Consider the following 115,343-nt stretch of genomic DNA (forward strand, 5'->3'; position numbering starts at 1 on the left):
TCGCGTGGGACCGTTCGATTTCGGGCGCTGTTTCAGGGTGGCGGGAAGCGCTCGTGTGCTGGGGGATTGTCGTGTCGTCGACCATTGTGGGAATGGTCGTGGTATGTCGATTCTTCGGCTCGAAGAGGTCGTTCGTGGTGCTCCGTGACGGCGAACGGAGCTGGTTCGATGACTATCACTGCCCCTACGGTGTTCATCGGTGGACTTCAGTGGTTGGACTACGTTCATGCTGGTCCGCGCAAGGCGGCCTCGATGGTGGCCGAGCAGAAGCGCCGCTATCTCGACCCCGGGCGACCCGCTTGGTCGGCGTACGGGCCGTTGCTCGCGGCGTTTCGGCGCGCGTTGAATTCCGCTGATCGGCGTGGTGAACTCGACCGTGTCATCGCTCAGGTGTCCGACGCCGGGGATTGGCGAGCTGCTGCCTATCGGGACGCGGCCGACGGATTTCTGTCCGTGATTCCTCGACGGGCCACGGGAATCCGAGTCAGTGATGCCACGTGGGCGGAAGAGAATCTGCGTATCGTGTTCCGGGATCTGCTCGGAGTGCGCGTGCACGACAAGGCGGACACCCGGTGGCTGGTGCTGCCCTACTGCAAGGCCGACCCGCTCACCCAGGGCAGCGCCGACATCGTGCTGCAGATGATGGAGACGTTCGCCGATCTTGTCCTGCCGGGGGCGCGGCCCATCGTGCTCGACACCCGCCGCGCCACGTTGTTCAAGCTCCGCGCGAACGCCAACCGCGACACCCTCGACGTCTACGTTCGCGGGCTCGCGCTCGCCTATGCGAGGCAGTGGGCGCTCGCGGCGTGAATGGTTGCCGGGCGAGCGTCGTGGTGCGCTCGCCCGGCTCGTCCCTGTGAGCCGAGGTTCAGTAGGTGGCTGGTGGTCCGCGCTCTGCCGCGCAACGGAAGACGCCCTACTGCCGGGCGTGTCGAATGGACTGTGCTCGATGAGTATTTCGGTCGATTCGGACGCATTCCTCTAGCTGTTTACATAGGACGCGCTCATGTGAGCACTTCGTGGCCGAGTATGGGGAAAGGGTTGTCCGAACCCATCGGTGACGGAGAGGATACGTTGTGCATCCCAGCACGGCTGCTTTCTCGCGGGGCTTCACTCGATGTTGACGTGTCGTTGTCGCCATCTCGGTGGCAGCACCCTCTTCGGCCGCTCGCCTGAGCGGAGAGAGTTGTCGTTTCGTCCCACCCGCGAACGCACCGTGTCGTGATGAGCAGGCGTATCGCAAGGAGCAGGGTGTGGACTCGAATCTGAGGCCCGGCGAGGACCTCCAGCATTATCTCGAACGACAAGCCAGCCAGATGCAGGAACGCGCGGCCGCCCTCCAGGAGGCCTTCGCTGCCGCGGCAGCGACCGTGACTTCCCGAGACGGCACCGTCACCGTCTCTCTCGCGCCGAACGGTGCGCTGCGGAACATCCAGCTCGGCAAGCGAGCCTGCGAACTGGGTGAGGCCCGGTTGGCGGCCACGATCATGGAGACCGTGCGCCTGGCGCAGAGCCAGACCGCGCGGGCCGTGACGAGCTCGGTGCAGTCGATCGTCGGCAACAACCAGGCCGTCGAGATGATGAAGAGCTTCCTGCCGCCGGATCCCGCGGCCGCCGACGAGGTGGACCAGAACAAGTTCGTCGAAGACCCCGAGCCCGACGACGCCCCGCCGCCCCCGAAGCCGCCGGTGACTCCGCCGTCGTCGCCCACGAATCGGCCGCGACGCCGCCCCGAACGCCGCGATGACGACGAGGAGGCGAACCCCTGGTGAGCAGTGGACACGTCATCCGGGACTACTCGGAGTTCGACGAGTTCAGCCGCACGCTCGACACGTTGGCGTCCGATCTGCGCAGCACCGGTGATCTCGTCGGCAGCATGGTCGCCGATCCGGGCCTGTGGGGAGTCCTCCTCGGTCAGGTCATCGGTGCCGCCGCGAGCAAGTTCTGCGCCGACGCGCGCGACGCGCTCAACGACTACGGCGAGGCGATCGAGTTGCACAAGGAGAAGCTCGACAAGGCTCGGCGTCTCTACGAGGAAACCGACCGGCAGGCGGACGAGTCGATTTCGAGGTATCAGTTGTGAGCGGGATTTCGGACAAGGAGACCTACACGCCCGGGGATTTCTGGCACGACCCGGGTGATCTGATCACCTCTGACGACTTCCGCACCAACGGCGCGGGCATCGTCAACACCATCGACGTCCTGCAGGACGCGGTCAAGGCCAACGACGACGTCACCATCGGCATCGCGGCCGCAGGTCTGGCGCTGGACGTGCTCGGGCTCGTGCTCGACCCGCTGGGCACCATCTTCGCGGCGGGTATCGGCTGGCTCATCGAGCACGTCACCCCGTTCCGGGTTCCGCTGGACATGCTCTTCGGCGACCCCGAGGGCATCACGGTCGCCACCTCGGCCCTCGACGCCGAGGCCGAGAAGGTCGCCGAGCGGAAGAGCGACCTCGAACGCAAGCTCGCCGAGTTCATGCAGAGCTGGAGCGGCGAGGGAGCGGACGCGTTCCGCGCGAGCACACAGGAACTCGCCGATGGCATGGACGCGCTTCAGGAGGCGCTGAAGTCGGCGAGCAAGAACATGAGCATCTGCGGCGCCGTGGTCGGCGCCGTTCGCGGCATCATCCGCGACCTCATCGCCGGGGTGCTGGGCGGCATCCTCGCGGGCGCGCTGGCCGCGATCGCGGCCATGCCGTTCACCTTCGGCACCTCGATCGGCATCTTCCTGGGCACGGTCTTCACCACCGTGGCCGTCGCCCTCGGCAAGATCGCCATGCACATCAAGAACCTGGTTTCGAAGATCACGAACGCCGCGAAGGCGTTGAAGAACGTCGGAAACGCGGCGAGGAATCTGGGCAACCGCGCGGGTGACGCCGTCAATGGTGCGCCCATCCCGACGCCGAACGTCGTCGGATCCGGTGGACCGCAGGTGAACCCGAACACGGGCACGCCGCCCACGTTCGGCAACGGCGGTGGTGGTGCCGGCGGCAGCGGTGGTGGGGCCCCGAGCGGATCGGCCGGAGGACACGGGACGCAGACCCCGAGCGGGGCCGGCAACACGACGGACGTGCAGGGCACCGGTGGTAATTCGCGACCGGGTGCCAGCGACTCCACGTCCAGTCCGCGCCCTGACACCGGTGGTGGATCTGGCACGAACAGCACGCCGGAGACCAACGGCCCCAGCGGTTCGGCTGGTGGCAGCCCGGTGGGGAGTCCGTCCACCTCGCGGCCGCCGAGTTCGTTGGGTGACTTCGATGCCGGGTCCGGTGTGAGTGGTTCGGCTGGTGGCAGCCCGGTGGAGACCCCGTCCACCTCGCGGCCAGGCACCTCGTCCGGCGACACCGGTGGCGGTACCGGCGGTGGTGGAACGCCGCAGACACAGGAACCGAGCGGTGGTCCGTCGACCGACAACCCCTCGGCGGGCAAGGGCGGCGGAGGCCGTGATCCGTTCGAGGACTATCCCGAGCTGACCGAGAATCCGTGGGCCGACAGTCCGGCGGGCGGAACCGGTGGTGGGTCCACGGGCGGTGGTGCTCCGGAGACTCAGGGGCCGAACGGCGGCGGTGGCGCGGGCCCGGCCGGGGGCGGCGGGGGCCGTGATCCGTTCGAGGACTATCCCGAGCTGACCGAGAACCCGTGGGCCGACAGCCATGGCAATCTGCCCGACTACGGTTCGTCCGGTGGTACCTCCGGCGGTTCGATCTCGGACCGGCTCGGCGGTGGTGACCGGCCCGGCGACGCTCCCAGCGGCAACAACGGTCCTGACGGCGCTGACGGTTCCTCCGGCCGGGGGCGTGACGGTGAGAGTCCGGACGGTGGCTCCGATCGTGGTCGTGGTCAGGACACTGACGGCGGCTCGGGTCGTGATGGCGATGGTCGGGACGCCGAGGGTGGCTCGGGTCGTGATGGCGACGGTCGGGACGCCGAGGGCAACTCCGGTCGTGACGGCGACGGTGAGGATGCCGACGGTGGCTCGGGTCGTGACCGGGACGGTGAGGACGCCGAGGGCGGCGGCGACCCCGACCGCGACCCCGATGGTGAGGGCGCCCAGACCGACGGTCGCTCCGACCGTGATCGGGACGGCGAGGACGCCGACGGCGCAAGCCAGAACGGCGACAAGGACAAGTCGTGGTTCTGGGACAGCAAGGAGAAGACGCGCGACCTGTTCATGGAGGGGTTGCGCAAGTACTCGGACGAACATCCGGGCTCGATCACGCCCGAGCAGATCAGGGAGTACGAGTTCAAGGTCGACAAGGTCATCAGTGCGTTCGAGTCGAAGTACGTCTTCGACGCGTTCGCGAAGAGTCACCCGGACGTCGCGCACAGGGTGGAGGACATCCTGCGCACGATGACCGATCCGACACACAGCAAGCTCGGCCTCATCACCAAGAGCTCGCTGGACTTCTTCCGGTTCGGTGCGTGGCAGGCGATGGTCAACGCGGGCGTCTTCCCGGACGAGTGGCGAGGTGACAACGCCTGACCGGCTGCCGGGTGCCGGACGACCGGCACCCGGCTCGACACCTCTCACCGAGCAGTGCGGATGGGGTGCACAGGCGCACAACGGCCGTCGGAAGATGGTGGAGTATCACGTCGCGTGTGGACGGTGGCGGCCGACGTCGCGCCCGACTCAGTGGCGCAGTTCCGCGCGGAACGGGGCACTCGGATTCTCGACGAGCACCGCATCACCCTCCGGCGCAGTGCTAGCACCGATCACCCGGGACATGCTTCCTCGGGAGAACGGGAACGCGGCCAGAACGGCCACGACGAATCCGGCCAGTGCCACCCCGGCCAGCCACCGCACCGTTCCCGCCTCGGTGAGAATCCCGGCGACGAGCGAACCCGCGAACACCAGCAGCCCGCCGAAGAACAGAACGGCGGCGACGGTCAACCACCGGGTCCGGGTGCGGGCGCAGACGTCACACAGCGGCCAGCCCTTGACCTGCGTCACGCGAACCTTGCGCGCGTGCTGGTCCAGACGTTCGGCCATGCCCACCGCGCCGAAGACGCCGACCCGGCGCGTTCGGCTGCCCTTCAGCCGGACCTTGCTCTGCAACGTGAAATCCGCGCGCCGCACCGCAGGCCGACCGTGACGCGAGCAATGGGACGGCAAAATTCCCTGTTCGGCCAGGTTTGCCGGAATTCGAACGGTGTCGAAATCGGACGCCACGTGAACTCCTTCCCGTCGATTCCGCCCCAGGCCGCTCCGCGGGAGCCTACCGGATACAGTGGGCCGCTCGATCGCATTGCGGTGTCCGTGACGGCGAGGAGGTGCACACGGTGGGCTTCAAGGTTGAACCCGCGAGTATCACGAAGTTCGGCGAGCAGATCGACGAGCTGAAAACCGATGCCAAGGCGGCGCAGGTCTATGCCGAAGATCATTTGCAGATCGACGGTGGTGACGCGCGCATGTATGCCACCGCGGCGAGCGCGGCCGCGGACGCCAGCGCCCTGCTCACCGAGAACTACGAGCGTCTCGCCAAGATCGTCGAGACCGCGGCGATCGAGCTGGACAAGGCCGCCACCATGTACGCGGAGACCGATCGCGAGAAGGCCGAACAGCTCGACAGCACCTACCCGACAGGAGAGTGACCATGGCCGACTCGCCCCGGTCCGAACTCGTCGACCCGACCGCGTCCGATCCCATTCCGGATCTGCTCGAGAACGTCATCGGCATCACCCAGTACATCAGCGTCTCGTACTGGGTGGGTCAGGCCATCGACCTGATCTTCGACGTGAACCCGTTCTCGTGGGTGGCGGAGCAATTCGCGGGTGACTGGGAGAAGGTGCAGAAAGCCGGCGTCGCGATGGAGAAGTTGGGGGAATTCAACGACTCCTTCGCCAACGTCATCACCACCGAATTGAAGAACGTGTCGGCCGATTGGCAGGGGAACGCGTTCGACAGCGCGAACACCTACTTCAGCGAGCTCGCGAAGACCATCGAGGACCAGAAGGCGACGCTGAGCGCGATGGGCCGCGAGTTCAAGCAGACCGCCATCGGCATGTACGAGACGGCGAACTCGATCAAGTCGTTCCTCGAACTGCTGCTGGATCTGCTCATCGCGATCGGCCTGGAGCTGGCAGCGGCAGCCGCGAGCAGCTGGACCGTCATCGGGCCCATCCTCTCCGGCGCCGCGGCGGCCGCGACCATCAGCAAGGCGCTCGGTGTGTGGGACGACCTGCTCCAGGCACACACCATCGCCTGGAACGCGGTGCAGGGTCTTGTCGGCGTCACCGCCGGCTACCTCAGCACCCTCGGCGACATCGAGAAGCACGCGTTGCCCGAGAGCAACTACGACCACCCGGGGGTGTGAGATGAGCAGGCCGGACCAGGAACCGATGCTCGACGTCGCCCGAGGCGATGCCGCTCTGTCACGGCACCTCAAGAACTCGCTGACGGTGCTGCGCGACAAGGTGGCCGACCCCGAGTTCAAAAGCCTCGTCGACGACGTCGTGGCGGGCCGCCGGAGTCTGCGCGACACGGTCACCTCGCCCGCGTTCTCGCGCGCGCTGGACCCGCTGATGGAGCAGGCCGCCGAGCACTACCGCACCCTCTCCGACGAGGAGCGCGAGGAACTTCGTCGCACCGGCGAGCAGCAGTTCGAGCAACTCCGCCGCGACGAGGAGGAGCAGGCCGCCGCCGCGCGTGATCGTCGCCGCGACGAGGACGACGAGGACTTCAGCGACCGGAACTGGCTGCGCTGATCGCCCTCACATCGCCCCCACCGGGATGGTGCCGGGTGGTGGGCGCCAGTCCAGCATGAGCAGCGTGGCGTCGTCGTCCATCACACCTCGCTGGTGGTGCAGGACGCCGCGCATCACACGCCGGAGGGTCTCGGGCGCGGCGAGGTTCGGCGCCGAGTGCCGTTCGACCAGCGCGACCAACCGGTCGACACCGAACTCGTGTCGGTGCCGGTCCCGTGCTTCGGGAATGCCGTCGGTGAAGAACAACACGCGGTCACCCGGTTCGAGCTGCTCCCGGCCCACCACGCCGTCGGGCGGCGTTCGGGAGACGCCGAGCGGGATGCGTGGCGGCGTCCGCAGGCGCTTCACCGCGGTGTTCGCCCGCAGCAGCAGCGGAGCCGGGTGACCGGCGAGCAGGTAGGTGAGCTCGCCGGTCGCGACGTCGAGCCAGCTCAGGATCGCGGTCACATAGCGCGAGCCGATGGGTCGGTTCTCGGCGACCATCCGATCCGCGCGATGGGCCAACTCGTTCAAGTCGTGCACCCCACCGCGCCGCGCGTTGCGGATCGCCGCCAACGCGACCGCGCTGGTGAGCCCCGATTGCATGTCGTGTCCGACGCTGTCGAACAACGCGCAGAACGCCATGTCCTCGTTGATCGCGTAGTCGAACGCGTCACCCCCGACCCGCTCGTGCGGCTCCAACACCACGCTGATCATGACCTGCGAGGACGCGAAGCTCAGCGGCGGCAGCAGTTGCCAGAGCAGTTCGGCGTCAGCGGTGAAGGGCGCAGCGCGGCGCGCGACGTGCAGGGCGTCGCCGTAGGCGAACTTCGTGGCGACCACCTGCCCGAGCAACCCCGCGAGCGACACACACCGGTCGCGCACGGTCGCGTCGTGCGGGTCGAGCGCCGGAGGCAACCCGAGACAGACCACGCCGATCCGTTCGGTGCCGTCGACCATCGGCACCCAGAGCTCGGTGCGCCCGTCGGGTGCCGACCGCGACAGCGGTTCCTGGAGTTGATAGACGCGGCCCGCGAGCGAACCGTCCACCGTCGCGGGCAGGCGGTCGTTCGCGCCGAGCGGGGTGAGCGTGCGCTGCCCGTGGTCGACGAGGTAGAGCGCGGCGGTCATGCCCAGCCGACGGACGACGTCGTCACAGATGCGCCCGACCTCGGGTCCCGACGCACTGTGCGTGGCCTCGACGATTCCGGCGACGACCTCCCACCACTCGCCCGGCTCCACCACCTTCGCCGCGTACCCGCGCGGACCGTGCCGAAACGCCGTGGTCGACCGACCCCAGCACGATGACTCGACCCGCACCCGGCATCCTGAGCACGACCGGACGGAAGGGGATCACGGACGTGGAGATCTGGATCAACCCGGCGTGCTCGAAATGTGCCTCGGCGTTGTCGTTGCTGGATGCCGAGGGCGCCGACTACACGATCCGCCACTACCTGCAGGACCCGCCCACCGCGGCCGAACTCGACGACGTGCTGCGCAAACTGGGGCTGGAGCCGTGGGACATCGCGCGCCTCGGCGAACCCGCCGCCGACCGGCTGGGGCTGGCGACGTGGCCCCGCGACGACGACCATCGCGCGCGTTGGCTCGATGCGCTCGCCACCGAGCCGACGCTGATCCAACGCCCCATCATCACCGCCGACGACACCGCCGTGGTGGGCCGCTCGCCCGACGCGGTGCGCTCGATGCTGCGCACCGGACAGGAGAACGCATGACGCCGCACCACGAGGTCACCGGCCCGGACACCGGCGAGGTCGTCGCGCTGGCCGGGTCCATCGGCAGCACCCTGAGCATGTGGGACCCGCAGGTGCCGCGACTGATGGAGGCGGGTCTGCGCGTGGTCCGCTTCGACCACCGCGGACACGGCCGTTCCCCGGTGCCGGACGGCCCCAGCTCGCTCGCCGACCTCGCGGGCGACGTCGTCGACCTGCTCGACCACCTGGACGTCGACCGCGCGCACCTGGTGGGACTGTCGCTGGGCGGCATGATCGGCATGTGGCTGGCCGCCCACGAGCCGTCGCGCCTCGACCGACTCGTCCTGTGCTGCACGTCGGCCAAACTCGGCACCCCGCGCATGTGGCAGGAGCGCGCCCGACAGGCCGTCACCGAGGGCATGACCACCATCGCCGACGGCAGCCTGCGACGCTGGTTCACCCCGGCCTGGCTCGCCGCCAACCCGACCCGCGCCGAGGAGTTCCACCGCATGACGGCCACGGTGCCCGCCCAGGGCTACGCGTCGTGCTGCGCCGCTATCGGCGACATGGACCTCCGCGACGCCCTGCCGTCGATCACCGCGCCGACGCTGGTGATCGCAGGCGCCGACGACCCCGCCACCCCACCCGACCACGCCCACCAGATCGCCGACCGCATCCCGGGCGCGAGGCTGGAAGTCGTGGCCGGAGCGGCGCACCTGGGCAACGTGGAGCAACCGGAGGCCTTCGGGAGGCTGATCGTGGAGCACCTCACGGCGGGGTGAGGGAGCGTGTCACCCGTTTTGGTGAAGGGTGGTCGTTGTCTCCGGGAGTGTCGGGGCGCCTGACTACGGTCGCCGCTGCGACAGCTCGACGCATCTGGGGGCGAGATGGGTGGGTACAACCCGAACCAACCGCGAGACAGCAGAGGCCGCTGGACGAAGGGACTGGCAGGGCCGGTCGTGGGCGCCACGATGGTGGCCACTGTCATGGCGACTCCGCTTGGCACTGGTGTGACAGCGGGCGGTGGTGCGCTGACCGCGGAGTCGTCCTTCGTCCAGGTCTCGCGAAGTGTCCTGACCAAGGCGAAACAGGCTGCGAAGAAAGGAAAACGAAGCGCCACGTGGAAGCGGCTCGATCTGCGAGAGGCCAAACGAAAGTTGGGGCGTGCCGGCCAGTGTGCTGCGTACTCGTACGGTCAGGTACAACGCTTCCTCGCAACCACGCCCTGTCGGTCGTTGCGTCGAGTCCTGTACGTCCTCGACGGCAGCAACGGTGACAGGGTCGTGGTGTCGGTGTCGTGGGTACGGATGCGCAGTGTCGAGGCGGCGCGGAGGCTGCAAGACCTCGTCGACGTGCACGGCACCGGGAACATCCGACCACTTCCCGGAGCTCTTGTGGGGGAGGGCCGCATCAACTGGACCGGGTGGAACTACGACTCCACCCGGTCGGGCAAGCAGGTCACCATCGCTGAGGTCGAGCCGTTGAGAGGCCGACCGAGCGCCGCGTACATGGACGACGTCGCCGAGGTAGCCGCGCAGTTTCCCCGACCTCGGTGAGGTGATCTCGTTCCCGGGGATACCGTCGTGTTCGTGCGCGCGGGGTCTCTAGCGACGCCTTGGTCAGATGCTGGCCTTCCCGCTGAGTTCGTCGACGGGTCGGATGCGGTCCTCGCCTCGTCTTGTGGAGCGTGTGTCACCCCGGCCCCTAGTCAGGCGTGCCCGCCGTAGCGATAGGTCGAATGTCACGGCAATGGCCGTAGTCGTCGTTGCTGGTGTACAGGACGGGTCAACGATGAGCTGTTCATTCGCCTCACGACGAGGCTTCGTGCCGCTGCGGGGAAAACGGCGTTTGGGCCGGAGAACGTCTGATGTAGTGCGCCCACAAAGCGCCGCCTCGCGTCGTCGTGTGACGAGGTACAGGTGGGCTCCTGATCGTGATCGGGAAGGGTGACCGCGACTTGCGCGGGGGAACTTGGTCTGTGGCGCCCGTATAGTCCATGATGTGTCACGATGGGTTAACCGTTGTAACTACGCGCCACGGTGCGGTGTGACGAGGTTGCCCTTTTGGTCTACGCGCGTGGGCATCGTCTTATGGGGGCGAATGATGTCGGAGAAGTACTCGGCGGGCATGCGTGGTCGTTCCGGCCATAAGCGGGCCAAGTGAACCCTCATCCGTTCCGGGTTTCGCTCCGTCGGCTAGGCGTGGTCGCGAGCACCGAACCAAGCGCCCTCCCCAGCTGTCCGGACTCGTCGATTGCGCTTCCTGACGGAGACGACGATCAGTCGCTCTCTGCGGAGCTGTTGCGAATGGGCGGCGACAACCGATGAAGCCACAGAGTGCGCTCCCGCATCAAGTTCTAGGAGGCGTTGTTGTCAGAGCGACCGCGGATCGTAGCTGGTCGGTTTCGTCTGCTCGAGGCGATCGGCAAGGGCAACATGGGCGAGGTGTATCGCGCTGAGGACCACGGGGCGGGAGATGGCGGCGCACACGTCGTCGCTGTGAAGCTGATATCGCGCACGCGGTCCGGCGCGCACATCGACTCGCTTGCCGGGACGAAACTCGCGGAGCGTTTTGGGCGGGAGGTGCGGATCATGCGCCTCCTCGACCACCCGAACCTGCCTCGCCTCCTCGACGGCGGCGTCGACGGTGAGGGACTTCCCTACTTGGCGATGGAGTTCCTGGACGGCAGGACCCTACGTGATCTGGTTGCTGATGCCCCGCGATTGCCCGTCGCCTGGGTTGTGGCGTTGGGGGCGCAGATCGCAAATGGATTGGCGGGGGCGCATGCCGAAAATGTCGTTCACCGTGATCTCAAGCCAGCCAATGTGATGTTGGCGCGTGGGGGTCTGGTTAAGGTCATGGATTTCGGCATCGGGCGTATCGCCGATGACGACGAAGCCACGCGCCTCACCAGCACCGGTGTCACGGTAGGAACAGCACGTTACATGGCACCCGAGCAGTTCCGTGGCTCGGCGGTCGGCCCGGCAGCCGACCTTTACGCACTGGGGTGCGTGCTGTTCGAGTTGCTCACGGGCGTCCCGCCGTTCCACAGTGAGTCGGCGCATGGACTCGGTCACAAACACCTAAATGAAGATCCGCCGCCGCTGCGTCCCCTCCGGGCCGACGTGCCGGTGCAGTTGGCCAGACTGATCAATCGCTTGCTTGCGAAGGATCCGGCAGACCGTCCCGTGGACGCAGGGGCCGTCCGTGACGCCCTTCTGGCAGAAAGCGAGGTCGCGGGGGAACGAACCGTACTGGGTTGGGAAGAGTTCAACCCGGTGTCTCGGCTCACCGAGCTTCGAGCACCCGACGTTTCGGTGACACACTCGACGATGGATGCGAAACCTGAGGCGAGGACGGGCATGGACATCTTCGGCGTGCACCGTAGGTTGATCGATGACTACCGAGCTTTCACCGAGGGCGGAACCGTCATTCGTGACCAGCGGATCGCCGCGTTCGTTCGTGAGGACCTCGACGCCAAATCGCAGTGGCCGGACCCGTGGCTTTCGCTGAACCCGTTCTTCGACTCGGGTGGCACTGTATCGGAACTCGTCAGGGACGGTGTGCTCCACGCAGAGTGCGCGCGCATTTTCCAGACCTGCAAGACCGAGGGTGGCACGGTGTGCGACGGTCGGCCTCTCGCGTTTCACCGGCACCAACGTGAGGCGATCGACGTGGCGCGTACCGGCGAGTCCTACGTCCTCACCACGGGAACCGGCTCTGGTAAGTCTCTGTCCTACCTCGTGCCTATTGTGGACACCGTGCTCCGGGCCCGCGAGCAGGAGGGGCCGCATGCGGAGAAGCGGGTTCGCGCAATCATCGTCTACCCGATGAATGCGCTGGCCAACAGCCAGCTCAAGGAGCTGGACAAGTTCCTGCTCGACGGTTACGGGCCCGACAGGCAGCCGGTCACTTACGCCCGTTACACCGGGCAGGAGAGCGAGGAACGGCGCAGGGAGATCCAGAACAATCCTCCGGACATCCTGCTCACCAACTACGTGATGTTGGAGCTGATGCTCACGAGGCCTGACGACCGGCGTTCGCTGATCAGGATGGCCACCGGCTTGGAGTTCCTCGTTTTCGACGAGTTGCACACCTACCGTGGCCGCCAGGGCGCAGACGTGGCGTTGCTGATCCGCCGAGTCCGTGAGGCCTGTCGAGCCGAAAATCTGCAGTGTGTGGGCACCTCGGCCACTATGTCTAGCGAGGGCACGGAGGAAGACCGCCGTGCAGTGGTCGCGCGAGTCGCTTCCACTCTGTTCGGCACGGCCGTACCTCCTGCGAACGTCATTGGCGAGACGTTGGTTCGCGCGACCGCTGAGCCGCTCGACACGGTGCCCGCCGGGCGGCTTCGAACACTCGACGCGCCACGGGCATACGCAGATTTGGTGGCCGATCCGCTGGCGCGCTGGATCGAAACTCGCTTCGGTCTGGCCACAGAAAAGAACACGGGCAAGCTGGTCCGGCAGCGTCCCGCGAGGATCGAGGATGCGGCGGCTGAGTTGGCGGCCGACAGCGGCGTGCCCGAGGACACCTGTGCTGAAGCCATCCGCCGCACTCTGGAAGCCGGTTCGCAGGCAAGGCACCCGGAGACTGGCCGCCCACTGTTCGCCTTCCGACTGCACCAATTCCTCTCCAAGGGAGACACAGTATATGTGACCTTGGAGGATAAGGAGACTCGTCACCTGACCCGCGATTACCAGCGGGTCCAGCCTGGGTCGAACGGTAAGATCTTGATGCCTCTGGCGTTCTGCCGCGAATGCGGGCAGGAGTACCTGACGGTGTGGCGAAAGACCGGCCCGAACGGCATTGTCTACGAACCACGACGGGATACCGCCGCGACTGGTGGCCGGGAAGGCGACGGCTACCTCTACATCGACCCCGACCGCCCTTGGCCGAGCACGACGGAAGAAGCGATCGAAGACCGGCGTCTGCCCGAGTCGTGGTTGGACGTCGACGACCGCGGTGTCGAGATGGTGCGCGACTCATACCGCAAGAGGCTGCCGCAATCCGTCACCGTGGACGTCTATGGGAACGAAGGCAAGGGAGACCTGGTCGCTGCGTTCTTCCCGGCACCGTTTCGATTCTGTCTGCATTGTGCGGTGAGCTACGAGCAGGTCCGAGGGAAAGACTTCGCGAAGTTGGCGACGCTGGGGCAAGAAGGACGCTCGTCGGCGACATCGTTGGTGTCGGCTTCCATAGTCAGTTCGCTCAAGCAGGCCCCGGCCGACGCATTGGACGACAAGGCCCGCAAGTTGCTCACATTCGTGGACAACCGGCAGGACGCGTCGTTGCAGGCCGGTCACTTCAACGACTTCGTACAGATCACCCAGATGCGGGCGGCGCTGTACCGGGCGGTGGTCGACGCAGGCGAGGAAGGTATTCGGCACGAGGAGCTCGCGTCTGAGGTCACTGATGCTCTCGGGCTGGAGCCGGCTGATTATGTCGGCACTTCCGACCTACCGCCATCGCTGGCTCGTAACGCGGCCAAGACTCTGCGAGACGTCGTGGCGTTCCGGCTGTATCTCGACCTGCAGCGGGGCTGGCGCGTCACCATGCCCAATCTCGAGCAGACTGGCCTGCTGAAGATCGATTACGAAGATCTGGATTGGCTGGCTGGGAACGAGGATCGCTGGGCGCAGACACAGCCGGAGCTACGTGACGCCGAGCCAGGTCAGCGGATCGACATGCTGCGGGTCCTGCTGGACGAGATGCGGCGGGCGCTCGCCGTGGACGTGCAGTACTTCCGTGACGACTTCGACAGTCTTCAGCGTGCCAGCGAGGAAAGGCTCGTTGAGCCCTGGGTGTTGTCCACCAATGACAAGCCGGTTGTTGGCACGGCTTACCCCCGCGGCTCCAAGCCGGGGATGGACCGGTCGGGGCTGTTCCTGTCCGGTCGAGGGAAGTTCGGCAAGTACCTGCGTCGCGTGCACTTCCCGCGGTTGTCGACCGACGACGCCCAGCATGTCATTACTGATCTCTTGGAGGTACTGGCCGATGCGCAGCTGGTGTGCCGGGTCGAGTCGACACCGCAGCGTGGCGGCCGATACAGCCGGTCGGCCGGACAGCCCATCACCGGCTACCGCATCGCGGCGAGGGCGTTGATCTGGCGGGCCGGCACGGGTGAGCAGGGAGCTCACGACCCGTTGACCCGCACCTACGCCAGTGGCGAAGGGCCTCGGGTGAACCGATTCTTCCGTGACCTCTACCGCAATGCGGCCGGAGTGCTGGGTGGACTGGGTGCGAAGGAACACACCGCCCAGGTCGATCCGGAGGAGCGGGAACGGCGTGAGGAAGCATTCCGGGACGGTGAACTGAGCCTGCTCTACTGCTCGCCGACGATGGAGCTTGGGGTCGACATCTCCGAGCTCAACGCCGTGATGATGCGCAATGTGCCCCCAACACCGGCGAACTACGCCCAGCGCAGTGGGCGAGCGGGCCGGTCGGGACAACCCGCGCTCGTCACCACGTACTGCGCGACGGGTAACAGCCATGACCAGTACTACTTCCGGCGATCCGACCGCATGGTCGCGGGTGCCGTCGCACCGCCCCGCCTGGACCTTGCTAATGAAGACTTGGTGCGTTCGCACGTCCATGCGGTCTGGCTGGCCGAATCGGGGCTCAAACTCGGCCGCTCCATTCCCGACATCATCGACATCGGCTACGCCGAGGACAACCGACGTCCGGACCCGGAATTGCCACTTCACGATCATGTCGTTGCATCGTTGCGGGATGCCGCTGCTCGCCGCCGTGCCGTTGCAGCTGCACGCAAGGTCCTCGCCGGAATGATCGACGATCTGGCCGAAAGTCAGTGGTGGTACGAAACGTGGATCGACGACACCGTGCGGGCTGCTGCGGAGCGATTCGACCGTGCGCTGGATCGTTGGCGTGGTTTGTTCCGCGCCGCGCTGGTGGACCAAGCCGAACAGAATCGCAGGGTGCTCGACCACACGCTGTCCGAGCACGACCGGAAAGCGGCCGTGCGTCGACGTAGGGAGGCGGAGACTCAGCTCAATCTGTTGAAGAACGAGACAGTGGACGCGAAGTCGGTGCTGTCGGACTTCTACCCGTACCGGTATCTGGCCAGCGAGGGTTTCCTGCCGGGCTACTCGTTCCCAAGGCTGCCGCTCGCTGCGTATATCCCCGCGAGCGGTCGGCGGTTCGGCGACGGCGATTACCTGCAGCGACCTCGTTTCCTCGCAATCCGTGAATTCGGTCCGGGGGCGCTCATCTATCACGAGGGCTCGCGCTATCAGGTGACGCGAATTCAGTTGCCGCCGGATGCCAGCGGTGACGTGGTTACCACCACCGCGAAACGGTGTTCTTCCTGCGGCTACCACCACGAGGAGAAGGACAACGCCGATAAGTGCGACATGTGTAACGAGCCGCTGCGGGAGCAGACTTCGGGACTGTTGCACCTCCACACCGTGTACACCCGGCGGCGGGAGCGGATTTCCTCCGACGAAGAAGAACGTAGGCGGGCCGGGTTCCGGCTGGTTACGTCCTATCGCTTCCGAGACCACGGAGAACGCCCTGGCCGTAGGGACGCCATCGTGTCCGATGATCGCGGCACCTTGGCAACCCTCACTTACGGTGACTCCGCCACCGTGCGCATCACTAACATCGGCCGCCTGCGGGCCGCCGAGAACGAGCCGCTGGGGTTTTGGCTCGATCCGGCCGACGGCCGCTGGATGAACGAGCGCGACGCCGCCGAGGCATCCGGAGACTCTAGTGAAATGCCTGTCGTGGATGCCGACGGTAACGAGAAGCGTCGTAAGAAGCGGGTGATCCCGTACGTGGAGGATCGCCGGAACATCCTCGTGGTGAAGCTCGCCGAGGCGCTTCCGGAGGCGACGGCCCTGTCGTTGATGTACGCGCTGGAACGCGGCATCGAGGCCGCGTTCGAGCTCGAGGACGCCGAGTTGACCAGCGAGTTGTTGCCTCCGGACAAGGGCGACCGTGACCGGATGTTGTTCACGGAAGCCGCTGAAGGCGGTGCTGGGGTGCTGCGGTTACTGCAGGCCGATCCGACGGCATTGCGGCAGGCGGTCAAAGCTGCGCTCGATATCTGTCACTTCACCCAGGACGGCACCGACCGGGGGGGACCGCACCCAGACCGCCCGTGCGCCCGTGGCTGCTACGATTGCCTGCTCACCTACGGCAACCAGTCCGATCACGGGGCGATCGACCGGCACTCGGTGCGAGACCTGCTCGTCCGGCTCGCCGGAGTCACGGTCCTCACCACCGGGCGAGGCGAGTCACGCACGGAGCAGTTGGAGCGGCTGATCGCGCAGTCCGAAACAGGACTGGAGGCCAGGCTCATCAAGTTCCTGAAGGAGCGCGGTCTGCGTCTGCCGGACGAGGCTCAGACGTTCGTCTCGGAAGCGCTAGCTCGCCCTGATTACGTCTACCGGCTCCGTGGGGCGAACGTGGCGGTGTTCGTCGACGGTCCCGTGCACGAGTACCCCGTCATCTCCGAACGCGACCGCGAGGCGGAGGACCGGCTGCTAGACAAGGGCTGGGAGGTGGTCCGGTTCCCGCACGACGGGGACTGGGAGGCCATCGCCGGCCAGTTCCAGCGCTACTTCGGCCCCGGCGTGGGCGTCTGACGAGGAGAGAAACGACAGCACATGAGCACCCCCTTCACCGCAGGTTCTCTGGTGTCCGCGCGTGGGCGCGAATGGGTCGTTCTGCCGGACAGCGCCGAGGACATGCTGGTTCTGCGCCCACTGGGCGGTGGCGACGACGACGTTGCGGCCGTGTTCCCGGCGTTCGAAAAGGTCCGCCACGCCGAGTTCACCCCCCCATCCGCGGACGATCTCGGTGATTCACTCGCAGCGGGCCTGCTGCGATCGGCGTTGCGAATTGGGTTTCGTTCTGGAGCGGGGCCGTTCCGCTCACTGGCGGGAATCGCCGTGGAACCTCGTGCTTACCAGCTCGTGCCGCTGCTGATGGCGTTGCGGCAGCGGGTGGTGCGCATGCTGATTTCTGACGACGTCGGTATCGGCAAGACTGTCGAGGCGGGTCTGATAGCCACCGAGTTGTTGGCACAAGGCAGCGCCAGCGGGTTGGCGGTGTTGTGTTCGCCCGCGCTCGCCGAGCAGTGGCAGGAAGAGTTGCGCACGAAGTTCGGCATCGATGCCGAGTTGGTACTTGCCTCGACAGTCTCCAAGTTGGAGCGCAACCTCGATCTGGGGCAGTCGCTGTTCGACCGGTACCCGCACGTGGTGGTGTCCACGGATTTCGTTAAGTCGACGCGGCACCGTGATGACTTCGTCAAGCACTGCCCGGACCTGGTGATCGTCGATGAGGCCCACACCTGCGTGGCCGCAGATGACCGCGCTTCCACTGCCAGTCAGCTACGACACGAACTGCTGGAGAAGATTTCGGCGGACTCCGAGCGGCATCTGCTGCTGGTCACCGCCACGCCTCACAGCGGCAAGGAGAGTGCCTTCCGGGCACTGTTGGGTCTTGTGCGGCCGGAACTGGCCACGGTCGACCTCGACACGGATGCCGGCCGCCGCATGCTCGCCGCGCACTTCGTGCACCGCAGGCGTGCCGACGTGAGGCAGTTCCTCACGCAGGAGAGGGACGGTGTGGCTGACGACAGTCTTCGTGAGGACACTGCGTTTCCCTCCGATCGCTGCTTCAAGGACGAGACCTACAAGCTCGCCCCTGCCTATCGCGAACTGTTAGACGATGCCATCGCCTACGCGAGCGAGCGTGTGACCGCAGCGGGAGAGGAGAATAAGCGGGAGGCACGCATCGCCTGGTGGTCGGCCATCGCGTTGCTGCGGTCGCTGGTGTCCTCACCGAGGGCCGCCGCGCAGACCTTGCGCACCCGCTCGGCAGCGGCGCTGGCCGCCACAGCCGAGGAAGCCGACCGGCTCGCCGCTCCGCTGACCAGGGATTCGGTGGAGAGCGACGCTTTGGAGGGGGTGGACGTCGTCCCCGGCGCGGAGACGGAGCATGCGGGTGCACGAATGGCTGAGCTGGCCGACCGGGCGGCGGCGTTAGAGGGCCCCGATCAGGACCGCAAGCTCGCCGCCCTGATCAAGCACCTCAAGGCGCTGCTCGCCGATGGCTACCACCCGATCGTCTTCTGTCGCTACATCCCCACGGCCGAATATGTTGCCGAGCACCTGGAGAGCAAGCTCGGAAAGCGCACGTTGGTGCGTGCGGTCACAGGCACGCTGTCTCCGCAGCAACGCCTGCAGCGCATCGAGGAACTGGCAGCCGAGGCGGGGGATGATGCCGCCGTCCGGAGGGTGCTTGTTGCCACGGACTGCCTTTCCGAGGGGGTGAACCTTCAGCATCACTTCGACGCCGTGGTGCACTACGACCTGGCCTGGAACCCCACGCGGCATGATCAGCGAGAGGGTCGTGTCGACCGCTACGGCCAGAAGCGGGAGATCGTCAGGGTGATCACGCTCTATGGGAGCGACAACGGTATCGACGGCAAGGTGCTCGAGGTGCTTATCAAGAAGCATCGGCAGATTCGGAAGGATCTGGGCATCTCCGTGTCGGTTCCGGATGCCGCCTCTGCGGGGGTCACCGACGCGATCGTGGAATGGCTGTTGCTACGCAACAAGCAGGCGGAGCAAGCCTCGCTGTTCGAAGAGGACGTGTTGAAGAGCAAGTCGGCGGAGCTGGAGACGGAGTGGAAGTCGGCCGCCGAGCGTGAGAAGGCGTCGCGTTCGCGGTTCGCTCAGCGAGCCATCCACCCGGAGGAGGTGGCCCGCGAGGTCGCTGCAGTGCGCGATGTGTTGGGCCGTGCGGCCGAGGTACGTAGTTTCGTTCGGCACGCGCTGTCCGCGTTGGAAGCGGTGCTACGTGACGACGATGAGGGCGGGTTCACCGCGGATCTCAGCGGCACGCCGGCCGGGTTGCGGGACGCGCTCGCCCCGCTGGTGGGCGGTGACGTGGTGGAGGCGGGCAAACCGGTGCCGTTCCGAGACACGGCGGCGGTGGCGCGGGGCGAGGCCGCTCTGGTGCGTACCGATCCCGTGGTCGGGGCTGTCGCGGGATACGTGCTCAATGCGGCACTCGACGAGAAGGCGAGCGGCCCCCGTCCCGCTCGCCGCTGCGGCGTGATCCGCACGCGGGCCGTGGACACCCGCACGACGCTGCTACTGGTGCGCTACCGCTTCCACCTCACGCTGCCGTCGCGAACAGGGGAGCGGCAGCTGGTGGCGGAGGACGCCCGCCTGCTCGCCTTCCAGGGATCGCCTTTGAACGCGACGTGGCTGTCGGGCGACGACGCCTTGGCGCTGCTGGAGGCCTCCGCCGACGAGAACACCGACCCTTTGTTCGCCGAACGCACCATGCAGCGTGTGCTCGGAGACCTGAACGCCATGACCGCGCACCTGGAGTCGTACGGCGACGAGTTGGCCGCGGAGCTGCTGGCCTCACATCGCCGTGTGCGCAGCGCTTCCGGTGAGATCGTGCGTGGCGTGAGCGTCACCGCCCAGAAACCCGCCGATGTCCTCGGCGCCTACGTCTACCTGCCCGCTTCGGGAGTGAACGCCTGATGTCCGCTGTCACCCGTAACCAGGTCTTCTCCGCCGTCCACACCGTGGGCGGCCTGCTGCCCGCCGACATGCTGGCGCGCATCTCCGAGGGCAAGGACGTCAGCGGCAGCCTGCCGTCGGACTACCGCGTGGTGGGTGCGCGTTCGGTCAGCGACGAGGCGGAACGCCACTGGGACTACCTGCGCTCGGTGTGGGCGGAGCTGCGGCGGAAGCTGCCGCGCGCCCCGGAGTCGGAGACCCCGCAGGACGTCACCGGCCTGGCCGGCTCGCAGTGGCTCGTTCCGCTGTTCTCCGAACTCGGCTTCGGGGAACTCACCTCGCTCGGATCGTCGGGTATCCCGGCCGACGACCACGCCACCACGGGCAAGACCTTCCCCGTCAGCCACCGCTGGAACCACGTGCCCGTGCACCTGGCGGCGTGGCACCACTCGCTGGACCGCCGTCCCGGCGGCGCGGGCACGGTGCCGCCGCAGTCGCTGGTGCAGGAATGCCTCAACCGCACCGAGAACCACCTGTGGGGTGTGGTCACCAACGGCCGCCAGTTGCGGCTGCTGCGCGACTCCAGCGCCCTGGCCACCGCCTCGTATGTCGAGTTCGACCTGGAAGCCATCTTCGACGGCGAGCTGTTCAGCGAGTTCGTGCTGCTGTATCGGCTGCTGCACGTCTCCCGCTTCGCCGTCGCCGACGGCGCGTCCCCGGCGACGTGCTGGCTGGAACGCTGGCGACTCGACGCGATCACGTCGGGCACGCGGGCACTGGACCAGCTCCGGGAGAGCGTGCGGCAGGCCATCACCACGCTCGGCACGGGTTTCCTGCGACACCCGGACAACACCCGGCTGCGCGAGAACGTCGACGTGCAGGCGCTGCACGCCGCCCTGCTGCGGCTGGTGTACCGGCTGCTGTTCGTGTTCGTCGCCGAGGATCGCAAAGCCCTGCACCCGCAGGACGCGGACGAGTTGGCCAAGCAGCGCTACGCGAAGTACTTCTCGACGGCGCGGCTGCGCGCGCACGCGCGGCGCCGCCGGGGCACCGCGCACGACGACCTGTATCGGGCGCTGCGGATCGTGCTGGACGCGCTCGGCGACGAGCACGGGCGTCCCGAGCTGGCCCTGCCGGGTCTCGGTGGCATCTTCGACGACACCGACGCCGACGCCCCGCTGCGGGGCTTGTCGTTGTCGAACGAGTATCTGCTGGCGGCCGTGCGGCACCTGGCGCAGATCCGCGATGTCGGTTCCCGCCGGGTGCGCCCGGTGGACTACCAGCACCTCGGCGCCGAGGAGCTCGGTTCCATCTACGAGTCGCTGCTGGAACTCGTGCCGAAGCACAGCGCCGTCGACCGCGAGTTCGAGTTGAAGGAGCTGGCGGGCAACGACCGCAAGACCACCGGCTCCTACTACACTCCGGCCTCGCTCATCGAGTGCCTGCTGGACTCCACCTTGGACCCGGTGATCGATGACGCGGTGAAGCGCGGCGAGCAGGCGGCCTCGGCCGCGGGCCAGGCGGACGCCACGGGGGCGATCACCCGTGAGCTGCTGTCGCTGACGGTGTGCGACCCGGCCTGCGGCTCCGGGCACTTCCTCGTGGCGGCGGCGCGCCGCATCGCCAAGCGGGTGGCGGCGGTGCGGGAACGCAACCCGGAGCCGACGGTGGACGCCGTACGTCACGCGCTGCATGAGGTGATCGCCCACTGCATTTACGGCGTGGACCTCAACCCGATGGCCGTGGAGCTGACGAAGGTGTCGCTGTGGCTGGAGGCGTTGGAGCCGGGCAAGCCACTGAGCTTCCTCGACGCGCACGTCAAGTGCGGCAACGCCCTGCTCGGCGCGACCCCGAAGCTGCTGCGGAAAGGCATCCCGGACGAGGCGTTCAAGCCGATCGAGGGCGACGACAAGAAGTTCGCCAAAGCGCTGGAGAAGCAGAACAAGGCCGAACGCGTGGGCCAGCACAGCCTGTTCGATCTGGCGAGCGAGGCGAAAGTGGCGAACACGGCGTTCGCCACGGGCGTGCGCCGCATCACCGAGGCGCGCGCGGACGTGCTGGCCGACGTGCGTCGCCAGGAGTCGGCCTACCGCGAGTTCGCCGAGTCACCGGAGTACCGGCAGGCGCTGCACGTGGCCGATGCGTGGTGCGCGGCGTTCCTGTGGCGCAAGACGCCCGACGCGCCGCTCGCGGTCACCGAGGAGGTCTTCCGCAATCTCCAAGACCCGGACGCCGACGCGGCCCCGCAGAGCACCCACGACGAGATCACCCGCCTGCGCGAGGCGTACAAGTTCTTCCACTGGCACCTGGAGTTCCCGGACGTGTTCACCGTGCCGGACAACGGCGCGGACGTGGCCGAGGACAGCGGCTGGTCCGGTGGCTTCTCGTGTGTGCTGGGGAACCCGCCGTGGGAGCAAGTCCAGCTTGATGCTCGCGAGTTCTTCGCGTCCAAGCGAGCGGACATAGCCGAAGCGCCGAATATGACCGCGCGCAACCGCATGATCAAGAAGCTGGAGGCGGAAGACCCCGGCCTGTTCGCTGAATTTGTTGCTGAACAGCGCAAGAACGATGGTTTCAAGCATTTCGTGCATGCTGCCGGTCGATACCCGCTCACCTCGTACGGTCGCCTGAACACTTACTCGCTCTTCGCGGAACACGTCCGCAACATCATGGATGATCATGGCCGAAGCGGCCAAATCGTGCCATCAGGTATCGCTACGGACTCGTTCAATCAGTACTTTTTCAAAGATCTTGTTAAACGTGAATCGTTGGCTGCGCTCTACGACTTCGAGAACGCCGTGCCCCTGTTTCCCGGTGTGCACCGTTCGTTCAAATTCTGCATCTTGTCGCTCGTGGGCCGTGCGGTGCGTGAACCCGCCGCACGTTTCGCGTTCTTCCTGCACGACCCGGCAGAGCTGGATGAGGCCGACAAGGCGTTCGCGCTGACACCGGAGGAGATCACCCTCCTCAACCCCAACACCGGCACCTGTCCGGTATTCCGCTCCCGCCGCGATGCCGAGATCACCCTCGGCATCTATCGCCGCGTTCCGGTCCTGGTCAAGGAACCGGACGAGTGCGGCCAGGGCGGCAGCAATCCTTGGGGCGTGCGGTTTCAACTCATGTTCATGATGAATACCGATTCTGATAAGTTCCGCACTCGCGAAGACCTGGAAGCCGACGGCTGGACACTGTCCGGCAACGTCTTCACCAAGGGCGCCCAACGCATGCTGCCGCTGTACGAGGCGAAGATGCTGCACCACTACGACCACCGCTGGGCCACCTACGACGAAAAAGGCGACGTCCACGACCTCACTCTGGAGGAGAAGCAAGACCCGAGCGCGGTCGCCTTCCCCCGCTACTGGGTTTCCGAAGCCGACGTACCCACCGACCGTTTCGACAAGAATGGCAACCGCATCTACGAAGCTGGTGTAGCCACCCGGCTCGCGAACAAGGACTGGGAACACGATTGGCTCCTGGGCTGGCGCGACATCTGCCGGGCCAGCGACGAACGAACGATGATCAACAGTTTGATGCCGAGAACTGCTGTGGGGCATCCGTTTCCCAACATGTACATCGCGCAGCCACATCTGGTCCCATTCCTCGCCGCGCAGCTCTCGTCACTGGCATTCGATTACGTGACACGCCAGAAGATCGGCGGAACTCATCTCACCTACGGGTACGTGATGCAGTTGCCGGTTCTTCCTCCATCTCAAGCGAAGGTGCATCTGCCGTTATGTGCGCCGCGCGTTCTCGAACTCACCTACACCGCCTATGACATGGAGCCGTTCGCGCGAGACCTCGGTGACACGGGATCCCCGTTCCGGTGGGACGAGGAGCGCAGGGCTGTCATCCGTGCCGAGTTGGATGCGTTGTTCTTCCACCTCTACGGCATCTCGCGCGAGGGCGCTGACTACATCCTCGACACGTTCCCGATCGTCAAGCGCAAGGACGAGGCCAAGTACGGCACCTACCGCACCAAGGACCTGATCCTCGCTGAGTACGACCGCATGGCCGAAGCCGGAGTGAGCCTCGACAACCCGCTTGTCGACGGGGAGAACTACACCTCCACTCTCACCCCACCTCCCGGCCACGGCCCCCGCCACGCCCCCGCACCGAATGCTGAAAATGCCTGATGCCCGATAGGCTCTTCCTATTTCGGCGGCCCTCGCCGGCGACAGGCCTTGTGCTTACGACAGGGCTTCAGGTCGGGTGGGCTGTGGCTCACCGTCGCTGTGGGGGCACGTTATGACGTTACAAGCCCGGTTCTGGAGCCACTAGCAGGGAGCCGCCGCGACGTGAACAGGCCGCGGAACTCGCTGATGCCGATGAGGCGCGCGCGTTCACAAGACGTTAGCTAGTGAACAGACGGCGACGCCATCTCGGCTGGTTCCGGCCTCCGCCTCGACATCACCTGCGACACGGGTGAGCTTGTCCTCACCCGTGTCGAGCTTACCTGGAGTCTTGCGACAGCTACTTCAATATCTTTGTCAGTCTCGGGATGGCTCGATGGCTCCTTTGCGCGACTGAAAAGCGATCGAACATTTCGTGTATCCCGAACCCAAGAATACCGGGGGCTACCTGTGGACCGACGCTGCCCTACGTCCAGGATGAGTTGAATTCGTTCGGAGTATTGACGATGCGCTATTGCTTGGCGCCCAAGCTCTCAAGATCACTGCAGTGATCTACTTGACTACGTATTAGAGAGCCGTCCGAATCAGCGGAAAGAGTTCGGGGGATACCTTATGTTCCTTCTGGCCTCCACGAGAAGCACGACGACGAGAAGGGGGAGGTCCGACAGTCGATTGGCGACCGCATTCTCGTCGTCCGGGGGGGGGGGCAGAGGTATCGGCACGTCTTCGCGCGCCTCAAGTGCCAGCGAAAAGCTGTTGCGTTAGCCGATGCGATCAGAGAGTTTCGAGGAAGTTCACGCGCGCAGCTTGTAGCTGGAGCTACCCAGTACTGGCGTCGCTGTGTAAGAATACTGCAGTCTGCCCCTCCCCTTTACCAGGAGATGACGTGAGTAATGCGAGGATCGCCGAACTGGTCGATGGGATCGCCGATCTAATCGATGCGCCAGACCGACATCAAGCGCCGTTGAAGACTCTGGCTCACGTTGAGTTCCAATTGCGTGTGCTGGGGTTGCTTTGTGCTGCAGCGGCTGATGCGCCAACCACGTTGACCACGCCGGGATCCCTCGATATCTGGTCCCGATACATCATCCTGCATTGTCGTTCGCTCGATTGCGAAACCTGTGAAATCGATGCGCGTCTCGTCGCCGAGAGTGTCAATAACGAGGTAGCTAAAGGCACGTCAATCCGGAGGATGCGTAATCAAGTTTTCCACGGCGGCCCGGATCCAGAGAACGTCGACCTCGATGCGCTCCATCGGGTGGTGTCGGACAACGCAGACCGGATTCTGAAGATTTGTAAGCACGGGCATGTATCCCGACCAGACCCATTCTTTATCAGGGTTGACGATGAGCTTGCCGCTCTGAACGACTACTCCGAAGCGTTTGCTACCTATTGGCCTCGCCGTGGACCGGCAACCGAAGTCATGCGACAAGACATTCTTGAAGCGCTTCGGGAGCTGGTGCCTCACAGTGGAGATCGCCTGCTGGAAAGCTTTGCGATAGATATTCAAAAAGACCTCCGAGGCTTCGCCGAGAGGGAATCTGTCCAGGTTCGCGTTGTTCCTTCGGAACCGATTGCGGTGCGGTGGGACCTACGTACTTCAAGTGGTACTATCCGACGCTTTGACCAATTCGGAATGACTGTCGATCACACTCGGGTCTGGTACTCCGAATCAGGATCGAAGTCGTATAAGGAGTTCCTGGCTGACATCTGCAACTGGGAACTCCTTAAAGAACGGCTCTTGGAGCAGCTTGAGGAGCAGGTTGAGCACGAAAGTCAGATCAGTGAGGAACTGTTCCCTAACCTCAAACGCTATATCACCGATGTTCCGGCCCGCGTTCGTGTTACTGAGGGTGGGCTTGGCGATCGCAGGGATTGCACGATTGCTGAGGCATGTGAACTGATTACATCCCAGACTGACAATTACAGCTCACAGACGCACCTCATCATACTCACTGGTGAGGCTGGCTCGGGCAAAACGCACAGTTTGCTTCAGTTCGCCAGGGAGTCGCTCGCGTATGGTAAGGAGCTCAGTCCGCTCGCAGTTTATATTTCATCGAGTGGAACCAGTGCGAATAGTCTTAACACGCTCCTGGACGCGAGCATGGCTCGTACCCGGATTCTTGACAAGAGCTCTGTTCTGGCGCTGTGCCGCTCAGGCCTCGCCATCTTGGTGATTGATGGATTCGACGAACTGCTCGGTTTTCGAACTTACGACGATCCATTATCTGGTCTCAAACCGATCCTGGACGAATTGCGCGGCAAGGGGACAATCATTTTGTCGGCGCGTTCGAGTTATTCGGAAGCTCGGCTTCGTCGGAACCTTCAGCAACATCCCGCACTCGATTGGCCGCCACGTGTAACATCTCTCGAGCTTCAACCCTGGCGGCGGGAGCAACTGCGGGAACTCACTAGTCGGCTGGCTGTCGAAGCGACGGAGCAGAACATGCCCACAGAGATTCGTCAGCTGTTGACCACGCCATTTTTCTGTCTCGCTTTTGCCGCCTGGGCTCGGTCTGGAAGAATACAGGATTTTCTACAGTTTGTAGTCGATTCCTGCTTGCAACGGGAACGGCGTAAGTTGAGAGGGCAAAGAGGCACTGAACTCTTTGATTCCGAGGCGTTGGCCAATATATTTTCCGAGGTTGCCGAGCTGATTGCCCGTAACGCCGTACCGGAAATATCCGAAGAGGACCTTGAACTGGCGGCTTCTATGGCGCTAGCGCGCGACCTCACCAACGAAGAAAAGCGTCGGCTGAGTTCCCTGTGCGGAATGAGTGCCGAGTGGTCTGAAGACAAGCTTTCCTTCAAGTTCACTCATCTTGCTATCGCCGAGCAATTTTTTGCTCGGCAAGTCGCGCGATTGCCGCACGAGCAGGCAGCCGCCCTGTTATTTAACGTTCCTATCTCGACACTCTGTGCGCAGCTGATCGTGTCCATTTGGCGGTGGGAGTATGGTGAGACACCCACTGGGTTGGTCAATGCGCTCCAGGAGAAGGTAGAAGCAGTGGAAGTCTATGATCCACGTCTGCCCGGCGCGCTCAGCCTCGGCGAATTATGGGCGCAGGTCTACGGGACTGGTGACGGCCCTCGCATTGCCCGTCGGATCACGGTCGAAGATTTGGATCTGGACGGTTCCGGCCGAGTTACTCTAGAGGGAGCGCACGTCCAGAACCTGACTGTGGGAAAGCGTGTCGAACTGTTGCTCAAGTCTAGTTACGTCGTCCGCCTAGATGTATCGAACTCCTCCACCTCAGTTTTAATCGGTGACTCCTACAAGCAGGTGCGCGAGTTGTTGACGTATAACGAACTGGCTGTCGGTCCAGTGAAAATAAAGCAGGCGCTTGGTTTGGCGCAGGACGAAACAACCGACGCCAGTGAAATTGATGCCTATTTTAAGGCGAATCTCCTCGGGGGGGCGCCGATCCTTGTGAGCTCGCGTGACTACGCGCCGGATGGAGACCTCCGGCTTAACTGGGTCCTAGCCTATGGTCTCGATGTTTGGCAGGATTTCGTTCGCCGAATGAAGGAGGAAGGAAAGATCACTTTAGAGAGGGTAGCTACGAGCGGGCGCCGGAAGGTGCGTTTGCGCTTGACAGAGAAACTTGACGCACCCTAACACGACAGAGCTGTGAAGATAGCGCCCCGGTGTCGCGGAGCTCTCGGGATCTGTCTCGTGCCATGCCCGGCGGGCAATTTCCGCGGTTGCACTGTTGGGTATGTTGGTCTAGTAAATGGTCGGTCCGGGAGCGGTGCCGCTTTTCGGAATGACGTGTCCGTGGTCAATCTTGTCTTCCGAGGCCGAAAGCGAAAGGTAGACCGGCAAAGAGGCTCACGCAGTGTTCAAGCTTCAGCTGGTGGTGCCGTACTCAGCTTGTTTGCGATTATGGTCGACCCGGAAATCAGCTGGGCTGTGTCTGGACTAATGGCGCAGATCGGCGGCTCCGAGCTCGGTCCGCGCGACCTTGGTGGTGAGCGCGCCTAAGGTTTGAAGACGTGGTTGAAGTGGGAAATCGGATACGGACGTATGTGCGTACCAGTCGGTGCTTCGGCTGAAGTCATAGAGGTGTGACAAGCTCGCCGAGCTACAAGTGACATGTGAGTGGAAGATCATGGCGAACGGGTGGTTCCAGTCAGGCTGGCGGATCGCGAGGGAGTTCGATGTCCAGCGCATATCCTGAGATCTGGCGTCGCGCGCCCCATGACGGTCCGAGGGCGCGTGGACATCTGCTGGCGTTAGAAGGGGCCAACGGCAGTCAGCAGTTCATGGTGTGTGCTGGCTTTTAGGTTCGACTCGATTTCGTGCCGTCGGTCGGCTCGCTGAGTAGGTCCGCACTCACCTACTCCCAGTCTTGCCGTTGGCACGATAAGGAGCCGAGCAATGAAAGTGTTCGGTCGAGTGTCGTGCCCGAATCGTTGTGTAATCCTGTAACGATCGGCAAGTTGAGGCGTTTCGAGCGATCGCCGCATCCGGTGCCATTCGAGGGCGAGATCATTGGCCGAGCCGAAGACATGCCAGGTAGAGGTGGTCTGTCAGCCTACTGGAAACAGGATAGCTCGTGGAGCCTCGCCCAGACGCTCGTTCAGCCAATATGATCGGACCATGCCCGCACTTGCGTTCGCCAGCAGCTTCTGGGAGACCTACGACGTACTCGACAAGCAGGTCAAGGCCGGCGTCCGCAAGGCGATGGCCAAGTTTCAGCAGCTGTCGATCGCGCAGCTGTACTCGGACAAGGGTCTGCATCTGGAAACAGTGGAGAACGCTCGCGACTCGCGCATGCGGACCATCCGAGTGACCCAGTTTTGGCGGGGGGTCGTTCTCGCTCCGGACGACGGCAGCGACACCTTCCTGCTGCTCAGCGTCGTTCCGCATGACGAGGCATACGGCTGGGCTGCCAAACGCCTCTACACCGTCAACTCGGCGACCCGCGCGCTGGAGGTGCGTAACGTCGTCGCCATCGAACAACTCACGCCCTCGCTGGAAGAAGCTTCCGCGAAGGTGCCGACCCGATTGTTTGCCCGCCACTCCGACACTGTGCTGCGCGATCTCGGCATCGACGACCAGGTGCTGCGTGCCGCCAGGGCGATCACCGACAAAGCGCAGCTGGACGCCTTCGGTGGTGTACTGCCTGAGGACCAGTTCGAGGTACTCCAATTCCTGGCTGAGGGCTTCTCTCCCGAGGAGGTTTACCGCGACGTCGTAGCGGTGCGGCGGCCTGCCGAGGTCCCGGCTGAGACCGGTACTGAGGAAAGCCTTGAAATGGCCATCCGCAACACCACCAGTCGCATCACTCTCGTCACCGGTCCTGATGAACTTGCCGAGATCCTCGACAAGCCGTTCGCGGCATGGCGCGTGTTTCTGCATCCATCGCAGCGTCGGGTCGCCTACCGCCCGTCTTTCAGTGGTCCTGCACAGGTCACCGGCGGGCCGGGCACTGGAAAGACTGTCGTGGCCCTGCACCGAGTGAAGCACCTGCTGTCCCAGTCAGAGGACAGTCGCATCCTCTTGACCACCTTCACAAACGCGCTGGCCGACATGCTGCGGGAGAATCTCAAGCTGCTGTTGGACCATGACGAGGCGAAACTCGCCCGCGTGCACGTGACCACCGTCGACGCATTCGCCAACCGGGTCGTGCGTGACTCGACTGGGCGAGTGCAGAAACTCATCACCGATCTTGACGAGCGACAACTGTGGCGGCGGATCAGTCGGCGTCTCGACCTTCCCTGGGGTGATCAGTTCCTCGCACAGGAGTTCCGGCACGTCATTCTGGCTCAGGACATCACCAGCGAGCAGGAATACCTGGACGCTGTCCGGAGAGGGCGCGGTTCCGCTCTGAGGGCGGTGCAGCGGCGGCAGCTCTGGCGTGCTGTGGAGGAGTTCCGGACAGAGCTGCGATCGAAAGGCGAGACGACCCACCTGCAAGTCTGCGCTCACGCAGCTGAGCTGCTCAGCGGAGCTGAGTTTGGTTCGTACCACTACGACCACGCGGTCGTTGATGAAGCTCAGGACTTGCACCCAGTGCAGTGGAGGGTGGTGCGCGCTGCTGTCGCGTTGGGTCCCGACGACCTGTTCATCACAGGCGATCCTCACCAACGCATTTACGACTCCCGCGTGTCGCTACGCGCTCTCGGAATTTCCGTGGCTGGTCGTAGTAGCCGCTTGCGGATCAACTACCGAAGCACAGCCGAGATCCTCACATGGTCGGTCGGCTTGCTCGCCGACACGAACGTCGAAAACCTCGGCGGTGACGGCGACGACACTCTGATCGGCTATCGCTCGTTGCTGCGCGGCACTCGCCCCATGGTCGCGGGCTACGCGAGCGAGCAGGAGGAGATCGCCGCGCTCGTGGACCATGTGCAGGGCTGGCTGAAGCAGGGGGTCCGCGCCGACGAGATCGCCGTGTGCACGCGGTTCAACGTCCTATTGGACAAGGTGCGTGAGCGATTGGTTGCTGCGGGCATCCCTGCGGTGAAGGTCAAAGACCGGCCGGGGGCTGACGTCGACGGTGTGCGGCTGGCGAGCATGCATGCGATGAAGGGATTGGAGTTTCGCTGCGTGGCCGTCGTCGGCGTCACATCGAACGCGGTTCCGTTCACCAGAGACGTCACGCCCGCGGAGGTGGACAGCGTCGCGCACGCCAGCGACCTGCTGAAAGAACGTTGTCTGCTCTTCGTCGCCTGTACGCGAGCCAGAGAGCGACTCGTGGTGTCGTGGAGTGGTAAGGGCAGCTCATTCCTGCCGGTTCATGCCGACGGCCGTGTGTGAAGTCATTCTGTGGACGGCGAAGACGGCTCGGGAGCGTCACGTCTCGTTCCGCCCTTCATGCACCGGCCTCGCTCCCTCCGTACCCTGAACGGGTGCGGATGCGACCGACGTTGAGCTGGACACCGACCGGGGTGAGCGCGCCGTGCACTGCCGAGGTGACCGACGTCGTCCGGGTGGTCGGCGGTGGTGGCGTGGTGGTGCTCAGCGGCGCCGGGTTGTCCACCGAGTCAGGCATTCCGGACTACCGTGGCGCGGACGGGACGTTGACGCGGCATCTGCCGATGACGCACCAGGAGTTCCTGTCCAGCGAGGAGGGGCGGCGCCGGTACTGGGCGCGCAGTCACCTCGGCTGGGTCACGTTCTCGCGGGCTCGCCCCAACGCCGGGCATCGGGCGGTGGCGGCGTTGCAGCGCAGCGGTCACGTCACCGGCGTGATCACGCAGAACGTCGACGGGCTGCACCAGGCTGCGGGCTCGGACGGGGTCGTCGAACTGCACGGCAGCCTCGGGCGGGTCGTGTGTCTCGACTGCGGACACAACAGCTCCCGGTGGCAGCTCGAACAGCGCCTGCGGGCGGCCAATCCCGATTTTCACGCCGATGTCACGCGCGTCAACCCCGACGGCGACGTGGACCTGCCCGACGAGCTCGTGCGCACGTTCCGGTTGGTGCCCTGCACCGCGTGCGGGATTGGTCGGCTCAAGCCGGACGTCGTGTTCTTCGGCGACAGCGTGCCGCGCGCTCGGGTCGAGCGGTGTCGTGACCTGGTGGAGCGGGCGCGGGCTCTGCTCGTGCTCGGGTCGTCGCTGGCGGTGATGTCCGGGTTGCGGTTCGTCCGGCAGGCCGCGAAGGCGAACATTCCGGTGCTCATCGTGAACCGAGGCGAGACCCGCGGCGACGAGCATGCGATGGTGCGCGTCGACCGGCCACTGGGCTCGGCGCTGACCGAACTCGTCGAGCGGCTCGACGGCACGGCCACGCTCGACGCTCGGACCGGGTGAGGCCCGCCGCATGACCTCGTGCACGGCGAGACAAGGACGCGGCGGCGGACGACGTTCGGGTCGTGGGGTCGACCTGCTCGCGGGGTGACCCGTCAGTCTCGCGCGAACACGCCGCCTGGGCCGAAGACGAGGTCCGCGAAGCGGTCGCCGATGCGGCGGTGCGTCGCGGAGTCGGGGTGGAGGGCGTCGGGCAGCGGCAGGTCGGCGGCGTCCGCCTCGCCGTAGAGGGTGCGGCCGTCGAGGTAGTGCAGGTTCGGGTCGCTTTCCGCTCGCTGGGCGACGACGGCGGCGAGGTCGTCCCGGACCGTCGACAGCGTGAGCCTGCTCGGGTCGGTGGGATCGCCGGTGGCTCGGAATCGCACGACGCCCTCGCGCAGTGCGTCGACGTCGAACGCGCCCGGGCCGGGGGTGTGTTCGTGGATGGGACACCACAGCGGCGAGATGACGAGCAGCGGAGTCGTCGGGTGGCCTTCCCGGATCGTGTCGAGGAATCCGTGGACGGCCGGGACGAAGGCGCGGCGGCGCATCAGGTCGGCGTTCACCACGTTGATGCCGAGTTTGACGCTGACGACGTCGGCGGGGGTGTCCCGGAGGGTGCGGGCGGTGAACGGGTCGAGCAGCGCGCTGCCGCTGAACCCGAGATTGATCAGGTCGACGGCCCCGCGCGCGGCGGCGAGGGCGGGCCAGGTGGTGCTGGGACTCGCGGCGTTGGAGCCCTGGCTGATGGAACTGCCGTGGTGGAGCCAGACGCGGTCGCCCCTCGGCACGGGTGCGACGGCGGCGTCGGTGCGCAACGCCACCAGGTGTGTGATCTCGTTGTGGGGCAACCAGATCTCCACGCGCTTGTCGTGTGCGGGCAGGTCGGAGAAGCGCACGGTGCTCGTCGCGCCGGGTGTGGTTCGGCTGGTTCCGGTGGTCGGGTCGATGGTGACGACCGTGCCGCCCGTCGCGCTCACCTGGTTGGCGAGGGCACCGTCGACGAGCAGGTCGAATACGCCGCGCGGGCGCGGTGGCACGCCCTCGTACTCGATGCGGGTGGAAGTGGTGTCGAGCTCCACCGTCGTGGCGCGGGTATGGACGACGAGGCGGACGCCCGAGGGTTGGCTTTCCGCGAGGTGAAGCCGCTGGTCGGGGCACTGCGCGCGAGCGCGGGCGGGCAGCCGATGCGGCAACAGCCCCTGGTCGGTGTGCTCCAGCTCGATCGCGCCGTGCACGAGCTGGTCGGTGATCGGGGACGTCGTCACGGGGCCGGGCGAGTGAGGCACAGGGGCAGGGTGTCAGGGCGGCTGCGACACCGCACGCGAATTTCCAAGGCGTCCCTCACCCACGGAACGGCGGTGGGCGCGGGGGATAATGCGATGTCACTGGAACGACGGCCCCTCGCCGGGGCCGGTGCGGCGAAGGGCGGACGATGATGGCGGACAGCGGTCTCGGTGGCACGTTCACGATGGCCGGGGGCCCGACGGTCTCCCGGATGGGATACGGCGCGATGCAGTTGGCCGGCCCCGGTGTGTTCGGCCCGCCCGCCGACCGCGACGAGGCCATCGCCGTGCTGCGCACCGCCGTGGAACTGGGGATCGACCACATCGACACCGCCGACTTCTACGGGCCACACGTCACCAACGAGTTGATCCGCGAGGCACTCGCGCCCTACGACGACGTGCTGATCGTCACCAAGGTCGGGGCCGTGCGCGACGAGCAGGGCGGCTGGCCGCACGCGCGTTCGCCCGAGCAGTTGCGGGAGCAGGTGGAGTCGAACCTGCGCACGCTCGGCGTGGACGCGCTGGACGTCGTCAACCTGCGCGTCGGCGGTGGTCCCGACGGACACTCGCCGGTGCCCGGCTCGATCGCCGAACCGTTCGGGGCGTTGGCCGAGATGCGTGAGCAGGGGCTGATCAAGCACCTCGGCGTCAGCGTGGTCGACGAGGCCCAGGTGCGGGAGGCGCAGTCGATCGCGCCGGTCGTGACCGTCCAGAACTGGTACAACGTCGCGCACCGGGGCGACGAGGCGCTCATCGCGTCGTTGAACGAGCAGGGCATCTCCTACGTGCCGTTCTGGCCGTTGGGCGGCTTCACGCCGATCCAGTCCGCGGTCCTGGACACCGTCGCGAAGGATCTCGGTGCCTCGCCGCAGGCGGTTGCGTTGGCGTGGTTGCTGCACCAGTCGCCGAACATCTGCGTCATCCCCGGGACGTCGTCGGTGGCGCACCTGCGGGAGAACGTCGCGGCGGCGTCGCTGGAATTGCCGGACGACGCACTCGCCGCGCTCGACGGCATCGCGGGCTGAGACTCAGCGGTCGAGTCGGAGGTCCGGCACTGCCGCCTCCGGGCGGAAACCCGCGGAGACGTAGGTGGCGACGCCGCCGACGTTGGAGCTCGGCGTGCACACGAGCGCGCTCGACGCGCCCAGCTCCCGCAGCATCGCCGCCGCCGCGAGGGTGACGGCGCGGCCGTGACCGCGTCCGCGGTGGTCTCGGTGCACGCCCATCGGTTCCACGAGCCCGGGGCGTCCCGGTCCCGCCGACCACACCGTCACGGCGGCGACGGCATCGTCCCCGTCGTAGGCGACCAGGCAGCGCGCGTCGACATAGGCGGGACCGGCGGCCATCGCGTGCCAGTGGTCGGTGGTGAACGTCGAGGCGTCGAACGCGGCGCGCTGGACCTCGACGCGGACGTCGGGCCGCTCGGGGCCGATCACCTCCACGCGGATGGCGGTACCTGGCACCGGGGTCGTGAGGTCGCGACGCAACGGCGTCCACGGTTCGTCGGGAACCCAGCCACGGTCCGTCAAAACCTCGCGTAGCACGGCGTCCGCAGGAGTTTCGAGCGACACCGGCCCGGCGGGCAGCGCGCCGCGTCGTGGGTCGGCGAGGTCGTCGGCGAGCTGCTGAGCGAGCCGGTCGTCCCGGCGTGCGTGTGGGGCGAGGGTCAAGCGCAGCAGTGTCGCGCCGTCCCGCAGTCCTATCGCGACGATCCGCCCGGCGTCGCTCCAGGTGCGGACCGCGGCAGCGGTCGCCTCGGCCCCGAATCGCCGATACCAGCCGAGGTCGCCCGGGTGCAGTTGCCAGGGAGCGGCGTCGGACTGCCACTCCCGCAACACGGCCACCACCGTGTCGAGCGTGTCGACGGTCGGGGTGCCGAGGGTGAGGCCCATGGCGCGATCCCACACCAGCCGCCCGAATCCGCGCACCCGATTTTCGCCCGGCTCAGACGCCCAACCACAGAATCGTCAGGAAGCCGAACACGGGCAGACCGAAGAGTGCGACCTCCCGGAACGGCCGAGGCCGCCGCCAGGCGAACGCGTAGGTGAGGGGAGTGCCCAGGAGGGTGATCGCGGTCATTCCCGGGCCGAAGTCGTAGTAGAGCACGTCGACGTCGGGCGGCCCGAGCACGAGCACGAGCACGGCCGTGGCCGTGACCGCCCAGAGCGCCATCGCGCCCAGGGACAGCAACAAGCCGCGCAGCCGATGGCGTTCGTCCCGCGCGTGTGATTCGGGTCGGTGGTCGCTCATGGCAGGTGACGGTAGGGCGGCGCGTCTCCTCGTGTCGCGGTCGTGACAGCAACAGGACATCGTGCGCCGCAGGGACGCCGCGTGTCATCAAATCCTCAGGTACACCCCGCGATCGTGGGAGCACCGAACCGTCCGGCTCCGGACGGCGCAGTCCCACGGAGAAACGGGAGTCGAGATGAAGGAGAACAACGCCCGGATGCCCCTGGCCCTGAAGCTGGTCTTGGGTGTCCTCTTCTTCCAGGCGCTGATCAACACGGCCGGCGGGGTGTTCATGTTCGTCCTCGCGGCGGAGGACGTCGATCACGGCAGGGAGGTGCCGAGTCTGGTCTACGTGCTGGCCGGGGTGTCGGTGTTCCTCGGTCTGACCCTGCTGGTGTGCGCGGTGTTGCTGATCCGTCGGGTGCTCGCGGCCCGGCCCGTCGTCGCGGGCATCGAGGTCCTCGGTGTCGCCAACGGCCTTCTCGGACTCGTCCTGGGCGCACCCGAGTACCTGGCCGGGCTGGGTCTGGCGATGCTGGTCCTGATGCACCTCTTCCGTCGTGAGGTGACCGAGTGGCTCGACCCGCGCCCGCTGGGCCAGAACGACCCGGCCACGCCGGCGACCCGCTGAGAGTGCCGCCTCGACCGGTCAGTCGTCGAGGCGGCCTTCCGCGCGCCCGAGCCAGTACCGCTTGCGCACCTCCCGCACCACGGACACGTCGAACGACGCGACGCCGGGCAGGTCGGCCAGGTCCACGGTGAGCAGTTCGGCGAGCGCGTCCTCGTCCTCGAAGATTCCGTGGTGCACCACCGACGAGCTGCCCGCCACGATCGTCACGTAGCGGGCGGAGCGGTGGTCGGCCAGCGCCTCGGCCACGGGCTTGATGGCCGGGGGCGTGACCGTGAGCGCCACGATCGCTTCCAGGGAGTAACCGAGGAAGTTCGGCTCGATCTCCACGCGCGGGCGCACGATGCCGCGGCGCAGCAGCGCCTGCACCATGCGGTAGGCGGTGGACTGCCCGACACCCAACTCGCGCGCCACCTGCGCCGTCGACATGCGCCCGTTGCCCCGCAACAGCCGCAGCGTGGCCCACATGTCGTCGTCGAGCTCCAGCGGTTCGTCCAGCTTGTCCACGTTGTCGGTGGTCAGGGCCGAGACCTGCTCGTCGGTGAGCCGGGGCAGGCGCCACGAGTCGGCCTTCGTGACTCCGCGCAGCACGAGTTCGGTGTGGGTGGAGCGCACGCCGTCGAGGGAGGGGACACGGTCCAGCAACGCGGGCAGGTCGTCGTCGTGCCCGGGCTGCATCGTGCAGAAGACGTCGGCGCGCCCGGTGGTGGTCGCCACGAACTGGGTCTGGGGCAGCTCGGCGAGTGCGCTCGCGACCTTGTCCGACTCGCCGGGAGCGGTGTCGACCCAGACGTGCCAGGGGTTGCCGCGGCCCGTGATGGGCCAGTCGAGCTGTCCGATGACGCGCAGCAGGCGGGCCGACTCCAGTCGCGCGAGCCGTCGGCTGACGGTGCTCGACGACCAGCCCAGCACCTCGGAGAGCCGGGACAAGGGGGCCCTGGGGGCCACCTGAAGAGCTGCGACGAGGTCCAGATCCTCCGCGTCGAGGGACTCGCTCATGCACGGAATGTAGCACCGGGCTGGGCGCCTGTGAATAGAAGCGGCATTTTGAACTCCCTCTTGACTAATCTGCCTATCGGTCCGTCTAATTCTCGAAACTTCCTTGCAGCCCGACCCGAACGGATTCATCGACCGTGGCCGAGACGACAGAGACGGTCTCCTCCGAGAAGACCTCCCGCACCGTGCGCGTGACACTGAAGGTGCTCGCGGGCATCGAGCGGCTGGGCAACAAGCTGCCCCACCCCTTCTGGCTGTTCGTGATCATGGCCGGGATCGTGGTCGTCCTGAGCGCCGTCCTGGACGCGCTGGGCGCCTTCGCCATCTCGCCGACGAACGGTGAACGCGTCGAGATCAAGAGCTTGCTCTCCGCCGAGGGCATCCAGACGATGATCGGCGGGGCGGTGGAGAACTTCGCCGCGTTCCCGCCGCTTGCGCTCATCATCGTGGTGATGCTCGGCGTGTCGGTGGCCGAGCGCAGCGGGATGCTCTCCGCGCTGCTGCGCCGCACCGTGACGCGCGTTCCCCCGAAGTACCTGACCTTCGCCTTGGCGGTCACGGGTGTGTCCGCCAGCGTCCTCTCCGACGCCGCGTACGTGGTGCTGATCCCGCTCGGCGCGCTCGTGTTCAAGGCGGCGGGCCGCAGCCCGATCCTGGGCACGGTCGTGGCGTTCGGCTCGATCTCGGCGGGGTACGACGCGTCGGTGCTCGTCACCGCCGGTGACGTGCTCTTCGCGGGCATCAGCACGAGTGCCGCCGACCTCATCGAGCCCGGCTACGTGGTCAACCCGCTCGCCAACTACTTCTTCACCGCTGTGTCGGCGGTCTTCCTCGGTCTGCTCATCACGCTGGTCACCGAGTTCCTGCTCACCAAGCGCACGGCGAAGATGGCCGTGGACGGCGACGGGGGCGACCAGGACCTCGGCGAGATGGAGTTGACCGACAAGGAGCGCAAGGGTCTGCGCTACGCCGGGCTGTCCCTGCTCGCGCTCGCCATCCTCGTCGCTGCCGCGCTCATCCCGTCCGGTTCCCCGTTCCGCGGTGAGGACGGCGGTGTGCTGACCTCGCCGATCATCACCGGCATCGCCATGGTGCTCGGACTGGCGTTCCTCGTCATGGGCGCCGTCTACGGCCGCGTCGTGGGCACGCTGCCCAAGGCCGCCGACATCCCGGCCGCGATGGCCACCGGCGTGCGCGACCTGGCGCCCGTGATGGTGCTGTTCTTCGCGGCGAGCCAGTTCATCGCCTACTTCAAGTGGACGTCGATGGGCGAGGTCATCGCCATCCGGGGCGCGGACCTGCTCGGTGCCCTCGGCGTGCACCCGCTGATGATGCTCATCGGCCTGATCCTCGTCGCCGCGGTGATGAACATCTTCATCACGAGCGGGTCCGCGCAGTGGACGCTCATCGCTCCGGTCTTCGTGCCCATGTTCATGCTGCTGGACGTGCCGCCCGAGACCACCCAGGCGGTGTTCCGCATCGCCGACTCGGCCACCAACCTCATCAGCCCCATGAGCCCGTACTTCGTCATGGCTCTCGGCTTCCTGCAGCGCTACCGCAAGAACGCGGGTATCGGCACCCTGATGTCGCTGACACTGCCGATCTCCGTCGTGGTGCTGGTGTCGTGGACGTTGCTCTTCGTCGCCTGGTGGCTGACCGGCATCCCGCTGGGCCCGGGCGTGGACGTCCGCTGACCTCTCGAAACACAAGGAGACACACACGATGGCATTGGACGACGTCGCCACCTGGACCAAGCAGGCGCTGCCCGAGCTGACCGACGACCTGCGGATGCTCGTGGAGCTGGAGACGCCCAGCAACGACAAGGCGCTCCTCGACCGCGGACTCGACGCCCTGACGCGGTGGCTGGTCGACCGGCTCGGCGAGCCGGACGAGTCGGCCCGTCACCACGGCGGCGAGTACGGCGACGCGCTCGAAGCGACCTACACCGGCAGCGAGCCGGGCACCGTGCTGGTGCTCTGCCACTACGACACCGTGTGGCCCGCGGGCACACTCGCGGAGTGGCCGTTCGAGGTGCGCGACGGCCGCGCCACCGGACCCGGCGTGTTCGACATGAAGCACGGCATCGTGCAGGCGGTGTGGGCGCTGCGGTGCCTGCGCGAACTCGACCTGCCGAGGCCGACGGTGCGGTTCCTGTTCAACGGTGACGAGGAGATCGGCAGCCCCGCCGCCCGCCCCCACATCGAGCGGCTCAGCGAGGACGCGCGTGCCACGCTCGTGCTGGAGGCGTCGGTCGACGGCAAGCTGAAGACGGCGCGCAAGGGCGTCGGCCTCTTCGACGTCACCGTGGAGGGCATCGAGGCCCACGCGGGCCTGGAGCCGGAGAAGGGTGTCAGCGCCATCCACCAGCTCGCGGAGCTGATCCCGCAGATCGTGGCCGCCGCCGCGCCGGAGAAGGGCACCACGATCAACGTCGGACTCGTCGAGGGCGGCAGCGGTCGCAATGTCGTGGCCCGGCACGCGACGTGCGGCATCGACATCCGGGTGGCCGACCCGGCCGAGCAGACTCGGCTCGACGAGGCGTTCGCGGCGCTGCGGCCGTCGGACTCCCGTGCGCGCCTGACCGTGAAGGGCCAGTGGAACCGGCCTCCCATGGTCGAGCACGAGGAGTCCAAGGCCCTGTTCGCCGTCGCCAAGGACGTGGCCGACGGACTCGGCTGGGCCACTCTCGACGGTGTCGCCGTCGGCGGTGCGAGCGACGGCAACTTCGTCTCCGGCCTCGGCCGTCCGGTGCTGGACGGGCTCGGCGCGGTGGGTGCGGGCGCGCACGCCCGCCACGAGCACGTGCTGCTCGACCACCTGCCCAGTCGGACCGCGCTGGTCGCCGGCATCCTGACCGCGCTGGCCGAGCGCGACTGAGAAGACCGTGCGTGGTGGTCGGCGCCGTCAGTGCGCGCCGACCACCACGCCGTCCAGCGGTATCGACGGGTCGGCGAGGCGCGCGGCGTCCACGGTGGCCCGGCGCCGGACGAGCTGCTTGGCGGGCTCGATGCCCTCGTCCCACCGGTTGACGTGCATGCCCGCCACGACCCGGCCGTCCGCGAGCCAGAAGGCGTGGAAGGCGTCTTCGCCCAGCTCGCCCCGCACGACCACGTCGTGGGAGCCGCTCGGCAGGCCGACGAACTCCATGCCCAGGTCGTACTGGTCGGTGTAGAAGAAGGGCAGTTCGTCGTAGGGGGTGCCGCGGCCGAGCAGGCTGCGTGCCGCCGCGGGCCCCATGGCCAGGGCGTTCGCCCAGTGCTCCACGCGAAGATGCCTGCCGTAGAAGGGGTGCAGGGCGGAGGCGACGTCGCCCGCCGCGACGATCGTGGGATCACCCGCGCGCAGGTACTCGTCGACCACGATGCCGTGGTTCGCGTCGTCCACCGCGAGCCCGCCGCCGCGCGCCAACGCCGTGTTCGGAGTGGCCCCGACGGCGATCAGCACGGTGTCGGCCTCGACCTCTTCGCCAGCGTCCGTGGTGAGCCCGAGGACGTGCCCCGACCCGATGAGGTTGCGCGGGCGGCGACCCGACAACACCGTGACCCCGTGCCGTCGGTGCGTCTCGGTGACGTACTGCCCGATCTCGGTCCCCAGCGTGGCCTGCAACGGCACCGGCTGGGGCTCCACGATCGTCACCGGGCAGCCGTACCGGCGGGCGGCCGCCGCGACTTCCAGCCCGATCCAGCCACCACCGACGACGGCCACGGGATTGCCGGAGCGCAACGCCTCGCGCAGCCGTTCGGAGTCGGCCAGGTCGCGTAGGTAGAGCACGCCTTCCAGTTCGGCACCCGGCAACGACAGGCGGCGTGGGCTCGCGCCCGTGGCCAGCATCAGGTGCGTGTAGGCGAGGTGCCGTCCGTTCGCCAGCTCGACGGTGTGGGTGTCGCGGCGGATGGAGATCACCGCCGCGCCGAGGACGAGATCCACCTCGTGGTCGGTGTACCACCCGGGCCCGTGGACGGCGGTGCTCGCGCGGTCGAGCTCGCCCAGCAGGTAGTCCTTCGACAGCGGGGGCCGTTCGTAGGGCAGTTCCTCTTCCGCTCCCACGAGCAGGATCGCGCCGGAGAAGCCCTCGGCGCGTAACGTCTCGGCGGCCTTCGCGCCCGCGAGGCCCGCCCCGACAATGACGACGGTGTCCCTGGCCATGCCCTCACCGCTTCCGTGTGCGCGCCTACGCGGCGAGTACCCGGCGTGCGGCGGGGTTACGCACCGGCCGGATGACGCCCGTGTCCCGGGTCGTACGCGACACCGTCGCCCGGATCACCGGACGGCTGCGTTCCGCTGAGCACCGGGTCGGCGATTCAGCCGCCGACCCGCGCCGTGAGCTCGGCGGCCGAGGCGCGCACCTCGGCCGCCAGGTCCGGCCACTGTCGCCCGCACTCGGCGTCGCACTCGTGGCGGAACGTCACGCTGATCGCGGCGATCGGGCGGCCGTCCGGGTTGACCACCGGTGCGGCGACGGAGGCGAAGCCCTCGGTGACGTAGCCGTCCTCGACGGCCCAGCCCCGCCGACGTTCCGCCGCCAGCAGCCGCCGCAGTCTCGGCAGGTCGCGGGGACCCCGCTCGGTGCGGAGCACGAAACTCCCGGAGCGGGGGAACAACGCCCGCACCTGGGCTGCGGGCAGATGCGCGAGGATCGCGCGTCCCGACGCGGGCAGGTGCGCGGGCAGGCGTACCCCGACCTCGGTCACCAGTCCCAACGGCCACCGCGGTTGCTCCCGCAGCAGGTACAGCGTCTCGGCGCCGTGCAACACACCCAGGTGGGCGGTGAGTCCGATCCGGTCGGTGAGGGCACGCAGCAACGGCCGGGCCAGCTCCTCCAGCGGGTTGTGCCGCAGGTAGGCCGAACCCACCTCGAAGGCCGTCACCCCGAGGCCGTAGCGGCGCTGCTCGGGCAGGTGGGTCACGAATCCGGCCGCTGCCAGCTCCGACAGCAGGTGATAGGTCGTGGAGCGCGGCAACTGCAACTCCCGAGCCACGGCGGCGGCCGTCATCGGCTCCGCCTTCGCCGCCAGCAGCCGCAACACGGCCAGCCCACGCCGCAGGGCGGGCACGTCGCTGCTTCGCCCCACCTCTCGTCCTCCTGTCTGGGATACGAGACAGTGTCGCTCGCCGTGGTCTCGCTCGCGAGCCCCGCGCGGGGTGTGATGGGGGCATGCGAGCTGTTGCCATCGGACTCACGCCCCTGACGCGTGAGGAGGTCGTCGCCGTCGCCAGGGACGGCGCGCCCGTGGAGCTGACGCCCGAGGCGCTGAAAGCGGTCACGGAGGCGCGAGCCCACATCGACGCCCTGGCCGCCTCCGAGCGTCCCGTCTACGGCGTGTCCACCGGCTTCGGCGCCCTGGCGGTGAAGTACATCCCCGGCGAGCGCCGCGCCGCCCTCCAGCGTTCCCTCGTGCGCTCGCACGCCGCCGGAGCCGGGCCCGAGGTGGAGCGGGAGGTCGTGCGCGCGTTGACGTTGCTGCGGCTGCGCACGCTCACCACCGGGCACACCGGCGTGCGGCCTGCCACGGTGCGGGCCATGGCCGACCTGCTCAACGCCGGGATCGCGCCCGTCGTGCACGAGTACGGCTCGCTCGGCTGCTCCGGCGACCTCGCGCCGCTGTCGTCGATCGCGCTGGCCCTCACCGGCGAGGGCGAGGTCCGCGACGCGCAGGGGCGGCTTCGCCCCGCCGCCGAGGCACTCGCCGACGCGGGACTGGAGCCGGTCGAGCTGGGGGAGAAGGAAGGACTCGCCCTCATCAACGGCACCGACGGCATGCTCGGCATGCTCGTGCTGGCACTCGCCGACCTCCGCCGCCTGCTCGACACCGCCGATCTCACCGCCGCCATGAGCGTGGAGAGCCTGCTCGGCACCGACCGCGTGTTCGCCGACGACCTCCAGCAGTTGCGGCCGCATCCCGGTCAGGCCGAGTCGGCGCGCCGGATGCGGCGCTTCCTCGCGGACTCCGAGATCGTGGCCAGCCACCGCGGACCCGACTGCACGCGCGTGCAGGACGCCTACTCCCTGCGCTGTGCCCCGCAGGTGCACGGCGCGGCGCGGGACACGATGGCCCACGCCGAGACCGTCGCCGACCGGGAACTCGCCGCCGTCGTCGACAACCCCGTCGTGCTGGCCGACGGCCGCGTGGAGTCCAACGGCAACTTCCACGGCGCTCCGCTCGCGTACGTGCTGGATTTCCTCGCCATCGCGATCGCCGACGTGGCGAGCATGGCCGAACGTCGCACCGACCGGCTGCTCGACGTCGCGCGCTCGCACGGGCTGCCGCCGTTCCTCGCCGACGACCCCGGCGTCGACTCCGGCCACATGATCGCCCACTACACCCAGGCGTCCGTGGTCGCCGAGCTGAAACGGCTGGCCGTGCCCGCCTCGGTGGACTCCATTCCCACCAGCGCCATGCAGGAGGACCACGTGTCCATGGGGTGGGCGGCGGCGCGCAAACTGCGCCGCGCCGTCGACGGCCTGACCACGGTGCTCGCCGTCGAGTTCCTCACCGCGGCACGCGCACTCGACCTGCGCGCCCCGCTCGCCCCGGCCCCGGCCACGGCGGCGGCCCTGGCCGAGCTGCGTCACCACGTCCCCGGTCCCGGACCCGACCGGCACCTCGCTCCGGAACTCGCCGAGGCAGGCGAGCTGATCCGCTCCGGCATCGCGTTGCGCGCTGCCGAAACCTGTGGGGAGGAATCATGAGCACACCCGTGCGAGCGGCCCGCGGCACCACGCTGACCGCGCGGTCGTGGGCCACCGAGGCACCACTGCGCATGCTGCACAACAACCTCGATCCCGAGGTGGCCGAGCGGCCCGAGGACCTCGTGGTCTACGGCGGCACCGGCAAGGCGGCGCGCGACTGGCCCAGCTTCCACGCCATCACCCGCGAACTCACCGACCTCCGCGAGGACGAGACGCTGCTCGTGCAGTCGGGTCGCCCGGTGGGCGTGCTGCGCACGCACGAGTGGGCGCCGCGAGTCCTCATCGCGAACAGCAACCTGGTGCCCGACTGGGCGAGTTGGCCCGAGTTCCGCCGCCTGGACGCGCTCGGTCTGACGATGTACGGGCAGATGACGGCCGGTTCGTGGATCTACATCGGCACGCAGGGCATCCTGCAGGGCACCTACGAGACGTTCGCGGCCGTGGCGGAGAAGCGGTTCGGCGGGTCGCTGCGCGGCACACTGACCGTCACCGCCGGTCTCGGCGGGATGGGCGGGGCCCAACCGCTGGCCGTCACCATGAACGAGGGCGTGGCGCTGGTGGTCGAGTGCGACGCCGAGCGCGCGCGCCGCCGGGTCGAGACCCGCTACCTCGACGAGATCGCTTCCGACCTCGACAGTGCGATTCGGACGGTGGAGCAAGCGAAGCGGGACGGCACGCCGCTGTCGGTGGCTGTCATCGGCAACGCCGCCGAGGTGCTGCCCGAGCTGCTGCGGCGCGGGGTGGCGGTCGACGTCGTCACCGATCAGACCTCCGCGCACGACCCGCTGGCCTACCTGCCCAAGGGCGTCGCCGTCGAGGACTGGCACGACTACGCCGAGACCAAACCCGACGAGTTCACCGACCGCGCGCGCGAGTCGATGGCCGAGCACGTCGAGGCGATGGTCGGCTTCCTCGACGCGGGCGCGGAGGTGTTCGACTACGGCAACTCGCTGCGCAGCGAGGCGAAACTCGGCGGCTGCGAGCGGGCGTTCGACTATCCCGGGTTCGTGCCCGCCTACATCCGGCCGCTGTTCTGCGAGGGCAAGGGGCCGTTCCGCTGGGCGGCGCTGTCGGGCGAGGCGTCGGACATCGCCGCCACCGACCGCGCCGTGCTCGACCTCTTCGGCGACAACGAACGACTGGCGCGTTGGATCCGTCTCGCGGGGGAGCGCGTGGCGTTCCAGGGGCTGCCCGCGCGGATCTGCTGGCTCGGCTACGGCGAGCGGCACCTCGCGGGCGAGCGGTTCAACGAGATGGTCGCGCGCGGGGAGCTGGCCGCTCCCGTCGTGATCGGCAGGGACCACCTCGACTGCGGCTCGGTGGCCTCGCCGTACCGGGAGACGGAGGGCATGGCCGACGGCTCCGATGCCATCGCCGACTGGCCGCTGCTCAACGCGCTGGTCAACACGGCATCGGGGGCCACGTGGGTGTCGATCCACCACGGTGGCGGAGTGGGGATGGGCCGGTCGATCCACGCGGGTCAGGTCACCGTCGCCGACGGCACCGACCTCGCGTCCCGCAAGATCGAGCGCGTCCTCACCAACGACCCCGCCATGGGCGTGCTGCGCCACGCCGACGCGGGATACGAACGCGCGCGGCAGGTGGCCGACGAGCGAGGACTGCGCGTCCCCGTCCGTGAGGCGGAGTCGGCATGACCGCCACCGCGTTGCTGGGGGCCCTCGCCGACGTGGGCGTCGACCGTGTGCGGGGCGGCTACTCCCGGCACGGCTTCGACCGCACCGACGTCGAGCTGCGGGAGTGGTTCACCGCCGAGGCCACGGCGAGGGGCCTGGACGTGCAGACGGATCGCAATGGCAACCTCTGGGCGTGGTGGGGAGCGCCCGGGCCGAACGCCGTGGTCACGGGAAGCCACCTCGACTCGGTGCCGGGCGGCGGGGCGTTCGACGGTCCCCTCGGCGTCGTGTCGGCACTCGCGGCCGTCGACGTGTTGCGGGCCCAGGACTTCCGCCCCGCCCGTCCGATGGCGGTGGTCGTGTTCGCCGAGGAGGAGGGCGGGCGCTTCGGCGTGCCTTGTCTGGGGTCGCGGCTGCTGGCGGGAACAGTGGACGCCGACCGGGCGCGGGCGCTGAAGGACACCGACGGCACCACCCTCGCCGAGGCGGTCCGCGCGGCGGGCCTCGATCCCCGATGGCTCGGCCCGGAACCCGAGCTGGTGTCCCGCATCGGGTGCTTCGTGGAGCTGCACGTGGAGCAGGGGCGCGGCCTCGTGGACCTTGCCGCCCCGGTGGGAGTGGCCAGCTCGATCCTCGCGCACGGTCGCTGGCGGCTCACCTTTCATGGCGAGGGCAATCACGCCGGAGCCACCCCACTCGCCGACCGACGCGACCCGATGGTGCCCGCGGCGTCGCTCGTACTGGCCGCCCGACGGGCCGCGGGTTCGGTTCCCGGCGCCCGTGCCACCGTGGGCCGCCTCGTCCCCACGCCGGGCGGCACGAACGTGATTCCCTCCACCGTGGACGTCTGGTTGGACGCGCGAGCACCCGGTGACAGCGACACGCGCACGCTCGTTGACGACGTCGTCGCGGCGGCGCGCGAGGCCGCCGAAGCCGAGGGCTGCACCGTCACCGTCCGCGAGGAGTCCTACGGCGACACCGTGGTGTTCGACAGCGCGTTGCGCGACGAGTTGTCGGGCGTGCTCGGCGGGGTGCCCGCCCTGCCGACCGGTGCCGGACACGACGCGGGCGTGCTCGCGGGCCGGATTCCCACCGCCATGCTGTTCGTCCGCAACCCCACCGGCGTGAGCCACGCCCCGGCCGAGCACGCCGAGGCCGACGACTGCGAGGCCGGGGTCACCGCGCTCGCTCGCGTGCTCGCACACCTCGCGGGGGCGCCGTGCTGAGCTATTGGTGCTCCCATGCGTGGTTGCCCGACAGCCTCGCCGACGGCGTGCTCGTCACGGTCGCCGACGACGGGACCATCACGGACGTCCGGCAAGCGGACCCGCGGCCGGACTCCCGCAGGCTCGACGGCGTGGTGTTCCCCGGCTTCGCCAACGCGCACTCCCACGCCTTCCACCGCGCGTTGCGGGGCCGCACGCACGCCGACGGCGGCACGTTCTGGACCTGGCGCGACACCATGTATCGGCTGGCGCAGCGCCTCGACCCGGACTCCTACCTCCGTCTCGCCCGCGCCGTCTACGCCGAGATGGTGGTGTGCGGGGTGACGTGTGTGGGTGAGTTCCACTACCTGCACCACGACCCGGACGGTCGCCCCTACGCCGACGCCAACGCCATGGGACACGCGCTGCGCCAGGCCGCCGCCGACGCGGGCCTGCGGCTGACGCTGCTCGACACCTGTTACCTCACCGGCGGCATCGGCGAGCCGCTCGACGGGGTGCAGCGCAGGTTCGGCGACGGCAGCGTGGCGGTGTGGGCCGAGCGGGTCGAGATGCTGGTCGACGAGGGCACCGACGCCACGACCCGCATCGGGGCCGCCGTGCACTCGGTGCGGGCCGTGCCCGCGCGGGAGCTGCCCGAACTGGCCTCGGCCCTGCCGGGGCGACCGTTGCACGTCCACGTGTCCGAACAACCCGCGGAGAACGCCGCGTGCCTGGCCGCGCACGGCCGTAGTCCCGTGGCGCTGCTGCATGAGACCGGCGTGCTCTCTCCCCGCACCACCGCCGTCCACGCCACCCACCTGAGCCCCGAGGACGTGACGTTGCTCGGGGACAGCGGCACGGCGGTGTGTTTCTGCCCGAGCACCGAGGCAGATCTGGCCGACGGCCTCGGTCCGGCCCGGGAACTGGCCGCCGCGGGCTGCCGCCTCTGTCTCGGCAGCGACCAGCACGCCGTCGTGGACCCGCTCACCGAGGCCCGAGCACTGGAACACGGGGAACGGCTGCGCTCGGGACATCGCGGTCGCTTCACGCCCGCCGCCCTCGTCGCGGCGGCCACCGTGGACGGACATGCCGCTTTGGGCTGGCCGGAGGCGGGGGCCATCTCGGTGGGAGCGCCGTGCGATCTGGTGGCCGTGCGTACCGACACCGTGCGCACGGCGGGCGCGATCCCCGAGCAGCTTCCGCTGGTGGCCTCGGCGACCGACGTCGCGACGGTGGTCGTCGGCGGCCGGGTGGTCGCCGAGGACGGCCGACACACCACGCTCGGCGACGTGGGAGCACTGCTGGCACGGGAGATCGGGGAGTTGTGGGCATGACGGCCACGCTGATCACGGGTATCGCGGAACTCACCACCAACGACGACGACCTCGGCACGCTCACCGACGCCGCCCTGGTGCTGGCGGGCTCGCGGGTCGCCTGGGTCGGACCGGCGTCACGGGCCCCGGTCGCCGACACGCGCGTCGACGTCGAGGGACGTGCCGTGCTGCCCGGGTGGGTGGACAGCCACACGCACCTCGTGTTCGCCGGGGACCGGTCGGCCGAGTTCGCCGCGCGCCTGGCCGGGCGGCCGTACGACGCGGGCGGCATCGCCGTCACCGTGGGGGCCACGCGGTCGGCGTCCGACGACGTCCTCGCGGCCACGCTGCGGCGGCTGGTGCGGGAGGCGGTGAGCCAGGGAACCACCTGCCTGGAGACGAAGACCGGGTACGGGCTGACGGTCGCCGACGAGACCCGCGCGGCCCGGCTCGCGAGCGAGCACGTCGACGAGGTCACGTTCCTGGGCGCCCACGTGGTGCCGACGGGCTGGAGCGTCGACGACTACGTCGGCCTGGTGTGCGGGGAGATGCTCGACGCCGTCGCCCCGTACGTGCGGTGGGCCGACGTGTTCTGCGAGCGGGGCGCGTTCGACGCCGACGCCTCCCGCGAGGTGCTCACGGCGGCCGCGAAGGCCGGGCTCGGACTGCGGGTGCACGGCAACCAACTCGGCCCCGGGCCCGGCGTGCTCCTGGCGGTGGAACACGGAGCGGCGAGCGTGGACCACTGCACCTACCTCACCGAGTCCGATATGGACGCACTGGCCAACTCCGACACGGTGGCGACGCTGCTGCCCGCGTGCGACCTGTCGACCCGGCAGCCGTTGCCCGATGCCCGAGCCCTGCTCGACGCGGGCGCGACCGTGGCGCTCGCGTCGAACTGCAACCCCGGTTCCTCGTACACCACGTCCATGGCGTTCTGCGTCACCACGGCGGTGTTGCAGCTCGGCATGACCGTGGAGGAGGCGGTGCGCGCTGCGACCTGGGGCGGGGCGAGGGCGTTGCGCCGCGAGTCGGGCGAGGGTGCCGTCGGGGTGCTCCGCCCGGGCGCGCGGGCCGACGTGCACGTCCTCGACGCGCCCTCGGCGGCGCATCTCGCCTACCGGCCCGGGGTTCCCCTGACCCACGCGGTCTGGCGCGACGGCCGCCGCGTCCGCTGAGGGGCCGCGTCACCGAGGCTGCGGCCACCGTCGTCGGGTCCGCTACGGTGCGGCCGTGACGCGATCGACCCGACAGCGGACGCAACCGCGCCGTGTGGCGGCGTGGACGGGTGTGGCTTCCGTCGGCTACGCCCTGACGCTCACCGTGGCCACCGACCACCTGTACTTGTTCGCGATCCCCGGAATGCTGTGTCTGGTGACGGTGGTCGCCGTCGCGGTGCTGCGGGTCCAGCGCGCCCCGGTGCGCGTGACGGACGCCCGCGACGTCCGTGCCGTTCTACGACGGCACCGCGCGGTGGTGGGGTGGCGCTACGGAACGTTGCTCGCGCTCGCCGTGGCGTCGTGCTCGGTGCCGCTCCTGCTCGACGTCGCGGTGCTGTACCCGCTGGTGGGCGTGGGGCTGGTGACCGCGATTCTCCTGCACTCCGTCGTCGCCGCGCAGGTCTGCCTGCTCCGGCACTGTTCGCGCGTGCTGGCCGGCTACGAACCACGGAGCGCTTCCGTGCACGTGATCCTGGCGCTGGATCGTGGTCGCCTGTGCGTGCGCGTCGGACGCTCGCCGAGGATGGTGGCTCGGGGCGTCGCACGCCTCGGGCCGGAGTCGTCCGGTGACGGCCGGTTCGCGGGCGACGACGAACTCGGCGGTGTGCTCGTGACCGCGTCCGGCGACCTGGCGTTGCTCGTGCCGCAGGACGGAGCCGAGCGAGCCCGCCACCGCAGCCGGGCGGACGCGGAACGGAAGGACCGGGAGCGGCGCGCGGGCCTGGACCGACTGCACCCGTGACGGGCGATCCGCCCCACGCCGGCGGATCGCCGCCCCGGCGTCCTATGCGGACACTCGCTCCCCGGAGTGGCGCGGCTCTCCCTCGCGGTCAGGTCTGCGGCAGCGGCGGGATGTCGTGCTCGGGGAAACCCGCTCGGATACGCCATTCCCGGTCGCACGACCAGCAGGTCGGGTCGTGCCACCAACCGGACAACTCCACGAAGTCCCGTTCCCCCGGGGTGACCTCGGCCCCGCACAACGTGGAGAACGGGACACCGGGATGCGGTTTGGCGGTCTTCTCGACGTGGTAGGCGTGACGTCGTCCTTCTGCTTGCTGCCAACGAAATGGTCCCATTCGACTCCCCCGGTCGGTGGTCTTTGCTGATCAGGCTGGCTGTCTACTGCCTGTAGTTGCAATCTCCCGATCGTGTGACTTGCTGTGAGGGGGCCGACGCTCGCTACGATCCGCGCGTGCCATGGGACACCACTGGGCTGACCACGCGAGCGCGAGCTTTGACCGCGGCGATCCGCAGGATGGTCGAGGAATCGGGCATGAGCGGCAGGGAGATCTCCCAACGGTTGGGCTTCAGTCATGGCACCGTGTCGCACTGGGCGACCGGGAGACGCATCCCGAGTCCGGAGGACATGGCGTCGTTGCTGACGGTGCTGGGCATCAAGGGCCCCGAGAAGCAACGACTCGTCGACCTCGCCCGACATGCCGCCGAACCGAACTGGTTGGTGGTGGGCATGCCGGGAATCCCGCAACAACTGGCGGGGGCCGTCGAGTCGGAACGGCAGGCGTCGGCCGTGGTGGAGTGGTCCCGTGACGTGGTGCCCGGGCTGTTGCAGACGGCGGACTACGCTCGCGCGCTCGCGGTCGCGAATCGGTTGCCGCAGCAGGAGGTCGACGCGCGGGTGTCGCTACGGGTGGGCCGTTCGGCGGTGCTCACCCGGCCGAATCCGCTGACGATGCTCGCGCTCGTGGCGGAGGACGCGGTACGGGAGGTCGTGGGAACGCCCCTGACGATGGCGGATCAACTGCGGCATCTCGTGGAGATGGGCCGACGCGACAACATCACGATCCAGATCGTCCCGCCCCGGGTCGGCTGGCATCCGGGATGGGCCGGGCCGTTCGTGTTGTACGAGTTTCCCGACGCGCCGCCGATGGTCCACTTCGAACACTACAGCTCCGGCGCGTTCGTGATAGACGAGGACGACGTCGGAGCGTACCGGCAGGCGGTGGAGGTCATCCGCGACCTCGCGAGAAGCCCCGCCGACTCGGCCGAACTCCTGATGACGATCGCCAAGGAACTGGAGGCAGCGTGAGGCAGCAGACGATGTGGAAGAAGAGCAGCTTCAGCAACCCGAACGGCAACTGCGTCGAGTTCGCGCCTGCCGACGACGACAGCGGTGACGTGTTGATCCGCCATTCGCAGCGCCCGAACGACGCCACCATCCGCTACACGGCGGCGGAGTGGCGCGCGTTCGTCGCCGGAGTGAAGGCAGGCGAGTTCGAGATCTGACGCGGCCGGACGGCCTGGGTTCCGCTCGTGGCGAACGGCCCGCCCGTGGAAACGGCTGGTGATGAATCGATTACGCGGAGTATGTTGATCTTCAGTTGGGCGGTGCCTGGGGTCGAGAGGCCAGGGGCGCCGTTCGGCTGCGACGGCTTCCACGCCGTCGCGGACGACGAGAAAGGAGCCCGATGAAGCTCATCAGGAAGGCCGCTGCGGTCGCTGCGATCGCGGTGGGCGCGCTGGCCCTCGGTATGCCGATGGCCTCGGCCGCCGATACCACGGCCACGGAGCCCAAGGAGTGCCCGCCGAACCACGTCTACCACCCGGTGGAAGGCTGCATCCCCGTGTCCCCGGGTCCCTACTGATCGTTCGACGGCCGACGGCCGGTGTCTTCGGACACCGGCCGTCGGCCTGTTTCGGCTCGGTCCGCCGAGGACCGACGTGATACTCAGTTCTGCTTGTGTTCCTGCTCCAGGCGCTCGGCCTCCTCGGCCGGGACCGTCACCGGACGCAGCTTCGCCCACAAGACGAACGCGCCCGCGAACACGAGCATCGCGACGCCCGCCCAGAGGTTGATGTTGATGTCGGCCGCCTTGGCGATGTCCTCGTCGCTGGTGAAGCCGATCCCCATCACCGTCAACACCGCGCCGTAGACGCCGATCAGCAGCGCGATGATCAGGCGGATGTCGAAAGCCTTGGCCCCGCGGCCCTCGGAGTTCGTCATGGTTTCCGCCTCCTAGAAGATGATGTTGAACAGGATGGTGACGGCCAGCACGATGCCCGCCAGCAGGCCGGGGCGGCGGTACCAACCCGCGTCCTCACCGGTGGTGGAGTGCTTCAGATTCTCCTTCGGCGTGAGCGAGTAGACCAGCCCGACGAGCTGGGCCTCCGGCTTCGGCTGCGTGGCGTACGTGACGGCCACGCTCACCACGATGTCGACCACGAAGGCGGCGCCGGCACCGACGAACGACGCACCTTGACCGGGCAGGTCCCACACGCCCGTCTCGGCCAGCAGGAACACCCCGACGGCCGCTGCGGTACCGCTGACCAGACCGGTCCACCCGGCCGTGGGCGTCATGCGCTTCCAGAACATGCCGAGGATGAACGTGGCGAACAGCGGCGCGTTGAAGAACGAGAACAACTGCTGCAGGTAGTCCATCAGGTTGGCGTAGGAGGCGGCGATGAACGCCGTGCCGATGGCCAGCACCGTGGCGAAGACCGTCACGACGCGGCCCGCCCGCAGGTAGTAGCCGTCGGAGCGGTCCTTGACGACGTAGGACTGCCAGATGTCGTAGGTGAAGACCGTGTTGAACGAGCTGAGGTTCGCCGCCATCCCGGCCATGAACGACGCCAGCAGACCGGCGATCGCGATACCGAGCATGCCGTTGGGCAGCAGGTCGCGCATCAGCAGCAACAGCGCGTCGTTGAACGTCGCGCCGCTCGGTGCGGCCTCGCCGGCGAGCAGCGCGGCCTTGTTGTCGCCCGCCAACTCCGTCACCGTGACGCCGGCGACCATGCCCGGGATGATCACGATGAACGGCACGAGCATCTTCGGGATCGCACCGATGATCGGGGTCCGGCGGGCCGCCGACATGCTCTTCGACGCCATGGCGCGCTGCACCTCGACGAAGTTCGTCGTCCAGTAACCGAACGACAGCACGAAACCCAGACCGAACACGATGCCGAGCACCGACAGGAAGTTGCTGCCGAAGCCGGTGAGCTGGTTGCCGGGCCAGGAGTCGAGCTGTTCCGGACCACCGGGCCCCGCCGACACCTTGTCGACCAGTCCTTGCCAGCCGCCGACCTTGGCGAGACCGACGATCGTCAACGGCAGCAACGCGGCCACGATGACGAAGAACTGGAGCACCTCGTTGTAGATGGCGGCGGACAGACCGCCGAGCGCGGTGTACGCGAGGACGATCACCGCGGCGAGGATCACCGACACCCAGATCGGCCAGCCGAGCAGCAGGTTGACCACGAGCGCGAGCAGGTACAGGTTCGCGCCCGCGATGAGGATCTGCGCCAGCGCGAAGCTGATGCCGTTGACGAGGTGGGCGGGCTTGCCGAAGCGGCGCAGCATGAACTCGGGAACGCTGCGGACCTTCGAGCCGTAGTAGAACGGCATCATCACGATGCCGAGGAACAGCATGGCGGGGACCGCGCCGATCCAGAAGTAGTGCGCGGTCGGCATGCCGTACTGGGCGCCGTTGGCCGACATGCCCATGACCTCGATCGCACCGAGGTTGGCGGCCACGAACGCCAGACCGGTCACCCAGGCGGGCAGCGATCGGCCGGACAGGAAGAAGTCGAGACTCGTCGACACCTGCCTGCGGGCCAGGTAGCCGATGCCGAGCACCAGTGAGAAGTAGAACGCGAGCAACACGTAGTCGATCGCGGTTGCATCAAGCCGTAGGTCCGCCTCAGCGAGGACGTGCACGGCCCACCTCCGGGGTCAGGAAGAGACACGCTTGAACTGTCGAGTGCCGGGGAGTGTCGTGACTCCCGTGTCGTCGGCCGGACCCGCGCGTCGCGAGTCCGGCCGGAAAGCAGATGTCGGTCGGGGCGTCGAGTCACACCTCCCGCAGTCGGCGTGCGACGTCTTCGGGCAGCACGTCGGTGATGAAGGCGTTCATTCCCGACTCCGAGCCCGCCAGATACTTCAGCTTGTCCGCCGAGCGGCGCACCGAGAACAACTGCAGGTGCAGCCAGCTCAGATCCTCGTCGTCACTGGCGGGCGCCTGGTGCCATGCGGAGATGTAGGGCAGCGGGGCGTCGTAGAGACGGTCGAACCGCCGCAACACGTCGAGATAGAGCGTCGCGAAGTCGTCGCGTTCGGCGGCGTCGAGGTCGGGGATGGTGCGGACCTTGCGCAGCGGGTAGAGGTGCACCTCCACCGGCCACCGCGCAGCGGCGGGCACGAACGCCACCCAGTGTTTCGTCTCCGCGAGGACTCGCAGCCCCGCGTCACGCTCGGCCGCGACGATGTCGGCGTGCAGGTCGCGACCGGTGCGGGCGCGGTGGTCGCGGGCGACGTCGAGCATGCGCCGGGTCCGCGGAGTGACGAACGGATAGGCGTAGATCTGGCCGTGCGGGTGGGAGAGCGTGACGCCGATCTCGCGGCCACGGCTTTCGAAGCAGAACACCTGATCGACCCCGTCGAGCGCCGACAGCTCGGTGGTGCGGTCCGCCCAGGCGTCGACCACCAGGCGTGCCTGGGCGGGGGAGAGGTCGGCGAAGCGGGCGTTGTGGTCGCTGGTGAAGCAGACCACCTCGCAGCGGCCGACACCGGGACGCACGTCGACGAGCGGGTGCCGCACGTCCACGTCGTCGAGCCGGGCGCCGGTGGACAGGCTGGGGAAGCGGTTCTCGAAGATCGCGACGGTGTACTCGGACGCGGGGATCTCGGTCTGCCTGCCCTCGCCCGACGGGCACAGCGGGCAGTCGTCGCGGGCGGGCATGAACGTGCGGTTCTGCCGATGCGACGCCATCATCACCCACTCGCCCAGCAGCGGGTCCCACCGAAGCTGGGAGGCCGTGCTGACCGGGGGCAGTTCACGCGGGTCCGGCGGTGCGGACACCGTCTCGCCGTCGGTGGCGAAATAGAACAGTTCGCGACCGTCGGCCAGCGTCGTGCGCGTCCTTTTCACCGGCTCTCGCATCCTCTCGAAGAACTCCACTCGAACCGCCGATAAGGGGGATTCAACCACGAAGCAACAGAAACCAACAAGCGTGGGTTGTCACCAGCGGGTATGGGCTGCATTACGCCGTCCGTGTGGCCATCACCCGACCGTTGGTGGGCGGCCCCACGGAGGGTGTTCGGTGAATGACGGTGCTGTGGCCGCCGGAACTGTTGGAAACTGGTCGGTCTTGGGTGCACATGTTGACACCTCGGTGACCTCTGTGTGAAATGCTTCACTGCCGGAGATCATCCGTGGACCGGCGCTCGCGTCGGCACCGAGGTCGACGCGCTCCCCTGCGAGGAGGGTGTTCGATGCTGCCACCCGCACCACCGACTCGATCCCGTGGCCGCCGGTCGCGAACCGTGCTCGCCGCGTTGTCCGTCCTGCTCCTCACCGGCTCGCTCGGTCTGACGGCCACGGCGGAACCCGCCGACGACTGGGCGCTGGGCGAACCCAGGCTTACGACGCCGTGGACCCACGACGTGTCGCCCGACAACGCGCTGCCGGAGTACCCGAGGCCCCAGCTCGTGCGCGACGAATGGCGCAACCTCAACGGCGTCTGGGAGTTCGCCGGTGCCACCGAAGGCGAACGCCCGCCGTTCGGGACGACACTGCCGGAGCGCATCCTGGTGCCGTACCCGACGGAGTCCGCGCTCTCCGGCATCCAGCGGCACGAGGACCACATGTGGTACCGCCGCACGTTCGACGTTCCGGCGAAGTGGCGGATCGGCGGGGACAACCGGCTCGTCCTGCACTTCGGGGCCGTCGACTACGAGGCGACGGTGTACGTCAACGGTCACCAGGTCGCCACGCACACCGGCGGCTACGGAGCCTTCTCCGCCGACGTCACCGACGCGCTGAAGCCCCGAGGCGAACAGGAGCTCGTCGTGGGCGTCACCGACCGCACCGACGCCACCTGGCAGCCGGTGGGCAAACAGCGGGCCGTGCCCGACCGCGGCATCTTCTACGAGGCCGCCTCCGGCATCTGGCAGACCGTGTGGCTGGAGCCGGTGCCCGCCACCCACGTCACCACGCTCGACCTGGTGCCCGACGTCGACGAGTCCACTCTGGAGCTGACGGTCAACACCGCGGGCACGGCCGACGACGTGGTGGCCGACGTCGTGGTGCGGGACGGTCGTCGGGTGGTCAGCCGCATGCGGGGTGCGGTGGACGAGCCGCTGTCGGTGCCCGTGCCGGGGGCGAAACTCTGGTCGCCGGACACCCCGTTCCTCTACGACCTCGACGTGGTGCTGCGCGACCGCGGCGGGCACGGCCGCCCGCTCGACCGCGTGTCGTCGTACTTCGGGATGCGCGAGATCGGCACGGCCGAAGGCGAGGACGGCAGGCTGCGCATCACGCTCAACGGCGAGGTGCTCTTCCTGATGTCCACTCTGGACCAGGGGTACTGGCCCGACGGCATCTACACGGCACCCACCGACGAGGCGTTGCGCTTCGACCTCGAAGCGCACAAGCGACTGGGGTTCAACACGGTGCGCAAGCACATCAAGACCGAGCCCGACCGCTGGTACTACCACGCCGACCGGTTGGGACTGCTCGTGTGGCAGGACATGCCGTCGATGCGCACCGGAGGCAGACCACCCGCCGACGCCGCGGCACAGTTCGAGGCCGAACTGCACGAACTCGTGGAGCAGAAGAAGAACTGGACCTCCGTCATCGGGTGGGTCCCGTTCAACGAGGGTTGGGGCGAGTGGTCACGGGAGGACACCGGCCGGATCGCCGAGGAGGTCGCCGAGCAGGACCCGACTCGACTGGTGAACGCCCACAGCGGTGTGAACTGCTGTGACTCGCTCGGCGACTCGGGCAAGGGACACGTCATCGACTGGCATGCCTATGTCGGACCGGCCACGCCGACACCCGACGGGCAGCGCGTGGCGATCGACGGTGAACACGGCGGCTACGGCCTGGAGGTCGAGGGCCACATGTGGTTCGGCGAGGGCCACGCCTACGAGATGGTGCCCGACTCGGAGAGCCTCACCGCTGCCTACGTCGAGAACCAGCGCGCCGTGCTCCAGGCCGCGCGGTCGTGCGCCATCAGCGGCGCCATCTACACGCAGGTGACGGACGTCGAACACGAGGTCAACGGCTTCTTCACCTACGACCGGCAGGTCGAGAAGATGGACTTCGAGGCGGTCCGCGAGATCAACGAGGAGATCATCGAGCAGGCCGACGGCTCCGGCGGGGGAGTCGATCCCGGTCCGGGAACTCCCGGACTCGACGGCGTGCATGCCTATCCGTTCGACGAGGGCAGCGGAGACGTCGCCGCGGACCCGGTGGGCGGCGCCGACGCCACCCTCACCGGTGCGGAGTGGACGGACGGCGTCCGCGGCACGGCCGTGTCGTTCGACGGCGCGGGCGAGGCGGACACCGGTGCCGCCCTGGCGAATCCGCGCGGCAGCTACTCCGTGTCGGCATGGGTGCGCCTCGACGAGGCGGGCCAGGACTTCCAGACCGTGGTGAGCCAGGACACCGGCACCCACAGTGCCTTCTTCCTCCAGTACTCCGGCCAGGACCAGCGGTGGGCGATGAGTGACGTCGGCCTGCGCACGCTCTCACCGGAGAAGCCCGAACCCGGCCGCTGGTACCACTTGGTGGGCGTTCGGGACGTCAAGGCGGGGACCCTGTCGCTGTACGTGGACGGTGAACACGCGCAGACCAAGAGCGCGTGCCTGGCCGACGCCGGTGAGGGCAACACGGTGATCGGTCGGGCCCAGTACGGCGGTCAGGAGGTCGACCACCTGCGCGGCGACGTCGACGAGGTCAGGATCTTCGACCGAGCGCTCTCGCCCGAGGAGATCGCCGAACTGGCGCGCCGCTGATTCCCCCGGTGCGGGGTGAGGACCACTCGCCCCGCACCGGCTCGTGACCTACTCGGCCTCCCACTCGTAGCTCAGTTCGTAGCGGTCGGCGGGCAACACCATGTCGTTCGTCTCCAGTGGCAGGCCGTCCTCCCGGTACGCCACCCGGGTCACCACGACGACGGGTGTGCCCTCGGCGAGCTGTAGCGCGGACACCTCGTCCGGGGTCGGCATTCGCGCGCCGACGTGTTCGGCGTACCGGCCGATGACGTGCCCGGATTCCTCCAGGCGCGCGTACGTGCCGCCCGGCCCGGTGTCGACGTCCTCGATGGCCGTTCCCCGGGTGAACACACGAGGAAGCCGGGACACGGCGAGCTGGACGACCACGCCGTCCGCCCGCATCACCCGGTCCCGAACGGTGACCTCGTCGCCGGGCTGGATGCGCAGGTGACGCGCGATGCGTTCGTCGGCGGCCTCGAAGCGCACCTGCACCGTGGACGAGGGCGTGAACCCTCCTGCCTCGGCATCGGCGAGGAAGGCACCCTTGTCGGCGGCTCGCGCGGCACGCGACAGCCGCGAGCGGGCCAGCCGTTGGATCGTGCCGCGCGGGCGGACGAAGACGCCACGGCCGTGTTCGGCGACGAGCACTCCTTCGGCGCGGAGGAGACCGACGGCCTCGCGCACGGTGAGCCGTGAAACGCCGTAGACCTCGGTCAGCTCGCGTTCGCTCGGCAATCTGTCGCCAGGGACGAACTCGCCTCCCGTGATGCGTTTCCGCAGGTCGGCCGCGACTTGCCGGTGCAGGGGAACGCCGCTGGTCTTGTCCACCATTCGATCGATTCTCCACAGGTCCGGTCGTCCTGACCAGGGTACGTCTTGACCTGGACGCGCCCCTCTGCCACGGTGCACGTGGTGCAGATGTCATGACCAGTCTGGGGGTGGTGGCATGCAACCGTATCTCTGGCAACAAGCGGAGAAGTTCCGGCACGTCTACGACACGGCAGCCTGGTATCCGATCCGGATCGACAGCCCTTTCGAGACGCTGTGCGGGCGCACGGTGACGGCCACCGCGCGCGACATGGTGACCGGGCTCTGGTTCGACCCCACTTGCTTCGAGTGCGAGCTGAAGCTGGCCACGCTCGCGGGCTGGTCCTCCGAGTGTCTGGAGCGACTACGCCACGTCCAACGTGGACGGAAAGACGGAGACCCGACGGTCGAGCGGTGACGCGGAGTTCACTGCACCGTTCACTGCACCCGGCGGGCACCCGCGGCGGGGACGGCCGTGAAGGCCGTCGGTTCCGGGTAGCCCGCGGTGGCGAACGCGGAGCGGACCTCGTCGAAGACCGCCTCGGCGCGCTCGGTGGCCACCAGCGCGATGACACACCCGCCGAAGCCGCCGCCCGTCATGCGCGCGCCCAACGCCCCGGCGGCCAACGCCGCCTCCACCGCGGTGTCGAGTTCGCCCACCGTGACCTCGTAGTCGTCGCGCAGCGACGCGTGCGAGGCCGTGAGCAGGGGCCCGATGCCGTCGAGGTCGCCGCGTCGCAGCGTCCGCACCGTCTCGCGCACCCGGTCGTTCTCGGTGACCACGTGTCGCACCCGCCGTCGGTGCTCGTCGCTCAACCGTGGTGACACGGTGGGCAGATCGTCGACCGTGAGGTCGCGCAACGCGGCGACACCGAGCGTGCGGGCGGCCTCCTCGCACGCCGCTCGCCGTCGCGCGTACTCGCCGTCCACGAGCCGGTGAGGTGCGTGGGTGTCGACGACGAGCAGCGTCCGACCGTGGCTCGCCGGGTCGAAGGGCACCTGGTCCACCTCCGACGACCGGGTGTCCAGGAAGAGCAGCCGACCTTCCTCGCACCGGACGGAGGCCATCTGGTCCATCACGCCACACGGCATGCCGACGAAGTCGTTCTCCGCCCGCTGCGCCAGTCGAGCGAGGTCCGCACGGTCGATGCCGAGCCCGAACAGCTCGTCGATCGCGCACGCCACGGAACACTCCAGCGCCGCCGACGAGGACAGTCCCGCACCGGCGGGCACGTCGCCGTCCACCACCACGTCGAGGCCGCCGAGTTCGTGTCCCGCGTCCCGCACACTCCACACGACACCGGCGACGTAGGCGGCCCAGCCCGTGACGTCGCCCGGCCGGACGTCGACCGGGAACGTGACCGGCTCGTCGGGCGCCTGGAGCGAGACGACGCGCACGTGGTCGGCGGAGGTGCGGGCCACGGCGGCGCGCACGCCGTGTGGCAGCGCCATCGGCAGCACGAACCCGTCGTTGTAGTCGGTGTGTTCCCCGATGACGTTGACCCGGCCGGGCGCGGCCCACACGCCCTCGGGGCGGCCACCGAAGGCGTCCTCGAACGCGGCCGTCACGCGCGAGGCGGAGGCCGGGGTCGTGGCGTGCAGGAGTCGTGCGTGGGTCATGCTCCGGTCTCGCTTCCCGAGTCGGCTGTGGTCGTGGCGTCCGCCACCACGAGTTCCCCGACCCGTTCGCGGAGCGCCTGCTGGTGGTCGTCGGCGAGGCCGGAGTCGGTGATCAACACGTCGGCGGCGTCGACGTCGGCGATGGTGCTGATGCCCAGCACGCCGTACTTGGTGTGGTCGGCCAGCACCACGAACCGCCGCGAGACCTCCACGAAGGCGCGGTCGGTCTCGGCTTCCATGAGGTTCGGGGTCGTGTAGCCGCTGCGGACGTCCATGCCGTGCACGCCCATGAACATGATGTCGAGGTTCACCGACCGGATCGCGGCCACGGCGAACGGGCCGACCAACGCCTCCGACGGCGTGCGGATGCCGCCCGTGAGCACCACCGTCTGGTCGGTGCGGGGACGGCGGGAGAAGACGTCGGCGACCTGCACCGAGTTGGTGACCACCGTCAGGTCGGGCAGGTCGCGCAGGAGGCGGGCGAACGTCCACGTCGTCGTGCCGGCGGAGACGCCCACCGCCATGCCCGGTTCGACCAGGCGCACGGCCTCACGGGCGATCGCGAGTTTCTCGGCGTTCTCCCGGCTCGACTTGGCGGCGAACCCCGGTTCCTCGGTGCTGCGCGCACCGGGGAGGACGGCACCGCCGTGGACCTTCTGGAGTTGTCCTTCCTGGGCCAACACTTCGAGGTCGCGGCGCACGGTCATGTCGGACACGCCGAGCCGTTCGACCAGCGCGCTGACTCTGACCGCGCCGGAACGGCGAAGCTCCTCCAGAATGCGCGCTCGGCGCTGGCTCGCCAGCATGGGACCGTCCTTCCCGCCCTGCTTCGGCGCCGCGGGTCGCGCGACGCGGACACGGTGCGTTCCTGGGCCACAGGATCACACATTTTCCCAAGCCTATCGAGCGACGTGATCCACCGTTCGTGGGCCTCTCCGTCGCGGTCGTGCTGGTCATGGCGACGATCCTGGGTGCGCGCCATGACCGATGGCTGGTTGTCACGGTGTTGATTCGAACAGAAAGCCACACTGGGAGAGCTGGGACGTCTGCGTCACTCACCAGGGCGACACGGTTCCGGGCGACCACCTCGACGCGCGACGACGTCCCGATGTGAGCTGCGTGCGGGTCAGCTACCGGAGTGGCTGTGTCCGAGCAGGTTCTGCGCGATGTCGCTGGTCTTCTGCAGACTCTGCTTGATCAACCGCAGCCGCCGTTCGACGTCCGCCGGGGCCGACTCGGGGTCGAGGCGCTCCACCTGCTGAGTCGCGGAGTTGAGGTCTTCGAGGATCAACGTGGTGACCTCGTGTTCGTGGACCGACCCGGAGGCGCTCGCCACCAGGTCCTGGAGAAGCGACGCCGTGGCCCGCACGCCGGGGTCGTGCCCGGGGAGGTCGGCGAGGGCTTGCCGGCACCGGGTGACGAACTCCTCGGCCTGGGCGACGGCGGTCCTACGCCGGGTCATCGGTGCCGGAGCGCCGGTGTCCCGCGCGAGCAGCGCGGCCGTGGCCACGATCGACCCCTGGACCGCCGCGGCGATGACCACGCCGACGACCAGGCCCAGCACCCAGCTTCGATTGACCGTCGTGATGACGCCGCCCACGAGTCCGAAACCGAGGGAGAGCGCGATCGCGACGCGATCAGAAATGACTGAAGACACTGCGGAGTACCTTGTCGATGTCGCCGTCGTTGCCGTCGCCGTCGTTGATGGTCTGCCCGGCCTTGTACATGCGTCCGTTCGTGGTCGTCGCGAGCTCTTCGAGGACTTCCTTCTTGGCGTGTTCCCCGTAGGCGACGGTGAAGATGTGCACCGACCGCCCGTTGTCCTCGTCCTCGCGGGCCGCGTCCGACGCGATCGTGTCGAACAGTTCCGCCTCGGCGCTGGTGCTTTCCCCTTGGCTCTCTCCGTCGGTCAGCAGGACGATGGCCCTGAATTCGTTCTTGCCGGAATCACCGCGAAGTCCTTCGTAGGCCGATCGGGTCACACTGAAGAGCGGAGTGGATTCCGCTCCGGACGGCTCCAATGAGTTCACCTTCTCGATCAGCGCATCGCGAACCTCGCCCGCCGGTTCCAGCGGCTCACGAATCGGGGACTCCGGGTCGATCGTCCACACGCTGACCTTGATTTCGTCGTCGAGTTTCTCGAGGACGCCCTGGACTGCCGACTTGACCACGTCGAGCTTCGTCCGTGGATCGTCTTTCGAAATCGGGTACCCCATCGACCCCGAGACGTCGAGCAACAAGTGCACCTTGCCACGGACACGGACCTCGTTCCAGTTGGCGAGGATCCGATCGATCACCTCGCCCGTCGGGGTCCGGAGCGAAGGCGTGGAAAGTTCCCTCTCGCTTCCGACGGTGGTGGCCAGCTTCTCGGTGGCCACGCCCTGGCTGTCGCGGAAACCTTCTTCCTGGAAACGTTCCTGTTGCTCGTCGTCGAGAAGGAACTCGCGGAACTGTGCGGCGAGTTGCCGCTTGTTCTGCTCGTCCTCGTCGCCGTGGGAGACGACGAAGAAGGGGTGGTCGAGCACGACGGGGTTGTCGGACGGCTGGAACGCCACGAACGGGTTCTTCGGTGCTTTCCTGCCGTCGCTGAAGGCACCCGTGTTGTAACGGTAGGCCAACTGCTCCTGCATCACCATGGCTTCGATGTAAGGCGCCTCGTTGTTCTCGTCTTCCCGGTACAGGTTGTCGAGGAAGACCACGGAATCGTCGGAGTAGTGGGTGACCGACCGTTCCAGTCCCCCGAGCCATGTGCGCACGGCGTCGTCGTCGACGTCTTCGAGGGTGAGTTCCGCCGGGCTTCCCGTAGCGGCGTGGTGTGCTGCGACCGTGGCCGCGAGTCCGGAGGAGGACAGCGTGGGCTTGTCCTTGCCCATGGTGAACTTTCCCCACTCGGGGTGGCCCAGGTCCGCCCACCGGAAGTCCGGTGCCGAGAGTTTCTCGAGAACACTCCAGTCGAGGTTGCCGTACTTCTTCGTGACGACCTCCGCCTGGTTCCTCGGCATCGCGATGACCAGGGGGCTCTGCGTGATGGAATCGTCCTCGCCGTCGAAGAGGTCTTCACCGACGATGTGTTCGACGTGAGCTGCCCACATCGAGGTGCTCGGTAGCCACACGTCGGGGTAGGAGAATTCGGTGTTCCGCCAGCCGTTCGTCCTGAAGTACTCGGCGGCCTCGCCGGAGTTCAGCGCCTCGACCTTCACCCTGCCGCATCGGTAGTCCACGACGGGCCGGGTGTCCGTGAAATCCTTGGCGAGTTCCTTCACGACGTCGCGCTTCTCGGTGGAGACGTTGACGTTCAGGGTGATGCAGTTCTGCCAGTCGATCCGTTCGGCGAACACCAGCATCGAACCGATGACCCCGATGATGCCGACCAGGCAGCCGACCAGCAGCGGCACTGTGCGTCCGGTCGTCACGGCGACCTCCTCCCCCAACGTTCGTGATCGACGGGGCGCTCACGCCGTCACGAGATCGTGCGTGTCGAAACCGAAGCGCGCGATTGTGCCGATCCAGGTCCGATAGGTCTGAAGATCATTGATCATATTCCCGCGCCATTCAAGTGGAACGGCAGTATCGAGATCGTCGGCGGTCAGGATTGAAACGAATGTTTCACGCGCGGCGGTGGGGTTCGACACGAGAATGCCCAGCAGGTCGAGCACGACGTGATACGGAAACGACTCGAATTCCTCGTCGCGAATTCCGACCCTCACGAGCCGGTAGAGGTTCACCAGTTTCTTCACCGCGCGGGGAGTGGGAAGGCGCGGGGCGATGCGGTGGATGTACGCGCGCTCGGCCTCCCGCAGGCGGAGTTGCTGGGTGCGCAGCTCCCGCACGGCCGTCGGCTGCCGCGACGGCGTCGCAGCCGTGGTCGCCGGGCGAGCCTCGTTGTCGGCCGGCGGGGGAGCGTCGGGCTCCGGCGTCGACGTCCGACGTGGTGTTCGGTCGGACTCGGCAGGCAGGAGTGCGTCGACCAACGTCGTCGTGCGCGATCCCATGGGGCGCAGCGCGAACACGATCTGGAACACCTTGTCGAGGTACTCCGGGGAGAGTCGAGCCTCCTCCAGGCACTTGTGCAGCCACCGGGGGTCGACGGCCACCACGACGACGAACAACGGAAGCGCGAGCAGTAGGTGCACGGCGGCGAGGACGTCGACGACCTTCTTCGGCTCGCACCGGTCCAGGTCGTCGATGTAGAGCACGATGCGCTCCAGCGGCGGTGTGCCCTGGGCGCCCGCGGCCTCCCACTCCAGGCGCGCCTGGCGCATGTTGCGGTCCAGCGCGCGCAGGTCGTCGTGGACGCGGCCGAGCAGGCCGCGATAGCGCTCGTACCGGCCGCGGCGGACCTCCTCGACGAGCTGCTCCAGCCGGTGTGCCGCGTCGAGCCGGTGCAGCCGCTCGCGCACGTCCCGGATCTCCTGGTCGAGTTCCTCCCGGCGGGCGGTGACGGTCTCGCGCACGCTCGACACCAGCGGGCTCAGTGCGCTGCGGACGGAGTCCACCGTGCTCGCCACCGAGGTGAGTGCGGTGACGGCCGCGACCATCGCACCCACCACGGTGATCAGCGTGTCGTGGAAGTAGAACCAGCCCGTGAGTGCCGCCGCGACGCCGAGCAGGCCCACCACCGCGGAGACCACCGCCGCGCGTCGGCGTCGGGCCGCGGTCGCCGGATCGGTGCCGGACGTCAGCAATCGCAGCGTGCGCGTCATCGGCGAGCGATCGGCGTGGTCCCGCACGCTCTCCAATCCGCGAAGACGGGCACGCAGCTCCTCCCGCGTGCGCTCGACGTCGTCGACGTCGGCGGCCAGGTCGGCGAAGAGCTGTTCCACCAGGCCCACCCACAGCTCGTCGTCGTGGTAGTGCCAGGCGTTGAACCGCACCTGCCGCACGCTGGCGGCGAAGGTGCTGCGGGCTCGGTTCCCGCGCGCCAGGGCGGCCATGCGGTCGACCTGGTCGTGAAGCTGGCGCAGGAAGCTGGACTTGCCGGAGCCCCACGGGCCGAGCAACGCCACGCACAGGGGCGGTTCGGTGGCGCGGTCGGCGATCACCTCGGCCAGCGTTCCGACGTCCTGGTGGAACCCGAGCAGGTCGACGGTGCTGGCCTCGTCGCTCGTCGGGGTCGCCGCCGGCCGGCCCTGGAGCGTCGAGGTGTCGAAGCCGGTTCCGCCCACCTGGAGTCCCATCAGGTGGTCCCACACACGCATGGTGCGGTCGGCTCCGACGCTGACCACGCAGTCCGGGCTCGCCGCGAGTCGGAGGACGCGACCGAGGTGGCCGCTCATCTCGATCGGCTCGTCGGGCAGGGCGCGGTCCCAGACCGTGATCGTGCCGTCGTCGGCCGCCGCGACCACGTGCGTGTCGGCGACGAACTCCACTGTGGACACGGGAAAGGTGTGTCCGGAGAAGCGGGCGACCTCCGCGCCGGTCCCGGCGTTGTAGAGGGTGACCGTCCCGTCCGCCGCACCCGTCAGCACGGTGCCGTCGCGCAACGCCACGGCCGTGACGGAGCCGTCGGCCAGGCGTCGGGTGCGTCCGGTGACGAGGTCGATCACGTGGACGCCCGCGTTCTCCACGGCCGCCGCGGCCCGCGTGAGATCCGGGGCGACGGCCACGGCGTGTACCCAGGCCGACGTGGTCAGCAGCCGTCGGGTCGTGTCGCTGTCGACGTCGTGCAGTGCGACGTCGCCGTTGGCGAGTCCGGCGATCACGGACCTCCGGCCCGGCCCCGCGGTGGCCGCCGTGGCGGTGAGTGCCCACCGGGAGTCGGCGCGGCTCCGCCCGACCACGTCGCCGGAGTCCAGCGACCAGGTGAACACGTGACCGGTCTCGTCGCAGGTCACCAACGTGTCGCCGTGCACGGCCAGCGCGCGCACCGGGGTGGTGTGTCCGCGGAACTCACGTCGGAGCGCGCCGGTGTGCAGGTCCCATTCCCGGACGAGGTGGTCCTCGCCTCCGGTGAGGACTCGGTCGCCGGTGAGCGTCACGGCGTGGACGCCACCTTCGTGACCCGCGAAGCTGTCCATGCCGCTCAGTTCACCAGAACGACTGACGCGAAGGGACCGCTTTCGCCCACGTGCGCCGAGCGCTCGATGGTTAGGGTTCCAGCGGTCCCCTCTGGTGGAATTGGGGTGTCAGCAGATGGTCTTCAGGTCGACGGCAGCGGCCATTGCGGTGAAGCCCGCGTCGTTCGGGTGCAGGTGGTCACCGACGTCGTAGTCGGGCAGGAAGCGGCTCGGGTGCTCGGGATCGCGCACGACGACGTCGAAGTCGACGACCGCGTCGAACTCGCCCGACGTCCTGATCCATTCGTTGACCGCCTGCCGGGCGCCCTCCCCGGCCTCGGTGTAGTAACCCGCGCCCTCGAACGGGGTGAGCGTCGCCCCGACGACCCGCAGGCCCGCGTCGTGAGCTCGGGCGATGAACTGCCGGTAGACGGCGATGAGGTCCTCGGCTTCCAGCTCATCGCCGCTGTTGCCGATGTCGTTGATGCCCTCCAACAGCACGACGGTGTGGACTCCCGGCCTGCTGAGCACGTCCCGATCGAAGCGAGCCAGGGCGGACTCGCCGTACGTGCCGGCGTCGGTCAACAGGCGATTGCCGCTGATACCGGCGTTGAGCACACCGCACCGATGCGGTCCCCGCGCGAGCAGCCGGTCGGCGACCTGGTCCGGGTAACGGAGGTTGGCATCCACTGTGGATTCGGCGCCGTCGGTGATGGAGTCGCCGAAGAACACCACGGACCCGCGCGCCCGGGTGGTGACGTCGACACCGGTGAGGAAGTAGCGCGAGGTGTCGAGTCGCGTGAACGCGGCGCCGGAGTCGGTGGTCGCGTCACCGGAGGCCGAGAACGACGTCGCGAACCCCATGCCGTGGTACGTCGCCGGGCCGGTCGGGCCGGGCAAATAGAGGTTGACGACCAGATCGGAGTTGTCGGGCACGGTCAGCTCCACGGGGTCGGACACCCAGTCCGCGCCCGCGGGAATGGTCACGGAGGACCTGCCGCCGAAGGTCACCGGCCGCAGCAGGTCGGCGTCGACGTCCGGGGTTCCCGCGCGGTCGTCGTCACGAGGGGCCACCGTCGCCGCGCCGACGACGAGCGGCTCGTCGGAGTAGGCGTTGCTGAGTCGCACGCGCACCGTGTCACCGCCCACGGACAGGTGGGCCACCTGGCGCAGTGTCGTGTCCGTGAAGCCCTCGGCGGAGGGGCCGCTGGTGTTCGGCTGGGTCATCGCCGCGTGCCAGCTGCCGACCCAACCGTGGGCGAGCGGGTCCGCCTGGGCGGAGGGAGTGGCGATCAGTGTGAGGGGAAGGAGAGCACTTACCAGACCAGCCGCGATCCGTGATCGCGTTCGCATCATGGAAGGATCCTTTCGTGTCCGGCCGATCACTGACATGCCGGGTTTCGCCATGCCAGCAGGCCGGTGATCACTGTCACAAGTGATCCACGATCAACGGATCGTCGTGCGGGTCGAGCGGTGTGGTCTCCGCGACGAGCGGACGGGCCGGACGGCCCCGGTCGTCGGCTCAGCCGAGTAGCGTCCGGAGTTCCTCGACGAGTTCACGGGCCCGCGCCAGGTCCCGGGGTTCGGGTCGGGACGCCGGTGTCCCCGGTGTCTCAACTGTCTCCGTGCTCTCGCGCGGGGTGTCGAGCGTCAGTGTCTCGGCGGTCTCGGACACGTCGATGTCGAACACCACGCGATCGGCGCGGTGCCAGGCGGAGAACCACTCCAGCGGCCGCCCGTGTTGGTCGGCCGTCTCGCCTTCGAGCAGCAGCAGCGGCGTGCCGACCTCGACCTCCAGGGCCGTCGCCAGGCGCTCGTCCGCCGCCACGGCGCGGACCTGCCGTTGCCCGCTCACCGGGCGCAACCCGTACCGGTGGGAGAGCAGACGGTGCAGCGAGGCGTCCACGAGGTCGTCGGCGTGCAGCCCCGGCACCCGCGAGGCGGGCAACCACGTCCGTACGTAGGAGAGCGGTTCGGCGTCGAGCAGTCGGACGCGTTCGAGCTTCAGACACGACGAGGTGCCCAGCGACGCCTTGGCCGGGGCGGGTGGTGCCGCCTTCGTCAGGCCGACGACGGTCGTCCTGATGTCGTGCCCGCGTCTGGCGAACTGGTCGAACAGGCCGGTGGCCCGCTGCACCAGCCTCCGGTACTCGGTGGGTGCGGCGACCACGGTCGGCCTGCCCTGCCGCCGGATCACCAGGCCGTCGGCGGCGAGTCCGGCGACGGCCTGGCGAACGACACTGCGACCCACCCCGAAGCGGGCGCACAGCTCCGCCTCACTGGGCAACGTGGAGCCGGGCGGAAGGTCGTGCCCCACGATCTCCTGGCGCAACGACTCCGCCACCTGTTGGTGGAGCGGTCGGCCGTCCGTCCGGTCGAGCATGGCCGGAGTCTACGAGACCTCACCGGCGCGGGCGGTCTCCCACACCTCGTGCCACGCGGGCGCCAGTTCGGCGGCTCTGCGGGTGGCGAGCACGAGACTCGCCTCGCGGGCGATGCCCTTGCCCGCGATGTCGAACGCCGTGCCGTGGTCCACCGACACCCGCACGACCGGGAGTCCGACCGTGATGTTGACACCGTCGTCGCCGTAGACGGCCTTGAACGGCGCGTGGCCCTGGTCGTGGTAGCAGACGACCACGAACTTCCACTTGCCCTTCACCGCGGCCGGGATCAGCGCGTCGGCGGGCAGCGGTCCCACCGCGTTGATGCCCGCGGCCCGCGCGCGTTCCACGGCGGGGGCGAGCACGTCGGCGTCCTCGTCGCCGAACAGCCGGTTCTCCCCGGCGTGCGGGTTGAGGCCCGCGAGCCCGATCGCCTCGTCCGGCCGCCCCAGTGCCCGCGCGAACGACCCGACCAGCCGCAACACGCTGTCGGTGCGTTCCGGGGTGACGCCCTCGATCGCGTCCCGCAGCGAGACGTGCGTGGTCAGGTGGAAGAAGTACAGCTCGCCCGCCGAGAGCACGAGGCTGAAGTTTTTCACGCCGAACTCGTGGGCCAGCAGCTCCGTGTGGCCGGGCCAGTTGTGGCCGCCCGCGTGCATGGCCGCCTTGTTCAGCGGCGCGGTGACGATTCCGGAGACCCGGCCCTCGCGGGCGAGAGCGCAGGCGGTCATGACGAACCGGGCGGCGGCGTCGCCCGCGCGCGGGTCGAGTTCGCCGTACGGGACGTCGCCCAGCTCGGGGCCGTCCTGGATCACCTCGACGAGCGCCGCGTCACCCGTGGCGTCCTCCGGCGAATCGACCACGCGGATGCAGCCGGGGTCCCTGCCGAGCACCTCGGCGGCCTTGCGCAGCGAGGCGGCGTCGCCGACCACGACGGGCTTGCAGACCGCGCGCAGGTCGGGGTGGTCGAGCAGCGTCCGGACGGTGATCTCCGGTCCGATCCCGGCGACGTCGCCCAGGGTCAGGGCGAGTGTGGGTAGCTGCTGGTCGTTCACCGATCACTCCTCGAGTCGTCATGTGCTTGTCGGACCGCCTGCGCGGCCTGTGTCAACACGTCGGGTCCGCCGAATCCGCCCGCCTTCGTGGCCACGGGCAGCCCTGCGTTCGGCCCGCCCACCACCGTGCCCAGGGGCACGCCGGGGGCCACCTGTCCGGTCACCCGGATGCCGTTGCCGCCGAGTGCGGCGAGCACGGCGCGGGCGCCGTCGCCGCCGGTGGCGACCAGCCCCGTCACGTCGGTCTCGTGCACGAGTCGCGCGGCGAGCTTCCCGAGTCGGGCGGCGACCACGTCGGCCGCGAGGTCGCCGTCCCCGCGTTCGGGGGCTTGCAGCAACAACACCTCGGGGCGGCGGGCCGCCTCGGCGAGGGCGGTCGCGGTGAACTCCGCCCACGCGTCGTCGTCGAGCACCTGCTGTGGGGTCGGAGCCACCGTCGGCACCCCGGACGCGCTCAGCCGGTGGGCCTGTTCGGCGGTCGCCGAGTGCAGTGTGGTGACGACGACCAGCGCCGTCCCCGACGGCGCGGGCTGCCGCCACCGCCGGGCGAGGGGCGCGGCCAGTCCCGCCGACCCCACCGCCACCGCGCGGTCGCCGAGGGCCGCCGTCAACGCGGCGACGCGGTCGAGGTCGGCATCGTCGGCGGCGTCGACCACCACGACGCGCCCGGCGGCCCGGGCCGCGCGCGCCCAGTCCTCCGGCCCGAGGTCCGGGTCGAGCCGCACCGACGGAGCGTCGAGCAGGGTCGGCACGTGGCTGCACGTCACCGGCGTCACGGGGTCGCGGCCCACCGAGGTGTCGGCGACGGGCGTGCCGTCGACGAGCAGGGTGCCGTCCACGAGCGTGCGGCCCACGGCGGGGAACGCGGGGCACACCACGGCCGTCACGTCGGGTCCGAGCGTGTCGAGCACCGCGTCGATCTCCGCGCGCACCGGACCCCGCAGCGTGGAGTCGATCTTCTTGTAGAGGCGGGGGACTCCGGCGTCGAGCAGACCGGCGGTGGTGTCGCGAACCCGCGTCGCCGCCTCGGCCGGGGCGAGGGCGCGGGAGTCGGTGGTCACCGCGACCACCTCCGCCGTGCTCGCCCCGGCATGCAGCAGCAGCTCGGCCGTCCAGCCCGCCTCGGCGAACTGCAGTGCCGTGTCGCCCGCGCCCGTGAGGTCGTCGGCGATCACCGCCACGCGCGGAGTCATGACGGCTCCACCTGGGGCGTGGGCTGGGTCTTCAGAGCCCCGGCGCGCTTGAGCACGAACGAGGCGATGAGGGGAGCGAGGATCGCGGTCACGAGCACCGACGACGCCACCTGCGCGGTCGCCGTTCCCACGTACTCGGCGAACTTCGGGTCGGCCGCCGCGACGATGGCGGGGGTGGCGATCGCGTTGCCCGCCGTCGTGCCCGCGGCGAACCCGATGCCCGACTGCTTGCCGCGGCGCAGGAGGAAGCGGTAGCCGAGGTAGACGAGGAAGCCGGTGAACGGCGCGACGACGACGCCGACGAGGATGCCCGTCAGACCGCCGGTGACGACGTCACCGAGGTCGATGCCCGTGCCCAGCGCGAACGCGAAGAACGGGATGACGATGTGGGGCACCGGGTCCATCACGCGACGCCATTCCGCGTCGATGTTGCCGATGATCACGCCGAGCAGGAACGGCACGATGGCGGCGATCAGGTCGGTCACCGGGATGTCGCCGAAGCCCGAGGCGCCGAGGAAGAGCATCGTCAAAAACGGTCCGTCGTTGACGGCGCTGGCCATGTAGGCGCCGCGGTCGCGTTCGTCGCCGTACTGGCCCGCGAAGGCCAGCCACAACCCGCCGTTGCTGTTGTCGACGCAGGCGAGCAGCCCGAGCAGCGAGATTCCGAGGATGCCGTCCACCCCGACGAACACGCCGAGCAGGACCACCAGACCCGCCGGGATGAGGCTCTTGGTCAGCAACACGGTGCCTGCGTGAGCGAGGACGGGGCCGCTCGACCGTGCCGAGACCTGCATGCCGGTGGCGAAGATCAACAGTGCGATGAGCGGGGTGGCGCTGTCCTTGAACAGACCGGTCGTGAAGCTGCCGATCTCCAGCGCACCCGGCGCCAGTGTCGCGACGAGCGTGCCCAGCACCAGCGGGATCAGCATGAGCCCACCGGGAATGCGTTGCATCGTGGCGAACAGTGGGACTCGCGAGGTCTCCGTACTGCTCATGCCGGCCTCCTTGTCGGCAGTGCGGCACCGGGGCGCCGACTTGTACGTATCGCTTGTCCGTACAAGATGACACAAGGGCTGACGAGGGGGCCAGGCGGGCCCCGAATCGCGCTTCACGGTAGGGCGCGCGAGCGGGGGACGGCCCAGGACGTGACCAGCACGGCACTGCAGTTGACGGCTGCGGACCGCGTCCGGCAGCCACGTTTGGGTGACCACCGCTCGGGGTATCCGGATCGTGGCCCGGAGAGACCGCCGGGCGGTACCACGTGTGTGTTTTCGGAGCGTCCATGGAATGGGAACTGGGATCCGCAGCCGATCCCGTCGAACGGGGACTGCAGAACTACGTTCGCAACGTCGTCGAGACCCTGGGACTCACCGGTGACTCCTCGTACGTGCAGTCGGAGCCGCTGAGCCTCTACCTCGCGGTGGACGGCCATCTTCCCGGACACCCGAACCGCGACGTCGCCCTGCTGTGGGACGAGGAACGCGGCTGGGCCGGTGCGTTGGAGACCGGCTGCGGCGAGGACCTCATCGTCGTCAGCTACGTCGGCGGCGATCCGCTGCCCAAGCCCGAGGTCGTCGCGAGCTACACCGCCGCGCTGCTGCGCGGTGACGCGCCGGGCCGCTCGGAGCCGCCCGCGTTCCCGGTCGCGGAGGTGCGCCGCGGACTCCGCTGGATGGCGCGCACTCCCGACCTCGCCGGTTCCGCCGCCGGCCGCCCCGCCTCCGTCGCCCCGGCGTGGGCGAGCTGAGTCACGGCGCAACACGCGGACGCCGGACTCGTCGCGCCGACCTGATCGTCGCGCGCGGCAGCCTCGATCTCGTCGAACAACCGACGTCGCTCGGCGGGCCCGTAGTGTCGCCCGCGCGCGATGACCGCGTGGATGTCGCGCGTGTGCCGAATGTCGGTGAGCGGATCGGCGTCGAGCACCAGCAGGTCGGCTCGTGCGCCCGCCGTGATCGTGCCGCTGTCGGCGACTCCGGCACAGTGCGCCGCGTCGCGTGTGGCGGCCAACAACGCCCGAGCCGGTGACAACCCCGCCCGCACCAGCAGCTCCAGCTCGTCGTGGAGGGCCAGGCCTGGGAAGACGTAGGCGGCCCCACTGTCCGTTCCCGCGCCCAGTGGCGCGCCGTCAGCGGCCAGGTCGCCGACGAGTTCCAGGCGAGCGTCCAGATACGCGAGTTCGGTCTCCGCGCGCTCCGGGGTCCACTCCGGCCACGCGCGCACCGTCTCCTCCCACTGCCGGCGGATCGTCGCGGGCAACCACCGCTCGGCCAGGTCTAGCGTCTCCTCGTCGTCGAGGAACCGACTCGGATGCTGCGCGTAGGCGGACTCGACGGCGAGCGTGGGCACGTGCCACGCGTCGTGTGCGACGAAGAGTCCGGCGAGATCGGCGGCCCGGTGCCGGTCGTACGTCTGGAACACCTCGCGTTCGAGCAGCGCCGCGCGCGTGCCCCACCACTGCGGGTCGTCGGGGTCGTCGGGCAGCGCGGCGAGGTAGGCGAAGTGGTCCTCCGCGCGGGCCGCTGTCGACAGGTGCATGCCGTAGTTGTGCTCGACGGAGCGCTGTCCTCGCCGCACCACCTCCTGCACGGGCAGCAGGGAAGGGCTGTGACCCGCGAACGGGAGTCCCACCTGCTGGGCGTGCCGGGCGATGGCGGCGTGCTCGTCGCCATGCAGGAACGAGTACACCTTGAGCAGGTTCGCTCCCTGCCGTTTCGCCTCCCGCGCGGCGTCCCGTGCGTCGGCGTCGGTGTCGATCAGCACCGCGCCGGGGACGGGGGAGTCCGGGCCGTCGAGTGTCATGCTCGCCACCACCATGCGCGGCCCGGCGAGATCGCCGCGCTCGATCCGACGGCGCACCGCGTGGGTGGCCTCCGAGCCTCGCATCTCGCGCACTCCCGTGATCCCGTGCACGAGATGCAGGGCCGGAACCGTGGGCGTGACGTCGGCGGAATGGGTGTGCAGGTCCCACAGCCCGGGCACCACGTAGCGACCCGCGCAGTCGACGATCCGCAGCCCTGGGACGTCCGGCACCTCGTCGGGAGCCCACCGCCCCACCGCGAGAATACGGTCGCCACTGATGACGATGCTGGTGCGGCGACGCGCCGGAGCGCCCGTGCCGTCCCACACGGTGGCGTCACGAAGCAGGAGCGCCCCGTCGGTCGCGCCCTCCCGTTCCGCGGCGGCCACGGCGACCGACCCACCACGACCGAGGGTCGCCGCCGCGACGACCCCGCTGCTCAACCAGGCCAAGAACGATCGCCGATCGAATCCGCTCATCGCACGCCACCTCCCCGTGGGACCGTCACCGTGCCACGACCGACCGGAGTCGATCAACGACCTGGCGGAAAACGCGTCGTCCCCGGCGCCGGACATGCGACGGGGCGGGCACTCCCGACCGGGAATGCCCGCCCCGTGGTCACCAGGGTCCGAGAGGGACCGAGGTCGCTCAGAGTTCGTCCTCCGGGCGGTCCGGATGCCGCCGCAGGCGCAGGATCGCCAGCACGAGGCCACCCCACACGGTTCCGATGGAGACGATGAGCATCACGATGGCACTCGTCGTCATCAGCGCTGCACCTCCTCTTGCACCTCGTCACCGGTCTGGCGGCCGCGCTTCCACGGCACCAGCGAGAGCAGCACACCGAGCACGAGCGCGCCCAGCGCCACACCCCATCCTGCCCCGAGGAGGAACGAACTGGAGTAGCCCTCGTAGTTCTCGGCCAGCTCCGCCTGGAGGCTGTCCCACATCATCCAGCCGAGCACGACCGGGGTGACGGCACCGAGTGTGACGCGCCACCACAATCCCAACCGGATCGCCGACGTGGCGTTGGCGTGGTCCGCCAGCGGCTTGAGCTGACGCAGCACCCACGCGATCACGATGACCGCCACGAACGCCGCGACGACGATGCCGTACTGGTTGATGAAGTGGTCGACGACGTCGAGCAGGTGCACCCCGCCGGTGGTGGGGAACAGCAGGATCGACGCGAGCGCGGTCAACCCGCCGACGATGAGCACCGCGGGCACCCGCCGCAGGCCGGTCCGGTCGGCCACCGAGCCGACGAGCACCTGCACGATGCTGATCAGCGAGGTCAGACCAGCGATGGTGAGCGAGGCGAAGAACAGCACACCGAACAGCTCACCCGCGGGCATGTTCGAGATGATCTGCGGGAACGCCACGAACGCGAGCCCGATGCCACTCGCCGCCAGCTCGTTGACCGGGACACCGGCGTTGGCGGCCATGAAGCCCAGGGTGGCGAACACACCGATGCCGGCCAGCAGCTCGAAGGAGCTGTTCGCGAAACCCGCGACCATCGCCGACCCACTGAGGTCCGCGCGTCGCCGCAGGTACGACGAGTAGGTGATCATGATGCCGAACCCGATGGACAGCGAGAAGAAGATCTGCCCGTAGGCGGCGACCCACACGCTGCCGTCGGTGATGGCCGACCAGTCGGGTTCGAAGAACGCGTTGAGCCCGTCCGTGGCGCCCTCCAGCGTGAGCGCCCGGATGACGAGGACACCGAACAGCACCACGAGCAGCGGGATGAAGATCTTGTTGATGCGTTCGATACCGCCGCGGACACCGATGGCCAGCACTCCCAGCGTGATCACCCAGACCACGATGAGCGGAATCAGGATGCTGCCGACGAAGTCCAGGCCGATCGTGGGGGCGTCCGAGGCCTGGAGGAAGTCCGCGAACAGGAACGCTTCGGGGTCGTCCCCCCACGCCTTGTCGAACGAGAAGCCGGTGTACATGATCGACCACGCGACGATGACCGCGTAGTAGGCGGCGATCACGAAGCAGATCACGACCTGCCACCAACCGATCGCCTGCGCGGGGCGCGACAGCCGGAGGAACGCCGTCGGCGGCGTGGCCCGGTACTTGTGTCCGAGGGTGTACTCCAGGATGAGGAGCGGGATTCCGGCCGTCAGCAGCGCGACGAGATACGGGACGAGGAACGCGCCCCCGCCGTTCTGGTAGGCGACGTACGGGAAGCGCCAGATGTTGCCCAGGCCGACGGCGGAGCCGATGGCGGCCATGAGGAACCCGGCGCGGGAGCCCCATTGCTCACGGTGCTCAGCGTGCATGGCGTGTGTGTCCGAATCGTTCGTGTCGGTGATGGTGGTGTCCGTCGGCCCGCTCGCCGCAGCGCACCACAGTCGATTGTCGGTGGCCGGGCGTCGGACCGCGCGACAGTGACGGAGCGTACCCGGAGTTGATCGCCCAGCCGAGCGGCCGGTTGGGCTCGGCCGAACGGCCGAACGGCGGTATCCGTCGGCATTGGTCTGGACAACGACGCGCGCGACCGGTAGCCCTGAACGAGCACCGTGACGGGAAGGGGGCCGGGATGCGGCGCAGACTGGCGGGTGCTCTCGCAATCGTCTCCGGGGTGTCGATCGCCCTGTCCGTGCTCACCGTCCCGGCCACGGCGGCGTCACCCGATCCCGTGCCGCCACCGGACGTCGTCGGACTGACCGTCACCGACCTGCGCGAGCTGCTCGACGACGGCGCGGTCACCTCGGTGCAGCTCGTCGACGCCTACCTTCGCCGGATCGACACCTACGACCGGGACCGCGCCGGACACTCCGGGCTCCGGTCGATCCTCCACGTCAATCCGGCGGCGCGGGCCGAGGCTGCCCGGCTCGACGCCGAACGCGCGGCCGGTCACGTGCGGGGGCCGCTGCACGGCATTCCCGTGGTGCTCAAGGACAACATCGACACGCACGACCTGCCCACCACGAGCGGGTCGGCAGCGCTGCGCGGACTGCGTCCGCCGGACGACGCCACCCAGGTGGCCCGGCTGCGGAAGGCGGGCGCCGTGGTGCTCGCGAAGACCAATCTGCACGAGTTCGCCATGAGCATCTACACCGTGTCCTCGTTGGGCGGTCAGACGCGCAACCCCTACGACCCGACGCGACATCCCGGTGGTTCGAGTGGGGGAACGGCGGCGGCCGTCGCCGCTTCGCTCGCCCCGGCGGGTCTCGGCACCGACACCTGTGGGTCGATACGCATCCCCGCCGCGCACACCAACCTCGTCGGCGTGCGTCCCACGCTCGGGCTGTCGAGTCGCGACGGCGTCGCCCCGTTGGCGGGAACCCAGGACACCGTAGGACCGCTGACGACCTCGGTCGCGGACGCGGCGTTGCTGCTCGACGCCACGGTGGGCTACGACCCGGCCGACCCGGTCACCGAGGCCGCCCGCGGCAGGGTGCCCGACTCCCACCTCGACGGGCTGCGCCGGGGAGCGTTGCGCGGCGCCCGGTTGGGGGTGGTCACCGACTACGTCGACACCGAGGGGCGTGCCGCGCAGACCAGCGCGCTCGTCCAGGCCGCCACGGCCGACCTGGAAGCCCTCGGTGCCGAGGTGGTGGAGCTGGGACCGCAGGCGGACCTCATGGACGCCGTGGGCAGGGCCAACCGCGTCGCCCACGAGTTCGAACATGATCTCGACGCCTACCTCGCCGAGTCGGCGCGTGGTCTGCCCCGCCGGCTCGCCCATCTCGCCCCACCGAAGGACCGACTCACCCTCGCCGACATCGTGGCCTCGGGAGAGGTCGTCCCCAGCGTGCTGGAGACCTTGCGGGGCTGGGTGGACAGTCCGCCGCTGCCCAACCCGGAGTACGACGAGGTACTGCGCCAGCGGGACCGCCTGCAACGCCTGCTCGCCGCGCTGCTGCGGGACCACGACCTCGACGCGCTGGTGTACCCGTCGATCAGCGAGCCGCCCACGCCGATCGGGGTCGAGCAGTCCTACCGCAACTGCCGCCTCGCCGCGTTCAGCGGCTTCCCGGCCGTGACCGTCCCCGCCGGATTCACCGACGACGGGCTGCCCGTGGGCGTCGAGCTGTTGGGCGAGCCGTTCTCCGAGTCGAGGCTGCTGGGCTTCGCCTACGACTACGAGCAGGCCACGCACCACCGCACGCCGCCGGAGGGATTCCCGCCGTTGCCCCGGTGAGCCGTCGTCAGCTGTTCCGGAGCGGGAACAGCACCTCCTGGCCGATCGGGCGGTAGCCCGCGGCGAGCAGCGCGCGCATCGACGCGGCGTTGCCCGGGGTGACCTGGGCGAACAGCGGCTCCCCTCGCGGCACGTGGCTGCGAGCGGCCGCGGCGAGGGCACGCCCCAGCCCTCGCGCCCGCGAGCAGGGGACGACGTCCATGCTCATTTCCCACCGACCCGCGAGCCCTCGACCCAACACCAGCAGGCCGTCCCCCTCGGCGGTGGTCCAGGCGCGGACGTCGTCACGGAACCGCCGGGCCCGGGTGACGCGGGGATGGCCGTCGTCGAACGGCACCAGCCGCACGCGCGGCGACAGCGACATGCCGGACGCGGGCGGGGCCACGAGCACGGCGTCGTTCTCCCCGACCGTGGTGCCGAGGCGCTCGGCGAGTGCGAGCAGCACCGTGGGATGCAACGGGTCGACGTCCGGGGCCGCGAGCACCGACTCCCACCACTCGGGCTCGACGGGCGCGGTGACGAGGAAGCACCCGGTGAACGCCACGACCGCCGCGGCCGGACCACACTGTGGCGCGACCCGCACCGACCAGTCGGCGGCGGGGAACACGCCGTGTGCCGCGTCCGTGAACAGGGTCGTGACCTCGTCGGCGGTCAGGGGCACGAATGTCGACTCGGGTTCGCTCATCCGGTGACGGCCTCCCCCGCAGCCACCTTCTCATCCCTCGGACGGCCCCATCGACGGGTCACGAACACCGCCGCGATCACGACGAGACCGGCCAACGACACCCACAGGTTCGGGTAGATGGCGGCCAGCCCGCCCACGAGCAGGGCACCGCGCGGGACCGGGCCGTCGTCCGGGGCGAAGCCCACGAGGCCCGCCGCGACGGCCACGATGCCCACCACGGCGGTCACCAGCGTGACGGTGAACCCGCCGACCGTCGCGTCCTGCAGCAGCAGTTGTGGTTCGAGGACGAACACGTAGGGAACCAGGAACGCCGGGGCCGCGAACTTGAGAGCGGTGACCCCCGTGCGCATCGGGTTCGCCCCGGCGATGCCCGCACCCGCGTAGGCGGCCAGACACACCGGCGGCGTGATGTCGGCGACGATGCCGAAGAAGAAGACGAAGAAGTGGGCGGCCACCAGCGGCACGCCGAGCTGTACGAGGATCGGCGCGGCGACCGTGGCGGTGACCACGTAGTTGGCGGTGGTCGGCAGGCCCATCCCGAGCACCAGGCACGCCACCATCGTGAACAGCAGGATCAGGAAGAAGCTGCCGCCCGCGAGGTCGACGATGCCGCCGGCGAGCTTGCCGCCGAGCCCGGTGCGGGTGACCGTGCCCGCGATGATGCCCGCGCTCGCGCACGCCGCGATCACCGGCAGCGCTGCACGGGCGCCGGCCTCGAACAACTGCGCGAACCGCGCGGGGGACAGGCGCGTGTCGGCGCGCACGAGGCTCACCAGCAGGGCCGTCACGATGCCGAAGAGCGCGGCGTTGGCCGGGGAACGTCCCGCGAGCAGCAGGCCGATGATCACCACGAGCGGGGCGAGCAGATACGCGCGACCGAGCAGCCCGCGCAACTGCGGGAGCTGGTCCTTCGGCGAGCCCAGCACACCGGTGCGCAGCGCCTCGAAGTGCACCCCGCTGAAGACGCCCAGGTAGTACAGCAGTGCGGGCACGATCGCGAACAGGATCAGTTCGTTGTAGGGGGTGCCGGTGTACTCGGCCATGATGAACACGGCCGCACCCATCACCGGCGGCACGAGCTGTCCGCCCGTGGACGCGGTGGCCTCCGTCGCCCCCGCGACGTGGGGCCGGAATCCCGCGCGCTTCATCATCGGGATGGTGAACGACCCGGACGCCACCGTGTTGGCCACCGAGCTGCCCGACACCATGCCCTGCAGTCCACTCGCGACGACCGCGGCCTTGGCCGTGCCACCGGTGTAGCGGCCGGTGAGACCGAACGCGAGGTCGTTGAAGAACTGCCCGATGTTGGTCTTGACCAGCACGACGCCGAAGAACAGGAACAGGAAGATGAACGTCGACGACACCTGCACCGGAGTGCCGAACACCGACGTCGAGCTGTAGACCGACTCCGCCACCAGCGAGTCGAAGCTGAACCCCGGGTGGGGGAAGATCGGCATGGCCGGCCCGTAGTAGCCGTACGCGAGCGCGGCCAGGGCGATCACCACGATGGGCAGCCCGACGCAGCGGCGGGTGGCCTCCAGGATCAACACGATGGCGGCGGTGGCCACGACCACGTCGAACGGGGTGAAGCCGAGGACCACCGCCTGGGTGGTGAGCCGTTCGTACTCGACGACGACGTAGCCGTTGGCGAGCAGCGCGAGCGCACACAACACCACGTCGTACAGCGGCACGCCCGGCCTGCTCGCCCACTCCTTCTTCGCCGGGTACAGCAGGTACACCAGGCTCAACGCCATGCCGACGTGCACCGCGCCCTGGATCACCGAGCTGAACGTGCCGAACAACGCGGTGTAGAGCTGGAACAGCGTCAGCCCGGTGCCGAGCACCGCGACGACCCACTTCCACGCCCCGAGCCGGGTGCGATAGCGACTCTCGCGGTCGTAGGCGCGGGCCTGCTCCTCCGCCGAGGTGGAGGTGTCGGTGCGGTCCGGTTCCTCGGTCGACGGCGTCGCCGCGGGGGGCTCGGGCTCGCCGGTGTCCTGGGCCATGCTGCGGTCGTCCTTCCGGCGCGTCAGTCGAGCACGCCCTGTTCCGCGAGGTACTTGCGTGCGCCCGGATGCAGCGGCACGTCACCCTGGCCCAGCGTCGCCTCCTCGACCGTGATGAGGTCCTTCTGCGCCAGGGTCAGCGAGTCGGCGTGCTCGTAGAGCGCCTTCGTCAGCTCGTAGCCGAGTTCCTCGCTCACCTGCGTGGTGGAGGCGTACAACGACGCGAAGACCGACACGGTGGGCACGGGCTCGTCGAGGAAGTCGTACGTGTCGGCGGGAATCTCGTACTTCTCGAAGCCGCTCTCCGCCACGATCGCGTCGAGTTCCGGGCCGTCGAGGGGCACGAGCTTGACCCCGCCGGTGGTGGCGTGCAGTTCCTGCAGGCTCGCCGCCGGAACCCCGAGCACCTCGATGGAGGCGTCGGCGTTGCCGTCCTGCAACTTGGTCTTGGCGTCGCCGAAGCCCTCCTCCAGCGCGGTGTAGGAGCCCTTCTCCAGGCCGTAGGCGGCCAGGATCTGCTCCGCCGCCTCGCGGGTGCCGCCACCGGGCGGGCCGATCGCGACGGTCTTGCCCCGCAGGTCGGCCACCGAGTCGATGCCGCTGGACTCCAGCGTGATGATCTGCGCGGCCTCCGGGTACAGCTTGCCGATCAGCCCGACGTTCTCGACCTTCGCGCCCTCGAACTCGCCGACACCGTTGACGGCGTTCTGCGCGGTGTTGTGCTGGGCGATGCCGAGCTGCAACTCGCCCCGCGCGATCTTGGCGAGGTTCTCCACCGACGCCCCGGTCTCCACCGCCGTGACGTTCAGGCCCTCGACGTCGATGGTGTCGACGAAGATGCTCGCGTACTCCTGCCCCAGCGGGTAGTACACACCACCGGTGCTGCCGGTGCCGAGCTGCAGGTCGTTGGTGACCCCGCCTCCGCCGCCTCCGCCGGAACAGGCCGTGGCCGCCATCGCCACCGCCGCGACCATCGCTGTGACCGCGAGGCCGCCGCCACGCTTGTGGCCTGTCGTCGTCCGCACGCCTGTGCCTCCTCCGTCGAGCGCTGTGGTCTGTACCAAACCTTCGTGGTGACGCGCGTCTCGGCGAACGCGCCGACGCCGATCGTTATCCGTTCGCGATCTTCCGGCGCCACGGGAGAAGCGACTGCCGCGAACGGGCGAAGTGGATTACTCCGGGCGGACCACGGTCGCGTGGCTGTCCGTCCTGGACGATGCTGGAAGCGACCCTGCTGACGACCCAGGAGGTGCGGATGTCCCCGCTCGTCACCCGGTCACGCCGCCGACGACTACTGGCCGCATTGACCGCGGTGGGTGTGACGGCGAGCCTCGCCGCGGTCACGTCGCCGACCGCGGCGGCGAACCCACGGCACGTCGAGAAGCAGCCGGTCGCGGTGGGCACCGGGGGAGCGGTCAGCTCGGTCGACCCGTACGCGACGGAGATCGGCCTGGAGGTGTTGCGACGCGGCGGCAACGCCACCGACGCGGCGGTCGCGACGGCGGCGGCCCTCGGCGTCACCGAGCCGTACAGCGCGGGGATCGGTGGCGGCGGCTTCTTCGTGCACTACGACGCCGCGACGGGGCAGATCCAGACCCTCGACGGTCGTGAGAAGGCCCCGGCCGCCATGCCGCACGACGCGTTCATCGACCCGGAGACGTCCCAGCCCTACCCGTTCTTCCCCGACATGGTCACCAGCGGGGTCTCCGTCGGCGTGCCCGGCACGGCCGCCACGTGGGACGCGGCCCTGCGCGAGTGGGGGACGTACTCGCTCGCCGAGGCGTTGCGTCCCGCGACCCAGCTCGCCCGACGCGGCTTCGTGGTGGACGAGGAGTTCCGCGAGCAGACGCTCGACAACGCCGAACGGTTCTCCGCGATCGCCCCGACCGCCGAGCTGTTCCTGCCCGACGGCGACGCCCCGGCGGTCGGCTCGGTGTTCCGCAACCCGGATCTCGCCGACACCTACTCCCAGCTCGGTCGCAAGGGCGTCGACTGGTTCTACACCGGACCGATCGCCGCCGAGATCGCGGAGACGGTGCAGAACCCGCCCCGCAGCGGTGAGACGGACCTGCCCGTGCCACCGGGTCACCTCACCGTCGAGGACATGGCGGACTACGCCCTGGAACGCCCCGAACCGACGCGACACGACTACCGCGGCTACGAGATCGTCGGCATGGCCCCGCCGTCGAGTGGCGGCACCACCGTGGGCGAAATGCTCAACATCCTCGAACGGTTCGACCTCGCGTCGATGACCCACGAGGAGGCGCTGCACCACTACCTGGAGGCGTCCGCCCTGGCCTACGCCGATCGCGGTCGTTACTCCGGCGACAGCCGGTTCGTCGACGTCCCGGTGGCCGAGCTGCTGTCGGACGATTTCGCCGCCGAACGCGCGTGCCAGCTCGACCCCACCACCGCCGCCGACAAGCCCGTCGCGGCGGGCACGGCCGACGGTGACTACGACCCGACGTGTCAGAACACCGACACCGAGGTCGTCGAGCGCCCGGACACGGAAGGCCCGTCCACCACGCATCTGTCCGTTGTGGACCGGTGGGGCAACGTCGTGGCCTACACGCTGACGATCGAACAGACCGGCGGCAGCGGGATCACCGTGCCGGGACGCGGGTTCCTGCTCAACAACGAGCTGACCGACTTCAGCCACGTCTACGACCCCGAGGACCCGAACCGCATCGAGGGCGGCAAGCGGCCCCGGTCGTCGATGTCGCCGACCATCGTCCTGCGGGATGGCGAACCGTGGTTGGCGTTGGGCACGCCCGGCGGGTCCACGATCATCACGACGGTCGCCCAGACGTTGCTCAACCGCATCGACCTCGGCATGGACCTTCCGGCCGCGCTCGCGGCACCACGTGCCACCCAGCGCAACACCGTCACCGTGACGGCCGAACCCGGCTTCCTCGACGCGCACGGCGCCGCGCTGGAGGCGTACGGACACCAGTTCTCGACCACGTCGGCCTTGGGTGCGGCGGCGGCCGTCGAGATCCTGCCCGACGGGGCGGTGCAGGCCGTGGCCGAACCGGTTCGCCGCCACGGCGGGGCCGCGGGAGTCGTGCACCCACGGCGGTGAGCAACCCGGTCGTTCGACAGATGCTCGGGCGGCACCCACGCGCCTAGCGTGCGGGTATGACAGCGAACGACAACGCGGTATCCCCGGAAGCCCTTCCCGACGTGCGCCGCATTGACGTGGGACTCGTCGTCGTCGACACCGTCGCGGTGCCCGACCGGGCGCGGCAACGGCAGACGGCCGACGCGCTGCTGGCCGCCGACCGTCCGTGGGACGCCGGGCTGCTCACCGACAGCGTCCTGCTCTCCACCGACGGGCTCGGTGTGCTGCGGTACTCGCAGTGGAGTGACGACGCCGCCGTTGCCGACACGCACCGTCGCTCGTCGGCCGCCGTGTCGACGACCGGCGACGCCACGCGGTCGGTCCGGCACCGGCTCTACCGCAGCGCCGTTCCCGACGATGCTCCTACACCGGGTGTCGTCGTGGTCGTCACCTTCGACACCGACGACGCCGACGTCGGGCGCCGGCTGGTGGACGCGCTCCTGGACCGACACCCCGTCGTGAGGGGAACCGCCGTCCCCGCCGGGATGGGAGGCAATCACTTCCATCTCGCCGACGACGGAACACAGCTGCTCAACTGGGCCGAGTTCGCCGACGAGGACGCACACCAGCGGGTCGTCGACACGGCGTTGCGACCCGACGACGACGTGCCTCGTCTCCTCGCCGAGACCCCGGGCCTGCGGCCGCGAGGGTTCCGCCGCTACCTGCCGTACGGCCTGGTGAGCCGAGGGAGCACGACCCGCTAGTCAGCTCGACAGCCTGCGCAGCAAAGCCTGCTTGGCGGCGGCGAACTCGTCGTCGTCGAGGATGCCGTCCTGGTGCAGGGCGCCGAGTTCGCGCAAGCGCTTGAGCACGCCGTCGACGTCCTCGAGCGCGCTCTCCCGGGAACCCTCGGTCGAGGCGGGCAGCGCGGTCGGTGAATCCTCGGCGTCCGCGGGGGCCTGCGGGTGCGGCAGACGGGCGGTGACCGCCGCCGCCACCAGCACGGTCATCAGCTCGTTCTCGGTGCCCCACATCAGGCGCACGCAGTGAGGGTCGGTGTCGGGCGGCAACGTGGTCGGCACCCCGCGGACCCGGAACCTCAACAACCCGTCGTTCAGGCCGACGGTCGGTCGCCAATCGACGCCCTCGATGCTGTCGAGCGCGAGTTCGGTGCGGTGCAGCTTCCGCTTCGCGTCGGGAGCCTGCCAGCTCCACTCCAACACCACTCGCTGCCCGTCGAACGACACCGCTCCCTCGCTCACCGACACCGTCACCGGCACGACTGGTCCGGGAAGGGCGTATCGCCGGAAGGACGCCGGATCGTCGTCCGGTCGCCTCGTGAACCGCACGGCGTCGACGAGGTACTCGGCCGTCTGCTGCTGGTCGGGTTCCACGGTGAGCTGGTACGGGTCCGCGTTGTCGGGCAGGTGCCCGCTCGCGGCCACGGACAGCGGGTCGGCACCGTCCTTGAGCCGCACCCGGAGGCGTCCGCTCTTCTTCCCGGGCTCGTAGGTCACGCCGCTGATCGCGGCGAGTGGCAACTCCAGTTCGCCGAGCGTCTTCCGCACCTTGTGCACGCGGCGATGCGAGCCGGGCGTGATGCGGAGTGTCTCACCGTCGAAGGTCCAGGTGCCGAAGGGCGACGTGATCTCGGCCATGCGGGAAGGATAGGGCAGCGACCGTGGCGAGGTCCGACGCCCGCGACGGTTGCCCGACGTGGTGGCCTCCCCACGCCCTCCTGTCAGGCCCGGAGCCTGCGGTACAGCGAGTCGAGCTCGTCGTCGGTGAACCCGTTCTTGCCGAGCACGTTCGTCACTCCGCCGTACCGCTTGTCGACCACCTCCAGGAACGCCTCCATGGTCTCCGCCCTGGGGCGATGGTGGTCCTCGGGAACGGTGTCGATGCTGCCCGCGTACGTGGCGGAGTTGCGGAGCCGTTCGAGGATCCGACTCAGCCGCTCACCGGTCGCCGCGTAGTCACGGATGATGTCCTCCCGGCGCGCACCGGCCACGCTGAGGGCGAACGCCACCACCACGCCGGTACGGTCCTTGCCCGCCGCGCAGTGCACGAGCGCCGCGCCGGACGCCTGGTTCACCGCCCGCAACGCGGCGACGATGCTGTCGGGGCGTTCCTCCACGTAGCCGAGGTAGTGGGCGCACGAGGGGTCGCCGGGGTAGCGCTCCTCCTCCCGCTTGCGGCGCACGAGCAGTGCTTCCTCCGTGGCGGCGAAGCCGTGCTCGGGCAGCAGCGAGTGGTTGACGTGCGTGATGTGGCCGAGCCGGGTCAGCGGGGACGGGGCCTCCGCGGTGACCTCGAAGGTCGATCGAAGGTCCACAACGGTGCTCAACCGCATGTGGTCGACCAGATACGTCACGTCGGCCGGGGAGAGGTTCTGGAGGTTGTCGGAGCGGAGCAATCGGCCCCGCGCGATGGCACCACCGTCGTCGGTGGGAATTCCCCCGACGTCGCGGACGTTGACGGCACCTTCGAGATCGAGCCACAGCACGTCGCCCAGTCTGGCAGGATCGGCCCCCGTCCGCCAGGACGATTCCCCGTCCGGCCTAGTGTCCTAAATAGACTGAAAAATGTGACGGTGGTGCGCCCCCGAGGACCGAGGACGCACCACCGAGCACCGAGATCAGTGTGTCACGAGCAGCGAATCCTGCGGTTCTCCGAGAAATCGACGACGCAGGCCGCCCACTCGACCACGCTGTCCTCGTAGTAGTTCTTGTTGCACACGCCCCAGGTGCCCGCGCCGAGGCGGTTCTCACATTGTCCCTGCCGGTACAGCGAACCGTTGCGGTAGTTGTTCCACACCGCGACCGCCGAGGCACCGTCGGCCGCCGTGTCCTTGACCCACCACTTGTCCCCATACTGCTGGAAGCACGCGATCGCACCCGTGACCTCGATACAGCTGACGTCGGCTGGCGGCGTGCCCTTCACCGCGCGGTCGACCTCGTACGCGGCGGCCGACGCCCCTCCTTCGTCGGCCGCCGCCCCCACCTCTTGGGCAGCCGTCGCCGTGGCCGGCAGAACCGCCAGAGCCAACGTGGTCACACTCAACGTGAACGCGCGGATCATCCGCATCGTCTCCCCCTTGTGTCGTCGTGTGTCCCCGCACCCCCGTGCGGGCTCACCCTCGCGACACCATGGTGGCGGGAAGCGCCGTCGCTGTCGTTGGCGCAGAGTCTTCGGTTTCTTGACACTCGCTCCACCCCGCTCCGCACAGGGCCTCGCGCCGCACGTCACGCGGGGCGACGCCGTAGGCGGCACGGAAGGCGCGGGTGAAGGCGGCGTGATGGGAGAAGCCCCAGCGCGCGGCCACGTGGTGCACGGGAACGGCGCGCATCGCCGGGTCGGAGAGATCGCGGTGGGCGCGTTCCAACCGACGTGCGCGAATCCAGCCCGCCACCGTGGTGCCGTCCTCGCCGAACACCCGGTGGACGTGGCTGACCGAGACGTGATGGACCTCCGCGAGCAGTCGCGGCCCGAGGTCCCGCAGGTGAAGGTTCTGGTCGATGAAGGTCCGCATGCGAAGCAGGAGGGTGCGGCGGTGCACCTCGGCGGGCACGTACTGTTCGGCGTCCTCGACGGCGTTCGTGAACACGCCGGTCAGCAGCTCCCGCAGCATCGCCTCCACGGGCACGGCGTCGGTGTTGCGGTAGGAGCCGTGGTCGGCCAGCACCTGGTCCAGCACGGTCACCAGCAGCCCGCCCAGTCCCTCCCGCGCGGAGAGCGGGCGACCGATCACCGACGACGCGTGCTCGCCCAGCGTGGGCACCACCGACCGGGGCAGCTCCATGCCGATGCAGGAGATCGTGTCCGCGCCGTAGGCGTCGAGCCGGAAGGGCGAGGACGAGTCGTTGACGTGCAGCTGCCCGGGCTCGTAGGTGGTCACGCCCCGGGCGTCGACCCGGCGGAGGCCACCCTCGCGCAGGATCACGACGTTGTAGGTCTCCGGATCGGCCTGCTCGATCTGTTCCCGCGTGCGCCGGAAACTGACCGGAGCGAACTCCATGGTCCACACCCTGATCGATTCCAAGGGCAGATCACGTTGCCGCAGCCGTGAGTCGGTGGTGAGGTGACGTGTCTCCAACGCTGTCCTCGGCACGGGCGTCGTCCCGCCCAACTCGACGGACACGGTCGGAAGTCCTCGACGTCGCAGCGGTGCAGTCATTCCACTCCCCCAGTAGCAGACCGAACCTCGGCGCCGATGCTAGCGGCCCCTCCCGCGGCGTTTGCCGCGACCGAAGATCGGTAACTCGGGTGAGGGCACGAGGAAAGCCGATCGAAGGCAGGTGAGATCCGTGCCCGGACGCAAGGAACTGCCCAGTACGTTGCAGCGCTCGCCCGAGAAAGCGCAACGCACGTGGATCGAGGCCCACGACTCCGCGGTCGAGACCTACGGCGAGGGGCGGCGGGCCCACCAGACGGCCTTCGCCGCGCTCAAGCACACCTTCGAGAAGGTCGGGGACCACTGGGAGCCGAAGGGCCGCAAGGGCCCGTCCGACCGGCAGGCCGCGCGGGGCGCGGGGCAGCGACCCACCCGCACCGCGGGCGGGGTGGACGCGGGTGCCAGCAAGGAACACCTCTACGAGCGAGCCCAGCAGCTCGACATCCCCGGCCGTTCGTCGATGACCAAGAAGGAACTGGTCGAGGCGTTGCAGAAGGCCAGCCGGCGACAGACCGCCAAGGCACGCACGAAGAAGTCGTCGTGAGTGGTCGCGCGCTCAGGAGGGTGAGGGGCGTCTGGCGCGACTCGGTGCGACGCGGGGCGGCTCGCCCGGCTGTTTGGGATACACCGGTGGCCACGGAGCGTCGGCCAGCCCCGCGTCCCGATCGCGTCGCGACAGCTCCAGCAGCGGTTCCAACGACTGCGGCTGCGAGGGCAGCTCACGCCAGGGGTCCCCGCGTTCGGCCAGCCGGTCGGGCACGGTCGCGAGGGTGAGGTCGTCGGGCCGGATCTCCGCCAGCTCCGACCAGTCGAGGGGAGTGGAGACCTGACCTCCCGGCCGGGGACGCACACACCACGCCCCGAACACCGTCCGGTGCGGGGCGTTCTGGTTGAAGTCGACGAACACGCGCCGACCTCGTTCCTCCTTCCACCAGGAGTCGGTGACGAGATCGGGGTGGCGGCGGTGCAGCTCACGCGCCAGCGCGACGGCCCCCTCCCGCACCTGATAGCTGTCCCACCTGGGCTCCAGCCGCACGTAGAGGTGCAAGCCACGCGACCCGGTGGTCTTCACGAAGCCCCGGATGCCGAGTTCGTCCAGCAGATCCTTGGTGGCCCACGCGGTGTCACGAACCTGGTCGAACGTCACCCCGGGGGACGGGTCGAGGTCGACCCGCAGTTCGTCGGCGAGCTCCGGAGTGTCCGCCCGGTACGGCCACACGTGGAAGCCGAGACATCCCAGGTTGACCGCCCACAGCACGTGCGCGAGGTCGGCGGCCACGAGTGCGTCGCTGGTGGTCCCGTTCGGTGTCGACACGACCGTGGTGCGCAGCCAGGACGGCGCCGACGCCGGCACGCGCTTCTGGAACCACGACTTGCCGCCCGCACCGGCGGGGTGGCGTTCCATCAGCAAAGGCCGGCCACCCAATGTCGCGAGCAGCGGCCCGGCCACGGCCTGGTAGTAGCGCACGAGATCGAGCTTCGTCTCGCCGCGCTCCACGAAGTACACCTTGTCGGGGTGGGAGATCGGCACCTCCGTGCCGTCGACGTCAAGCACCTCGGTCCGGCTGCTCATCGCGTCGCCACCTCGTCGAAGAACGCGCGCAACTCGGCGGGAGGAGCCTCGTCGAGCTGCGCGTACGTGCACGACTCCGGCGTGCGGTCCGGGCGGAACCGCACCAGCCGTCCGCCGTGACGGAACCGGCCCGCCTGAACGTGTTCGTATCGCACCTCGGCCACCAGCTCGATGCGCAGCGGCACCCACGACAGGTCCTTGCCCGCACTCCAGCGGCTCTGCCCTCCGGGCATCCGCCCCGCCGCGGCCGGGTCCCGGGCGGCGTCCGCCCAGTCCCGCCACGGATGCTCGACCAGGGCGTCCCGCCGCAGCTCGGCGAGTTCGTCCACCAGTTCCCGTCGCCGGGCGGCGGTGAACGCGCTGGCCACTCCGACGTGGTGCAACGTGCCCGCGTCGTCGTAGAGGCCGAGCAGCAACGACCCGACTCCCTGCCCGTCCTTGTGCCAGCGGAAACCGGCCACCACGCAGTCGGCCGTGCGTTCGTGCTTGACCTTCCACATGGCCCGCTTGTCCTGCCGGTACGGCAAGGTCGGGTCCTTGGCCATCACGCCGTCGAAGCCCGCACCCTCGAACCGCGTGAACCAGTCCTGCGCCACGTCCGGATCGTCGGTGAGCGGAGTCAGGTGCACGCGAGAGAGCGCGGTGTCGAGCATGTCCTCCAATACCGTCCGCCGCTCGGAGAACGGGGTGGCGGTGAGGTCACGGTCGTCGAGGGCAAGGACGTCGAAGGCGACGAAACTCGCCGGGGTCTCGGCCGCGAGCTTGCGCACTCGCGACGCGGCGGGATGCAGTCGGTTCTGCAATGCGTCGAAGTCGAGGCCGTCCTCGGTGACGACGACGATCTCGCCGTCCACCACGCACCGCGCGGGCAGCGCCTCGGCCAACAGCTCGACGAGCTCGGGGAAGTACCGCGTCAGCGGCCGGTCGTTGCGGGAGCCCAGCTCGATCTCGTCGCCGTCGCGGAACACGATGCAGCGGAAGCCGTCCCACTTCGGCTCGTACCGCAACCCCGGCGTCCGGGGCAGCTCCCGCACCAGCGTGGCCAACATCGGCCGCACCGGCGGCATGACGGGTAGGTCCACGTGTCGAGCCTACGGCCGACCCCCGACACCGGCAGGGTCGTGACCGGGGTCAACTCGCCCAGTCGAGCAGGGACTCGCTGCGCTGCGACTCCCGCAGCATGGTCATCGCGCGCGACTCCAACGTGCGCACGCGCTTGCGGCTCAACCCGAGCCGCTGCGAGATCTCCGGGATCGTGTGCTGGTGGCCGTCGCGCAGTCCGTAGCGCAGGGTCACCACGGCGGCCTCGGACGCGGGCAGGCTGTCGAGCGCCGCACGCAGGTCCTCGACCATGGCCTGCCGTTCCAGCCGCTCGCCCACGGCAGGCACGGCACCGTCGGCCACGAGGTCGCCGAGATGCAGCTCGCCGTCCTCGTCCAGCGGCACGTCGAGGCTCACCGTCGAGCGGCCCGCCTGACGCAGCGCCACCACGCGCTCCACCGGCATGTCCGCGGCGTCGGCCAGCTCCTCGACCGTCGGCTCGTGGTCACTGCGCGCCTGGAGCGTGCGTTCGAGCCGGTCGAGCTTGGCGACCTGCTCGTTGACGTGCATCGGCAGGCGGATGGTGTTGCTCTGGAAGGCGTTGCCGCGCTGGATGGCCTGGCGGATCCACCACATCGCGTACGTGGAGAACTTGAAGCCTTTGGCGTAGTCGAATTTCTCCACCGCGCGGATCAGCCCGAGGTTGCCCTCCTGGATGGCGTCCAGCAGCGGGAGGTTGGAATGCCGGTTCTTGCGGGCGGCCGTCACCACGAGCCGGAGGTTAGCCTTGACCATGTGGTCCTTGGCGCGCTGTCCGTCCCGTGCGATCGCTTCGAGGTCGCGGCGGTCGTGCTGCAAGGGCGCCTCGCCCGCGTCGGCGCGGCGCAGCAGCTCGGTCGCGTAGACACCGGCCTCGATGCGCTTGGCGATGTCCACTTCCTGATTGGCGGTGAGCAGGGGCGTCGCGCCGACCTCGTCGAGGTAGTACCGGACGATGTCCGGCTCCTCGCTCGCGGGGCGGCCCCGCCGGGAGGCACGGCGAGCGGTCGAGGCGCGGTTCGCGGTCAGTGTCGCGTCAGCCAATAGTCTGCACCCTCCTTCGGGAGGGGCAACGCCTCATAGCTCGGCTGCATTCCGTACACGGCGTGGCCGACCCGAGGTGTGACCGCTTCCACGAAAAGTCTGCCGATACCGGCTGGGTGTGACACCGAGCGTACGCGCGAAGTGCTGCCGCAGTGACACCGTCGTCGAGAATCCCGTCGCCGCGGCCACCCGTTCGACGGGCAGATCGGTGCGTTCGAGGAGCTGCCGGGCGCGCTCGACGCGCTGGCGGAGCAACCACTGGTGCGGCGACAGCCCGACTTCCTGGCGGAACCGCCGGGTGAACGACCGGGTGCTCATGGCCGCGTGGTCGGCCAGCTCGGCCAGCGACAGCGGACGGTGCAGGTGTCGCAGCGCCCAGTCCCGGGTGGCGGCCGTCGAACCGTGAGGCGCTGCCGGAGGCACCGGGACCTGGAGGTACTGGGCCTGACCGCCGTCGCGGTGCGGAGGCACCACGGTGGTGCGGGCGACCTCCGCCGCCACCGCAGCGCCGTGGTCGCGGCGGATGAGGTGCAGGCACAGATCGATCCCGGCCGCCTCGCCCGCGGAGGTGAGCACGTCGCCGTTGTCCGTGTACAGCACGTCCGGTTCGAGATGCACGGCCGGGTACGCGCGGCGGAACGTCTCGGTCGACTTCCAGTGCGTGGTGGCGCGGAGCCCGTCGAGCAGACCGGCTTCGGCGAGCACGAACGCGCCGGTGCAGATCGAGGCCAGGCGCGTGCCCGGTCGAACCCGGCGCAACGCGTCGGCCAGCGGTGGCGACAGGGCCCGCCCGGGCTCGTCGAGGTCGTGGCTCGCGGGCACGACCACGGTCTCGGCCCGCTCCAGCAGGTCGACACCGCGGTCGACGCGCACGGAGAAGTCCGCGTCGGTGCGCACCTCGCCGGGGTCGAGTGCGCAGGTGTGCACCGCGTAGAGCGCCGTGCCGTCCGGTGCGCGGGCCGAGCTGAAGAGCTGGTGCACGAGGCCGAGCTCCAGCGGCAGCACACCCTCCCGCACGAGGACGGCGACGGTGTGGGCAGCGGGCATGGCCCGATTCTTTCACAGGATGACTTTCCAGCCACTCGCCCCGACGTGGTGGAACGGTCACGCTGAGGTGCATGAACGTGCTCTGGATCGTCGCCCACCCGGATCGCCGCTCGTTGACCCGTGCTCTCGCCGACGAGGGCGTGGCCCACCTCGACGAGCTCGGCCACGACGTGCGGGTGCGCGACCTCTACGCGATGGACTGGAACCCGGTCGTGGACGCCGCCGACTTCGCCCACGACCCGGCCGAACGCCTCCTGGTCGGAGAGGCCGCGAAGGAGGCTCTTCGGCGGGGAACGTTGAGCGACGACATCCGCGCCGAGCAGGAGCTGGTGCGCGCGGCGGACGTACTGATCGTGCAGTTCCCGCTCTGGTGGTACGGGATGCCCGCCATCCTGAAGGGCTGGTTCGACCGCGTTTTCGTCAATGGCTTCGCCTTCGGCGTGACGGACCCCGACACCGGGACGGTGCTGCGGTACGGCGACGGCGGACTGCGTGGCAGGCGGGCCATGATCGTCACGACGATCGGTGCGCGCGAGGCGGCGTTCGGCCCACGCGGCATCCACGGAGAGCTGGAGGAGGTCCTCTTCCCGATCCAGCACGGCATCTTCCACTACACCGGAATGGACCCCTTGCCGCCGTTCGCCGTCTACGGAGCGGACCGGGCCACTGCGCACGACTTCGCAAGAGCAGCCGCACGGTTGCGCGAACGACTGTCGGCGCTGGCGGACATCGAACCGGTCCGCTTCCGCACCCAGAACGGCGGTGACTACGACGCCGACCTCGTCCTGCGTCCCCACGTCGCCCCCGGCGTCACCGGCCTGGCCGCCCACTACCTCACGTCGGCGACCGAGCGACACGGCAATCTGCAGTCCGTGTCGCCCGTGCCGTCCGACCTGGGGGAGGGCCGGCGGACCCCCGTCGTCTCACCCTGACGTCGTGAATCGAAACGCGGCTTCAGAACCGCAGTTCCGAGTCGGGATGCCGGGTTCGTCGCGCCACCGGCGCCGAACCCGGACGCAGCTCGTCCACCAGCTCCTCGGTGTGACGAGCCGAGACCTCGCTCACCGACCACAGCACGCGCAGTCCCTCGGCCACCCGGCGGGCGAAGGCCGGCTCGACGTCCGGTGCCGGGCCGCTGTGGCGCACGAGTACGCCGACTCCAGCGAGCACACAGGCCAGGACGGCGAGGAACAACACGGTCAGAACCACGACGCTCCTCTCTGGTTCGCAACCCCTCGAACACTTCTCGATTGGACTGTCACTGCTCTAGCATCGGTCGGTGATTGGACCGGAGGTAGTGCCAATGCTGCGAGAAGTGGACCGTTTCGCCGATGCTGCGGCGCTGGCCCCGGTCCTCGGTGACTGGAGCGCCGGTGACGGGCCGCTCTACCGCAAGCTCTCCGCGGCTCTCGTCCGCGCCGTCGACGATGGTGCGCTCGGCTCGGGCGAGCGCCTGCCGTCGGAGCGCGAGCTGGCCAGGGTGCTGGCCGTGAGCCGAGCCACCGTCGTCGCCGCCTACGACGACCTCCGTGATCGAGGAGTCGTCGAGCGCAGGCAGGGCAGCGGGACGAGGGTCAACGGTCGTCACAGGGTGCGTCGCAGCGACGGCCGCGTGCACGGCGGGCAGGGCACCGCGATCATGCAGCGGCTCATCGACGGTCCGGGTTCGTTGATCTCGTTGGGTCACGCCGCCGACGGCGGGCTCCCGGAGGTCGCCGACGCCGTGCGTGACGTCGCGGCTCACGAGCTGGACGACCTGCTCGCCGATCCCGGGTACCACCCGCGCGGCCTCCCGGGGTTGCGCACCGCCATCGCCGAGCACTACACCGCCACCGGGCTGCCCACCACACCGGACCAGGTGCTCGTCACCGCCGGTGCCCACCAGGCGTTGGTGCTGCTCGCCGAGATCTACCTCCGCAACGCCTCCGCCGTGGTGGTGGAGGCGCCGAGCTGGTCGCCGTGCCTGGACATCTTCCGGCAGCACGGGGTGCGGCTGATCCCGGTCGGTCTCGACGACGACGGCGACGACGGCATCGACGTCCGGGCGCTCGCGTCCGCGCTCGCGACCGGTTCCCCGAGCCTGCTCTACGTCATGCCCAGCTTCCACAACCCCACCGGCCGCCTCATGTCGGCGACCCGCAGGCGGCAGGTCGCCGAGCTCGCGGCCCGGTACGAGGTGGCGGTGGTCGAGGACAACGCCTACGAGGGCAGCCTGTTGTCCACGGAGGTGGAGACGATGCCCGCCCCGCTCGCCGCGTACGCGCCCGCGTCCGCGGAGGTGGTGACGGTCGCCTCCCTGAAGGGGGTCTGGGCGGGTCTCCGGGTCGGCTGGATGCGTGGTCCGGTCGGTGTCATCGAGCGGTGTGCCCGGCGCAAGGCCATGGCGGATCTCGGCAGTCCACTGCTCGATCAGGCGGTGGCCGCGAAGCTGGTGCCCCAGCTCGGCGAACTCCGCCGCTCCCGGTCGGCCGTGCGTCGTCAGCAGTGCGCGGAGCTGGAGCGACTGTTGCGCGAGACGCTGCCGGAATGGAGCTGGCGCACCCCCGACGGCGGGTTGTCGCTGTGGGTGCGCCTGCCCGGCGACCACAGCGCCGACGTCTTCGCGCAGCTCGCACTGCGGCACGGCGTCGAGGTGATTCCCGGATCGGCGATGGACCCCACCGGCGGGCACGACGCCTACTTCCGCATCCCGTTCCTGCGCCCGCCCGAGGTGCTCGCGGAACTGGTGGCCCGGCTCGCGTCCGCCTGGACCGAGCTGCAACGGCACGGCCCGCGCGAGGACCTGCCGTTGTGCCCGGTCGTCTGACGGCGCGCGGTCACCGCCAGCGGACGCGTAACAGCTTCGGCCAGTCGTCCACCAGCCCGGCGTCGCCCTCGACGTGCAACGACGCGAGCGGCGCGCGGTCGACCGGCCCCGGCGCGCCCGCCGCGAGTTCGGCGTCGAGGCGGTGGACGGTCGATGGCGTCGATCCACATGGTCACGTCCACAACCGGAAGAGTGACATGCGACACCGACAACGGCGCGTGACCCGGTCGTCGGATGCCACGGCGTCACGGCACCGGGACGAGGCCGTCGAGCGCGATCGTCGGCCATGCGTGGCTACACTGCGGGCGAATGCGCTGCGCGAGTGTCGCGAAAGGTCGGTCGACGTGTCGGATCCCGGGGACGGTCATGGTTCGGCGGCCTCGTCGAGCCCGGCTCCGACGTTCATCGAACAGGCACGTCGGCGACAGATCATCGCCAGCACGATCGAACTGATCTCACAACAGGGCTACGCGGGCACGTCCCTGGCGGCCATAGCCGCGCACGCCGGGATCTCGAAGGCGGCGGTCCTGTACCACTTCGGATCGAAGGCCCAGCTCGCCGAGGCCACGCTGTCCGACGTGTTCGACCGGTTCGCCGCCCACGTGTGGACGCGGGTGGAACGCGAGACCGACCCGACCGCCCGGCTGCTGGCCTACGTCCGCGCGATGATCGGCTACCAGCGCGAGCACCGCACCCACGTCCGGTTGATCACCGAGGTGCTGCTCGACGACCGCGGGGGCACGCGGATGCGCCAACCCGGTCAGCACGACCGCCGGGGCCGCTGGCGGGCGCTCGCCGAGTTGCTGCGCCGCGGTCAGCAGGCGGGAGCGTTCCGGTCGTTCGACGTCCGCAGCGTCTCGCTGATCATCGGCGGTGCGATCGACAACCTCGTGGCGCACTGGCTGGCCGACCCGGAGCTCGACCTGGACACGGCGACGAGGGAACTCGAAACGTTCGTGCTCACGGCCGTCGAGGCGCGCTGACGCGCCGGGCCAGGCGCGGGGGACGCTCGCGGACCAGGCCCATCCCACCGACGTAGGCCGTCATCGTCTGCACCAGGGCGCTGCGGCCGGCCAGCCGCAACGGCGTGGGGACGCCGCGGAGGGTGCCGTCGAGCGCGGGCCGCAGCAGTGTCTCGTGCTCGGTGTGCTGGGTCCGCTGTGTGAACGTCGTGGGCAGGCTGCGGCGGCGCTGCACCGCCGCCAGCTCCGCCGTCGTGACCGTGCCACGGTCGCGGAGCGGTCCGGCGAGCAGCCGCCCGGCGGCCACGGCGTCGGCGACGGCGAGGTTGACCCCGACACCGCCGACGGGCGACATGGCGTGCGCGGCGTCACCGAGACACAGCAACCCCGGCCGGTACCACCGGCGTAGTCGGTTCATCTGCACCCGCAGCAGCTTCACGTCGTCCCACGACTTCACCGCGTCCGTGACGTCCGAATCGACTCCCAGCAGCCGACGCAGGTGGTCGCGGAAGGCGTCGAGTCCCGCCGCGCGCCGTTGAGTATCCGTCCCTTGTGGAATGAGATAGGCCACCTGCGCGTACGTGGCACGATCCATGCTCACCGCCGCACCACCGGCCTCGAAGTGCGCCATCACGGCGCCCCGTGCGTCGCCGACCGGCGCGGGCAGCCGCACCTGCCAGACGTCCATCGGCACGGGGAATCGACGAGGGTGCAATCCCGCCGCCGCCCGCACCACGGAGTCGCGACCGTCGCAGGCGAGGACGAGTTCGGCGCGCAGCTCGCCTTCGCCGTCGGCGTCGCGGTAGCGGACCCCGCGCACACGCCGTCGACCGTCGGCGTCTTCGTCGACCAGCAGGCCGGTGACCGCGGTCGAGCGACGCAGGGTGAACCCGGGTTCCTCGGAGGCCGCGTCGGCGAGCAGGTCCAGAAAGTCGCCTTGGGGGACCATCGCGATGTGGTCGTACGGCGCACGCAGGCGGCTGAAGTCGGCGAGGACGATGCTCTCGTCGCCGATGCGCACCCGCATGCGTTCGAGTCGCCCCGCGGGCAGCGCGGCGAATCGCTCGCCCAGGCCGAGTTCGTCGAGCAACCGAAGCGTCGACGGATGAACCGTGTCGCCACGGAAGTCGCGGAGGAAGTCGGCGTGTTTCTCCAGCACCGTCACGTCGATGCCCGCTCGGGCCAACAACAGGGCGACCGTCAGGCCGGCGGGACCACCGCCGACGACACAGCACGTCGTAGCGTCCACGAACCGAGACTAACCGATCGGTCAAACATCTGATCGCACGGTCAGTCCGCGGGACGACGGTACCGTGAAATCGACACGATCGAGGATGTCGGGAACAGGCGGGGAGCGTGGTCGCGATGAGAGCTGCGATGGGTGTGCTGGCCGGGTTCGGTCTGCTCGCCACGGCGAGCGCGGCGGTGGCCGGGTCGCGGATCGTGACGGCGTTGGGCGCGCGTCCTGATCCGGAGAGCGTGCGCTCGTCGCCGCAGTACCGCGACGGCACCTTCCACAACGCCCGCCCCGCACGCTGGTTGCCCCGGGGTAGCACCCGCGACGCCCTCCGCGAGATGGTGACGGCCCCGCAGCCACGGAAACCGGAGGGACCGGTGCCGCTCGTGCCTCCGACGCCCGCTCCGGCGGACGGGCTGCACGTCACGTGGTTCGGCCACGCCTCGTCGCTCGTGGAGCTCGACGGTGTCCGCGTCTTGCTCGACCCTGTGTGGAGCGACCGCGCCTCGCCCGCGTCGTTCGTGGGTCCGCGACGGCTGCATCCCGTCCCGCACCGCCTCGTCGATCTGCCGCGTCTCGACGCGATCGTGATCTCGCACGACCACTACGACCACCTCGACCTGCCCACCGTGCGCGCGCTCGTGCAGGTGCAGTCGGCGCCGTTCGTGGTGCCGCTCGGCGTGGGTGCGCACCTCCGGGCGTGGGACGTGCCGGAGGAGCGCATCGTGGAACTCGACTGGCACCAGTCGGCGTCGCTCGGGGCGCTCACGATCACCGCGACCCCGGCCCAGCACTTCTCGGGCCGCGCCTTCACCCGCAACACCACACTGTGGGCGTCGTGGGTGCTGGCCGTAGACCGGCCGACGCGACGCCGGGTGTTCTACAGCGGCGACACCGGGTACTGCGAGGCGTTCGCCGACATCGGTCGGGACCACGGACCGTTCGACCTCACACTCGTCCAGATCGGCGCGTACGCCAAGGGCTGGCCCGACATCCACATGACGCCGGAGGAAGGTGTGGCCACGCACCGTGACGTTCGTGGTGGGCTGCTCGTGCCGGTGCACTGGGGCACCTTCAACCTCGCGCCGCACGGGTGGGCCGAGCCCGTGGAGCGGCTGCTGCGCGCGGCCGAGGCCGACGGCGTGGCCGTGGTGGTGCCGCGTCCGGGGGAGCGGATCGACGTCGCCGCGCCGCAGGCCCGGACGGCTCGACACTGGTGGCGGGAGCTGGTCGCAGCCGACGCGTGATCGGTCGCCCGGGCGGCGCATGATCACCCCGAGTGACCGGGCAGGATGCCCATCACCTGTCCGTGTTCTCGAAGGGGTCACTCCATGTCGCGTCGCGCCGTCGTTGCGGTGCTCGGTACCGCCGCACTCGTCGCCGCGTGTTCGTCGCCCGACTCGTCGCCGGAGCCGAGGTCCGACCATGCCTCGACACCGGCTCCGAGCGAGCCGTCGTCGTTCACCGTGGTGGCCACCGGCGACATCCTGATCCACCCGGAACTCACCGAGCAGGCCGCCGCCGACGCCGCCGCCGCAGGACAGGGCGGTCCGGACGAGTTCGACTACGCACCCCTGCTCGACGGAGTGCGCCCCGTGGTCTCGGACGCCGACCTCGCGTTGTGTCACCTGGAGGTACCGCTCGCGCGGGACGGCGGCACCTATTCCGGGTACCCGCAGTTCATCGCGCCGCCCGAGTTGGCGGAAGGGCTCGCGGTCACCGGGTACGACGGGTGCTCCACCGCCTCCAACCACACGCTCGACCACGGTGTCGACGGTGTCGTGAGCACGCTGGACGCGCTCGACGACGCAGGGCTCCGGCACACCGGGTCGGCGCGCGATGCGGAGGAAGCGGGCACCCCGCTGATCTACGACGTCGACGGTGTCTCGGTCGGTCACGTCTCCTACACGTTCGGATTCAACGGGTTCGAGCTGCCCGACGACAAGCCGTGGCTGTCCAACCCGTTGGCCGACGCCGAGGCGCTGGTGGCCGAGGCCGAGGCGGCGAAGCAGGCCGGCGCCGAGGTCGTCATCGCGAGTGTCCATTGGGGACAGGAGTACGTGCACGAGGCGACTCCCGAGCAGGAGGCGCTCGCCCGGCGCCTCGCTTCGGAGGAGTCGATCGACCTCGTGTTGGGGCATCACGCGCACGTGGTCCAGCCGATCGAGAAGGTCGGCGACACCTGGGTCGCCTACGGGCTCGGCAACTCGGTGGCCCGGCACGCCGAACCCCTGGGCGTGTCGGAGGAGGGCATCGCGGCCCGCTTCACGTTCGTGGAGCAGGACGGCGACTGGTCGGTCGAGCGGGCGGAGTACGTGCCCACGCTCGTCGAGCTCGGCCCGCCGATCCGGCTCGTCGACCTCACCACGGCGGAGGCGACCCAGCGCCGGAACGAAGCGCTCGACCGGACCGACGAGATCGTGCTGAGCCGTGGCGGAGCCGAGGACGGCCTCACCCGTCCCGGTGCGTGAGGAGCCGAGAGGCCGGCGCGGAGTCGGAAATGTGTGCGTGACCAGGGTGATCCCGTCACATAACGGGCGTGTGGCTGCTAGCCTGATCGCTCGTCAGGGGGAGGACGGCCACGGACGGTGACGGTAACGATGTCGGCGTCCGGTGAAGGGGACGTGATGTCGGAAGGGGCACCCGGCGTGCTGCGGCTGCGCGCGCCGAAGAACGCGATCGACCGGCGCGCCCGGCCCTGGTGGTGGACACAGTGGGCGCTCGTGCTGGTGCCAATCTTCGTGACGCTTGGAGCGCTCGCGTGGCTGTTGCCCCCGGCGCGCTCGTGGCTGCTGCTCGCGCTGGTGGTGCTCGCCGTCCCGACCGTCCCGGCGGCGGTGTTCCTGCCGCTGTGGTGGTACCGCGTGCACCGCTGGGAGATCACCGAGGACGCCGTGTACACCCGGAAGGGACGCGTCTGGCGGGAATGGCGTGTCGCGCCGATGTCCCGCATCCAGACGGTCGACATCCAGCGCGGCCCGGTGGAGCAGTTGTTCGGGCTCGCGACGGTCACGGTGACCACGGCGTCGGCCAAGGGCGCCGTCACGATCCCGGGTCTCGATCACGAGCTCGCCGCCGAACTCGTCGACCAGCTCACCCGCACCACACAGGCCACGCCGGGTGACGCGACATGACGACCGACGACGTCGTGCGCGACGACGACGGGTGGCGGAGGCTCGACCGCCGGACGATCGGCCTGACCGCGGTGCGGTGTCTGGGCAGTGCCGTCGTCGCGGGCGTCCCGGCCACCTTCTGGGTGAGCAGGGCACTTCCCTTCTGGGGTGCGCTCGGTGTCGTGCTGGGTGCTGCGGCCGTCTTCGTCGGGGCGGCAGCCCTGATCGACCGCGTGCGCTGGACGCGGACGCGCTATCGCGTGCTGCCCGACCGCTTCGAGCTGCACAAGGGCATCGTCGTGCGCTCGCGGCGATCGCTGCAGCGGGAGCGCATCCGTACCGTCGACATCACCGCCTCGCCGCTGTTGCGGCTGTTCCGCGTGGTGCGTGTGGACATCGGCACGGGCGAGCAGGCCAGCGGTGACACCAGCCCGCTGCTGTTGAACCCGGTGAGCCGAGCCGAGGCCGAGTCGTTGCGCAGAACGCTGCTCGACCGCGAGACGACGGGCGAGGCCGTGGTCACCGACGACGGCACGCTGTCGACGTTCGACCTCTCCTGGGTGCGTTACGCGCCCATGTCCTTCGCGACCCCGTTGCTGGGGGCGGCGGCCTTCGGCCTCACGTTGCAGGTCGCCGAGTGGTTCGGCATGCAGACCGACGTCGTGCTGTGGGCGCTGCGGTTGCTCGACGACCTCCCGCTCGTGGTGGCGATTCTGCTGCTGGTGGCCGTCGGACTCGTCATCGGAGTGATCGCGTCGTCGGCGTTGTTCGTCGAGATGTGGTGGCAGTACCGGTTGGAGCGCGAACCGGGAGGCACGCTGCGCGTGCGACGGGGACTGCTCACCACCCGGTCGATCTCCGTGGAGGAACGCCGACTGCGTGGCATCGAGGTGGTGGAGCCGCTCGGCAACCGCCTCGCGGGCGCGGCCCGCATCGACGCAGTGGCCACGGGCATGCAGCGCAGTCGGGACGAGAAGGCCGACCACAAGACGCTCCTGCCCGCCGCACCTCGGGCGCTCGCGTCCCGGATCGGCGCCGTGGTGCTGCGGGAGGCGGTCTCACCCACCGACGCCGTGCGGCTGCGGTCCCACCCGAGGGCGGCGCTCGGCCGCCGGGTCCGCTGGGCGCTGCTGGCCGTCGCGGCGGTGGTGCTCCCGCTCGTCGTTCTCGGTGTCACGCTCACGTCCGTGCTGACACACGCCGCGTGGATCGCCGCGCTCGTGCTCCTGCCGGTGGCGGTGGCACTGGCGTACGAGGCGTACCGCGGTCTCGGACACGGGCTCAGCGGCGACTACCTCGTGACCCGTCACGGCGCGGTGCGCCGCACCACCGTCGCCCTGCAACGCTCGGGCGTCATCGGGTTGACCGTCCGACAGTCGGTGTTCCAGCGGCGGCGGGGGTTGCTGACGATCACCGCCACCACGGCGGCCGGGTCGCAGGGGTACTCGGCCTACGACGTCGCCGAGCACGACGGACTGGCGTTCGCCGAGCAGGCCGTCCCGGGACTGCTCACCCCGTTCCTGGAGCGCGTCGAGAACTGATCCGCCGGCGTCGCCTTCGCGGCTAGGGTGCGCTCATGAGGACTGCCTTCGGAGCCGAGTTCGACGTCGTCGACGGATACCTGAACACCCCGGTCGTCGGAGTACCACCTCGCCGGGCCGTCGAGGCGGTGCAGCGGTTCGTGCGCGACTGGAGCACCGGGCGGCTCCGGGCCGCGGATCTCGACCCGATCGTGGACGACACCCGGGAGGCGTTCGGACGGCTCGTCGGGGTCCCGGGGGACCGCGTGGCGGTGGGCTCCTCGGTCTCACCGCTCGTCGGTCTCGTGGGGCAGTCCGTGCCGGACGGCTGCCGGGTCCTCGTCGCCGAGGGCGAGTTCACGAGCGTCACCTTCCCCTTCGCCGCCCAGGCCGACCGGGGCGTCACGGTCACCGAGGTGCCGTTGCCCGACCTGCCCGACGCGGTGGCCCGGCACGACCTCGTCGCGGTGAGCGTCGTGCAGTCGGCTGACGGCGCGGTCGTGGACCTCGACGCGGTGCGCGTGGCGGCCGAGGCCGCCCGGGTTCCCGTCCTGCTCGACATCAGTCAGGCCGCGGGCTGGCGTCCGCTACGCCTGGACTGGGCCGACTGGGTGGTCGGCGCCGGGTACAAGTGGCTGCTCGCGCCCAAGGGCGTGGCCTGGCTCGCCGTGCACCCGAGAGTGGTCGACCGGATGCGTCCCGTCGCCGCGTCCTGGTACGCGGGACAGGACCGCTGGGACAGCATCTACGGTCTGCCGCTGCGGCTGGCCGACACCGCGCGGCGGTTCGACGTCTCCCCGGCCTGGCCCTCGTTCGTGGGCGCGGCTCCGGCCCTGTCCTACCTCGCCTCGCTCGACCTCGACGAGGTGCGCACCCATTGCGTCGGCCTCGCCGACCGGCTCCGCGCGGCACTCGGACTGGCACCCCAGGACAGTGCCGTCGTGTCGCTGTCCGCGCCACGGGCCCTGGAACGGCTCACCGAGGCGGGTGTCCTCGCCAGTGTCAGGGCCGGGCGCGCCCGAGTGGGATTCCATATCTACAACACCGAGGCCGACGTCGACCGGGTGGTGCGTGCGCTCGGATGAGCGACGACTACGGTCACGATCCGTGGCTGCACAGGAGCACAGGCATGGAGTGACCGACACGGCACAGTTGCCGGCCGTCGACGGGGGCGCGGACACCGGTCCGGCACCCGTGTCGGGGCCGGGAGGTGGGACGGGGCCGAAGCCGCTCGTCCTCGTCGCCGTTCTCGTGGGTGTCGCCGTGGTGGCGGGCGTGGTCTGGGGACTCGTCCGGTCCGGCGGTGGTGGCGGGGTCGTGGGTACGCCGGAGGCGGCGCCCCCGTCGACGAACCCGTTGACCGACGGCAGCTTCTCGTACGAGGTCGTGACCGGCCCGGTCAAGGCCACGGACTGCGCGGGCAACTCCTACGGCGACATGCAGGAGTGGTTCTCCCAGCATCCGTGCGAGAAGGTCGTCCGCGGTCTCTACACGGTCCAGGAGGGCCAGGCGCGTGCGCTCGTGTCGGTCGTGCTGGTCGTGATGCCCGACGGCGCACAGGCCCAGCAGCTCAAGGCGGTGACCGACACCGACGGCACGGGCAACGTCAACGACCTGGTCCGGGACGGCACGGCCACGCTGCCGCGCGCCCCGGTGGTCGCCCGGGGCGCGTACTACTCGAAGGTCGAGGGGCAGCAGGTGACCATCGTGGAGGCCGACTTCTTCGACGAGCACTCCGACGACCAGCTGCTCTCCGAGATCACAAGCGACGCCGCTCGGCTGTCCGAGCACCTCGCCGCGGGCTGAGCGACCGGACGGGACGACCGCCCGTCAGTGGGCGGTCGTCTCCCGGCCCGGCAACGGCTGCAGGCGCGGGTCCAGCCCGGCGGCGTCACGCCAGTGCACCCCCCGGGTCGCCGCTCCGAGGAGGCACTGGACGGCGAAAGTCCGCACCGTCGTGTCGTCGGTGCGTTCGAGCACGCCGTGCCAGGCGGTCGCGGCGTCGTTCTCGGCGGTGGCGACGGCACGGGCGGCGGACGTCGGGTCGGTCACCGAGTCGCCGACGACGTAGGCGGGCTCGGCCGGACGCGGAGGTCGACCCGCGGCCGTCAGCAGCCGCTCGGCGCGGTCACGCCGTTCGAGGTGGGCCCGCTCCCCTCGGGAGATGCCCCCGTCGTAGTCGGCGTCGAGGAACGCTCGCACCAGGCCGTACACCCAGACGGCGGCGTGCTCGGCTCCCAGCGCGGTCTGCAGGGCCTGTGCCGTGTCGTCCTCCAACCGCCTCACCGACGTCACGTCGACGTCGGGCTCCTCGGCCTGGGACGCCGGACCGAGTTCCAGGGCCGCCGCGCAGCCCGCGGCGACCGCGCCCACCAGGCCCGCGCGGTGCCGGGGCAGGTCGGGCAGCAGCGCCAGCGCGTCGTCGCGGCCCTGCGCCAGCGACGCGAAGAGGTCGTCGTCCCGGACGGCCGTCGCCGGCGCGCTCTCTTCGGGCACGGGCCGGTTGAGTCGTTCCACCTCGGCGCGCAGCGCCTTCGCCTGCGCCGACCGGAGCGTGGCCACCGCGTTCGCGAGGTCATGCCTCTCCGTCGACTCCGCGGCCAGCCGCCGGGCGGCCTTCGCGTGGTCCTCGGCCTGCAGCCACAACGGGCGCAAGGGGTCGGGCGTGTCCTCGTAACCCGACGTGCACGCCACCAGACCGGTGGTGGTCGGAACGGCCAGTGCGGTGAACGCCACGGCCCGCAGGAAGGTTCGTCTGTCGAGCCCGGATCTGCCGGATCGGGAAGTCACGCGTTGCATCCTGCCACCAGCCGACGACGCTCGGCGGGAGGTGGTCGGGGCACGATAAGCTGGACCACCATTTCAGAACAAGGACAACAGGGAGCTTCACGGTGCCCAACGAACTCGCCAGCAGGCTGGAGCCACTCGTGGCCGAAGCCGTCGGGGCCGCGGGTGTCGATCTCGATGCGCTCGACGTCCAACAGGCGGGCAGGCGCAAGCTGGTGAAGGTGGTGGTCGACAGCGACGACGGCGTCGAACTCGACCAGGTCGCTGAGATCAGCAGGGCGGTGTCTCAGGTGCTCGACCAGCACGAACACCTGATCGCGGGGGCCTACACGCTCGAAGTGACGTCGCCGGGGCTCGACCGGCCGTTGACCCAGCAGCGCCACTGGCGCAGGGCGCGCTCGCGGCTGGTCCGCGTCACACCGCACGACGGTGCCGCTTTCGTGGGCCGTGTCGGTGCCGCGAGCGAGGACTCGGTGCGCATACTGGTGGACGGGCAGATTCGCGATCTGCGCTACGCGGACGTGCGCAAGGCCGTCGTGGAGGTCGAGTTCAAGCAACCGCCTGCCGACGAGCTCAAGCTGCTGGAAGACGACGGTTGCGGCAAGATCGGTGAAGGTACCGACACGAAGGAGGAGTCGAGGTGAACGTCGACATCGCGGCGTTGCGCGCGATCGAAGCGGACAAGGACATCCCCTTCGAAACGGTGCTGGAGGCGATCGAGAGCGCGCTGCTGACGGCGTACAAGCACACCGAGGGGCACCAGCCGCACGCGAGGATCGACATCGACCGCAAGACCGGTTACGTGCGCGTGCTCGCCTACACGCTCGACGCCAACGGCGAGATCGAGGAGGAGTGGGACGACACTCCCGAGGGCTTCGGCCGGATCGCCGCCGCCACGGCCCGGCAGGTCATCCTGCAGCGGCTGCGTGACGCGGAACACGAGCGGACCTACGGCGAGTTCTCGGCCCAGGAGGGCGAGATCGTCGCGGGCGTCGTGCAGCGCGACGCCAAGGCCAACGCCCGGGGCATGGTCATCGTCCAGGTCGGCGACACCGAGGGCGTGCTGCCCGCGGCCGAGCAGGTGCCCGGCGAGAGCTACGAACACGGCGCTCGTTTGAAGGCGTACGTCGTCGGGGTCTCCCGCACGGCGCGTGGCCCGCAGATCACGCTGTCGCGCACGCACCCGAACCTCGTGCGCAAGCTGTTCGCCCTGGAGGTGCCCGAGATCGCCGACGGCACGGTCGAGATCACGGCCGTGGCGCGGGAGGCCGGACACCGTTCGAAGATCGCCGTCCGATCCACGGTGCCGGGCGTCAACGCCAAGGGCGCCTGCATCGGCCACGTCGGCGCGCGTGTGCGCAACGTGATGAGCGAGCTGGGCGGCGAGAAGATCGACATCATCGATCACTCGGACGATCCGGCGCGCTTCGTCGGGAATGCACTGTCGCCCGCGAAGGTTGTATCGGTGAGTGTGGTCGACGAACGGGCCAGGACGGCCCGGGTCGTCGTGCCGGACTTCCAGTTGTCCCTGGCGATCGGCAAGGAAGGGCAGAACGCCCGGCTCGCCGCTCGACTCACCGGATGGAAGATCGACATCCGCAGCGATGCCGCTCCCGAGCCGGTGGAGTCGAGTGTGAGGAAACACCCCGCGGCGACCGGTTCCTCCGACTGATCGACCAAGGTCTAAACTGGGTTGTGGTGCGACACCCACAGCCGACTTCGACGCGACATGCGGACGTGACCACGCCGGTCCGTCTGTGTGTCGGGTGTCGGCAACGGGAGTCGATCGGCGCGCTGTCCCGCGTCGTCGCATCGGACGGGCGGTTGGTGGTCGACGAACGTCGGCGCCTGCCGGGCCGTGGAGCCTGGTTGCACCCGGACCCGGACTGCCTGTCCAAGGCCGAACGGCGACGGGCGTTCCCTCGTGCCCTTCGGGTTAAGGGGATGCTCGACACCAGTGGCCTGCGGCATCATGTGGAACGGCACACCGAGAGAAAGGCGGGCGTGGGTTTGCCACGCCCGGAACGGACAAGGAAGCAGGTCGACCCGTCATGAGTCAGCCGTGAAGCTGAAGCCATGAACGCGCGACGATAGGACGAGGTCTGCGGGTTTCGCCGCCAGACCTCACCAGTTGAGGAGAGCAGTGGCAGGCAAAGCCCGCGTACATGAGCTCGCGAAAGAGCTCGGTGTCACGAGCAAGGAAGTACTCGCCAAGCTGAAGGAGCAGGGCGAGTTCGTGAAGTCCGCGTCATCCACGGTCGAGGCGCCCGTCGCCCGACGGTTGCGTGACGCGTTCTCGAACAAGGACGGCAAGCAGGCCGAGAAGCCGTCCGGTGGCCGTGGTCCGGCCCCGAAGCCTGCGCCGTCCGGTCGCGGCGTGCCCGCGCCGAAGCCGGGGCCGCCGCAGCGGCCGCAGCCGACGCAGCAGCCGCAACAGAGTCAGCCCAAGCCCACGCCGGGCCCTAAGCCGGGTCCGCGTCCGGGGCCGCGACCTGGCCCCGCGCCCAAGCCCGCCGAGCAGGCTCCGGCCGCGAAGGCGAAGGAGCAGGGCTCCGTCGTCCCGCCGAAGCCGCAGGGTCCGAAGCCCGGTCCGAAGCCGGGTCCGCGTCCCCCGCGGGTCGGCAACAACCCCTTCGGTGTCGGCTCCGGTTCGCCCGCGCCGCGCCCCGCGCCGCCGCGTCCCGGAGGTGGCCAGCAGGGTGGCCCGCGACCCGGTGGCGGTCAGCAGGGTGGCCCGCGTCCCGGTGGTAACCGCCCGAGCCCGGGCAACATGCCGCCGCGTCCGAACCCCGGCATGATGCCGTCGCGCCCGGCCCGTCCGGCCGGTGGTCCCGGCGGTGGTCGTGGCGGCGGCCCCGGTGGCCGTGGAGGCCCCGGTGGCGGTCGCGGTGGCGGCGGTCCGCGCGGTGGCGGCGGCGGTGGCTTCCGCCCCGGTGGCGGCGGTGGCGGCGGTTTCCGCCCCGGTCCCGGTGGCGGCGGCTTCCGAGGCGGTCGCGGTGGCCCTGGTGGCCGCGGCGGCACGGCCGGTGCCTTCGGACGTCCTGGTGGACCCTCGCGCAAGGGCCGCAAGTCGAAGCGGCAGAAGCGCCAGGAGTACATGGAGAACATGCAGGCGCCGTCGGTCGGCGGCGTGCGTCTGCCGAAGGGCAACGGCGAGACCATCCGCCTTCCGCGCGGTGCCTCGCTGACCGACTTCGCGGAGAAGATCGACGCGAACCCGGCCTCCCTGGTGCAGGTGCTGTTCCACCTCGGTGAAATGGTCACCGCGACGCAGTCCGTCTCCGAGGACGTGCTCGAGTTGCTCGGCTCGGAGATGAACTACAACGTCCAGGTGGTCAGCCCCGAGGAGGAGGACCGCGAGCTGCTGGAGACCTTCGACATCACCTACGGCGAGGACGCCGGTGGTGACGAGGATCTGCGGCCGAGGCCGCCGGTGGTGACCGTCATGGGTCACGTCGACCACGGTAAGACGCGACTGCTGGACACGATCCGGCAGGCGAAGGTCGCCGAGGGCGAGGCCGGCGGCATCACCCAGCACATCGGCGCCTACCAGGTCGAGACCGAGGTGGACGGTGACCGCCGGGTCATCACCTTCATCGACACCCCGGGTCACGAGGCGTTCACCGCCATGCGTGCCCGTGGTGCGCAGGCCACCGACATCGCCGTGATCGTGGTCGCGGCCGACGACGGTGTCATGCCGCAGACGGTGGAGGCCATCAACCACGCTCAGGCCGCCAAGGCACCGATCGTGGTCGCGGTCAACAAGATCGACGTCGAGGGTGCGAACCCGGCCAAGGTGCGTCAGCAGCTGACCGAGTACAACCTCGTGGCCGAGGAATACGGCGGCGACACGATGTTCGTCGACATCTCCGCCAAGAAGGGCCAGAACATCGACGGTCTGCTCGAAGCGATCGTGCTGACCGCCGACGCGGCGTTGGACCTGCGGGCCAACCCGGACATGGAGGCCCAGGGTGTGGCCATCGAGGCGCACCTCGACCGTGGTCGCGGTCCCGTGGCGACCGTGCTGGTGCAGCGCGGCACGCTGCGCGTCGGCGACTCGGTGGTGGCCGGCGACGCCTACGGTCGTGTGCGGCGCATGGTCGACGAGTACAACCGCGACGTCACCGAGGCGACGCCGTCGAGGCCGGTGCAGGTCATCGGTTTCACGTCGGTGCCTCGGGCGGGTGACACCTTCCTCGTGGTCGAGGAGGACCGCGTCGCCCGGCAGATCGCGGAGCGTCGACAGGCCCGTATCCGCAACGCGGAGAACGCGGCTCGCCGCAAGCGCGTCAGCCTGGAGGACCTGGACTCCGCGCTGAAGGAGACCAACACCCTCAACCTGATCATCAAGGGTGACAACTCGGGTACCGTCGAAGCGCTGGAGGCGTCCCTGCTCCAGATCGACGTCGGTGACGAGGTGGAGCTCAACGTCGTGCACCGCGGCGTGGGTGGCGTGACCGAGAGCGACATCGACCTCGCCACCGCCTCCGACGCCATCGTGATCGGGTACAACGTCCGTGCGCAGGGCAAGGCGACCGAGCGGGCCACCCGCGAGGGCGTGGACGTCCGGTACTACACGGTCATCTACCAGGCGATCGAAGAGATCGAGCAGGCCCTCAAGGGCATGCTCAAGCCGATCTACGAGGAGGTGGAGCTCGGCAAGGCCGAGGTCCGCGAGGTCTTCAAGTCCTCCAAGTTCGGCACGATCGCCGGTTGCCTCGTCACGTCGGGCGAGATTCGCCGCAACGCGAAGGCGCGCCTGTTGCGCGACAACGTGGTGGTCTCCGAGAACCTGCCGGTGAACTCGCTGCGCCGGTTCAAGGACGACGTGGTCGAGGTCCGCGAGGGATTCGAGTGCGGTCTCACGCTCGGCAAGTTCGGCGACATCAAGGTCGGCGACGTGATCGAGACGTACGAGCTGCGCGAGAAGCCGCGCGACTGAGTCAGGACCGACGGCCGGGCGGGCGAACGACACCCGCCCGGCCGTCGTCGTCAGTGGGGGGGGCGACAACGATGTACGTCGGCACATTGGAGCTCGACATCCTGCTCGGCGACGTGCGGTCGCTGAAGCAGAAGCGGTCGGCCGTCCGGCCGATCCTCGCCGAGCTGCGGCGTCGGTTCGAGGTGTCGGTGGCCGAGGCCGGACATCTGGACCTGCACCGGCGTTCAGTGGTGGGAGTGGCCGTGGTGGCCGCGGACGGTGCTCACGTGCGTGACGTACTGGACGCGTGCGAGCGGTTCGTGGCGGCCCGCCCGGAGATCGAGCTGCTGTCGGCACACCGGCGGCTGCTGGGTCCCGACGACGAAGCGTGAGAGCGTAAGAGAGAAGGGGGTGCGTCATGGCCGATCAGGCTCGCGCACGACGGTTGGCGAAGCGGATCGCGCAGATCGTGGCGTCCGCGCTGGAACACGACATCAAGGACCCGCGGCTCGGCAACGTGACCATCACCGATGCCCGGGTGACCGGCGATCTGCGTGACGCCACCGTGTACTACACGGTGCTCGGGGACAGCCTCGACGCCGCGCCGGACTTCGCCGGGGCCGCTGCCGCACTGGAGTCCGCCCGCGGCGTGCTGCGCACCAAGGTCGGACAGGGTACGGGCGTGCGCTACACGCCGTCACTGACGTTCGTGGCGGACCAGCTTCCGCAGGACGCGCGCCACATCGACGACCTGTTGGCGAAGGCCCGGGAGGCCGACGCCGAGGTGGCTCGCCTGGCCACGGGTGCCCAGCCTGCGGGCGAGCCCGATCCCTACCGTCGCAAGGACGACGAGGAGGAGTAGTCGCCGGCCGGTTTCGGTGCTCACCGCGGTCCGACCTGGCTCGCGGGACCGCGGTGACGTCGGAGGAGTAGTCGGTGCGCTTGTGGAGCCACTGAGCGGCGTCGTTGAACGCCGCGTCGAGGTTCTGCGTGGCGTCGTCCTCGGGTCTGGTGACGACGTTCTCCGGCTCGTGACGGCGCCGAGGTCTGTGCAGCCACAATGTGTTGCTTGCCGCTCTGTCGCAGTCGGAGCAGCACGAGTGTGCGTGGCTCGGCACGGTGGGTCGGGATCGTGGCGGAACGCCCGTCCTTGTTGACCTGCGAGTAGCTCCGGGCCGGGTGAGGATGTTCGCGGTGCGCATCCACCCGACCTCGATCTCAGCACGTGCGGCGTCGCCGACGGCCCCGCGTCAGGCGCGTCGACGCGCTGCCCGGAGACCTGACGTGATCACCAGAACTCTCGACAGCGCCGCGCTGCGAGCCCGGCTCGTCGACCGTCTCGTGGCCGACGGTTTCCTGCACGAGCGACGCTGGGTCCACGCCTTCCGCGCCGTCCCACGCGAAGTGTTCGTCGACGCCTTTACCGTGCGCGACCCACGAACCGGCAGGCTCACGCACTACGACCTCGACGCCGACCCCGGGCCCGCGCTCACCGCCGTCCACGGCAACGTCGCACTCCTCACCCAGCGGATCGCGGGCGCGACCGCCACGCCGAACGCGGCCACGCCGGCGCGCATCGCACTACTGCTCGACCGTCTGGACGTTCATCGTGGCCACCGCGTGCTGGAGATCGGGCACGGCAGTGGCTACCTCACGGCCCTGCTGTGTCACGAACTCGGACACCGCGCCGTCACCGCCGTCGAGAACGATCCTCAGCTCGTGGAGCAGGTCCGCACCCGCCTCGCCGACCTCGGGCACCGCCCACGGTTGGTCGCCGGGAACGACGCCCACGGCGCACCTTCCACGGCGCTCTACGACCGGATCGTCGCCACGCGAGGAATCCCCTGGGTTCCTCCCGCGTGGCTCGCGCAGGTGCGCCCCGGCGGAACGATCCTGATCGACGTCGGTTTCCTGCTCGTCCGCCTCACGGTGGGCAGCGACCGTTCCGCGGTCGGTCGGTTCACCGACTACGTCACGTCCATGAACCCGGACCTCGACGCCGGCCTCGGGGGACCGACGGTGCGTGACATCATCGCCGAGGCCTGCCGTCGAGGACGGCGCGACCGTGGTGTCCGGCCTTCCTACCTGGAGGAACGGTCGTTGCAGTGCTTGCACGCGATCGTGTTCCCGCACGTGCACAAGGCCATCGTGTACGGCGACGACGACAGCGTTCTCTACGCGCTGACCGACGCGGAGTCGGGCGCGTGGGCGCGGGCGCAGTCGGACGGAGACGGGTACGCCACCGTCGTCCACGGCGGTCCACGGAACCTCTGGAACGACCTCACCGGACTCGCGCGGTGGTGGCACGACCGCGGTCGCCCGGAGCCCACGAGGTTCGGACTCAGCGTGGCCCCCGACGGAAACCACGCGCTCTGGATCGACCGGCCGGACAAGGTGGTGACGCGCCTCCCGGTCGAGTGAGGCGCGCCCCCGCGCTACTTCCGCGCCACGACGACGTCGCGCTCGATGGACTGGTCGACGCGGTGGGCGAGCCCGTCGTAGCCCGGGCCGGTCACCACGGTCAGTCCGGCACGCTCACAGATTGCGGTCAGCTCCGACCGGGCGAGCACGTGGGTGTTGTACGACAGGCCGAGGGCTCCACCGGAGCGCAGCACCCGGGTCCAGCCGGGGATCGCCGCCGCGAGCAGGTCGCGCGGGCTGCGGGCGAGCGCGTCGTCTTCGCCGCGGCTGCCGTGCTGCACGCCGTACGGCGCGTCGGTGACGATCAGGTGCACCGAGCTTTCGCGGACGAGCTCGTCGGTGCGCAGGGTGTCGGTGTTGTAGTAGACGAGCGTGCGGGTGTCACCGGCCCGGTACGACTCCTTGTCGGCCGCGTACTCGATCTCCAGCCGCTGCCCCAACCGCCGCTTGTTGCGCCGCAGTGTCCCGGACTGGGCCGTGTGCTTGAGCCGCTTGGTGCGCAGCCACGTCTTGACGAACCGCTCGTAGGCTTCGAAGTCCTTCGCCGTGACCTCGACGCCCGTGGCGTCGTGGCCGTACATCATGGCCTGGTTCAACGTGGTGCCCCGACCGCACAGCGGGTCGAGGACGTGCAACCGGGTGTCAAAGCCCTCCTGCGCCCAGCGGGACGCCAGCAGGGTCAGGTTGTAGACGAGCTGCGTGAACTGCTCGTTGGTCTTGCCCGGGTACTTCTGGATGGTGAGCAGGTCGGAGTCGAACCGCGCCGCGGGGGAGAGCATGACCGGCCGCAGCAGTTCGCCGGTGACTTCGAAGAGCGCGTACACCGAGGAGACGTTCGACACGCGGGCGACGTCGTCGGCGGACAGCGGTTCCTCGGTCGCCAGGGTGACGTAGTCGACACCCCCGAGCGTGCGAGTGCCGGTCTCGGTCACCGTTGCGGAAAGCACGGACGAGAACGCCGACAACTCGGCCGCCACCAGCGCGGGAGCGGAGTCGGTGTAGACGCGGTTGGCGGAGGGAAGGATGAGGATCGCGTACTCGGGCATCGGCGAGACAGCTTAGTCCAGCGGGCTGCCGACCCGATTACGCTGCTGCCGTGACCGACGCGCCCTCACCTCGTGTGCCGGCCCGGGACGTGTGGCGGCTCGCCGTCCCCGCGCTGGGTGTCCTGGCAGCCGAACCGCTCTACGTGCTGGTGGACACCGCGGTGGTCGGCCACCTCGGCGCTCTGCCACTCGCGGGACTCGCGCTCGGTGGCACGCTCCTGGCGCTCGTGTCGACCCAGCTCACCTTCCTGTCGTACGGCACGACGTCGCGCACGGCCCGACTCCACGGCGCCGGTCGGCGTGCCGAGGCCGTCGGGGAGGGCGTGCAGGCCACGTGGCTCGCGCTCGCCGTCGGGCTGCTGGTGCTGCTCGTGGGACAACTGCTCGCCGAACCCGTCGCCCTGGCGATGTCGGGGGACGAGGAGGTCGCCGAACAGACGGTGTCGTGGCTGCGCATCGCGCTGTGCGGGGCGCCGATGATCCTCGTGACGATGGCGGGCAACGGGTGGATGCGCGGGGTCCAGGACGCCGTGCGGCCCCTGCGTTACGTCCTGGCGGGCAACGCGCTGTCGGCCGTGCTCTGCCCCGTGCTCGTCTACCCGGTGGGCTGGGGGCTGGAAGGCTCCGCCGTCGCGAACGTGGTCGCCCAGGCGGTGTCGGCCACGCTGTTCCTGCGGGCGCTGGTGCGTGAGGGCAGTCTCGCGCGGCCGGACCTCCGCGTGATGCGTGCGCAGTTGCGGTTGGGCCGCGACTTGGTGTTGCGCAGCCTCGCCTTCCAGGCCTGCTTCGTCTCCGCCACGGCGGTGGCGGCCCGGACGTCCACCGAGGCCGTCGGTGCCCACCAGGTGGTGTGGCAGTTGTGGACGTTCCTGTCCCTGGTGCTCGACTCGGTGGCCATCGCGGCGCAGTCGCTCGTGGGTGCCGCGCTGGGTGCCCGCGAGGCACGGCGGGCGCAGGCCATCGCAGCCCAGATCGTCCGCTATGGGTTGATCTTCGGCTGCGTGCTGGGCGTGGTGTTCGCGGCGGCGTACCCGGTGCTGCCCCACGCGTTCACGACCGACGCCGGGGTCCTCGGCACGATCCCGCACGCGTGGTGGTTCTTCGTCGCGTTGCAGCCCGTGGCGGGAGTGGTGTTCGCGCTCGACGGGGTCCTGCTCGGGGCGGGTGACGCGGCGTTCCTGCGGACCGCGACGCTGAGCAGTGCCGTCCTCGGCTACCTGCCGTTGATCTGGGTGTCACTCGCCGTGGGGTGGGGCCTCGTCGGGATCTGGACGGGACTCACCGTGTTCATGCTCCTCCGCCTGGCGTTCGTGCTGGTGCGCTGGCGCTCGGGCCGGTGGGCGGTGGAGGGCGCCGAGACCCCGCAGGACGCCGACCGCTGACGCGTCCGGTCACGGGCCGCTGTGGCGAATCACACCGAGGTCACAGGTAAGTATCGAGGTTGCTTAGGCGATACAAGTAGTGGGACCCACTGTCGCGTCGCCCTCGGTTCCTGCCCGAATGCCGTCCGGCCCGCCACTGGAGGAGTCTCTTGCCGTCCCGACCCACCACGACCATGCCGACCTCGTCGTTACGGTCGTGGTTGATCTGGTTGACCGCTGCCGTCGTCTACGTCCTCGCCGTCTTCCACCGCACCTCGCTCGGGGTGGCGGGCCTCGACGCCGCCGAACGGTTCGGCGTCGGCTCGGCCGCTCTCGCCACGTTCACCGTCCTGCAGATCAGCGTGTACGCGGCGATGCAGGTGCCCACCGGACTGCTGGTCGACCGGTTCGGTCCTCGCCGGATCCTCGTCTGGGCGCTGCTGTTCCTCGGGCTCGGGCAGGTGTTGCTCGCCGTCTCCCAGACCTACGCGCTCGCGCTCGTCGCCCGCGGCGTGGTGGGGCTCGGTGACGCGTTGACGTTCGTGTCGGTGCTGCGCCTGGCGGCCAACCACTTCCCGGGCAGGCAGTACATGCTCGTCACGGCCCTGACGGGCGCGCTCGGGTTCGTGGGCAACCTGGTGGCGACCCTGCCGCTGACGCTGCTGCTGGCGGGTCCCGGCTGGACGCCGACGTTCCTCGTGGCCGGGCTGGCGACGTTCGTGTTCACGGCGGTGGTGACCCTGCGCGTGCACGACACGCCCACCACGCGCAACTCCACGG

At 69.2% G+C, this 115,343-nt stretch carries 95 protein-coding genes and 1 pseudogene (1 of these 96 cut by a window edge); 54 read left to right on the plus strand and 42 right to left on the minus strand.

The window, feature by feature from the left end:
- Window positions 1-168 precede the first annotated feature (168 nt).
- From JAV51_RS13690 to JAV51_RS20425, 4 genes are all read left to right on the plus strand, one after another.
- Window positions 169-810 (plus strand): hypothetical protein, encoded by a 642-nt coding sequence (locus JAV51_RS13690; protein ID WP_197321098.1) that lies wholly within the window; start codon window positions 169-171, stop codon window positions 808-810.
- 443 nt (window positions 811-1,253) lie between these two features.
- Window positions 1,254-1,772, plus strand: a complete 519-nt coding sequence (locus tag JAV51_RS13695) for a YbaB/EbfC family nucleoid-associated protein (RefSeq protein WP_197321099.1) — start codon at window positions 1,254-1,256, stop codon at window positions 1,770-1,772.
- A complete protein-coding gene (locus tag JAV51_RS13700) occupies window positions 1,769-2,083 on the plus strand; it encodes a hypothetical protein (protein WP_197321100.1) in 315 nt (104 codons plus the stop codon). Before JAV51_RS13695 ends, JAV51_RS13700 begins: the two co-directional genes overlap by 4 nt.
- Window positions 2,080-4,485 (plus strand): WXG100 family type VII secretion target, encoded by a 2,406-nt coding sequence (locus JAV51_RS20425; RefSeq protein ID WP_197321101.1) that lies wholly within the window; start codon window positions 2,080-2,082, stop codon window positions 4,483-4,485. Before JAV51_RS13700 ends, JAV51_RS20425 begins: the two co-directional genes overlap by 4 nt.
- A gap of 147 nt (window positions 4,486-4,632) precedes the next feature.
- On the opposite strand, the gene JAV51_RS13710 is transcribed toward JAV51_RS20425, so the two are convergent.
- A complete protein-coding gene (locus tag JAV51_RS13710; RefSeq protein WP_307845882.1) occupies window positions 4,633-5,079 on the minus strand; it encodes a hypothetical protein in 447 nt (148 codons plus the stop codon).
- 203 nt (window positions 5,080-5,282) lie between these two features.
- Between JAV51_RS13710 and JAV51_RS13715 the strand changes: the two genes are divergently transcribed.
- Genes JAV51_RS13715 through JAV51_RS13725 form a run of 3 tightly spaced genes read left to right on the plus strand, consistent with a single transcriptional unit; the run spans window position 5,283 to window position 6,707 of the window.
- Window positions 5,283-5,594 carry a type VII secretion target gene (locus tag JAV51_RS13715; protein ID WP_197321102.1) on the plus strand — a complete coding sequence of 104 codons (312 nt, stop codon included), beginning with the start codon at window positions 5,283-5,285 and terminating at the stop codon, window positions 5,592-5,594.
- Window positions 5,595-5,596: 2 nt separating this feature from the next.
- Window positions 5,597-6,316 (plus strand): hypothetical protein, encoded by a 720-nt coding sequence (locus JAV51_RS13720; RefSeq protein ID WP_197321103.1) that lies wholly within the window; start codon window positions 5,597-5,599, stop codon window positions 6,314-6,316.
- Window position 6,317: 1 nt separating this feature from the next.
- Window positions 6,318-6,707 carry a hypothetical protein gene (locus tag JAV51_RS13725; protein WP_197321104.1) on the plus strand — a complete coding sequence of 130 codons (390 nt, stop codon included), beginning with the start codon at window positions 6,318-6,320 and terminating at the stop codon, window positions 6,705-6,707.
- Window positions 6,708-6,713: 6 nt separating this feature from the next.
- On the opposite strand, the gene JAV51_RS20465 is transcribed toward JAV51_RS13725, so the two are convergent.
- Window positions 6,714-8,006, minus strand: a complete 1,293-nt coding sequence (locus JAV51_RS20465) for a PP2C family protein-serine/threonine phosphatase (protein WP_307845883.1) — start codon at window positions 8,004-8,006, stop codon at window positions 6,714-6,716.
- Window positions 8,007-8,047: 41 nt separating this feature from the next.
- Between JAV51_RS20465 and JAV51_RS13735 the strand changes: the two genes are divergently transcribed.
- The 5 genes from JAV51_RS13735 (at window position 8,048) to JAV51_RS13755 (ending at window position 19,929) form a co-directional block, all read left to right on the plus strand.
- On the plus strand, window positions 8,048-8,419 hold the full coding sequence (locus tag JAV51_RS13735; protein WP_197321280.1) for an ArsC/Spx/MgsR family protein: 372 nt from the start codon (window positions 8,048-8,050) through the stop codon (window positions 8,417-8,419).
- Entirely contained in the window at window positions 8,416-9,180 is a 765-nt protein-coding gene (gene pcaD, locus JAV51_RS13740; RefSeq protein ID WP_197321105.1) for a 3-oxoadipate enol-lactonase, read from the plus strand. The genes JAV51_RS13735 and pcaD overlap by 4 nt, the downstream gene beginning before the upstream one ends.
- 453 nt (window positions 9,181-9,633) lie before the next feature.
- On the plus strand, window positions 9,634-9,954 hold the full coding sequence (locus tag JAV51_RS20300; protein WP_231642195.1) for a hypothetical protein: 321 nt from the start codon (window positions 9,634-9,636) through the stop codon (window positions 9,952-9,954).
- 813 nt (window positions 9,955-10,767) lie between these two features.
- A complete protein-coding gene (locus JAV51_RS13750) occupies window positions 10,768-17,007 on the plus strand; it encodes a protein kinase (protein WP_197321107.1) in 6,240 nt (2,079 codons plus the stop codon).
- Between the two features lie 21 nt (window positions 17,008-17,028).
- A complete protein-coding gene (locus JAV51_RS13755) occupies window positions 17,029-19,929 on the plus strand; it encodes a DEAD/DEAH box helicase (RefSeq protein ID WP_197321108.1) in 2,901 nt (966 codons plus the stop codon).
- A 175-nt stretch (window positions 19,930-20,104) separates the two neighbouring features.
- Here the strand turns inward: JAV51_RS13755 and JAV51_RS20470 are convergent, their stop codons facing one another.
- The gene (locus tag JAV51_RS20470; protein ID WP_307845884.1) at window positions 20,105-20,290 is read right to left on the minus strand and encodes a hypothetical protein; all 186 of its coding nucleotides are present in this window, start codon (window positions 20,288-20,290) and stop codon (window positions 20,105-20,107) included.
- 37 nt (window positions 20,291-20,327) lie between these two features.
- Here JAV51_RS20470 and JAV51_RS13760 point away from each other — a divergent pair, with 37 nt between their 5' ends.
- The 4 genes from JAV51_RS13760 (at window position 20,328) to JAV51_RS13775 (ending at window position 31,802) form a co-directional block, all read left to right on the plus strand.
- Window positions 20,328-24,041, plus strand: a complete 3,714-nt coding sequence (locus JAV51_RS13760) for an Eco57I restriction-modification methylase domain-containing protein (protein WP_307845885.1) — start codon at window positions 20,328-20,330, stop codon at window positions 24,039-24,041.
- Between the two features lie 883 nt (window positions 24,042-24,924).
- Window positions 24,925-27,657 (plus strand): NACHT domain-containing NTPase, encoded by a 2,733-nt coding sequence (locus JAV51_RS13765; protein WP_197321110.1) that lies wholly within the window; start codon window positions 24,925-24,927, stop codon window positions 27,655-27,657.
- Between the two features lie 984 nt (window positions 27,658-28,641).
- A complete protein-coding gene (locus JAV51_RS13770) occupies window positions 28,642-30,804 on the plus strand; it encodes a UvrD-helicase domain-containing protein (RefSeq protein ID WP_197321111.1) in 2,163 nt (720 codons plus the stop codon).
- Window positions 30,805-30,902: 98 nt separating this feature from the next.
- A complete protein-coding gene (locus tag JAV51_RS13775; protein WP_197321281.1) occupies window positions 30,903-31,802 on the plus strand; it encodes an NAD-dependent protein deacetylase in 900 nt (299 codons plus the stop codon).
- 92 nt (window positions 31,803-31,894) lie between these two features.
- Here JAV51_RS13775 and JAV51_RS13780 read toward each other — a convergent pair whose 3' ends face one another.
- Complete coding sequence (locus JAV51_RS13780) at window positions 31,895-33,046, minus strand: GDSL-type esterase/lipase family protein (RefSeq protein ID WP_197321282.1); 1,152 nt, start codon at window positions 33,044-33,046, stop codon at window positions 31,895-31,897.
- A gap of 170 nt (window positions 33,047-33,216) precedes the next feature.
- Between JAV51_RS13780 and JAV51_RS13785 the strand changes: the two genes are divergently transcribed.
- Window positions 33,217-34,089, plus strand: coding sequence for an oxidoreductase (locus JAV51_RS13785; protein WP_197321283.1), 873 nt, complete (start codon window positions 33,217-33,219; stop codon window positions 34,087-34,089).
- 3 nt (window positions 34,090-34,092) lie between these two features.
- On the opposite strand, the gene JAV51_RS13790 is transcribed toward JAV51_RS13785, so the two are convergent.
- Both JAV51_RS13790 and JAV51_RS13795 read right to left on the minus strand, forming a co-directional pair.
- The gene (locus JAV51_RS13790; RefSeq protein WP_197321112.1) at window positions 34,093-34,956 is read right to left on the minus strand and encodes a GNAT family N-acetyltransferase; all 864 of its coding nucleotides are present in this window, start codon (window positions 34,954-34,956) and stop codon (window positions 34,093-34,095) included.
- 52 nt (window positions 34,957-35,008) lie between these two features.
- On the minus strand, window positions 35,009-35,314 hold the full coding sequence (locus tag JAV51_RS13795; protein WP_197321113.1) for a hypothetical protein: 306 nt from the start codon (window positions 35,312-35,314) through the stop codon (window positions 35,009-35,011).
- A 175-nt stretch (window positions 35,315-35,489) separates the two neighbouring features.
- On the opposite strand from JAV51_RS13795, the gene JAV51_RS13800 reads away from it, so the two are divergent.
- A complete protein-coding gene (locus tag JAV51_RS13800; RefSeq protein ID WP_197321114.1) occupies window positions 35,490-35,924 on the plus strand; it encodes a hypothetical protein in 435 nt (144 codons plus the stop codon).
- Window positions 35,925-35,942: 18 nt separating this feature from the next.
- On the opposite strand, the gene JAV51_RS13805 is transcribed toward JAV51_RS13800, so the two are convergent.
- Entirely contained in the window at window positions 35,943-36,920 is a 978-nt protein-coding gene (locus JAV51_RS13805) for an Lrp/AsnC family transcriptional regulator (protein WP_197321115.1), read from the minus strand.
- A 134-nt stretch (window positions 36,921-37,054) separates the two neighbouring features.
- Here JAV51_RS13805 and JAV51_RS13810 point away from each other — a divergent pair, with 134 nt between their 5' ends.
- Both JAV51_RS13810 and JAV51_RS13815 read left to right on the plus strand, forming a co-directional pair.
- Window positions 37,055-38,611: an AbgT family transporter gene (locus JAV51_RS13810; protein ID WP_197321116.1), complete on the plus strand. Its 1,557-nt coding sequence runs from the start codon at window positions 37,055-37,057 to the stop codon at window positions 38,609-38,611.
- 28 nt (window positions 38,612-38,639) lie between these two features.
- A complete protein-coding gene (locus tag JAV51_RS13815) occupies window positions 38,640-39,794 on the plus strand; it encodes a M20 family metallopeptidase (RefSeq protein WP_197321117.1) in 1,155 nt (384 codons plus the stop codon).
- Window positions 39,795-39,821: 27 nt separating this feature from the next.
- Here JAV51_RS13815 and JAV51_RS13820 read toward each other — a convergent pair whose 3' ends face one another.
- Both JAV51_RS13820 and JAV51_RS13825 read right to left on the minus strand, forming a co-directional pair.
- Window positions 39,822-41,063 carry an NAD(P)/FAD-dependent oxidoreductase gene (locus JAV51_RS13820; protein ID WP_197321118.1) on the minus strand — a complete coding sequence of 414 codons (1,242 nt, stop codon included), beginning with the start codon at window positions 41,061-41,063 and terminating at the stop codon, window positions 39,822-39,824.
- A 155-nt stretch (window positions 41,064-41,218) separates the two neighbouring features.
- Window positions 41,219-41,989, minus strand: a complete 771-nt coding sequence (locus JAV51_RS13825) for an IclR family transcriptional regulator (protein ID WP_197321119.1) — start codon at window positions 41,987-41,989, stop codon at window positions 41,219-41,221.
- Window positions 41,990-42,072: 83 nt separating this feature from the next.
- Here JAV51_RS13825 and hutH point away from each other — a divergent pair, with 83 nt between their 5' ends.
- From hutH to JAV51_RS13855, 6 genes are read left to right on the plus strand one after another with little or no spacing between them, the layout of a single operon-like run.
- Window positions 42,073-43,608: a histidine ammonia-lyase gene (gene hutH, locus JAV51_RS13830; protein ID WP_197321120.1), complete on the plus strand. Its 1,536-nt coding sequence runs from the start codon at window positions 42,073-42,075 to the stop codon at window positions 43,606-43,608.
- Window positions 43,605-45,263 (plus strand): urocanate hydratase, encoded by a 1,659-nt coding sequence (gene hutU, locus JAV51_RS13835; RefSeq protein ID WP_197321121.1) that lies wholly within the window; start codon window positions 43,605-43,607, stop codon window positions 45,261-45,263. Before hutH ends, hutU begins: the two co-directional genes overlap by 4 nt.
- The gene (locus JAV51_RS13840) at window positions 45,260-46,468 is read left to right on the plus strand and encodes an allantoate amidohydrolase (protein ID WP_197321122.1); all 1,209 of its coding nucleotides are present in this window, start codon (window positions 45,260-45,262) and stop codon (window positions 46,466-46,468) included. Before hutU ends, JAV51_RS13840 begins: the two co-directional genes overlap by 4 nt.
- Window positions 46,462-47,781 carry a formimidoylglutamate deiminase gene (locus JAV51_RS13845; protein WP_197321123.1) on the plus strand — a complete coding sequence of 440 codons (1,320 nt, stop codon included), beginning with the start codon at window positions 46,462-46,464 and terminating at the stop codon, window positions 47,779-47,781. Before JAV51_RS13840 ends, JAV51_RS13845 begins: the two co-directional genes overlap by 7 nt.
- Entirely contained in the window at window positions 47,778-48,938 is a 1,161-nt protein-coding gene (gene hutI, locus JAV51_RS13850) for an imidazolonepropionase (RefSeq protein ID WP_197321124.1), read from the plus strand. Before JAV51_RS13845 ends, hutI begins: the two co-directional genes overlap by 4 nt.
- A gap of 55 nt (window positions 48,939-48,993) precedes the next feature.
- Window positions 48,994-49,722 carry a hypothetical protein gene (locus JAV51_RS13855; protein WP_307845886.1) on the plus strand — a complete coding sequence of 243 codons (729 nt, stop codon included), beginning with the start codon at window positions 48,994-48,996 and terminating at the stop codon, window positions 49,720-49,722.
- 88 nt (window positions 49,723-49,810) lie between these two features.
- Here the strand turns inward: JAV51_RS13855 and JAV51_RS13860 are convergent, their stop codons facing one another.
- Entirely contained in the window at window positions 49,811-50,056 is a 246-nt protein-coding gene (locus JAV51_RS13860) for a zinc finger protein (RefSeq protein ID WP_197321125.1), read from the minus strand.
- 116 nt (window positions 50,057-50,172) lie between these two features.
- Here JAV51_RS13860 and JAV51_RS13865 point away from each other — a divergent pair, with 116 nt between their 5' ends.
- The 3 genes from JAV51_RS13865 to JAV51_RS13875 all read left to right on the plus strand — a co-directional run bounded on the left by JAV51_RS13865 (window position 50,173) and on the right by JAV51_RS13875 (window position 51,583).
- The gene (locus JAV51_RS13865; RefSeq protein ID WP_197321126.1) at window positions 50,173-51,027 is read left to right on the plus strand and encodes a helix-turn-helix transcriptional regulator; all 855 of its coding nucleotides are present in this window, start codon (window positions 50,173-50,175) and stop codon (window positions 51,025-51,027) included.
- Window positions 51,028-51,038: 11 nt separating this feature from the next.
- Entirely contained in the window at window positions 51,039-51,224 is a 186-nt protein-coding gene (locus JAV51_RS13870) for a DUF397 domain-containing protein (protein ID WP_197321285.1), read from the plus strand.
- A gap of 182 nt (window positions 51,225-51,406) precedes the next feature.
- A complete protein-coding gene (locus JAV51_RS13875) occupies window positions 51,407-51,583 on the plus strand; it encodes a hypothetical protein (protein ID WP_197321127.1) in 177 nt (58 codons plus the stop codon).
- An 83-nt stretch (window positions 51,584-51,666) separates the two neighbouring features.
- Here JAV51_RS13875 and JAV51_RS13880 read toward each other — a convergent pair whose 3' ends face one another.
- The 3 genes from JAV51_RS13880 to galT all read right to left on the minus strand — a co-directional run bounded on the left by JAV51_RS13880 (window position 51,667) and on the right by galT (window position 54,865).
- Window positions 51,667-51,942, minus strand: a complete 276-nt coding sequence (locus JAV51_RS13880; protein WP_197321128.1) for a hypothetical protein — start codon at window positions 51,940-51,942, stop codon at window positions 51,667-51,669.
- A 12-nt stretch (window positions 51,943-51,954) separates the two neighbouring features.
- Window positions 51,955-53,655 (minus strand): sodium:solute symporter family protein, encoded by a 1,701-nt coding sequence (locus JAV51_RS13885; protein WP_197321129.1) that lies wholly within the window; start codon window positions 53,653-53,655, stop codon window positions 51,955-51,957.
- Between the two features lie 133 nt (window positions 53,656-53,788).
- Window positions 53,789-54,865, minus strand: coding sequence for a galactose-1-phosphate uridylyltransferase (galT, locus tag JAV51_RS13890; protein WP_197321130.1), 1,077 nt, complete (start codon window positions 54,863-54,865; stop codon window positions 53,789-53,791).
- A 344-nt stretch (window positions 54,866-55,209) separates the two neighbouring features.
- Between galT and JAV51_RS13895 the strand changes: the two genes are divergently transcribed.
- On the plus strand, window positions 55,210-57,735 hold the full coding sequence (locus tag JAV51_RS13895; RefSeq protein ID WP_197321131.1) for a LamG-like jellyroll fold domain-containing protein: 2,526 nt from the start codon (window positions 55,210-55,212) through the stop codon (window positions 57,733-57,735).
- A gap of 48 nt (window positions 57,736-57,783) precedes the next feature.
- Here the strand turns inward: JAV51_RS13895 and JAV51_RS13900 are convergent, their stop codons facing one another.
- Window positions 57,784-58,545, minus strand: a complete 762-nt coding sequence (locus JAV51_RS13900) for a GntR family transcriptional regulator (RefSeq protein WP_197321132.1) — start codon at window positions 58,543-58,545, stop codon at window positions 57,784-57,786.
- A gap of 115 nt (window positions 58,546-58,660) precedes the next feature.
- Here JAV51_RS13900 and JAV51_RS13905 point away from each other — a divergent pair, with 115 nt between their 5' ends.
- Window positions 58,661-58,939: a zinc finger protein gene (locus tag JAV51_RS13905; RefSeq protein ID WP_197321133.1), complete on the plus strand. Its 279-nt coding sequence runs from the start codon at window positions 58,661-58,663 to the stop codon at window positions 58,937-58,939.
- A 20-nt stretch (window positions 58,940-58,959) separates the two neighbouring features.
- Here the strand turns inward: JAV51_RS13905 and galK are convergent, their stop codons facing one another.
- The 10 genes from galK to JAV51_RS13955 all read right to left on the minus strand — a co-directional run bounded on the left by galK (window position 58,960) and on the right by JAV51_RS13955 (window position 71,761).
- Window positions 58,960-60,141 (minus strand): galactokinase, encoded by a 1,182-nt coding sequence (gene galK / locus JAV51_RS13910; protein WP_197321134.1) that lies wholly within the window; start codon window positions 60,139-60,141, stop codon window positions 58,960-58,962.
- Window positions 60,138-60,947, minus strand: a complete 810-nt coding sequence (locus JAV51_RS13915; RefSeq protein ID WP_197321135.1) for a DeoR/GlpR family DNA-binding transcription regulator — start codon at window positions 60,945-60,947, stop codon at window positions 60,138-60,140. Before JAV51_RS13915 ends, galK begins: the two co-directional genes overlap by 4 nt.
- 320 nt (window positions 60,948-61,267) lie before the next feature.
- On the minus strand, window positions 61,268-61,798 hold the full coding sequence (locus JAV51_RS13920) for a hypothetical protein (RefSeq protein ID WP_197321136.1): 531 nt from the start codon (window positions 61,796-61,798) through the stop codon (window positions 61,268-61,270).
- A complete protein-coding gene (locus tag JAV51_RS13925; protein ID WP_197321137.1) occupies window positions 61,779-63,554 on the minus strand; it encodes a VWA domain-containing protein in 1,776 nt (591 codons plus the stop codon). The genes JAV51_RS13920 and JAV51_RS13925 overlap by 20 nt, the downstream gene beginning before the upstream one ends.
- A gap of 39 nt (window positions 63,555-63,593) precedes the next feature.
- Window positions 63,594-66,158 (minus strand): P-loop NTPase fold protein, encoded by a 2,565-nt coding sequence (locus JAV51_RS13930; protein WP_197321138.1) that lies wholly within the window; start codon window positions 66,156-66,158, stop codon window positions 63,594-63,596.
- Between the two features lie 108 nt (window positions 66,159-66,266).
- Window positions 66,267-67,493, minus strand: a complete 1,227-nt coding sequence (locus JAV51_RS13935; RefSeq protein ID WP_197321139.1) for an SGNH/GDSL hydrolase family protein — start codon at window positions 67,491-67,493, stop codon at window positions 66,267-66,269.
- A 166-nt stretch (window positions 67,494-67,659) separates the two neighbouring features.
- Window positions 67,660-68,520 carry a GntR family transcriptional regulator gene (locus JAV51_RS13940; protein ID WP_197321140.1) on the minus strand — a complete coding sequence of 287 codons (861 nt, stop codon included), beginning with the start codon at window positions 68,518-68,520 and terminating at the stop codon, window positions 67,660-67,662.
- A 9-nt stretch (window positions 68,521-68,529) separates the two neighbouring features.
- Entirely contained in the window at window positions 68,530-69,573 is a 1,044-nt protein-coding gene (pdxA, locus tag JAV51_RS13945; RefSeq protein WP_197321141.1) for a 4-hydroxythreonine-4-phosphate dehydrogenase PdxA, read from the minus strand.
- Window positions 69,570-70,766: a four-carbon acid sugar kinase family protein gene (locus JAV51_RS13950; RefSeq protein WP_197321142.1), complete on the minus strand. Its 1,197-nt coding sequence runs from the start codon at window positions 70,764-70,766 to the stop codon at window positions 69,570-69,572. Before JAV51_RS13950 ends, pdxA begins: the two co-directional genes overlap by 4 nt.
- Entirely contained in the window at window positions 70,763-71,761 is a 999-nt protein-coding gene (locus tag JAV51_RS13955; RefSeq protein WP_197321143.1) for a 2-keto-3-deoxygluconate permease, read from the minus strand. Before JAV51_RS13955 ends, JAV51_RS13950 begins: the two co-directional genes overlap by 4 nt.
- A 287-nt stretch (window positions 71,762-72,048) precedes the next feature.
- On the opposite strand from JAV51_RS13955, the gene JAV51_RS13960 reads away from it, so the two are divergent.
- Window positions 72,049-72,513 (plus strand): DUF6292 family protein, encoded by a 465-nt coding sequence (locus JAV51_RS13960; RefSeq protein ID WP_197321144.1) that lies wholly within the window; start codon window positions 72,049-72,051, stop codon window positions 72,511-72,513.
- A 122-nt stretch (window positions 72,514-72,635) separates the two neighbouring features.
- Here the strand turns inward: JAV51_RS13960 and JAV51_RS20475 are convergent.
- The 3 genes and pseudogenes from JAV51_RS20475 to JAV51_RS13975 all read right to left on the minus strand — a co-directional run.
- Window positions 72,636-74,141 (minus strand): annotated as a pseudogene (locus tag JAV51_RS20475) (amidohydrolase family protein); the annotation flags it as partial.
- Between the two features lie 73 nt (window positions 74,142-74,214).
- Complete coding sequence (locus JAV51_RS13970; RefSeq protein WP_197321145.1) at window positions 74,215-74,331, minus strand: methionine/alanine import family NSS transporter small subunit; 117 nt, start codon at window positions 74,329-74,331, stop codon at window positions 74,215-74,217.
- Entirely contained in the window at window positions 74,331-75,851 is a 1,521-nt protein-coding gene (locus JAV51_RS13975; protein WP_197321146.1) for a sodium-dependent transporter, read from the minus strand. Before JAV51_RS13975 ends, JAV51_RS13970 begins: the two co-directional genes overlap by 1 nt.
- A 260-nt stretch (window positions 75,852-76,111) precedes the next feature.
- On the opposite strand from JAV51_RS13975, the gene JAV51_RS13980 reads away from it, so the two are divergent.
- Entirely contained in the window at window positions 76,112-77,719 is a 1,608-nt protein-coding gene (locus JAV51_RS13980) for an amidase (protein WP_197321147.1), read from the plus strand.
- Window positions 77,720-77,726: 7 nt separating this feature from the next.
- Here JAV51_RS13980 and JAV51_RS13985 read toward each other — a convergent pair whose 3' ends face one another.
- The 3 genes from JAV51_RS13985 to JAV51_RS13995 are packed head-to-tail and all read right to left on the minus strand — an operon-like array spanning window position 77,727 to window position 81,435.
- Window positions 77,727-78,404 (minus strand): N-acetyltransferase, encoded by a 678-nt coding sequence (locus tag JAV51_RS13985; protein ID WP_197321148.1) that lies wholly within the window; start codon window positions 78,402-78,404, stop codon window positions 77,727-77,729.
- On the minus strand, window positions 78,401-80,410 hold the full coding sequence (locus JAV51_RS13990; RefSeq protein ID WP_197321149.1) for a TRAP transporter permease: 2,010 nt from the start codon (window positions 80,408-80,410) through the stop codon (window positions 78,401-78,403). The genes JAV51_RS13985 and JAV51_RS13990 overlap by 4 nt, the downstream gene beginning before the upstream one ends.
- 23 nt (window positions 80,411-80,433) lie before the next feature.
- A complete protein-coding gene (locus JAV51_RS13995) occupies window positions 80,434-81,435 on the minus strand; it encodes a TAXI family TRAP transporter solute-binding subunit (RefSeq protein WP_197321150.1) in 1,002 nt (333 codons plus the stop codon).
- Between the two features lie 230 nt (window positions 81,436-81,665).
- Here JAV51_RS13995 and ggt point away from each other — a divergent pair, with 230 nt between their 5' ends.
- Together ggt and JAV51_RS14005 are read left to right on the plus strand one after the other, a co-directional pair.
- Window positions 81,666-83,492 carry a gamma-glutamyltransferase gene (gene ggt, locus JAV51_RS14000; RefSeq protein ID WP_197321286.1) on the plus strand — a complete coding sequence of 609 codons (1,827 nt, stop codon included), beginning with the start codon at window positions 81,666-81,668 and terminating at the stop codon, window positions 83,490-83,492.
- A gap of 56 nt (window positions 83,493-83,548) precedes the next feature.
- Complete coding sequence (locus JAV51_RS14005) at window positions 83,549-84,235, plus strand: antibiotic biosynthesis monooxygenase (RefSeq protein ID WP_197321151.1); 687 nt, start codon at window positions 83,549-83,551, stop codon at window positions 84,233-84,235.
- On the opposite strand, the gene JAV51_RS14010 is transcribed toward JAV51_RS14005, so the two are convergent.
- The 4 genes from JAV51_RS14010 to JAV51_RS14025 all read right to left on the minus strand — a co-directional run bounded on the left by JAV51_RS14010 (window position 84,236) and on the right by JAV51_RS14025 (window position 87,648).
- Window positions 84,236-85,129, minus strand: coding sequence for a DUF4429 domain-containing protein (locus JAV51_RS14010; protein ID WP_197321152.1), 894 nt, complete (start codon window positions 85,127-85,129; stop codon window positions 84,236-84,238).
- Window positions 85,130-85,212: 83 nt separating this feature from the next.
- Window positions 85,213-85,977, minus strand: coding sequence for a tyrosine-protein phosphatase (locus JAV51_RS14015; protein WP_197321153.1), 765 nt, complete (start codon window positions 85,975-85,977; stop codon window positions 85,213-85,215).
- A gap of 140 nt (window positions 85,978-86,117) precedes the next feature.
- Window positions 86,118-86,558, minus strand: coding sequence for a hypothetical protein (locus JAV51_RS14020; protein ID WP_197321154.1), 441 nt, complete (start codon window positions 86,556-86,558; stop codon window positions 86,118-86,120).
- A 46-nt stretch (window positions 86,559-86,604) separates the two neighbouring features.
- Window positions 86,605-87,648, minus strand: a complete 1,044-nt coding sequence (locus tag JAV51_RS14025; RefSeq protein ID WP_197321155.1) for a helix-turn-helix domain-containing protein — start codon at window positions 87,646-87,648, stop codon at window positions 86,605-86,607.
- 130 nt (window positions 87,649-87,778) lie between these two features.
- Between JAV51_RS14025 and JAV51_RS14030 the strand changes: the two genes are divergently transcribed.
- The gene (locus tag JAV51_RS14030; protein ID WP_197321156.1) at window positions 87,779-88,189 is read left to right on the plus strand and encodes a ChaB family protein; all 411 of its coding nucleotides are present in this window, start codon (window positions 87,779-87,781) and stop codon (window positions 88,187-88,189) included.
- 12 nt (window positions 88,190-88,201) lie between these two features.
- Here the strand turns inward: JAV51_RS14030 and ligD are convergent, their stop codons facing one another.
- Genes ligD through JAV51_RS14050 form a run of 4 tightly spaced genes read right to left on the minus strand, consistent with a single transcriptional unit; the run spans window position 88,202 to window position 92,389 of the window.
- Window positions 88,202-89,218: a non-homologous end-joining DNA ligase gene (gene ligD, locus JAV51_RS14035; protein ID WP_197321157.1), complete on the minus strand. Its 1,017-nt coding sequence runs from the start codon at window positions 89,216-89,218 to the stop codon at window positions 88,202-88,204.
- Entirely contained in the window at window positions 89,215-90,300 is a 1,086-nt protein-coding gene (locus JAV51_RS14040; RefSeq protein WP_197321158.1) for an ATP-dependent DNA ligase, read from the minus strand. Before JAV51_RS14040 ends, ligD begins: the two co-directional genes overlap by 4 nt.
- Window positions 90,301-90,349: 49 nt before the next feature.
- A complete protein-coding gene (locus JAV51_RS14045) occupies window positions 90,350-91,342 on the minus strand; it encodes an RNA polymerase sigma factor RpoD/SigA (RefSeq protein WP_197321159.1) in 993 nt (330 codons plus the stop codon).
- A 33-nt stretch (window positions 91,343-91,375) separates the two neighbouring features.
- Window positions 91,376-92,389 (minus strand): GlxA family transcriptional regulator, encoded by a 1,014-nt coding sequence (locus JAV51_RS14050; protein WP_197321160.1) that lies wholly within the window; start codon window positions 92,387-92,389, stop codon window positions 91,376-91,378.
- Window positions 92,390-92,460: 71 nt separating this feature from the next.
- Between JAV51_RS14050 and JAV51_RS14055 the strand changes: the two genes are divergently transcribed.
- Entirely contained in the window at window positions 92,461-93,321 is an 861-nt protein-coding gene (locus tag JAV51_RS14055; protein WP_197321161.1) for an NAD(P)H-dependent oxidoreductase, read from the plus strand.
- A gap of 22 nt (window positions 93,322-93,343) precedes the next feature.
- Here JAV51_RS14055 and JAV51_RS14060 read toward each other — a convergent pair whose 3' ends face one another.
- The gene (locus JAV51_RS14060) at window positions 93,344-93,598 is read right to left on the minus strand and encodes a hypothetical protein (protein ID WP_197321162.1); all 255 of its coding nucleotides are present in this window, start codon (window positions 93,596-93,598) and stop codon (window positions 93,344-93,346) included.
- 94 nt (window positions 93,599-93,692) lie between these two features.
- Here JAV51_RS14060 and JAV51_RS14065 point away from each other — a divergent pair, with 94 nt between their 5' ends.
- A complete protein-coding gene (locus tag JAV51_RS14065; protein WP_197321163.1) occupies window positions 93,693-95,195 on the plus strand; it encodes a PLP-dependent aminotransferase family protein in 1,503 nt (500 codons plus the stop codon).
- A gap of 344 nt (window positions 95,196-95,539) precedes the next feature.
- Window positions 95,540-96,178 carry a TetR/AcrR family transcriptional regulator gene (locus JAV51_RS14070; RefSeq protein ID WP_197321164.1) on the plus strand — a complete coding sequence of 213 codons (639 nt, stop codon included), beginning with the start codon at window positions 95,540-95,542 and terminating at the stop codon, window positions 96,176-96,178.
- On the opposite strand, the gene JAV51_RS14075 is transcribed toward JAV51_RS14070, so the two are convergent.
- A complete protein-coding gene (locus JAV51_RS14075; protein WP_197321165.1) occupies window positions 96,156-97,406 on the minus strand; it encodes an FAD-dependent oxidoreductase in 1,251 nt (416 codons plus the stop codon). The two genes, JAV51_RS14070 and JAV51_RS14075, sit on opposite strands and share 23 nt — an antisense overlap.
- Before the next feature lie 116 nt (window positions 97,407-97,522).
- Here JAV51_RS14075 and JAV51_RS14080 point away from each other — a divergent pair, with 116 nt between their 5' ends.
- The 6 genes from JAV51_RS14080 to JAV51_RS14105 all read left to right on the plus strand — a co-directional run bounded on the left by JAV51_RS14080 (window position 97,523) and on the right by JAV51_RS14105 (window position 103,833).
- On the plus strand, window positions 97,523-98,641 hold the full coding sequence (locus tag JAV51_RS14080; RefSeq protein WP_197321166.1) for an MBL fold metallo-hydrolase: 1,119 nt from the start codon (window positions 97,523-97,525) through the stop codon (window positions 98,639-98,641).
- Window positions 98,642-98,725: 84 nt separating this feature from the next.
- Window positions 98,726-99,865, plus strand: coding sequence for a CapA family protein (locus tag JAV51_RS14085; RefSeq protein WP_197321167.1), 1,140 nt, complete (start codon window positions 98,726-98,728; stop codon window positions 99,863-99,865).
- A 156-nt stretch (window positions 99,866-100,021) separates the two neighbouring features.
- Window positions 100,022-100,528 (plus strand): PH domain-containing protein, encoded by a 507-nt coding sequence (locus JAV51_RS14090; protein ID WP_197321168.1) that lies wholly within the window; start codon window positions 100,022-100,024, stop codon window positions 100,526-100,528.
- Window positions 100,525-102,048, plus strand: coding sequence for a PH domain-containing protein (locus JAV51_RS14095; protein WP_197321169.1), 1,524 nt, complete (start codon window positions 100,525-100,527; stop codon window positions 102,046-102,048). Before JAV51_RS14090 ends, JAV51_RS14095 begins: the two co-directional genes overlap by 4 nt.
- 35 nt (window positions 102,049-102,083) lie before the next feature.
- Window positions 102,084-103,112, plus strand: a complete 1,029-nt coding sequence (locus tag JAV51_RS14100; RefSeq protein ID WP_197321170.1) for an aminotransferase class V-fold PLP-dependent enzyme — start codon at window positions 102,084-102,086, stop codon at window positions 103,110-103,112.
- Window positions 103,113-103,161: 49 nt separating this feature from the next.
- Window positions 103,162-103,833, plus strand: a complete 672-nt coding sequence (locus tag JAV51_RS14105) for a hypothetical protein (protein ID WP_197321171.1) — start codon at window positions 103,162-103,164, stop codon at window positions 103,831-103,833.
- Window positions 103,834-103,857: 24 nt separating this feature from the next.
- Here JAV51_RS14105 and JAV51_RS14110 read toward each other — a convergent pair whose 3' ends face one another.
- On the minus strand, window positions 103,858-104,826 hold the full coding sequence (locus tag JAV51_RS14110; protein WP_197321172.1) for a ferritin-like domain-containing protein: 969 nt from the start codon (window positions 104,824-104,826) through the stop codon (window positions 103,858-103,860).
- Between the two features lie 92 nt (window positions 104,827-104,918).
- Between JAV51_RS14110 and rimP the strand changes: the two genes are divergently transcribed.
- The 7 genes from rimP (at window position 104,919) to JAV51_RS14145 (ending at window position 112,156) form a co-directional block, all read left to right on the plus strand.
- A complete protein-coding gene (gene rimP / locus JAV51_RS14115) occupies window positions 104,919-105,458 on the plus strand; it encodes a ribosome maturation factor RimP (RefSeq protein ID WP_197321173.1) in 540 nt (179 codons plus the stop codon).
- Window positions 105,455-106,486, plus strand: a complete 1,032-nt coding sequence (nusA, locus tag JAV51_RS14120; RefSeq protein WP_197321174.1) for a transcription termination factor NusA — start codon at window positions 105,455-105,457, stop codon at window positions 106,484-106,486. The genes rimP and nusA overlap by 4 nt, the downstream gene beginning before the upstream one ends.
- A 23-nt stretch (window positions 106,487-106,509) precedes the next feature.
- Window positions 106,510-106,869, plus strand: coding sequence for a YlxR family protein (locus JAV51_RS14125; RefSeq protein ID WP_197321175.1), 360 nt, complete (start codon window positions 106,510-106,512; stop codon window positions 106,867-106,869).
- 88 nt (window positions 106,870-106,957) lie between these two features.
- Window positions 106,958-109,756 (plus strand): translation initiation factor IF-2, encoded by a 2,799-nt coding sequence (gene infB / locus JAV51_RS14130; RefSeq protein WP_197321176.1) that lies wholly within the window; start codon window positions 106,958-106,960, stop codon window positions 109,754-109,756.
- 71 nt (window positions 109,757-109,827) lie between these two features.
- Complete coding sequence (locus JAV51_RS14135; protein WP_197321177.1) at window positions 109,828-110,127, plus strand: DUF503 domain-containing protein; 300 nt, start codon at window positions 109,828-109,830, stop codon at window positions 110,125-110,127.
- 26 nt (window positions 110,128-110,153) lie between these two features.
- On the plus strand, window positions 110,154-110,597 hold the full coding sequence (rbfA, locus tag JAV51_RS14140; RefSeq protein WP_197321178.1) for a 30S ribosome-binding factor RbfA: 444 nt from the start codon (window positions 110,154-110,156) through the stop codon (window positions 110,595-110,597).
- Between the two features lie 422 nt (window positions 110,598-111,019).
- On the plus strand, window positions 111,020-112,156 hold the full coding sequence (locus tag JAV51_RS14145) for a methyltransferase domain-containing protein (RefSeq protein ID WP_197321179.1): 1,137 nt from the start codon (window positions 111,020-111,022) through the stop codon (window positions 112,154-112,156).
- A 14-nt stretch (window positions 112,157-112,170) separates the two neighbouring features.
- Here the strand turns inward: JAV51_RS14145 and JAV51_RS14150 are convergent, their stop codons facing one another.
- Window positions 112,171-113,202, minus strand: coding sequence for a TRM11 family methyltransferase (locus tag JAV51_RS14150; RefSeq protein WP_197321180.1), 1,032 nt, complete (start codon window positions 113,200-113,202; stop codon window positions 112,171-112,173).
- A 50-nt stretch (window positions 113,203-113,252) separates the two neighbouring features.
- Between JAV51_RS14150 and JAV51_RS14155 the strand changes: the two genes are divergently transcribed.
- Both JAV51_RS14155 and JAV51_RS14160 read left to right on the plus strand, forming a co-directional pair.
- Window positions 113,253-114,584 carry an MATE family efflux transporter gene (locus tag JAV51_RS14155; RefSeq protein ID WP_197321181.1) on the plus strand — a complete coding sequence of 444 codons (1,332 nt, stop codon included), beginning with the start codon at window positions 113,253-113,255 and terminating at the stop codon, window positions 114,582-114,584.
- A 149-nt stretch (window positions 114,585-114,733) separates the two neighbouring features.
- Window positions 114,734-115,343 carry the 5' end (the start) of a nitrate/nitrite transporter gene (locus JAV51_RS14160; RefSeq protein WP_197321182.1) on the plus strand. The gene runs 731 nt beyond the window's last position, so the window shows 610 of its 1,341 coding nt (coding positions 1-610); its start codon is at window positions 114,734-114,736; its stop codon lies beyond the right edge, outside the window.

This window comes from Saccharomonospora sp. NB11, assembly GCF_015910535.1.
Taxonomy (GTDB): domain Bacteria; phylum Actinomycetota; class Actinomycetes; order Mycobacteriales; family Pseudonocardiaceae; genus Saccharomonospora.

Bases quoted from the DNA above. Each gene is read 5' to 3' on its own strand.
- JAV51_RS13990 (WP_197321149.1), bottom strand. From the start codon at position 80,410: ATGGCCCAGGACACCGGCGAGCCCGAGCCCCCCGCGGCGACGCCGTCG.
- JAV51_RS14025 (WP_197321155.1), bottom strand. From the start codon at position 87,648: ATGACTGCACCGCTGCGACGTCGAGGACTTCCGACCGTGTCCGTCGAG.
- ggt (WP_197321286.1), top strand. From the start codon at position 81,666: ATGTCCCCGCTCGTCACCCGGTCACGCCGCCGACGACTACTGGCCGCA.
- JAV51_RS13930 (WP_197321138.1), bottom strand. From the start codon at position 66,158: ATGGACAGCTTCGCGGGTCACGAAGGTGGCGTCCACGCCGTGACGCTC.
- JAV51_RS13955 (WP_197321143.1), bottom strand. From the start codon at position 71,761: ATGAGCAGTACGGAGACCTCGCGAGTCCCACTGTTCGCCACGATGCAA.
- JAV51_RS13875 (WP_197321127.1), top strand. From the start codon at position 51,407: ATGAAGCTCATCAGGAAGGCCGCTGCGGTCGCTGCGATCGCGGTGGGC.
- JAV51_RS13980 (WP_197321147.1), top strand. From the start codon at position 76,112: ATGCGGCGCAGACTGGCGGGTGCTCTCGCAATCGTCTCCGGGGTGTCG.
- JAV51_RS14055 (WP_197321161.1), top strand. From the start codon at position 92,461: ATGAACGTGCTCTGGATCGTCGCCCACCCGGATCGCCGCTCGTTGACC.
- JAV51_RS13815 (WP_197321117.1), top strand. From the start codon at position 38,640: ATGGCATTGGACGACGTCGCCACCTGGACCAAGCAGGCGCTGCCCGAG.
- JAV51_RS14010 (WP_197321152.1), bottom strand. From the start codon at position 85,129: ATGGCCGAGATCACGTCGCCCTTCGGCACCTGGACCTTCGACGGTGAG.
- JAV51_RS13725 (WP_197321104.1), top strand. From the start codon at position 6,318: ATGAGCAGGCCGGACCAGGAACCGATGCTCGACGTCGCCCGAGGCGAT.
- JAV51_RS13935 (WP_197321139.1), bottom strand. From the start codon at position 67,493: ATGATGCGAACGCGATCACGGATCGCGGCTGGTCTGGTAAGTGCTCTC.
- JAV51_RS13975 (WP_197321146.1), bottom strand. From the start codon at position 75,851: ATGCACGCTGAGCACCGTGAGCAATGGGGCTCCCGCGCCGGGTTCCTC.
- JAV51_RS14100 (WP_197321170.1), top strand. From the start codon at position 102,084: ATGAGGACTGCCTTCGGAGCCGAGTTCGACGTCGTCGACGGATACCTG.
- hutI (WP_197321124.1), top strand. From the start codon at position 47,778: ATGACGGCCACGCTGATCACGGGTATCGCGGAACTCACCACCAACGAC.
- JAV51_RS14065 (WP_197321163.1), top strand. From the start codon at position 93,693: ATGCTGCGAGAAGTGGACCGTTTCGCCGATGCTGCGGCGCTGGCCCCG.
- JAV51_RS13795 (WP_197321113.1), bottom strand. From the start codon at position 35,314: ATGAGCGACCACCGACCCGAATCACACGCGCGGGACGAACGCCATCGG.
- JAV51_RS14095 (WP_197321169.1), top strand. From the start codon at position 100,525: ATGACGACCGACGACGTCGTGCGCGACGACGACGGGTGGCGGAGGCTC.
- JAV51_RS13720 (WP_197321103.1), top strand. From the start codon at position 5,597: ATGGCCGACTCGCCCCGGTCCGAACTCGTCGACCCGACCGCGTCCGAT.
- JAV51_RS13970 (WP_197321145.1), bottom strand. From the start codon at position 74,331: ATGACGACGAGTGCCATCGTGATGCTCATCGTCTCCATCGGAACCGTG.
- JAV51_RS14020 (WP_197321154.1), bottom strand. From the start codon at position 86,558: ATGCGGATGATCCGCGCGTTCACGTTGAGTGTGACCACGTTGGCTCTG.
- JAV51_RS13950 (WP_197321142.1), bottom strand. From the start codon at position 70,766: ATGACTCCGCGCGTGGCGGTGATCGCCGACGACCTCACGGGCGCGGGC.
- JAV51_RS13805 (WP_197321115.1), bottom strand. From the start codon at position 36,920: ATGAGCGAGTCCCTCGACGCGGAGGATCTGGACCTCGTCGCAGCTCTT.
- JAV51_RS13800 (WP_197321114.1), top strand. From the start codon at position 35,490: ATGAAGGAGAACAACGCCCGGATGCCCCTGGCCCTGAAGCTGGTCTTG.
- JAV51_RS14080 (WP_197321166.1), top strand. From the start codon at position 97,523: ATGAGAGCTGCGATGGGTGTGCTGGCCGGGTTCGGTCTGCTCGCCACG.
- JAV51_RS13840 (WP_197321122.1), top strand. From the start codon at position 45,260: ATGACCGCCACCGCGTTGCTGGGGGCCCTCGCCGACGTGGGCGTCGAC.
- JAV51_RS14005 (WP_197321151.1), top strand. From the start codon at position 83,549: ATGACAGCGAACGACAACGCGGTATCCCCGGAAGCCCTTCCCGACGTG.
- JAV51_RS13820 (WP_197321118.1), bottom strand. From the start codon at position 41,063: ATGGCCAGGGACACCGTCGTCATTGTCGGGGCGGGCCTCGCGGGCGCG.
- JAV51_RS13690 (WP_197321098.1), top strand. From the start codon at position 169: ATGACTATCACTGCCCCTACGGTGTTCATCGGTGGACTTCAGTGGTTG.
- JAV51_RS13770 (WP_197321111.1), top strand. From the start codon at position 28,642: ATGCCCGCACTTGCGTTCGCCAGCAGCTTCTGGGAGACCTACGACGTA.
- JAV51_RS13915 (WP_197321135.1), bottom strand. From the start codon at position 60,947: ATGCTGGCGAGCCAGCGCCGAGCGCGCATTCTGGAGGAGCTTCGCCGT.
- JAV51_RS13900 (WP_197321132.1), bottom strand. From the start codon at position 58,545: ATGGTGGACAAGACCAGCGGCGTTCCCCTGCACCGGCAAGTCGCGGCC.
- JAV51_RS13940 (WP_197321140.1), bottom strand. From the start codon at position 68,520: ATGCTCGACCGGACGGACGGCCGACCGCTCCACCAACAGGTGGCGGAG.
- JAV51_RS13790 (WP_197321112.1), bottom strand. From the start codon at position 34,956: ATGGGCCTCACCCTCGGCACCCCGACCGTCGACACGCTCGACACGGTG.
- JAV51_RS13860 (WP_197321125.1), bottom strand. From the start codon at position 50,056: ATGGGACCATTTCGTTGGCAGCAAGCAGAAGGACGACGTCACGCCTAC.
- galK (WP_197321134.1), bottom strand. From the start codon at position 60,141: ATGACCCACGCACGACTCCTGCACGCCACGACCCCGGCCTCCGCCTCG.
- JAV51_RS14085 (WP_197321167.1), top strand. From the start codon at position 98,726: ATGTCGCGTCGCGCCGTCGTTGCGGTGCTCGGTACCGCCGCACTCGTC.
- JAV51_RS14050 (WP_197321160.1), bottom strand. From the start codon at position 92,389: ATGCCCGCTGCCCACACCGTCGCCGTCCTCGTGCGGGAGGGTGTGCTG.
- JAV51_RS14090 (WP_197321168.1), top strand. From the start codon at position 100,022: ATGTCGGAAGGGGCACCCGGCGTGCTGCGGCTGCGCGCGCCGAAGAAC.
- JAV51_RS13775 (WP_197321281.1), top strand. From the start codon at position 30,903: ATGCGACCGACGTTGAGCTGGACACCGACCGGGGTGAGCGCGCCGTGC.
- JAV51_RS14110 (WP_197321172.1), bottom strand. From the start codon at position 104,826: ATGCAACGCGTGACTTCCCGATCCGGCAGATCCGGGCTCGACAGACGA.
- hutU (WP_197321121.1), top strand. From the start codon at position 43,605: ATGAGCACACCCGTGCGAGCGGCCCGCGGCACCACGCTGACCGCGCGG.
- JAV51_RS13755 (WP_197321108.1), top strand. From the start codon at position 17,029: ATGAGCACCCCCTTCACCGCAGGTTCTCTGGTGTCCGCGCGTGGGCGC.
- JAV51_RS13895 (WP_197321131.1), top strand. From the start codon at position 55,210: ATGCTGCCACCCGCACCACCGACTCGATCCCGTGGCCGCCGGTCGCGA.
- JAV51_RS13985 (WP_197321148.1), bottom strand. From the start codon at position 78,404: ATGAGCGAACCCGAGTCGACATTCGTGCCCCTGACCGCCGACGAGGTC.
- rbfA (WP_197321178.1), top strand. From the start codon at position 110,154: ATGGCCGATCAGGCTCGCGCACGACGGTTGGCGAAGCGGATCGCGCAG.
- JAV51_RS13905 (WP_197321133.1), top strand. From the start codon at position 58,661: ATGCAACCGTATCTCTGGCAACAAGCGGAGAAGTTCCGGCACGTCTAC.
- pcaD (WP_197321105.1), top strand. From the start codon at position 8,416: ATGACGCCGCACCACGAGGTCACCGGCCCGGACACCGGCGAGGTCGTC.
- JAV51_RS13870 (WP_197321285.1), top strand. From the start codon at position 51,039: ATGTGGAAGAAGAGCAGCTTCAGCAACCCGAACGGCAACTGCGTCGAG.
- JAV51_RS13785 (WP_197321283.1), top strand. From the start codon at position 33,217: ATGGCGGACAGCGGTCTCGGTGGCACGTTCACGATGGCCGGGGGCCCG.
- JAV51_RS13960 (WP_197321144.1), top strand. From the start codon at position 72,049: ATGGAATGGGAACTGGGATCCGCAGCCGATCCCGTCGAACGGGGACTG.
- JAV51_RS14150 (WP_197321180.1), bottom strand. From the start codon at position 113,202: ATGCCCGAGTACGCGATCCTCATCCTTCCCTCCGCCAACCGCGTCTAC.
- JAV51_RS13880 (WP_197321128.1), bottom strand. From the start codon at position 51,942: ATGACGAACTCCGAGGGCCGCGGGGCCAAGGCTTTCGACATCCGCCTG.
- JAV51_RS14135 (WP_197321177.1), top strand. From the start codon at position 109,828: ATGTACGTCGGCACATTGGAGCTCGACATCCTGCTCGGCGACGTGCGG.
- hutH (WP_197321120.1), top strand. From the start codon at position 42,073: ATGCGAGCTGTTGCCATCGGACTCACGCCCCTGACGCGTGAGGAGGTC.
- ligD (WP_197321157.1), bottom strand. From the start codon at position 89,218: ATGAGCAGCCGGACCGAGGTGCTTGACGTCGACGGCACGGAGGTGCCG.